Below are 112569 nucleotides of genomic sequence, written 5' to 3' on the forward strand. Positions count from 1 at the left end.
CTATGCACAGCGCGACGTGCTCGATATGGTCGCGTGAAATGAAGCTATAGGTCTCCGGTAAACCCGGGGCGATTCACTCAACCGAGCCGCTGGTGTTCCAAGTAAGAGCGGCGGGGCTGGATATGGAGAGGGTCGGGGAGATCGCGGACGACCTTTCGGCCCCTGACCTTGATGATCCCATCCACGTCTGGTGGGGTGGCAAGCGATGGATTGTGATTGATGGTCATCACCGCCTAGAGGCCCACCGGCTGGCGCAGGAACGCGGCGGGGAGGCCCGTAAGGTGGCCGTGAAAGCCCACCCCACGATGCCCCTTGAAGAAGCCCTTGGCGCGGCGTCCCTTCTCAATGCCCGTGAGAAAGTCACGATCACCCGTGAAGAGCGGGGAGACGCGGCTTGGCGGCTGGTGTGTTGCGGCACCGGATCAATCAAGGAACAGGCGGCGTGGTCGGGCGCTGGCAAAAGCCAAATCTCCATCATGCGGGGCGTGTTTGATCGCTTACAGGCCAAAGGCACCCCCCGTGAAATCTTGATTGATCAGGGCTGGGACTGGTCTCGTGCGTTGGATCAGGGAAAGATAAAAGGGGAGTTTCACCCGGACATGATTGAAGTGCAGGCGCAGGAGTGGGCAAAGAAACTTGGGAGAGCGATGGGCGGTCAGAGATTGGCGGAAAGCCCAGAGGTTCTTGCAAGGGCGTTGCAGATCATATCCCCCGCATTGCCTTCGGGGTTGATCCAAACGGATACCTTTTGGGAAGCCCTAGATAGCGATGGTCGAGCCATGCTGGCCGAACACGACAAGGAGCTTGAAGAGGATGGCATAGAGCATTTCTGATTGAGGATGATGGGCGGCCTGAGGGCCACCCTGACCTTGCCGGGAACTTGTCCAGCTATCCCCAAAGCTCTGGGCACCCAATTGGGGAGGCTTAGGATGGGGTGATTTGCCCTTTCCCCGTCAGGAGAAACCTGATAACTAGCTGAAGGGAAAGGATACTTCCACTTGTGGGATGATCCAGAGACCCCCTTCACAGCAACCTTGAAGGGAAATCCCATGTATCATCTCTCAGTCCAGCGTTCTCCCCGCCTTATGGGTGAAATTTCGTGGTCAATCATGCGCCGTGAAACCGCCACTTGGGAGGGCTGGACAGTGCGGACCTTGGGGGTCGTGTGGTTCATTGAGCGGCAAAAGCGTCAAGCCGTATGAGAACATGAAGGGGCTGCGCCAGTGGTGTGGCCCCTTGTACTCGGACTAGTTTTGATGCGCATATCAGGGAGTGAAACCCTTAATGTGCCCAAGTGAGAGGCCGCTGTATTCGATCTTGCACACAGCTTCGTACAGGCGCGGGAGGGGTACGTTGCCGTCACCATAACGACCAGCCATTCCCGGCAAGGCATGGCCTAGCAAGATGTCGTTGATGTCCGGGTTCACCCCCGCGTGTCGGCAAGCATCCTTGAAATTGTGGCGAAAGGAGTGAAACGAGGTCTTGTCAGTCTTAGCCCCCAGCTTGGTAATGTATGCGCCGAAATCCTTAGAAGGCTGGCCTGAGTAATAGCCCTTTGTGTCAAGCTTTAGGTCCGGGAATACACGGGTCCGCCTATTTCGGCGCTGGCTGTCTACGAAAGCAGGGAAACCTAGTCTCTCCAGCTCGGGATGTAGTGGCACGTTGCGTTTCCTGCCGCCCTTGATCCGCTGGGTTGCGTCACCTTCATGTAGGCGCAGGAACCGTATGCCCCCCTCCTCGGCAACATCTTCAACATTGAGCTGGCAAAGCTCGTTCAGCCGTGCCCCGGTCCAAAGACCGAGTAAAGGGAGCCAGAACCAGCTGGTATCGCTCATGTCGGTGAGGCCATGTTCCGCGCGGACCCGTCTGGACCTGCATCCTTTGAAAAGTGGACTATTGAAGATTATCTGAAGCTGGGCTGGGCTGAAGGGGTCAGCTTCACCTCTAGCGCTGCCCTTGCTCGTCAGTTTCATTGGCCCAAAGATGTCAGAGACCTCTTCGTCAAGTTGCTCGTTTGCCCAATTCCATGTTGCCTGCAGCCTGCCCAGCGCCTTGTTGATCGTACTGGTGGATAGCGTAGGCAGGCAGAGCGCTTTTGCGGCCTCTACAGCTTCAAGCGCGGGCAGGCCCTTGGTCCCCTTGTGCTTGTTCTTGTTGCTAGGCATCACCATGAGCAAGCTCTTGAAATCCCGCGCATCGGCTTTTCTGTATTCAAGGATCGGACGGTCTCCCCTCAACTCAATGAAGAGGTCGGTCCAGATTTGGTAGTCGTCGAGAAGCTTTGGCGACCATTCATCCGTGCGCAGGGCCTCGGCTTTCCGTTGGGTGAATAACGTTGATAATAGCGGCCCTTCACTGGTCGTAGAGGTTGCAACGGGCGTCTCAGAGGGGGTTTCAACAATCTCGCCCCGAAAGCGCCCCTGCATTCCCTCAGCGGCTCTTAGGGAGGCTTCATGTAGCGTTCTTACAAGGCGACCCCAAGAGGGTGAGGCTGGGTCCAGATTGATCTCTATCCCGTCCCAAGTGAGCACGTCCGCCGCTTCGCCGAGAAAGAACTCGTCCGTTTCCCCACGGGCATAAAGCCGCCGCGTGTCGCTTGCCAAAGAGTCATTCAAGGCCATTGCCTCGTCAAAAGATTTGGCTGCTGTATAGCCTGCAAAACCATCGGCGCGGGCCTCTTCATCCTCCTCCAATATGTGCCGATAGTATGCGTCGTGAACGCGTTTGAGCTGTTCTGGCGTCAATTCGTTCTGAACTGGACGTTCCAGCATTTTTCGATGTTCAGCGAATCGCTGATCGACTTCTACCGCCGCGACCCGCACCAGATGCAAAGCTTCTCTATAGTCCTTGGTGCGGAGCGAAAACGTTTCCTCGCTCTTAGGATAAGTTGCGGCGATGTCTTTTGGGATTGCCGCACGGTGGTAGTAGGTTGCGTTTCGGCGGTACAGGCGGGGGTGTCCGGGCATCTTCTTCAAAGCCGCCACTGTAACACCTCGCTGTGACACCCACCTTCAGTAAGCCCTTATAAATAAGGTTCTTACGCAATATCAACATGATAATAGGTTGATGGTGGAGCCTAGGGGGATCGAACCCCTGACCTCTTGCATGCCATGCAAGCGCTCTCCCAGCTGAGCTAAGGCCCCAATTCCGTATGGCCCTCAGGCCGTGCGCCGCTATCTAGGCAAAGCGGCGGGCGGGATCAAGTGGAAAATCCCGCCCTTTGATCATTAAAGATCGTTGTCGTCCGAGGCCACATCGGCGATGTCGTCGAGCGACACATCCTCGTCCTCGTCATCCTCGAGCAGATCATCATCAAGCTCGACATCGACGTCATCATCATCCAGCAGATCGGCATCGTCATCAATGACGCTCCCGGACTTCAGCTTCTTGGTTTCCGCATCCTCGGCATCGGGTGTCATCGAGCGGGTCTTGCTCGAGGACAGTTCCACCACCTCGCCCGTATAAGGGCTGACGATCGGGTTTTTGTTCAGGTCGTAAAAACGTTTGCCGGTGGTCGGGCAGATACGCTTGACGCCCCATTCTTCCTTGGGCATGGGTGATCCCCTTTGAATCTCTGGTCTTGTCGACGATCCGCGTCCCCTGCCATAACATTTGACAGCTGTCAAAGCCTTTGACAGGGACACTCGGACCCTAATCAGGAGGGCATATGGGCCATCACGTGCTTGCGGGCAACCCCCCTGTTGAGCTCTGCTTGCGTCGCAGCCCGAGGGCGCGGCGGATTTCGCTGCGTGTATCGGGGCTCGACGGGCGGGTGACCCTGACCATACCCCGTGGTGTGACCGAGGCCGAGGCGCTGGCCTTTGCCCGCTCACGGGCGGATTGGTTGCGCGACCATCTGGCCGGACAGCCCGATACGGTGGCCGTCGGACATGGCTCTGAAATCCCCGTCGAAGGCCAGTTTTTGCGAATCGTGCCCGGCACCGGGCGGCGCGTGCTGCGCGAGGCGGATCAGCTCTGCGTTCCGGGACCCGCCGATACCGCCCCGGCGCGGCTCGAAGGCTGGCTCAAGGCGCGCGCCCGCGACCGGCTTGCGGCGGCTTCGGATCACTACGCCGGTCTCTTGGGGCGGCGCTACAGCCGCCTTACCCTGCGTGACACGCGCTCGCGATGGGGGTCCTGCTCGTCGACCGGCGCGCTCAGCTATTCCTGGCGGCTGATTCTCGCCCCGCCCCAGGTGCTCGATTATGTGGCTGCACATGAGGTGGCGCATCTGGCGCAAATGAATCATTCGCCCGCCTTCTGGACCGAGGTCACGCGCCTGATGCCAGACTATCAGACCCCGCGCGGCTGGCTGCGCCGCGAAGGAGGGGCGCTGCACCGTTATCGTTTCAGCGATTGACCGCCGCGTGATTTGTGATCACATGGGCGCATGCTTTTGTCGCCGCGCCCTGATCCCTCGCCCTCGGCCCATGACCGCGTCTATCGCGGTCTGCGCTCGCGCATCATGCATGGTGAAATAGCTCCCGGTCAGGCGCTCACCCTGCGCGGGATCGGTGCGGAATTCGGTGTCTCGATGACCCCCGCACGCGAGGCGGTGCGCCGCCTCTCGGCCGAAGGCGCGCTCACCATGTCCAGTTCGGGCCGCGTCTCGACGCCGGAACTCAACAGCGAACGGATCGAGGAATTGGCCGCCCTGCGCGCCCTGATCGAGGTGGAATTGGCCAGCCGCGCCTTGCCGCGCGCCCATATCGCTCTGATCGACCGCCTCCAGAGTATCAACGCCCGCGTGGCCGAGGATATCGCCCGACAGGACGCGGTGGCCTATATCCGCCGCAATCTCGAATTCCACCGCACGCTCTATCTGCGCGCGCAGGCCCCCGCGATGCTGGCCATGGCCGAAACCGTCTGGCTCCAGCTTGGCCCCACCATGCGCGCCCTCTACGGACGCCTGCGCCGCAAAGACCCGCCGCATTATCACCGCCTGATCATTGCCGCGCTCAAGGCAGGCGATGAACCCAGCCTGCGCCTCGCGGTCCGCTCTGACGTGACCCAGGGGCTCAAGATGCTGATCGGCTGATTGCTCAGAGCAGCAGCGCCAGCACCGTCACCAGAACGAGCGCCGCCCCCCATGTGCGCCACAATGCACGGCACGCCGCCTCGATCTCGACCGCTCCGATGTCGCGCCGCCCTTCGGCATTCACATAGGGAAACACGCGCCGCTCCCCGTGATAGGATCGCGGCCCCGACAGCGCCACGCCCAACGCCCGCGCCATCGCCGCCTCGGGCCAACCGGCATTGGGCGAGCGGTGCTGACGCGCCTCGCGTGCGACCTGCTCCCACCGCCTCCACAACCCGTGGGTGGCCAGAATAAGGCCCGCCGTCCCCCGTGCCGGCACCAGATTGAGCAGGTCGTCAAACCGCGCCGCCGCCCAGCCAAAGGCCTCGTGGCGCGGGGTGCGGTACCCGATCATGCTGTCGGCGGTGTTGGTGATCTTATAGAGCAAGAGCCCCGGTAGCCCTCCCACCAGAAACCAGAACGCCGGGGCAATCACCCCGTCGCTCAGGTTTTCGGCGGCGGATTCGATGGCACCGCGCGCCACATCGGACCGCGTCATTGCGCCCGTGTCGCGCCCCACGATCTGTGCCACCGCATGCCGCCCGTCCTCCAATGAAACCCGCAGACCTTGCGCCACCGCCGCGACGTGATCCACCAAAGAGCGTTGCGCCAGCAGGATTGCGGCGCCAATCACCTCTGCGGTCGGCCCCAACTGCGCCAAGCCCCAGCCAAGCCCCAGCGCCAATAGCCCAAGCCCCAGCATCGCCGCCACGCCCCGCGCCCGCCGCGCCGTCCCGCGATTGAGCACCCGGTCGCACCAGCCCACCGCGCGCCCCATCAGAACCGCCGGATGCGGCACCCTGTCCCAGAGCCAACGTGGCTCTCCCAACGCCGCATCAAGCAGCATCGCCAGAACCAGTGTCACAGCGCCGCCTCTAGCCGGTCCCAGCCATCCGGCCCCGGCAGGCCCAGCCGGATCAGATCCTCCGCATAGGGAAACACCCGGCCCAGAATACGCCGCTCCGCCAGCTTCGCCTGCCAGAGCGCTGCCGACGTCACCCGGTAGAGCCGAAAGAGCGCGCAGCCACCCACTACCTCGGCCCCCGCGCGCGACATCACCTCATCAAGCCGTGCCGCGTCTTTGTGAAGCCGCAGCCGCGTCTCGCGCGCCCAGTCCAGATCGCAGAGTGCCCGCGCTCCGATCTCCAGCGCCGGGCCCGACACCGGCCACGGGCCCAAGATTTCAGCCAACCGGTTCACATCGTCGCGCTGCCCAATGGCAAAGCCAAGCCGCAACCCCGCCAGCCCCCAGAATTTGCCGAAACTCTTGAGCACGATCACCCCCGGTGTCACCGCATGACGCACCAGCGAGCGTTCGGGGGCCACATCACAGAAACTTTCGTCGATCACAGTCAGCGGCGCATCCAGATCCTCGACGCCGTAAAACCGACCTGTCGGATTGTTGGGATGCACGATCACCCGCGCCTGCACCGGCGTTTCGGCGCGGCGCGTGTCGATCACCTGCCAGCCATGGGCGCAAAAGCTTGCGGCATGTTCATTATAGGTGGGGGCGGGGATATGTACGGCTCCGGGCGTGCGCAGCCCCGGCAACCGTGCAATCAGCGCCGAGGCGCCGGGTGCCGCCAGCACCTCCATCCCCTCCGGCACTTGCCAGAAATCGCGCGCGGCCTTGACGAGCGCTGTTTGTGCCGCCCGGTCCGGCAACGTGGTCCATGCTTCGGGGGAAATCCTGCCAACAGGATAGGGCAGGGGGTTGATCCCGGTAGACAGATCAAGCCAATCTGCACGCGCCCCGCCATGCTGCGCCAGCGCCGCGTCAATCCCGCCGCCATGATCACGGCCCATGCGCCTCAGGTCTCGCTATCGGTTGGCAGTGGCGGATGGCGGGTGACAAAATGCCCCTTCACCCCTTGCGGCCATTGCTTGTAGGGCACCTGTCCCGTGGCGCTTTCGGCATGCAGTGCGGCATAATCGACAATTGCCACCGCCGCCTCGGCGTCAGGCAGGAAATTGCCCAGCGTATAGGCGAGCTTGCCCGCGCCTTGGATCGCCACATTGCAACCATGCCCACAGCCCATGAGGCAGGAAACCCGCCGTGTGCGGATATCCGTGCGTCCCTCTGCGGCACGCTCGATCAGGGCGGCAAGATCTTCGCCATGGGATCGCGTCTGCGTCGCGGCATCCCAATCTTCGCGCTTGCAGGTGTCGCAGATGGTAATCCAGCTTGTCATCGGGTGCCTTTCCTTGTCCGCGGGCCCGTTCAAGCGGAATTCCGTGCACTCCGCAAGGTCTCCATGCTGGAAACCCATGCCAGACAATGGCCCATATCGCCTTGGTAAACCCTGTATCGAACCAGACCGGACGGGCCGCGACATGTTCTGGCGCGAATGCGTCGCACGACCACCGGGTCACCTTGGGCCGGGACCGGATTGCGGCGACCGAGGTGCTTTGAGCCTCCGCCGGACAAACCGACATCCGTATCCCGATGCCGCAAAGAAAGAGGAAAAGAATCGCTGTCATGGTCCCAGCCTGATGTGCCCGGGTTAACATCGGGTTAGCGCTGCGGGCGGGATGCGGGGCCGCCGCGCAAAACCTGTGCCGCCGGATGTGTACATAAACTGCGTACAAGATGGACACCTTGTACACACAGGCAAAAGCCGCAAAGCCGCTTCACCCCGCCGCCTCAACAGGCTAGAAGACGGCATCACCACGCTTGGAGAGAGTATGCCCAAACCCGTCGTTCTGTGTATCCTCGATGGCTGGGGGCTCAGCGATTGCCCTGACGCCAACGCCCCACATCTGGCAAAAACTCCTGTTTTTGATGGGCTTATGGCCCGTTGCCCGCATGCGACCCTGATCACCCATGGGCCGGATGTCGGTCTGCCGCGCGGTCAGATGGGCAATTCCGAGGTTGGGCACACCAATATCGGCGCAGGTCGGGTTGTGGCGATGGATCTGGGCCAGATCGACCTTTCCATTCAGGATGGTTCATTCTTTAATAACAATGCCTTGCAGGCCTTTGTTGAGAGGATGAAGGCGTCTGGCGGGCGCGCCCATTTGCTTGGGTTGATGTCTGACGGCGGGGTGCACGGCCATCTCAATCACATCGCAGCGGCGGCAAAAGCCCTGACCGATGCGGGCGTTCCGGTATTGCTCCACGCGCTCACAGACGGGCGCGACGTGGCCCCGAAATCGGCGCGGGTGAATTTGGAAAAGCTACGCGAAATCATGCCATTAGGGGTCAAAGTTGCCACGGTCACAGGGCGGTATTTTGCGATGGATCGCGACAATCGCTGGTCCCGCGTGCAAGAGGCCTACGACGCTATTGTGTCTGGTCGCGGCCTGCGTTGCCCCGATCCGCGCATGGCAATCACCAATGCCTACGCCCGCTCTGAGACCGACGAATTTATCACCGCCACGGTCATCGGAGACTATCAAGGCGCCCGCGACGGTGACGGTCTCTTCTGCCTCAATTTCCGCGCTGACCGCGCGAGGGAAATTCTGCAAGCCATTGCAGATCCAGAGTTTTCTGCCTTTGAACTCGGACCGCGACCGGCTTGGGCGGCTCTGCTTGGTATGGTGGAATATTCAGAGGCTCATAACGCGTGGTTCGACACGGTCTTTCCGGCGCGTGACATCGTTAATACCCTTGCGGAATGGGTGGCTCAACATGGTCTGCGTCAATTTCATCTCGCAGAAACCGAGAAATATCCGCATGTTACCTTCTTTCTTAACGGTGGCAAGGAAGACCCCGAACCCGGCGAGGACCGCTATATGGCCCCCTCGCCAGATGTCGCGACCTACGATCTCAAACCCGAGATGTCCGCCGGAGAGGTCACGACGCGACTCGTTGCCGCGATCCGGGGGCGATACGATCTGATCGTCGTGAACTTTGCCAATCCCGATATGGTCGGCCATACCGGCGATCTCAAGGCTGCGATGGCGGCATGCGAAGCGGTTGACCGGGGGCTTGGCTTGGCGATCGAGGCTCTCAATGAGGTCGGAGGCGCGATGATCGTCACTGCAGACCACGGCAATTGCGAGGTGATGGTTGATCCTGAGACCGGGGGGCCACATACAGCCCATACCACCAACCCCGTGCCGATTATTCTGGTGAATGGCCCCGAGGGCGCTGGCATCCGCGAAGGGGGGCGGCTGGCTGATCTGGCGCCCACGGTTTTAGAGCTTATGGGTCTTGAAAAACCTAAGGAAATGACCGGGGAGACACTTTTGGCATGAAGCTCTCAGCGGCCTGTCTTTGGGTCCTTCTGCTTGGTGGTTTTCAGGTGCCAGCCCTGGCGCAGGATCCCGCTGCGGCGGCGCGTGCGGCTGGCGAACAGCTCAGTCGCGCGGCTGAGGCCCTCGCCGAAGCTGAGGGGGCGCAAAACCGGGTCAAGGCGCTGACGCAGGTGATCACAGCCTACGAAGAGGGACTCGAAGCAATGCGCGACGGGCTGCGCCGCGCCTCTTTGCGGGAACAGGCGGTCGGCGCGGAATTGCAGGCCCGTGAGGATGAGATTGCTCAGCTTTTGGGCGTGCTCTCGACCATGGGGAGCGCCCCGGTGCCGGTACTTCTGATGCACCCGTCAGGGCCGGTGGGTACGGCCCGGGCCGGGATGATCCTGTCCGAAGTCGCCCCCGCTCTTGACGCCCGTGCGCTCGAATTGCGCGACAAGGTGCAAGAACTCAGCGTGCTGCGTGTGCTGCAACAAAGCGCCGCTGACAAGCTGCAAGAGGGGCTGGAGGGGGTGCAAGAGGCGAGAACCACTCTTAGCACCGCAATGGCGGAACGTACGGATCTGCCGCACCGCTTTACCGAAGACTCGGTTCGGACCGCACTGCTGATTGCATCCACGGAAACCTTGGAAGGGTTTGCCAGCGGATTAAGTGAAATAGCCATTGATGAGGCCCCCGGCAGCCTACCGGACATCACCTCCCGCAAGGGCGCTTTGCCGCTGCCGGCAGAGGGGGTGATCCTCCGCCGCGCAGGCGAGGCGGATGCCGCCGGGATCATCCGACCGGGTGTTCTGATGGCCACCCGCCCGCGTGCTCTTGTTACCTCTCCGAGCGCGGCGACGGTGCGGTATCGTGGCCCTTTGCTCGACTACGGAAATGTGATCATTCTCGAACCACAGTCCGGAATTTTGCTGGTGTTTGCAGGCCTCGATGTTGTTTATGGTCAGGCAGGTCAGGTCCTGCCGGGCGGCAGCCCAGTGGGCCTGATGGGCGGAGCAGGGACCGAAGGCGATTTGCTGCTTGCCGCCGATGCGCAGGATACGGGTGCCAGTCGGACGCAAACGCTCTATATAGAGGTCCGGCAAGATAATTCTCCAGTGGACCCGCTTACGTGGTTCAAGACCGATAAGGATGGTTGAGACATGAAAAAATTCCTGATGGCCGCCTCCGTTGGCATTCTGACCGGTGCGGTGGTGACAACACAGGTGGCCGCTCCGTTGCTGGCGCAAGAGGCGGAAACGGCGAACAACGTCTACGAACAGCTTGATCTCTTTGGAGATATTTTCGAACGCATCCGTGCGCAATATGTCGAAGAGGTCGAAACCAAGGATCTGATCGAGGCTGCAATCAACGGTATGCTGACCTCACTCGACCCTCATTCCAGCTATCTTTCACCTGACGACGCTGAAAACATGCAGGTGCAAACACGGGGTGAGTTCGGCGGCCTTGGCATTGAGGTCACGCAGGAAGATGGTTTCGTCAAGGTCGTATCGCCCATGGATGGAACCCCGGCAGATCAGGCCGGGATTGAGGCGGGGGACTTCATCACCCATGTCGACGGTGAAAGTGTCCTTGGGCTCACGCTCGATGAGGCGGTTGATCTGATGCGCGGTCCGGTGGGCAGTGAAATCATCATCACGGTTGTGCGCGAAGATACGCCGGAACCCTTCGATGTTTCAATCATCCGTGACACGATCAAGCTGACAGCGGTGCGTGCGCGCGCCGAGCAAGATGCAGTTGTGCTGCGCGTGACCACGTTCAACGATCAGACCTATGCCAACCTCGAAAGCGGTCTGGCGGAAAAGATCGAAGAACTGGGCGGTGAGGACAAGGTGAGCGGTATCATTCTTGACCTGCGCAACAATCCCGGTGGCCTCTTGACGCAGGCGATCAAGGTTTCTGACGCCTTCCTCGACAAGGGCGAGATCGTCAGCACCCGGGGCCGCAATCCGCAGGATGGTGAGCGCTTTAATGCCACGGCTGGTGATCTGGCGAATGGCAAGCCCATCGTAGTTCTGATCAACGGTGGCTCAGCCAGCGCCTCCGAGATTGTGGCAGGTGCATTGCAAGACCACCACCGCGCAATTGTTGTCGGCACCAAAAGCTTTGGCAAAGGCTCTGTGCAGACGGTCATGCCGTTGCGTGGCAACGGCGCGATGCGTCTGACTACCTCGCGTTACTACACGCCGTCGGGTCGCTCCATCCAAGCGCTTGGCGTGAGCCCGGATATTCTTGTTGAACAACCCCGTCGCGCGCCTGCCACCGATGAGGCAGAGACTCCGAACCGGCCGTCGCGGTCTGAGGCCGATCTGCGTGGGCGGCTCAACAATGACAGCTTGACTGAGGATGAGATCAAGCAGATCGAAGAGGATCGTGCCCGCGCCGAACTGGCGGCAAAATTGCGCGAGGATGATTATCAGTTGGCCTATGCCATTGATATCCTGCGCGGACTGTCAGTCATGGGGGCTGGCCAGAACTGAGCCAGCTATATTGCCAAAAGAAAACCCCGCTCGTGGATCACGGGCGGGGTTTTTAATGGGACGACCTGAAGATGCCAATCCAAAGATGGCCGCGAATTCGATCAATCCTCTGGATGAGTATTTAAGGCAATAACAAACGACAGGTCGGGAATACGCCGCTACTGCGCCTTGGCGCGCACAGGATCCCACGCTGCAAGGACATTGGAATTGTCGTCGCTGTCGTATTCATAAAGCGTTTTCTCAGACACACCGGGGATTTGGCCAAAGGCAATGGCAGTCTTGCGTGGGAGCCAAGAGGTACCGATCTGTCCGGGAAAAAGCTCTGACAGAATTCGGGACGACGCCAGCGAACATTGCGCCTGCGGCACCGGGCCGTTGGCCTTGGCCAGTTGAATGGCCTGTTCGGCCAATTCTGGCGACACGTCGAGTTCTTGGATCTGAACCCGGTAGGTCTCGCGCGCATGATAGCGCGTATAGACATCCTCGACCGCAGGGGTGATTCCGAAAAGAACATCGTTTCTTTCGGGCAAGTGTTTGCCCTGATTGAACGATCCTGCGGGATCGAAGATCACCCGCTGCGATCCGTTGATCATTATCGAAGTATGCGCGCCTGATCCGTTGCCGTTGTTGATCATTGTATAAACGGTCAGGCGCGTTGGCCCATCATGACGATAGGCTGCACGCGCCACGTCTTCATCCGGAGACCACACCGATTCGGCGGCACAGCCGACAAGCGTCACACAGGCGGCAACCGCCAGAACCAAAGACCGCATCACATATCCTCAGCCAACAGAGGCTTGCGCCGAATCAGCCGTTGACCGCCGCGATGAACAGAAGAACCACAATGCAGGCGACTGCGACGTATGTCACCGATCTGATGAAACCTTCAAAGGTCTTTTCCTGAACGTCGATATTCATTTCACCATGTTTATGCTCGGCCATGTCCTGCTTGTCCCTTGCTACGTGTCGTTCAAATTCCGCCGTTGGATAGCCCATTTAAAGGAGACTGTCACCTCCCAAGCTGTCGCGGGCTCAGGCTTTGTTGAGGTCCTGCGCCAGTTGGAAACCGATGCGGTTTGGCTCTGCCGTTTCCGTCTGTTTTGGCAGCGCGCGCAGCATGACACTTAGCTGGCTTACATGCTGTACCAGCTGGGTACGCATGCCAATCTGATCCTGCCCGTAAAAGGTTATGATGTCTGGCTCGAAATAGCCCATCCCTTCGATTCGGATAACGCCAGTGTCGCTGCCTGCAAAGCCCATAGCAACCTCGTGCGCTTCGTCGAGGGTTTCCTCGAAATTCTGAATGTAGAGGATCAGCCGCTCATAGGCCCATTGAGCCGGGCTTTTGTCTGTTGTCGTTCCCTCTCCGAGCTTTTTGGCGGCGGATTCGATACAGGGTTGATCAGGTTTTGAATGCACTTCATGGGCGCGGTGCATCACATGGGCCTCTGCCACTTCGGCGGCGGTATTGATAGTCTGGTCCATGGTCTTTCCTCGCGTCACCGTTCCTTGATTTGCCAGAGCCAAGCCTCATCCGTGCGGCGCCAACGTGTGATCTCTCCAGCGTGGAGTAAATGGTTGAGATGCGCAATGGCCTCAACAAGGGCAAGGCCATATGTCCCCCGGTCGATCTTGCGTTTGAAAAGAAGTGGAAAACAGTCAGCGGCGGTGCGTGGCTCCGTCAGAAATGTCCGGAGCCGGTCAAGCGCCCCAATGTGATTGTCGCGCAACTGCTGCATCCGAAATGGCAGGCCGGTGAATGGTAACTTATGCCCCGGAAGCACGAGGTGATCCTCAGATGCATATGCGGCCAGATGATTGCAGGCGCTCAGCCATTCAGCCAGTGGATCGGCCTCGGGCTCGGTCGGGTAGACGCCGATATTGGGGCTGATAGAGGGCAGGATCTGATCACCTGCAATCACCAGATTGCCCTCGTGTGACCAGAGTGTGATATGTTCGGGGGCGTGCCCGTTGCCCATTCGCACATCCCAATCACGCCCCCCCGCGCGGATCACATCACCGTCTTGCACGCGGATATAGCCCACTGGAATTGGGGCGCAGATGTCAGAGAAATTATAGGGCCGCTCTTCTTTGCGCGCGGCGTATACCTCTGGGTCCATGCCCCCCGCTCTGGAAAAGGCGAGCGCTTGCGGTGTCGGTCGTTCCTCGACATCTAGAATCAGCATGCGTGCCAAGAGCCAACTGGTGCGTGAAGCCCACAAAGCAGCACCGAATCTCTCCATCAACCAACCTGCCATACCGATATGATCAGGATGGTGATGGGTCAAAATCACGCGGCTGACCGGACGGCCCTGCAATGGGCCGGACAAGATGTCCTCCCACAGCGCGACGCTGCGTTTCGAATAAATGCCAGTGTCCACGATGGTCCAGCTGTCACCATCGTCCAGCGCATAGATATTGACATGATCAAGGACCATGGGCAGGGGCAGGCGCAGCCACAACAGCCCCGGCGCGACCTGTGTCGCTGTGCCGGGTGCCGGGGGTTCCTCCCACGGGTTATGCATGATCTGGCCGCCATCCATCAGGCTGCAAAATCCTCTGCGGTTAACGCATAGAGATCATCTGCTCCTTGCGTCGCGTGGATCAGAAGGCCCGCATGTTCGGGCAACAGGCGCGCTATATAGAACCTTGCCAGCCGGGTGCGGGGGCCATCGCCACCCTCAGCCAACGCCGCCTTGAGGTGGAAGTGTGCGCCCAAAACCCGCGCGAACCCGCGCAAGAATGGGGCTGCACCAGCAAAGCGGTGGTTCAGGTCCTTTTGCCCCAGCATCCATTCCACGGTCTCGCGCAGTGTCTCAGAGGCTTGCCAGACGGGTTCGGCCAAGGCTGGCAGGCTGCTTCGGGCTGCTTCCGCCTGCGCTTCGATTTCATCCAGAAGGGCGTGCGCAGCTTCGCCGCCATCCATTAGCTTGCGGGCAGCCAGATCCATCGCCTGAATACCGTTGGTGCCCTCGTAAATCGCCGTGACACGCACGTCACGATAATACTGCGCCGCCCCGGTTTCTTCAATAAAGCCCATGCCGCCATGCACCTGCACCCCCATTTCGGCCACAGCGATGCCGGTGTCAGTGCCAAATGCCTTTGCAATAGGCGTAAGAAACGCCGCGCGGGCAGACCAATGCGCCTGGCCCGTGGCGGTTTGCATATCAATGGCCTGCGCGCAGGCCAGTGCGATGCAACGGGCGGCAAAAATATCGGCCTTCATGGTTGCCAGCATCCGGCGCACGTCAGCATGTTCGATGATGCCACCAGAGCCGGCTTCGACGGGTGTTCTCCCTTGCTTGCGCTCCATCGCATAGGCGAGGGCATGCTGATAAGCACCTTCGGCGGTGCCGATTCCTTGGCCACCGACACCAAGCCGGGCGTTGTTCATCATGGTGAACATGGCGCGCATGCCATCATGAGGTTTACCCACCAGCCAGCCGGTTGACCCATCATACTGCATGACGGCGGTTGGGCTGCCATGCAGGCCCATCTTGTGCTCTAGGCTGACCACCTTGAGGCTGTTTTGCTTGCCAGGATTTCCTGCCTCATCTGGGATATATTTCGGAACAAGAAAGAGGCTGATTCCCTTGGTGCCTGGCACGCCATCCGGCAACCGGGCCAGCACAAGATGGCACACGTTTTCGGTAAAGTCGTTATCGCCCCAGGAAATATAAATCTTCTGCCCGGTGATCGCATAGGTGCCATTCTCGTTTGGCACGGCCTTCGAGCGCAGGGCACCCACATCCGATCCGGCCTGCGGTTCGGTCAGGTTCATGGTGCCAGACCATTCGCCACTGACCAGTTTCGGCAGGTAGATCGCCTTGAGCGCGTCTGAGGCGTGATGTTCTAACGCCTCGATTTGTCCTTGGGTCATCAAAGGGTTGAGTTGTAGGGAGAGGCAGGCAGATGACATCATCTCGTTGACCGCCGCAGTTACCGTCATAGGCAGGCCCATGCCCCCATGATCGGGACGCGCGCTGATCGACACCCACCCCCCTTCTGCGATGGCGCGGTAGCCATCGGCATAGCCGGGCGAGGTGCGCACAATTCCATTTTCAAGCCGCGCCGGGTGCAGGTCGCCATTGCGCTGCAGCGGATAGAGCACCTCTTCGCACATCCGGCCTGCTTCGGACAGGATTGCGGCGGTCATATCCGGCGTCGCCTCAGAAAACCTGTCTGTCTCGGCCACCTGCGCGAGATTGACGATATGGTCAAACAGGAACTGATACTCATCAACCGGTGCGCGATACGGCATTGAAATCTCCTGATGTTGCAAGGGTATCTTGGCTCTCTGGCCGGTCCCTTGTATTAAAGTTATCCTCGAACCCAGCGTAACTCATCGCGGCGTACCTTCAACTGCTACGCGGCGTCAGAAAGGCCCACCCTTTGGAAACGCAATCTCTTTCTCCTGATCCGGCAGGATTTGCAAGCGCTGCAGAAATCTGGCGCGCAGGTGGGCTCGTGGCATTTCCGACCGAGACTGTTTACGGTCTGGGGGCAGATGCACGCAATGATCTAGCAGTCGCACGAATATTTCAGGCCAAGGGACGACCGCGGTTCAATCCGTTGATCGTCCATGTTGCGAACGCTCAGGCCGCGCGGGCCTATGTTGACTGGTCCGAGACAGCCGAGGTTCTGGCTTCAGAGTTCTGGCCAGGCCCGCTGACGCTTGTGTTGCCATTGCGCCCCGGTTCGGGGCTCTCGCCACTTGTGACGGCCGACCTGCCAACGCTGGCCATCCGAGTGCCCGCACACCCGGTGGCGCAGGGGCTCTTGACGGCGTTTGGCGGGCCGGTGGCAGCCCCCTCTGCCAATCCCTCGGGACGCATAAGCCCGACCTCCGCCGCGCATGTAATGGCGGGCCTGTCTGGCCGGATAGAGGCTGTGGTCGACGGGGGATCCTGTTTGGTGGGGCTGGAATCAACCATCGTTGGGTTGACTGGTATCCCTACGCTCTTGCGTCCCGGAGGGGTCTCCGTCGAAGCGTTAGAGGCGGTTCTGGGGGCCTCGCTGACACGGCATCAATCTGGCGGAGCGCTCAGCGCGCCGGGGCAGATGGAATCGCATTACGCGCCCGGTGCACCTGTGCGCCTCAATGCCAAAAGCAGGCAGACAGGAGAGCTTATGCTGGGCTTTGGCCCGGTTGAAGCCGATCTGAACCTGTCGCCTTCTGGGGATCTTATCGAGGCTGCTGCAAACCTCTTTGGTCACTTGCATGCGTTGGATGCGCGAGGTGCGAAGGGGATCGCTGTCTCGCCAATTCCAGAAGTTGGTCTCGGGCGCGCGATCAATGACAGGCTGCGCCGGGCGGCAGCTCCGCGGCCTTAGCCTGCCTTGAAATCGGCCGCGATGCGTAATTCGCGCAACGGGCGCACTAGGGCGATGCAGGCGGTATAGATCGGATCAGCCTTATAAGCGGCAAGGGCAACTTCATCCTTGAACTCGGCATAAACCACCAGATCGACCCTCTCGGCCGAAATGGCATCGCTCTGAAAATTGCGCCCGACCTCGAAATGCGCCGAATGCGGGATCTTTTCCAGCATCATGAGCCCCTCGCGGATGCGCTCGACATCGTCCGGGTTGGCGGCGGAAAAGAATACGATATGGCGGATCATGTCTTAGTCTTTCGATCGAGAGGCTTTTTCGGAGAGGCCAGAGGTGCCTTGGCGGCGTGCCAATTCGGCCATAACATCAGATAGGGCGACGTTGCGAGATTGCAGCATCACGAGCAGATGAAACAGCACATCGGCGGCCTCAGACGTGAGACGCTCACGGTCGCCCTTGACGGCCTCAATAATGGCTTCCACGGCTTCTTCACCAAATTTCTCGGCGCATTTCTCTGGCCCCTTGGCCAAGAGATTTGCCGTCCAGCTGCTGTCGGGATCGGCGCTCGCGCGCGCGGCAATGGTGTGGGCGAGCTCGTCGAGGGTCATGCGGTTAACCTCATAGGAATACCTGCAGCGGCCATATGGGCCTTGGCTTCGGCAATGGTGAAGGTGCCAAAGTGAAAAATCGAGGCGGCGAGCACGGCGGAGGCATGACCTTCAATCACCCCCTCGACAAGGTGATCAAGCGTACCAACGCCTCCCGAAGCGATTACGGGGATTTCTACCGCATCGGCGATCGTGCGTGTGAGAGGCAAGTTGAAGCCCGCCCGCGTACCGTCGCGATCCATTGAGGTCAGTAAAATTTCTCCCGCGCCCTTGGTTGCGACCGTTCGCGCGAATTCAACAGCATCAATGCCCGTGGATTTGCGCCCGCCATGGGTGAAAATCTCCCATTTACCTGGGGCAACTGTCTTGGCGTCGATAGCCACGACGATGCACTGGCTCCCAAACTGATCGGCGGCGCGGGCCACAATATCGGGGTCGGCCACGGCAGCGGAATTGAAGCTGACCTTGTCCGCGCCTGCCAGCAGTAAGGCGCGCACGTCCTGTGCGCTGCGCACCCCGCCGCCCACGGTCAGCGGGATATAGCATTGCTCTGCGGTGCGGCGCACCACGTCGAACATGGTGCCTCGATTTTCATGTGTGGCGTGAATGTCGAGGAAACACAGCTCGTCCGCGCCTGCGGCATCATAGGCGCGTGCGGCATCTACCGGATCGCCTGCATCACGCAGATCGACAAAGTTGACACCTTTGACCACGCGGCCATCGGCCACGTCGAGACAGGGGATGATACGGGTTTTGAGCATATTGTCGCTGTTACAGGAATTTCACGCCGTTGTTTATGGGCAAATCGGTTAACATGCCAGAGGATATGACCCATATAAGCGTTGCAAATGAAGGAGTTTACCATGAAGCGTTTTCTTGTCGCCGCCGCGATCACCTTCACCACTGTTCCCGCTCTCGCCAGTGGGGACGATATCGCCAAAGTCAAATCCACAAGCGATGTCGCCACGACAATGGATCGGCTCGAGGCGGCCGTCACAGGGGCAGGTGCCACGGTCTTTGCGCGGGTGGATCACGCTGCGGGGGCAGCCAGCGTTGACTTGGCTTTGGATCCTTCGCAAGTTCTGATCTTTGGCAACCCAAAGATGGGCACCGCCGCGATGCAGGATGACCCTGTGGCCGGGCTATTCTTGCCGCTGAAGGTGTTGGTTTATCAGGATAACACAGGCCAGACTTGGCTGGCCTATCAGAAACCAGATGACATGTTCGACGACACAAAGATTAATAACGACGCCGAATACATCAAAACGATGACTGGCGCGCTTGGTAAGCTCACGGCCAAGGCGGCAGGCGAGTAAACTTAGACCCGTGCTGCGCTCAGGACTTGAGCATGTCTAAGGCTGCCTTGAGATCGATTGCCCCGTCATAGAGCGCGCGACCCGAAATTGCCCCATCAAGGGAAGCACCACAATCACGCAGGGCAATCAGATCCTTGATCGAAGAAACCCCACCCGACGCGATAACGGGAATGCTGATGGCCTTCGCTAGGGCTGCGGTTGCTTCGACATTGGGGCCTTGCATCGCGCCGTCGCGATTGATGTCTGTATAGATAATCGCGGCCACGCCAGCATCTTCAAATGACTTCGCCAGATCGGTTGCATCTACATCCGTCTCTGTGGCCCAGCCCTTGGTGGCCACGCGGCCACCGCGCGCGTCGATACCCACCGCCACCTGACCGGGAAAGGCGCGCGCTGCCTCGCGCACAAGAGCAGGGTTCTCCACGGCGACCGTTCCGAGGATCACGCGGGCCAGCCCCTTGGAGAGCCAGCTTTCGATGGTCGCCATGTCGCGAATGCCACCACCCAATTGCGCTGGCACCTTGCATTTTTTGAGGATCGCTTCGACCGGAGCAGCATTCACCGGCTCGCCGGCAAAAGCCCCGTTCAGATCCACGAGATGCAGCCATTCGCACCCAGCTTCTACAAATTCCATGGCTTGTGCTGCGGGATCGTCATTGAACACCGTGGCGCAGTCCATATCGCCACGCAAGAGGCGCACGGCCTTGCCGTCCTTGAGGTCGATGGCAGGGTAGAGGATCATCGGGCGGTGCCTTTCATCTGTAACTGTAACGCGTTCGCGCTTTGACATGCGGGCGGGGGAAATGCAACGCGACCCCACGTCAGACTTGATTTGTGCCGCGCCCGTGGATCAGGATTTTGGCAGATGTCAGGGAGGATCAGACATGCGCAAACTAGTTATGATGACCGCAGTGTTCAGCGTGAGTGCTGGAATGGCGATGGCCGAACCGCTTTTGGGAACATGGCGCACGGCCAAGGATGACAACGGCCATTCGGGATTAATAGAGGTTGCGCCCTGTGGCGCAAAACTCTGCGGTACGCTGGTCAAGTCCTTTGATGTGGACGGCAACGAAATGGAAAGCGAGAACATCGGCCGGAACATCATTTCTGAAACTTCTCCAACCGGAAACGGAGAGTACAAAGGCAAGGTTTACTCGCCCGACCGTGACAAAACCTACAGCTCCAAGCTGCAACTCAACGGTGACACGCTCAGGGTCAAGGGATGTATTTTGGGCATTTGTCGCGATGGGGGGACTTGGCAAAAGCTCAAATAGGTATCGCCAGAGGGTTAGAGGGGCGGATGAGGTTCATCCGCCCTTTGTCATATGCGGGCCGAACACTGACCAACCGGTGCGTGTGGTCAACTGTTCCATCGCCTCGGTGCCGAGTTTGGAATTACCATAATGATTGAGTCCCGGCGACCAGACCGCAATGGATGCTACACCCGGGACAATCGACAGGATGCCGCCGCCGACACCGCTTTTGCCTGGAAGGCCAACTCGAAAGGCGTAATCGCCAGAGCCATCATAATGTCCACAGGTCATCATAAGGGCGTTGATCCGGCGAATACGGGCCTCGGACACAAGCCGCGGTGTGCGTGACCCTCCGACCAGAAAGAGGCCAGCATTGGCCAGTTGTGTGCAGGTCATTTCAACCGCGCATTGGTGGAAATAGGTGCCCAAGGTTAGCTCTGGCGGGTTCTTGAGGTTATCATGCGAGCGCAGGTAATGTGCGAGTGCAAAGTTGCGGTGGCCGGTGGCAATTTCGGATTGTGCGACGCGGTCGTTGATGTGGATTGTCTCGTCTCCTGCTGCAGCACGGATGAAACGCAAGAGCGAGCCAAGGGTCTCGCGTGGGCTGGAGCCTTGTAGCACGGCGTCGGTTGTGACGATGGCTCCCGCATTGATGAATGGATTGCGCGGATAACCCTTTTCCAATTCCAGTAGCAACATGGAATCAAACGATTGACCAGACGGTTCGCGCCCGACCCGTGACCAGAGCTGGTCTCCGAGTTTGCCAAGGGCAAGCGCCAGCATAAACACCTTTGATACCGACTGGATCGAAAACGGCACGTCCGAATCGCCCGCAACCAGCGTAGGGTGGCCCGGACGGGCGATCGCAATGGCGAATTGTCCTGGATTCACACCGGCCAGTTCCGGGATGTAATCAGCGACCTTGCCGAAAGCTTCTGAGGCGCGGGCACACTCCGTAATCTCGTCCAGAACAAGTTGAAGCGGAGGCTGTGCCTTGGCCATTCAAGGCTTCCAACGGAGGAAATTTGCAATGATCCGCAGGCCGGTCTGCTGGCTCTTCTCTGGGTGAAATTGAGTGCCTACTATTGTATCGCGCCCAACCAAAGCGGTGATCGCCCCGGCATAATCGACATGCGCCAAAAGATGTGCAGGATTATCCACGCGGAAATGGTAGGAATGCACAAAATAGGCGTGATCGCCGGTGCTGATCCCGTCAAAGATCGGATGCGCGTGATCTATCACCAGATCGTTCCACCCCATATGGGGCACTTTGAAGGTGGGATCAGAGGGGATTATGTGCTCAACTGTCCCGCCAATCCAGTCAAATCCAGCGGTTTCCTCGTATTCCAGGCCACGCGTGGCCAGCATCTGCATACCGATGCAAATACCCATAAAGGGACGGGCATGGTTCACCACCGCCTCTTCGATCGCCTCGAACACACCGCGATGGTCAAACAACGCCTTGCGGCAGGCCGGAAAGGCACCATCGCCCGGCAGTACAATGCGCGTGGCATTCCGGATCATCTCGGGATCTGATGTCACGACGACATCACCTGCGCCGGTTTCGAAGGCCATCCGCTGAAATGCTTTTTGTGCCGAGTGCAGATTGCCGCTCTCGTAATCGACTATGACTGTGGTCATGGGTCAGAGACTACCCTTGGTCGACGGGATGGCATCCGCCTTGCGCGGATCAGTTTCGACCGCGTCGCGCAGCGCGCGCGCCACAGCCTTGAATGCGGCCTCTGCCATGTGATGGCTATTGAGCCCGTGCAGCGCGTCCACATGAAGGGTTATGCCGCCGTGGGTGCTGAGCGCCTGAAAGAATTCGCGCACCAACTCGGTGTCGAATGTGCCGATTTTCTGTGTGGGCAGGTCCATATTCCAAACCAGATAGGGTCGCCCTGAGAGATCGAGTGCGGCGCGCACCAGCGCATCATCCATCGGCAAGAGGCAGGAGCCATAGCGGCGGATGCCGCGTTTGTCCCCGAGTGCTTGGGTGAGGGCCTGACCAAGCGCGATGCCGACATCCTCGACGGTGTGGTGATCATCGATGTGAAGATCACCCGTACACTGGATTGTCATGTCAATCAGCGAATGCCGCGCGAGTTGGTCGAGCATGTGATCGAAAAATCCCACGCCGGTCTGGTTGTCATATCGACCGGTGCCGTCAAGAGTGATCTCGACGTTGATATCGGTCTCGGCGGTCTTTCGGGTAATTGTAGCGCTGCGCATGGGGCCTCCATCAAACTATGGGCTCTATACTTTGCAACGCGTCGCAGGCCAAGCACCAAGCTGACACAGTCGCGACCACCCCGGCGGATCGCCCCAAATTTTCGATTAGTATAAAGAAAATTTGGAGCGGGCGAGGCGATTCGAACGCCCGACCCTAACCTTGGCAAGGTTATGCTCTACCCCTGAGCTACGCCCGCATCCTTGGGTGAGGCGTGATCTATAAACTCTGACGGACGGCTGCAAGAGGAAAAATGCAGGCAGCGGTAATTTTTTGCGATCAAGCTGCGCGACACAGGTGAGACCTAAGTAGGAGGGTCAAACTGCTCATCAATTTTCGGGGACATGCTAGGCTCTCTGGGCGTTTGGGTCGTAGCGATAACGGCCCGCAACAGGAGGAGGAAACGCATGTCAGCCTATCTTATTGCGCAGGTAAAGATCACGGATGATGCTTGGGTGCCGGATTACGCGGCCAAGACCCATGACATTGCTGCAAAACATGGCGGTCGCTACCTGTCGCGTAGCGCCAACATCGAGACCTTGGAAGGAAGCGCACCCGATACCACATTAATTGCGTTGATCGAGTTCCCTTCTGCTGACGCTGCGCGCGCCTTTGCAAAGGATGCCGATTACGCGCCACTGGCCAAGGCGCGGCAGGCGGGCAGTGAGGGGCATTTTTGGGTTATAGACGATACCGACGCCGCCGGATCGATTCCGTATCTGCCCAAGGGATAGGGCCCATATCCCCCGGCACCTCGGGGAGAGTGTGAGGCGCCGGGGGAGGGACGGGGCAACTGATCAGAGGTTGCCGCGTGAGAGTTCTCCTGCGATATGATCAGCCTGCCGGATGGCAAGGGCCACGATGGTCAAGGTTGGATTTTCCGCAGCCCCGGTTGTGAACTGTGAGCCATCCGAGACGAAAAGATTGGGAATGTCATGCGTCTGCCCCCATTTATTGACCACCCCGTCGCGCGGATTGTCTGACATCCGGTTAGTGCCAAGGTTATGGGTTGACGGATAGGGTGGTGTCGGAAAGGTCCGTGTCGCCCCGACAGCTTCATAGACCGCTGTTCCCTGCTTGTAGGCGTGGTTGCGCATCGCGATGTCATTGGGGTGATCATCGAAATGCACATTTGCCACCGGCAGGCCGTATTGGTCTTTGACGTCATAGTTGAGGGTGACGCGATTGGTTTCCTGCGGCATATCCTCGCCCACAATCCACATGCCAGCCATGTTCTCATAGGAATCAAGCGCGGTTGTGAATTCACGCCCCCAGCCTCCGGGATCCAGGAACGCGGCCATAAAGGGCAAGCCGAGCGAGAGCGTCTCAAGTTCATAGCCCCCCACGAAGCCACGCGAAGGATCGTGCCGTGCCTCGTCCTGAATGATGCCCGCCATAGTCGTGCCGCGCCACATCTTCACGGGCTTGTCGAACACGCCATATACCGAGCCGGTCATGTGCCGCATGTAGTTTCGCCCGACCTGACCGGAAGAGTTGGCCAGCCCATCGGGGAACATTGACGAGGCTGAGTTGAGGAGAAGGCGGGGCGATTCAAACGAATTGCCTGCCACGCAAACCGCGCGCGCCTTCTGCATCTGCAAGGTGCCGCCCTCGTCAAAATACTCCACTCCGGTCACGCGGCCCTGATCGTTATGCAGGATGCGCGCGACATGCGCCTTTGAGCGTACTTCGAGATTGCCAGTCGCCTCGCCGCGCGGGATATCGGTATAGGCGGCGGACCACTTAGCGCCCCATTTACAGCCCTGAAAGCAAAAGCCCGTCTGCTGACACGCCATTCGCCCGTCATTCTCTTGACTGTTGATCGCCATGCGACCGGTATGAACTTCTTTGTAACCAAGCGCCTTTGCGCCAGCCTCGAACACCTTGTAGTTATTGGAGCCGGGCAGGCCGGGAATCCCGTTGGTGCGCGTGACGCCCAGTTTCTTTTCGGCGAGATCGTACCATGGGGCCATTTCCGCACCATCAATCGGCCAGTCAAGCAGGTTCGCGCCCTGCACCGGGCCGTAATTGGTCTTAGCCTTCCATTCATGGTCCTGAATGCGGAGCGATGCCCCGGCCCAGTGGGTTGTCGTGCCACCCACTGCCTTGACGATCCACGCGGGCAGGCCGGAAAAATCCTTGGCGACCCGCCAGTCACCCGAGGTCGTGCGCGGATCCAGCCAGGCCAATTGGCCAAAGCTTTCCCATTCGTCGTTGATGTAATCCTCGGGCAGATAGCGTCCGCCCGCCTCAAGCGCCACCACAGACACGCCGCGTTGTGCCAATTCGTTGGACAGAACACCGCCGCCTGCGCCGGTGCCGATGACGACGATCACAGAGTCGTCGTTAAAATCAAAAGGTGCAGCCATAGTTAGATTCCTCCTCAGTTGGCTATGGCTCAGAGCCAGTTGATGTCGTCAAAACCACGGTTGATATAACCGCCTTGCGAGAACGACTCGCCCTCATAGCCAAACAGCGGCCAGACCGCCTTTTGGTTATAAAGGCCGGTCACAAGCCCCCCTCGGATTTGCTGGAAAAAGGCGCTGTCTTCGATGCTGCGCAGAATGTCGACCCGGTCGCGTTCCCAACCTGCCGAGAGGTAATCGGCATAGCCCTTGCCCTGCGCCGCAGCGTTCAGGCCCGCGATGCCAGCCTCTATGGCCTCAGCCGCTTCTGGCGCATCATACCCCTTGACGGCGATGGCGTAGTATTCATCGGCCAAATGATCGTGTGGATAGATATCACGTGCCATCTGAATCAGGGTGGCCATTGTTTCAGGTCTCAGCGCTTGTGTTTCCAGCGCCCACGCCGCATCGGTGCTGGCCACAAAACCTGCGCCGACGACAAAACTTGCGCCCGCCGCGATGGAGCGCGACAGCAGTTCGCGCCGTGAAATCCCCTTTCGGGGTCTGGTCTCAGTCATTGGTTCTCCTCCCATTCAATAAAAAGGGCGCGTCCCTCCCCGGACGCGCCCATACTCTCATTTGAAACGTCCACCGCGTTCCAGAACTTCGATTTCGTAGCCATCAGGATCGGCTACGAAGAAAAACTTACCCACAAGTTTGCCATCGGGAGCGAATTCCACGATCTTTCGGGGGTTGAGACCCTCAGCCTCGAATCGCGCGTGTTCTGCAGCCAGGTCTTCGACCAGAACCGCCAGGTGCCCATAGCCATCCCCACGATCATAAGGCTCAATGCGTCCCTTGTTGATCGTTAGTTCGATCTCAAACGGGCTTTCGGAATTCGACATATAGACAAGGGTGAATTTCTCGAAATCGAGCCGGTCCGCAACGCTCAGCCCAAAGGCTTTGGTGTAGAACTCAATCGAGCGCGCCTCATCGAGAACGCGAATCATACTGTGAATGGCTTTGGCCATTATGCTCTCCGGATACTTATATTTGGTCCGGAAAAATTACCAAAGAGCGCATCGTTTGGGTAGTAAGGGGATACTACGCCGAAATTTGGCTATTCGGCTGCAATCTGCCGCGTCTCTGCCTCTAGCGGGTTTTCTCGATGCACAAGGCAGGTACAGCGCAAAAGTGAGGTGAAATTGGCAGGTTCGCCGTGCAGTTCCAAGACTTCAGCATGCAGTTTTGACACGAATCCCGGCGTGGATAGGCCCTCGCTTTCGGCTATTTCGTCGAGAATGCCCCAGAACGATTTCTCAAGACGGATGCTGGTGCTCTGGCCGTTCAGACGCATCCGGCGGGTTTCGAGCGTGTAGCGATCCGGGTCCTGCCCGGCAAAAATTCGGCACATGATCTGATCCTCCCTAATCCAATGCGCGGGGCGGTCCCGCGCGCTGGATCTCAGTACACTTCAGGATGATGACCGATTTTCTCCAGCGGGGGAAGCCTTCTGCCGCAGCAAATGTGTCTGACGGCCTGACAATCCACCTGATGGAAAACAGCGGTGCGGCCCAAGAAAGCGAACGGGATGACATTGTATCAGGCTGCAACAAAATTTCTAACACAATGACCGCTGGAAATACGACCAAGATTGCTGGACCGGACGGCAGCGAGAGCAGTAGAAATCTTTTGGATCAGATGAGTGCATGGCCAATATTGGCCAGCGCGGCAAAAATCAGCACGGCAAAGGTCAGAACCATCCCGCCTCTACGCAAGAGCATGATTTCTGGTGTGCGACCAAAGCCTACGGCGTGCAGTACCCGGCCGGACAAGAGCATCAATCCCAGTAAATGCATTACCCAACCCGGGGCTCCCTGAAGCTCTGCCGAGGCGAGCAAGATTAGGCCGAGCGGCGCATATTCCGCGCAGTTTGCCTGCACCCGTATGCGGCGGATTAGTAGCTTCTCGCCGCCATCACCCAAGGCGACATTTGTTTTGAAACGCGCGGCGATCACTTGAACGCTGAGGATGACAAAAAGTAACCCGATCAGGCCAGCGTAAAGCGGGGTAATATCAAGGGACATGCAGGATGCTTTCAGTTCAGGTGTAAGCTGCGGATGGGTTTGGGGGCAGGGTGAAGTCTTCTGTATGCACGATTACGCCCTCATCTGTCAGTAACAAGATTCCATAGGCGCCCGGTTCGTCAATCGACAGGCTTGTGTCCTGATACCCGAGCGCCATGGGCATCTGATGACAGGGACTCTTGAGGATGGCCACGGGAATGCCTCCGGCTGATCCTAGGACCGTGCGGTGGATATGGCCCGAAACGATCTGAACCACGTTGCCTTGGGCAGCGAGGCGCGCAATCAGGTCGGACCGGTTTTTGAGTCCGATCAAGTCCATGCCCTTGAAACCGGTCTCGATGGGCGGGTGATGTGTGAAAACGATTACGCGCCGCTCTCCTGCCTCGTCGAGCGCTTGGTCTAACCACGTCAGACGGGCAGGGCAGAGAAACCCAGAATGGGTATCCTCAGCCTCTTCGTCGAGTGTGTCGAGAAAAATCAGGCGATGTGCTCCGATATCAAACTGGTGTTGGATATGCCCGGTCTCCATCTGCGCCACATCAGGAAAGGCGGCAAGAAACGGGGCGCGCCGGTCGTGATTGCCCAACATCAGGCTGACCGGCAGGGGACAGGTTTCAAGCGCTTGATTCAGGCGGGCATATTCGGCTGGTGCAGCATTATGGCTGAGATCTCCACATAGTACGATGCGCGCAGCATCAGGATGCTTTTCGAGCGCATGCGCAAGGCCTCTGGTAAACCGCTCAAATGGATCGAGACCGATGATGGTCCCGCCCTCGGGTAAGAGGTGAATATCCGTGAAGACTAGAATTTTTTGCATGACACAGCCTGACCAAGTTGACGCGAACGAACCATTGCCGAATTCGTCCGATCAGAAAAGCCATTCCTATGCCGGTCGCAAAAACGTCATCCTCCTGCGGGACAAGTCGATGACTTGCGTTGGTGCGTCCACTCCCCCGGAACATGCCCGGGGGAGTGGTATGTAATTATTCCAATTCCACCAGAAGATCTTTGGCGTCGATCTGGCTGCCGGGCTGAACATGGACCGCTTTGACTGTGGCGTCGCGCTCTGCATGCAGGCCGGTTTCCATCTTCATCGCCTCGATGGTCAACAAGAGATCTCCGGTCTTGATCTTTTGCCCCGCTTTGACCGCGACCGTCGCCACGGCACCGGGCATTGGCGCGCCAATATGGTTTGTATTGCCCAACTCGGCCTTGGGGCGGGCAGCTACCTTGTCCTTGATCCGGCGGTCGGGGACACGGACGGTGCGCGGCTGACCATTGAGTTCAAAGAACACCCGTGCCTCGCCATCCTCTTGGGTCTCGCTCACCGCCACCAGCCGAATTTCCAGCGTCTTGCCGGGATCAATCTCGGCGGTGATCTCTTCGCCGGTTTCCATCCCGTAAAAGAAGGTGCGGGTGGGCAAGGTGCGCACCGGACCATGCACCGCGTGCCGCTCCATGTAGTCAGCAAAGACCTTGGGATACATCAGGCACCCCATCAGGTCCTCATTGTCGATGGTCTTGCCAAAGCGTTCCTGCAACTCGGCACGGCGCGCTTCGAGATCCTCGGGCGGTAGCAGCGTGCCCGGGCGGACCGTGATGGGCATTTCACCCTTAAGCACCTTTTTTACAATCGCCGGCGGAAACCCGCCCGGAGCCTGCCCGACATAGCCCTTCATCAAGGTCACGACGCTGTCCGGAAAGCTGACCTCTGTTTCGGGGTTGAGCACATCCTCGCAGGTCAGACCCTGACTGACCATCATCAGCGCCAAATCACCTACGGTTTTGGCAATCGGTGTCACCTTGATCACATCGCCAAACATCTGGTTCACATCTGCATAGGTGCGCGCGATGTCGTGCCAGCGGTCCTCCATCCCCATCGAGCGCGCCTGAGCTTTGAGGTTGGTGAACTGCCCGCCGGGCATCTCGTGCAGATAGACCTCTGAGGTGGGTGACTGCATGCCACTTTCAAAAGCAGCGTAATGGTTGCGCACCGATTCCCAATAGTTGGAAACCTGTCTGATCGCGGCAATGTCCAGCCCGGTGTCACGCGGTGTATGGCGCAGCGCTTCGACAATTGTACCAAGCGTCGCCTGAGAAGTATTGCCCGAGAGCGCGTCCATGGCGCAATCGACCGCATCCACCCCGGCCTCAGAGGCGGCAAGGATCGTGGCCCCTGCAATACCCGCCGTGTCATGGGTGTGGAAATGCAGCGGTAGCCCCACCTCGTCCTTGAGCGCCTTGAAAAGCACGCTCGCCGTGGCCGGTTTCATCAAGCCGCCCATATCCTTGATACAGAGGACATGCGTGCCTGCTGCCTTCAATTCCTTGGCCATTGAGAGGTAGTACTTCAGGTCGTATTTGGAGCGTGCCGGATCCAGCATATCGCCGGTGTAGCAGATTGCCGCCTCTAGAATCTTGCCCGACTCGAGCACGGCATCCATCGAGACACGCATGTTTTCGGCCCAGTTCAGCGGGTCGAACACGCGGAAGAGATCAACGCCGCTCTCGGCGGCCTGTTCAACAAAGGCCGCAACGACATTGTCGGGGTAGTTGGTATAACCCACCCCGTTCGACCCGCGCAGCAGCATTTGCGTCAACAGGTTAGGCATGGCCGCACGGATATCGCGCAAGCGTTGCCAAGGGCATTCGTCAAGGAACCGGTATGCCACATCAAAGGTCGCACCGCCCCAGCATTCGACGGAAAAAAGACCGTGCAGATCATGGGCGTAGTTTGGTGCGATGCCGATCATATCGACGGACCGCATGCGCGTGGCCAAGAGCGACTGATGGCTATCGCGCATGGTGGTATCTGTGATCAGCAATTGCTTTTGTGCCGCCATCCAATCGGCCACAGCCTGAGGCCCCTTGCGGTCAAGGATCTGTTTGGCCCCATCGGGGATTTCAGCATTGGTGGGACGGGGCGCGCGCGGCAGTTTCACGTCGGCCGGGGGGCGGGCACGCCCCTCGACCTCGGGATGCCCGTTCACTGTGATGTCGGCGATATAGCTCAGAACGCGGGTGCCGCGGTCCCGGCGTTTGGCGAACTTAAAGAGCTCCGGCGTCGTGTCGATGAACTTGGTCGTATAAGTATTGTTCAGAAACGTCGGATGCTTGAGCAGATTTTCGACAAAAGCGATATTCGTGCTCACTCCGCGAATGCGGAACTCGCGCAGCGCACGGTCCATCCGGGCAATCGCCTGCTCGGGCGTGGGGGCCCAAGCCGTGACCTTGGTCAAGAGGCTGTCGTAGTAGCGCGTGATCACGCCGCCCGCATAGGCGGTGCCGCCATCAAGACGGATGCCCATGCCGGTGGCAGAGCGATAGGCGGTGATCCGGCCATAATCCGGAATGAAGTTGTTGAGCGGGTCTTCGGTCGTGATCCGCGTCTGGAGTGCGTGGCCATGCAGAGTGATGTCATATTGGCTGGCCTTGCCGGTGGCCTCCATCAGACTCTTGCCTTCGGCGATCTTGATCTGGGCTTGCACGATATCGATACCGGTCACGGCCTCGGTCACGGTATGCTCAACCTGCACGCGCGGATTGACCTCGATGAAGTAGAATTTGCCGGTGTCCATATCCATCAGGAATTCGACCGTGCCTGCACATTCGTAATTCACGTGCTTGCAGATCTTGTAGCCCAGCTGGCAGATTTCTTCGCGCTGAGTTTGTGACAGGTAAGGGGCCGGGGCGCGCTCCACCACTTTTTGATTGCGGCGCTGCACCGAGCAATCCCGCTCAAAGAGGTGGTACATGTTGCCATGTTTGTCGCCGAGGATCTGAACCTCGACATGGCGCGCGCGCAGGATCATCTTTTCCAGATAGCCTTCGCCATTGCCGAATGCCGCTTCGGCCTCGCGCCGACCTTCGCGCACCTTTTCCTCTAGCTCGCTCTCGGTCTCGATGGGGCGCATGCCGCGCCCGCCGCCACCCCAGGATGCTTTGAGCATCAGCGGATAGCCAATTTCCTTTGCCTCCTTGCGGATGGCCTTCATGTCGTCGCCCAAAACTTCGGTGGCGGGAATGACCGGCACGCCCGCTTCAATGGCAACGCGCCGCGCGCTCGCCTTGTCTCCTAGCGCGCGCATGGTTTCCGCGCGCGGTCCGATAAAGGTAATGCCCGCCGCGTCGCAGGCATCAACAAAGGCGGGGTTCTCTGAGAGCAGACCGTAACCGGGATGGATCGCATCCGCGCCCGAGAGTTTGGCCACGCGGATGATCTCTTCAATCGACAGATAGGCTTGGACCGGTCCCATGCCTTCACCGATGCGATAGGCCTCGTCCGCCTTGAACCGGTGCAACCCAAGCTTGTCTTCTTCGGCAAAGACCGCAACGGTCTTTTTACCCATCTCATTGGCCGCTCGCATGATGCGGATGGCAATCTCGCCCCGGTTGGCAATGAGAATTTTCTTGAAGTCGACCATGCTTGTCCCCCCGGTTGATCTGTTCTGGCGGCGCGGCATTTTCATGCCGCATTGCAGCGCTGCATCCTTGTAGGATTTGTGAAAGGTTTGTGCAATCCGGCAAACTGGGTATTCGCCGGTAAGGGAAATTTCCTGTCCCGACGGGTGGGCGGCCCTACCCGTTAGAGATCACTCTGGACCGCGCGTCCTTTAGCGTGTGCGTGCCCAACTGGCCCATATTGGCGCGCAGATCTTCGGCCAGAATATCCGCGAGATGCTCCGGACCACTCTCTCCTAGCGCGCCAAGCGCATAGTGCCAGCCTCGCCCCATCATCACGAAATCCGCTCCTAGAGCGATGGCGCGCAGCACATCCAATCCGCCTTCGATGCCGCCATCCATGATGACGGGTAGGGTGGTTGCAGCACGCACCGGAGGCAGCACCTCAATGGTGGCGGGGGCGGCATCGAACTGACGGCCCGCGTGGTTCGAAATCCAGATCGCGTCTACGCCCTCTTTCTCCAGCGCTGCGGCATCGTCGGCGCGCAGCACGCCCTTGACCACCAATGGACCGTTCCACGCGTCGCGCAGCCAACGCAAATAATCCCAGTCAGGCGAGGTGCGGAGCAAATAGCCTGCGTGTTTGTTCGAGGGTAAACCCTTGGTTTGCCCGGCGTAATCGTCGATCAGGCGCATACGCGGCATTCCCAAGCGCATCGTTCCAAGTGCCCATGCGGGGCAGCGTGCCACTTGTGCCATCAGGCGCGGTGTTAGTTTGGGCGGCTGCGTCAGACCAGAGCGCACCTGCCGTTCCCGACGGCTGCCCACGGGCACATCCACGGTCAGCACCAGCACCGAGAACCCGGCGTTGCGGGCGCGTTTCAACATGTCCGTGCGAATGTCTGTATCGCGAGGGGGATACATCTGGAACCAGCCATTACCGTTCAGATGCGGAGCTAAGTGCTCAGGCTTTTGGCTGGCCACCGTCGAAAGCCCGTATGGAATTCCAATCTTTGTGGCGGCGCGCGCCAAAAGACGCTCGGCATCGGGCCAAATCAGGCCGGACATGCCAACGGGGGCAATGCCCACAGGTAATGCGTGGGTCTGACCAAAAAGCAACGCGGAAACGTCTGGCGTGAACTCACCATGCAGGATCGAAGGGCTGAGCCGTACCTGATCGAGCATTATCCGATTGCGTGCCTTGGTCGCCTCGGTTCCTGTGGCGCTATCTAGGTATTCCCAGACAAAATGCGGAATGCGCCGGGCCGCTTGGGCACGCAAATCAGATAGGGCGGGGTATCGTGAATGTAGGTTCATGACGCGCATTTGCGCGGGTTTTCAGAGGCTTGTCCAGAGGACAGTTTTGAGTGGAACAATCCCCGAACATCTCTTTATCTCCGGCTGCCCCCGCGCTATTGTCTGAAGCATGAATAGATTTGACGAATCCGACGCCTTTGAGGGTGCTAGCCTGTCCGCGCGCGCTATGGCAGCCCGCCCAATGCCCTATCTTGAGGGTCTCAATCCCGAGCAACGGCGTGCAGTCGAGACCTTGGACGGCCCTGTCCTGATGCTTGCGGGCGCAGGCACGGGCAAGACCAAGGCCCTGACCTCGCGGATCGTGCATCTTTTGAACACAGGGCGCGCCCGCCCAAACGAGATTCTTGCGGTGACTTTTACCAATAAGGCTGCTCGCGAAATGAAATTGCGTGTTGGGCACCTTCTGGGTCAACCTGCCGAAGGCATGCCGTGGCTTGGCACATTTCATTCGATTTGCGTCAAACTCTTACGGCGGCATGCGGAACTGGTGGATCTCAAATCGAATTTCACGATTCTCGATACTGACGACCAGTTGCGGCTTCTGAAGCAATTGGTGCAGGCGGCGGGGATCGACGACAAACGCTGGCCAGCCCGGATGCTGGCCGGGATCATCGATCAATGGAAAAACCGCGCCTGGACACCCGACAACCTGCCCGCCTCTGAAGGCAGCGCCTATGACGGCAAGGGGCCCGCTCTATACCGTCAATATCAGACACGCCTGCGCGAGCTGAACGCGGTCGATTTTGGCGATCTGCTGTTGCATGTGGTGACAATCTTTCAACGGCATGAGGATATTCTGGCGCAGTATCAACGCTGGTTTCGCTACATTCTCGTGGACGAGTATCAAGATACCAACGTCGCACAGTATCTCTGGCTGCGCCTGCTGGCGGGGGGGCACAAGAATATCTGCTGCGTAGGCGATGACGACCAGTCGATCTATGGCTGGCGCGGGGCCGAAGTGGGCAATATCCTGCGGTTCGAGGCGGATTTTCCCGGCGCGGCCGTGATCCGACTGGAGCAAAACTACCGCTCGACCCCGCATATCCTTGCCGCCGCTTCGGGCGTGATTGCCGCCAATACGGGACGGCTCGGCAAGGAACTTTGGACCGACGCCAAAGAGGGGCATAAAGTCAAACTCATCGGTCATTGGGATGGCGAGGAAGAGGCTCGCTGGATCGGTGAGGAAATCGAGAGCCTGCAGCGTGGCACTCGGGGCATACGGCCCTTTTCTCTCGATAACATGGCCATTCTCGTGCGTGCCAGCCACCAGATGCGCGCCTTCGAGGACCGGTTCCTGACGATCGGTTTGCCCTACCGGGTGATTGGCGGACCTCGGTTCTATGAGCGGCTCGAAATTCGCGATGCGATGGCCTATTTCCGTCTGGTCACCTCGCCTGCTGATGATCTGGCCTTTGAGCGGATCGTCAATACCCCCAAACGCGGACTTGGTGACAAGGCGCAGCAGAAAATTCAGGTGACAGCGCGCCAGCATGGTGTGTCGCTGGTCGAGGGGGCACGGATATTGCTGGATGACAAGGGGATCACCGGCAAGGGCGCGTCAGAGTTGCGTCGCTTGATTGATGGCCTTGCCCGCTGGGGGCGGATGGTGGGGGCTGCTGATGTCAGCCACGTCGAATTGGCCGAAATTATCCTCGACGAGAGCGGTTACACTGGGATGTGGCAGGCGGACAAGACACCCGAAGCGCCGGGGCGGCTGGAAAACCTCAAGGAATTGGTCAAAGCGCTGGAGCAATTTGAGAACCTGCAAGGGTTTTTGGAACACGTCAGTCTGATCATGGACAACGAGGCTGGAGAGGGGGGGGAGAAGGTCACGCTGATGACCCTGCACGCCGCCAAGGGACTGGAGTTTCCTGCCGTATTCCTTCCGGGATGGGAGGATGGGCTGTTCCCCTCTCAGCGCTCGATGGATGAAAGCGGGCAGCGCGGACTCGAGGAAGAGCGTCGGCTGGCCTATGTCGGCATCACCCGCGCAGAAGAGGTTTGCACCATCTCCTTTGCGGGCAATCGCCGCGTTTATGGTCAGTGGCAGTCACAGATGCCGTCGCGATTTATCGATGAATTACCTGAGGCCCATGTCGAGGTGCTGACCCCTCCGGGTCTCTATGGCGGGGCCTATGGGGCGGCGGCCAGCAGCGGGATCGAGAGCCGGGCCGCCGAGGCGAATGTCTATAACAGCCCTGGCTGGCGCCGGCTTCAGGCGCGAGGGGGTGAGCGTCCGATGGCGCAACCGCGTGAGGTCCGCCACAGTGTGATCGATGCGGAAGCCGTGAGCGTACATATGATGGGCGAGCGCGTGTTTCACCAAAAATTTGGCTATGGCACGATCACCGGAATAGAAGGTGACAAACTTGAGATCGCCTTTGACAAGGCGGGCACCAAGAAAGTAGTGGCGCGGTTCATCAGTGGGGCAGACGACGTGCCGTTCTGACGGGCTTTGCAATGGGTTTGAACAGTTGAACCAAGAAGAACGATCCATGTTGCCGTTCTTCTTGGCCAAAATACTCAAAAATTTGTGGCCCTAAAAGCCGCGTCAACAGGCCTGCGAACTCATGCGAGGTGATCGACGATCTCCAGATGTTGCGCGAGACGGTCTACTTCTGCAAGGTAGCGTGTGACCAGCTTGGGATCATGCGGGGCCGGGCTTACACCTGCCGCGATTTCTTGGTTGAGCACTGATTCTACCGCAAGAGACACGGGCACCGAAACCAGTCGTGCCATCGCCGTGCCACGTGAATCGCCCCAGGCATCCATCACATAGGTCTTATGCCAGACGGCCTTGCCATCCTGCTCCGCTCGAAGATCCACGCAGAGCACGACGCGGTCCGGATCGTCTGTCTCATAGGCATGCTCGGACCAGAATTGATCCGACATTTCCTTGAGCCGTGCGTCTCCCTCAGTGCCCGTGAGCGTCTCGATCTCGGTAAAGACATCCTCCCAAGCCTCGGACCAACCGTTGAGCCGCAATGTGCCGCGCACGAAATCCTTGATCCGCCATGCTGAGTCAAACCGATAATCAACGATGAAGGGGATCGAGTCGCGGTTGGGATAAACTTCAAAAGCCTCGGGTGTTGCCAATGGCGCCGTATAGCTCGAGATCGCATCCCATGGGCGCGATACGCTCAGTTCCGAGAAATTACGGATCGAGCGGGACGGAGAGCGCAGTGCTTTAAGCACCCCCAGAGGCGACCAACTGAATTTATACCGGAAAGGGTTAGGATGTTTGGGTACACCACCACAGTAGGAGGTAAAGGACAAATCGTTGCGAGCATCATAGGCAGATGAGGCGCGATACTCCGCCACCAATTGATGCGCCATCAGATGGTCAATGCCGGGATCAAGTCCGATTTCGTTTACAATACAAAGTCCCTTCTGGCGTGCTGTCTCATCGAGCGCACGCATCTCGGGAGCAATGTAAGAAGACGAAACGAAATGCGCACCTTTCTCGAGGCACAGTTCCGCGAGCGGCACATGCCAGTCGCCGGGCAGCATCGAGACAACCACGTCGCCGGGTTGCAGGACCGCCGCCAGCGCGGTCTTGTCGAAGGCGCGGATATTGTCCGTGAGGTCGCCGACCGCCGCCCGCGCCTTGTCGGTCGAGCGGTTCCAGACGGTTACCTCGTGCCCCGCCTCGATCAGCCGCCGCAGGCCAGGTATGGCCGAAAGGCCGGTACCGCACCAATGAATTGTCATAGTATTCTCTCCTTCATTTATAACGCAACTTTGCCGCAACGATGCTCAGCATCGCCACGACGGCGCAGATATTTGCCAGAATAAGGGGCCAATCTCCGATCAATAGGCCATAGGCTAGCCACAGCGAGACCGTCGTTAAAAACATGAGATTTGAGGGCAGCGACAGGCCCGAGGTGTCACGTGTCGACCATGCTTTCCAAGCCTGGGGTATCCAGCAGATCGTGCCTAGAAAGGCGGCCAGATATCCCACATAGGGCACCATTCAGATATCTTTCAAATGGGTGTGAAAGGTCTCTGATGCGCGTCCCCAAACGCCTGCATCCAATGTGTCGAGCGTCAGCAAGGAGGCCAGAAGCTGCCCTGCATAATCCTGTGAGGATTCCACCGGCAAGAGCGACGGCAAGTTGTCAATCGCCATAACGTCGAGCGGTGGGGCATCATGGACGCGCAGCACGGGTGCGGTCCATGTGGTGGCTGCGTCATAGACCGGCACCGGGTTGTAATCGCTGTCGGGGTCACAGGCCACATCACCGATCACCGTCAATCGGCGGGATTGCGTCAGGGCCGATTTTGGCACGAAAACCGGCGTGCCAGGGCGGGCAAAGATGCAGTTGAGGAAAATGTCGTGGTCGAGGATTTCGGGGAAGGGGCCGCCCGAAGCGGTCTCGGCCATATCCCAGCGGGTGACGGCGACGCCCACCGCCTCGCAGAGATCCGAAGCACCAGTGCCCACGCGCCCCAACGCCCCGATGACAATGGCGCGGGGCCGGTCCGTGCCGGTGGCATCAAGCTGTGCGCCGAGTGCAGTGAGCAGCGCGTCACGGCCCGGATAGGTGTCGACGGGCGGACAAATACCGCCCCCCTTTTGCGCGGCCCAAGCCATAAGCGACACGGCAGCCCCGGCATAGCCCGCCCAATAGCCAAAGGCGGCCACCCGGCGACCCGTCTCATCCACCAGATATTCAAGGTCATAGAGCGTGCCCCCCCCTGCCTTGAACCGTTGCAAAAGCCGTTGCCCCGCATGTTGGCCCTTAAAGGCGTGGCCAAACATGATGTGGCGATGTGTCAAAGGACTCCCATCCTCTGGCAGTTCCTTGAGGCCAAAGACGATCGCGTCCGATGGCGCGGAAGGCCATGAATTCTCGGGCGCGATCTCGCAACCTGCGTCGCGGTATCCGTCGATCGGGATGGCGCGGTTGTGGCTGTGCTCTACTGTCACGCGAATGCCCTTGGCGATGAGTTGTGCCGCGCCCTCTGGTGTCAGCCCAACACGTTCCTCGTTTGGCCGTTGCTCGGCCCGGACCCAAAGATGTGTCATATTATGCCCTCAGATCATGTTATCTGCGATGACCCGTGCCACCGAGGCGCGCGCGCGCATTGCTTGCATAAAGGCGTCAATCTTTGGGAAAGCCGACACCTGAACCCCATCTGCCTCAAGCCAGCTACACGCAACAAAGAGATACGCATCGGCCAGTGAAACCGTGTCGCCCAGAACGAAGGGTCCGGTCAGGACATGGTTTTCCACATAGGTGGCGCTGTCGGTCATGGTCTGAACCGATTTGGCTTTCATGTCATTAAACGAGCTTTGCTGATCGGCCCAACGATGACCACGCAACTTATGGGCGTGGTTCACATGCATGGTGGAGGCAATGTAATACATCGCCTCGCGCATCTTGGCCGCCAGAACAGGGTCAGACGGGCGTAAGCCAGCTTCGGGAGCGATATCAGCGATGTAATCCAAAAGCGCTCCGGTTTCCGTCAGAATGCCCTGTTCCGTGACGAGTGCTGGCACGCGCCCCTTGGGATTGATCGCCAGATAGTCGGCCCCTGATTGTTCTCCGGCCCGGAAATCAAGGCGTATTGGTTCGAACGTCAGGTCCGCCTCGTGCAATGCGATGGCCACCGCAATCGAAATGGTGCCTTTGGCAAAGTAGAGTTTCATGTGCATGTCCTTTTGAATTCAGATGAAGGTGCGGGCGTGCGCCCTATCAGGGGCGTCTAGATGCGGTGTGGCATTGAACGTGCCCACCATCAGCATATCGTGGACATGTTCCAGCCTGTGCAGGGAACTGTTCATAACCTGCAACATGACTTTGGCCATGCCCGGAATGTCGAGCCCGAGCGCCTGTCGCATGACTGTGCCGATCACACCGCCGGAGGTCACAATCAGGATGCGGCCATTGCGTTGGCAGATTTCGTCAAGCAGACCCGTGATCCGCATTGTGAAATGCTCAAAGGTTTCAGGTACATCCGCAAGATCACCACGGGCCCAGTGCTCGATCACCTGCGGCAGGTACCGGGCGAATTCTGTGGCGTCGGACGGGGCGGGTATGCCGTGCTGTGCCTCGATGGCACGCGCTAGAGCAAAATAGCTTAATTCGTCGAGACGAGGGTCTTGCTCGGCGATCTGATACCCCATGGCGCGAGCGGTGCCGATCTGGCGGTTAAGTGTGCCAGTGATCACATGGTCGAAATGCGGATTGGTTTGGGCAAGGTGCGCGCCTAGCCATTCAGCTTGCTGCACGCCAAGGTGCGAGAGGCGGTCATATTCAGCCTCATCCGTCGCATGGCTGTTGGCCTGCCCGTGCCGCACCAGAATTAGCTCAGTCAATGTCGACGTCCCCCAGAATTCCGCGCGACGTTAGCGCCGGTTGCAGCGGGGTTAAAGGTGGAACGAAAAATATTCCGTCGGCACATGTGCGCGAACTTGGCTGACGGGGGATGTATGGCTCTCGACTCAGATGTTGGTGGCCGTATCTGCTACCAGTTTGCGCAATGTGGCGCAAAAACGGGGTGAGGTGTCGGGATTGACGGTCTCGTGAATGCAACTGCATGCTTTAAAAAAACCCAAAGCAGGGAGGCACGCTAATGACCGACAAAATCAAATTCGTACTGGACGGCCGCGAAGTCGAAGCGGAGGCAGGGCAGACGATTTGGGAAGTTGCAAATGGTCGTGGCCTGAAAATCCCGCACCTGTGCCACAAGCCTGCGCCAGGATATCGCCCCGACGGCAATTGTCGCGCCTGTATGGTCGAGGTCGAGGGTGAACGGACGCTTGTGGCCTCCTGCATCCGCGAGGCCAAGTCGGGCATGGTCGTGACCACCAACTCTGCGCGCGCCTCAACGGCCCGCAAGATGGTGGTCGAGATGCTGCTCGCAGATCAGCCGGAGCGTGATGTTTCGCATGACCGGTCCAGCCACCTGTGGGATATGGCGGAAGAGAACGGTGTATCAGAGAGCCGCTTTCCCAAGGTTGAGCGTGCGCGCATTCCGCTGCTTGATGACAGCCATGTGGCGATGCGCGTCAATCTTGATGCCTGTATTTCCTGCGGGCTTTGTGTCCGGGCCTGCCGGGAAGTGCAGGTTAATGATGTGATCGGAATGGCCGGGCGCGGGCACGACGCCTACCCGGTGTTTGATTTGGCTGACCCGATGGGCGCCTCGACCTGTGTGGCCTGTGGCGAATGCGTGCAGGCCTGCCCGACCGGTGCCTTGATGCCCGCAACGGTTTTGGATGGGGCCCAACAGGGTGACAGCGCGGATTTTGACGAAGAGGTCAAGAGCATCTGTCCGTTCTGCGGTGTTGGGTGTCAGGTCTCGCTCAAGGTCAAGAATGGCAAGGTGAAGTATGTCGAGGGGATCAACGGCCCTGCCAATGAGGGGCGGCTTTGCGTGAAGGGACGGTTTGGATTTGACTATATCCACCATCCTCATCGCCTGACCAAACCGCTGATCCGTCGCGCGGATGCCCCTTCCAAGGGTCTCAATGTCGATCCTGGAAATTGGCAGGAAGTGTTCCGTGAAGCGACATGGGAGGAAGCGTTCAATCTCGCGGCGGGCGGACTCAAGACGCTCAAGGATACTCATGGTGGCACGGCGGTTGCGGGCTTTGGTAGCGCAAAATGCACCAATGAAGAGGCTTATCTGTTTCAAAAGTTCATCCGTCAGGGCTTTGGTCATAATAACGTGGATCACTGCACCCGGCTTTGCCATGCATCTTCAGTGGCGGCACTTATCGAGAATGTCGGCTCGGGAGCTGTGACGGCCACATTCAACCAGATCGAGAATGCGGATGTGGCGATAATCATCGGTGCAAACCCGCTTGAGAACCATCCGGTCGCAGCAACTTATTTTAAGCAGTTCACCAAGCGTGGTGGAAAGCTTATCGTGATGGATCCGCGTGGTCAGGGAATGAAGCGATTTGCGACGCATATGTTGCAGTTCCGTCCGGGCGCGGATGTCTCGATGCTCAATGCCATCATGCATGTGATCGTCGAAGAAGGACTCTACGACCAGCAATATATCGCGGCCTTCACCGAGAACTGGGAAGCAGAGAAACAGCATCTGTCGCAATTCTCCCCCGAGAAAATGGAAGGTGTCTGCGGCATTCCTGCCGAAACACTACGCGCCGTGGCACGCGATTTTGCGACAGCCAAGGCTGGCATGATCTTTTGGGGAATGGGCGTCAGCCAGCATATCCACGGTACAGACAATTCTCGATGCCTGATTTCTCTGGCGCTGATGTGTGGCCATGTCGGTCGTCCCGGCACCGGGCTGCACCCGCTTCGCGGGCAGAACAACGTGCAGGGGGCATCCGATGCGGGCCTCGTACCGATGTTCCTGCCCGACTATCAGACCGTGACCGACGACGGCGTGCGCCGCGCCTTTACCGAGGTCTGGCAATCGGGGGACTTCTCGAACCAGAAGGGCCTGACCGTGACCGAGATCATGGATGCGGTTCACGAGGACAAGATCAAGGGCATGTATATCCTGGGTGAGAACCCGGCGATGTCAGACCCGGATGTGGAGCACGCCCGCGATGCTCTGGCCAAGCTGGAGCATCTGGTGGTGCAGGATATTTTCATCACCGAAACGGCGAACTATGCCGATGTGATCCTGCCTGCTTCGGCGTTTTATGAAAAGTCGGGGACAGTAACCAACACCAACCGGCAGGTGCAGATGGGCCGCCCTGCTGTGACGCCTCCGGGAGAGGCGCGCGAAGACTGGGCAATCACGGTTGAATTGGCGAACCGGATTGGCCTCGATTGGAAATATGACAGCCCTGCGGATGTTTTCGCCGAGATGAAGGTCAACATGCGCTCGCTCGACAATATCACTTGGGAGCGGCTGGAGCGGGAAGGGGCCGTAACCTATCCTTGCAAATCGCCCGACCAACCGGGCGAGGCGGTGGTGTTCGGTAATGGATTCCCGCGGCCTGAGGGGCGCGCAAAGTTCACTCCGGCGTCGATCATCCCGCCCGACGATGTGCCAGATGCCGATTATCCGATGATCCTGACCACGGGACGGCAACTGGAACATTGGCACACCGGTTCGATGACCCGCCGTGCCAGCGTGCTCGACGCAGTCGAGCCAGAGGCGAATTGCTCGATTCACCCCGCAACCCTGCGCAAGCTGGGTGTGGAACCGGGTGGGATCGTGCGTCTCTCGACCAAGCGCGGCTCGATCCGGATCATGGCGCGGGCGGATCGCGCGGTGGCCCCCGATATGGTGTTTCTGCCCTTCGCCTATGTCGAGGCCGCGGCGAATATTCTCACCAACTCGGCGGTTGATCCTTATGGCAAGATCCCCGAGTTCAAGTTCTCGGCGGTCAAGGTCGAGGCGGCCAATATCGCCGCAGAGTAAATCTGATCCGGCGCGCCTCGCGAGAAATGCGGGGCGCAGGACAGCGCAAGGATTTGGTGTTTGGTCTTCGGCTCTGGTCTGCCTATAGTCGTGATCTGACATGAACCGCAAACCCGAAACCCCTTTACGCCGTGGCTGGACCACGGGCGCTTGCGCCACTGCCGCGACGCGGGCGGCGCTCTGCCTTTTGTGGGGCGAGGGGGCTGTGTCTCGTGTACGCATCAGTCTGCCGCGTGGCGAGACACCTGAGTTCGACATCGCGCATCATGCAGTGGGCGAAGGCTGGGCCGAGGCCGGGGTTATCAAGGATGCGGGCGATGACCCGGACGTGACCCATGGCGCGATGATCATCGCGCGCGTTTCGCCATCTGACGGCGGTGTCGTGTTTCGCGCGGGTGAAGGCGTGGGGCGAGTCACGATGCCGGGCCTGCCAATCCCGCCGGGGGAACCTGCCATCAACCCCGTGCCCCGCCAAATGATGGAGACTACCGTACGCGACATGGCCGAGCGCCTGTCCGAATCTCCTGACATCGAGATCACGGTATCGGTCCCCGGCGGAGCAGCGCTTGCGCAAAAGACTTGGAACCCGAGGCTGGGTATCAAGGGCGGTCTGTCTATTCTGGGAACTACAGGTATCGTGCGACCGTTTTCCTGTGCGGCATGGATCGCCTCAATCCATCGCGGTATTGACGTGGCCCGCGAGACAGGACTGATCCATGTTGCGGGCTGCACCGGTGCCACGAGTGAACGGGTGGTGCAGAAACTCTACGGGTTACCCGATCACGCTATGCTGGATATGGGGGACTTTGCAGGCGGATTGCTCAAATACCTCGCCAAACATCCGCTACCGCGACTGACTATTGGGGGCGGGATCGGTAAGATGGTCAAGTTGGCTCAGGGCGCGCGTGATCTGCATTCGGGGCGGAGTCAGGTGGATTTTGCGGCCCTTGCCGATGTGTTGGCTATGCCGGACGTGAAGGACATGAATACTGCCTTGCAAGCATATGAATTTGCGGGAAAAGATATGGCGATCTGGGTTGCGATCGAGGGTCGCGCCAAGGTGCTGGCGATGCTGCCTCAAGGGGTTGAGGTAGATACCGTGGTGATAGATCGTTCAGGCACCATCCTGGCGCGGGCGGGCAGTCAATGACGCTCCTGTTGCTTGCGGGGACGGCAGAGGCGCAGCAGGTGGCACGGATTTTGTCCATGAAGGGGCATGCGGCCATCGCGTCACTCGTTGGGGCCACGCGATCTCCACGCGCAATTGACTTGCCCACGCGGATTGGTGGCTTTGGCGGTGAGGCGGGGTTTGTCCTGTATCTCGAGTCTGCAGGGATTACGGCGGTGCTTGACGCAACCCATCCCTTTGCGGCGCGTATATCGGACCGGACAGCGCGGATATGCGCGGCAAGAGGTCTGCCATATTGCCAGATTTTGCGGCCTGAATGGTCACCAGAAGCCGATGATCGTTGGACCATGATTGCAGCAGAGGAAGAGGCAGCAGCATATATTCCTGCCGGAGCCACGGTGTTTCTTGCAACCGGGCGGCAGGGATTAGCGCGGTTTTCCAATCTGACCGGGCGGCATCTGATTTGCCGGGTGGTTGATCCTCCCGAAACAGCATTTCCGTTTGCCAACGGCAAATTCTTGGTGGGTCGTCCTCCGTTTACGCCTGAGGCAGAACGTGAATTGTTCGAGCGTCTTGGGGTGGATTGGTTGGTGGTCAAAAATGCGGGTGGTCGTGCCTCTGAAAGTAAACTCGTTGCGGCACGCGCCTGTGGTTTGCCGGTGGCCATGATCGCCCGCCCGCCGCAACCCGTCGCGCAAAGGGTTGCAACGGTTGCGGCGGCGATTGATTGGGTGCAGGGGTTATGACGGATCGGATCATAGAAACGGAGCAGGACGTGGCCGAAGGTGCCGCACATCTGGCAGCAATCTGTCCGCGCCTACGCCATGCTTATGATTTGACCGGGCCTTTGCCCCTGCGCCGTAACCCCGATGGATTCGCCAGACTTCTTGGTGCCATTGTCAGCCAACAAGTCAGCGTTGCCTCGGCCAATGCGATCTGGTCCCGGCTGGAACAGGCAGGGTTTACCGATCCGGGTGTGATTGGCGCGGTTAATGACGATGATCTGCGTGCCGTGGGTCTCAGCCGTCAAAAGGCGCGCTATGCGCGCGCACTCGCAGAGGCAGAGATTGATTATATGGCATTGCGCGCCGCCCCGACCGAGGCTGTGATCACCACCCTGACGCAGGTGCCCGGAATTGGGGTCTGGACGGCGGAAATTTATGCAATGTTCAGCCTTGGCCGGGCCGATGTTTTTGCCCCCGGCGATCTGGCCTTGCAAGAGGCGGCGCGGCTGCTTTACGAGCTTCCAGAACGGCCCAAAGAGCGGGCTTTGCGGCAGATGGCTGAAACTTGGTCGCCGTGGCGATCCGTTGCGGCACGGATGCTGTGGGCCTATTACCGGGTGGCCAAGGACAGGGAAGGGATCAGATGACACGGGTTTTGAAAACAGGCCGCAAGGAAGCTCTTTCGGGCGAAACACGCTCGGTGGTGGTGTTTCTGCACGGCTACGGGGCCAATGGCGCAGATTTGCTGGGGTTGGCAGACCCGTTGGCGGAGCATCTGCCAGATACGCTCTTTGTGGCCCCGGACGCGCCCGAGAGCATCCCCGGCATGCCCTTTGGTCTGCAATGGTTTCCGATCCCGTGGATTGACGGCTCTAGCGAAGAGGAATCGCACCGTGGGCTTGTGTCGGCTGTGGCCGATCTCAATGCTTTTCTTGATGCGCTGATGGTGGATGAGGATCTCTTGCCCGAGCAGGTGGTGCTCTTTGGCTTTTCCCAAGGCACGATGATGGCGCTGCATGTGGCCCCCCGGCGCGAAGATGCCTTGGCAGGGGTCGTTGCCTTTTCGGGGCGGCTCTTGTCGCCTGAATTGCTGGCGGATGAGACCCAGAGCCGCCCGCCAGTCCTGTTGGTGCATGGCGATGTTGACGAGGTGGTACCAGTGCAATCACTGCCACAGGCGGCCGAGGCGTTGCAGGGGGCGGGCTGGCAGGATGTCTATGCGCATATCATGAAGGGCACCGGCCACGGGATTGCACCCGATGGTCTGTCGGTGGCTCTGGCTTTCATGCGCGACAAACTGGGGCTTTGAGGCTTTCCCGTAAATCGCCTCAGGCTTGCCACATTGAAACGTCTTGGATGCGCTAACAGTGAGAGGATGGACACAGGAACCGATACCCTGAGCCAACCCAGACGGGTGATGAACCTTGGTGTGCTCTTTGTCGCCGAGTTGGTGCTTCTTGTCGTTGGTTATCAGGTGTTGAGCGATTTGGAATGTCACTCAACAGGGATTGAAGACGCATGCAGGGGCTTGCGTTTATTGGCGCTTTGGCTGCTGTGTGCCAGTTCTCTGCTGGTGATCTATCTCTGGGCGCGACCTGAGGCACGGGTTGCTTTTACGCAGTCAGCACTGCGCGCCCCGGGGGGATATGGATGGGCGATGCTGCACGGCGGGGGCGTTGTCGGCATGCTGGGGCCCCTGATCCTGATCTCGCCCGAGGATCTGAACGCGCGGTTTGAGGGCATATTTCCTCTGATCGGTCTAGGTGCGATCATTGCGGCCTTGGGTGGTCTGCTCTGGCTTATGACTATCCGGGCCTGGCTGACTTGGCTGAAAGGGCGTGGAGCGTCCCTTCTGGCGATCTCCGCCTTTGCTGCGGCGCTGCCGGGCGTGGTGGTGCTGGCTGGACCCTTTTGGACCGTGCAGGCGGTCACCGATGGCACATTTGTCGCCGTATTCCTCATGTTGCGGCTGTTCTCGCCCGAGGTGATCGTTGATCCTGCGGCTTATGTGATTGGTACGCCGGAATTTCAGGTCATGGTGGCCGATAGTTGTTCTGGCATTGAAGGGCTGGTGCTGATCACTGCCTTTCTCGCACTCTACGGGGTGCTTTTTCGGGATGAATTACGACTGCGACGGTTCGGTTTGGTCATCTGGCCTTTGGCGCTTGTGATCAGTTGGCTTTTCAACGCAGTTCGGATCACGGGGCTAATCCTGATCGGCGTGCATGTCTCGCCTGAACTTGCCGTCAACGGCTTTCACAGTTTTGCGGGTTGGTTGATGTTCACGTTGGTTTCTATCGGAATTCTGGTCGTGGTCGGACGCAGCGGCTTTGCATTGCAGGCGGGGTCTGTGCCCCGCCCCAGGTCCACCCCTCCACTGACCCAAGATGACGTGGCCGGGCGGATCTTGCCGTTTATCGTCTTTGCCCTCTCGGGGCTTATCGCCCAAGCGTTCTGGTCCGAGCCAGCTCTGGCCTACCCTTTGCAAGTGGTGATGATGCTTGCTGCACTCTGGTTGGTGCGGGACACATTGGTACGCTACCTTGTATGGCCTTCGATTTTGTCTGTGCTTGTCGGGTTGGGTGTTGGGGGTGTTTGGGTATTGACAGCATCGCCATCCGGGCCTGCCTCAGAGGCGATATCTGGCTTGGGACGCGGAGCATTCGCGCTTTGGGCCGCTCTGCGTATCCTAGGCACGGTTGCCCTCGTCCCCGTGATCGAGGAACTGTTCTTTCGAGGTTATATTCAGGCGCGTTTGGATTGGGGGACATTGAGCAGCCGTATCACAGCGGTCGCTGTCTCGGCGTGCCTGTTTGCTTTGGTGCATGGGCGCTGGATCGAAGCAGGTTTGGCCGGCGTCGTTTTCTCAATGCTTTATATGCGAAATGGGCGGCTGGCTGATGCCATTACCGCCCATGCTGTTGCCAATGCTTTCATCGCAGCCGTCGCCCTTTGGAGGGGAGATTGGGCGCTGATCTGACCGCTAAGCCAGCGTCACGCGCGACGGCGTTTGATTTCCAAAGCAAGGACAAGTGCCGCCAACACAACAGCAATAGCTAGAGTACCGCTGGCTGCGTTCATCTCAGGTACGGAAGAGGCTGTTTCATACGTGCCGGGAGTTGTCCCGCTGTACCATCCGTTCCAAAACCAATCGTACATTCTTAGCCCCTTCTTAAACGTGTACTAAAACCTTGCCTAATTTATGCCAGATTTTAGACACATTTCAAGTATTGGCCTTACGGAATCTTATTTTGGAAACGATCCGAGGTCATGGGCCGCTTTGTTTCCCAAAGCTAAGAGATCGTGCTGATAATTCGAGCGCTTGGTTTTCGCATTCTATGATCTGGCCGTGATTGGGGAACATTACCAGCAAGAATCACTCAGCAGCCCGGAGGGGAGGACCTTCACCACGCTCATCGAGGGGGTTCTTGGCCTTGTTCAGCTGAGGCGTTTCGGTCTCTTCTTCCGCGAGAGAAGGGGAGAGGAGCTTGCGCTCGTCTGGCCAGAGGATTTCAGCATGCTGAAGGTGTCGGGCAGCACGGGAGAGTACCCAATCTCGCGCGGCACGGCTGGAGCGACCCATCGAGAGCTTGGCCATGAGCTGCGCCGCCCAGAGCATATAGGTGCCTGCCCAAACCCTGAGCGCCAACATAGCAGGCGTGAAAATCAATGTAAGAACCGTGGCGATACCCAGACCAAACACCACCGCTGTCGCGAGCTGTTTCCACCAGAGCGCCGTTGGACTGTCAAAGGAATAGCCACCATTTACAAAATCGAGACTGAGCCCGAACATCATCGGTGCGAGCCCCGCCATAGTGGTGATCGTGGTCAAGAGAACGGGACGGATGCGATCTTGTGCGGTGCGGGTGATGGCTTCGATTTGGGGCATGTAGCGGGCATAGTCCTGATAGGTGTCGATCAGGACAATGTTGTTGTTCACCACAATCCCCGCCAGTGCCACAATGCCGGTGCCGGTCATGATGATGGAAAACGGCTGATCCATCACCAACATGCCAATCAGCACGCCCGTGGTCGAGAGAACCACCGCCAGAAGAACCAGTATCGCATTGTAAACACTGTTAAATTGAGCCAGCAGGATGATGAACATCAACCCCAGTGCCCCCGCAAAGGCCTGTTGCAGGAAAGTGCCTGATTCCTCCTGATCTTCGGCGTCGCCGGTCCATTCATAGCTGATTCCGGGTGGCAGGACGCCCGAGTCGAGCCATTCGGTCAGATGCGCGATGCGGTCGTTTGCGGTGATCGGCACCTTACGTTCTGTAACATCCGAGGCCGATTCCTTACGAAATAATCCGTCCTGAACCGCCGCCTTGATGTCAAAAAACCGGGTCTGGTCGACGCGGTCAATCTGGGCCAGTTGCCTGATCGGTTTGCGGGTGACGAAATTCGAGAGCGGCACCAGCCCGTCATCGGTGCGCACTTTGAGGGTGTCCAGCGTCGACAGAACGCGGTCCTCGCTGGGCAGGCGAACGCGGATTTCGATTTCCTCGTCGCTGCTGTCGACGCGCATGGTGTCGAGCAGGATGCCGCGTGTGACAAGCTGTACCATCGCCCCCACCGTGGCCACATCCGCACCAAACCGACCCGCCTTTTCGACGTCAACGTCGATTTGCCAGTCGATGCCGGGCAGGGGTAATGTGTCCTCGATCTGGTGCAGACCTTCTGTCACATCGAATTTTTTCCGCGCCTCTTCGGTAAAAGCGATGAGGCCCTTCCAGTTGTCGCTCTTGATGCGCAGGTGCAGCGGCTTGGCCGAGGCGGGGCCGCGGGATTGCGCGAGGATTTCGATCTTGATGCCGGGGATCTGTTCCAACTCTGCGGTCAGTTCGGAAATCACAGCATCGCCATCAAAATCGGGCGCCACGATATCCCGCGATACGGCAATATCGAGCAGCGGGACGGTAAACCAAGTTTCGCGCGATTGTGGGCGATCCTCCCATGGGATGGTTTCAAACTGAACCTGTCCAATGGTATCGCGCGGCGGTTGTGCCCCACCGGTGTTGGTGTTGAGCCCGCCATCTCCGGCAAAGGCGAACGCTGTTTGAATGCCGGGGTGCGCGCGGACGATATCTTCGACCTGATTGACCAATTGGTCCTTTTGATCAATCGACAGGTTGCCGCGACCCCGCACATAGACGATGCCCCGTTCGGGTTCGCTGTCCACAAAGAATTCGGTGCCGTTGTTGTTGTTGATGTAGAACATCAGCACCGAACCCACGATCACAAAGATAACCCCAAAGGCCAAGAGCGGCGCAATCGGGTTGCCGGTAATCATGTGGATGGCCCAGCCAAAGGCCGAGCGTTGATAGCCGCCACGGATTTTTGGCTTGCGAGGCGGCATGAAACGCATGCGCAACGCACGCATGAGATTGCCAAAACGGCAAGGAATGGCCATCAGCGCCAAAAGGGTGGCAACCACCCCCGCAAGTCCAAAAGCGGCTATAGCCGATACGGCCAAGAGCAAGCCAAAGACCGTGCTCAGCACCGGCACGACCGACCCGATGATGTGTCCGCTCTCCATACCCGCGAACTGCGTGCTTATCTCGTTGAGAAGCGCGGGGACGATCTGACCGGCCAGAAGCGCGACCCCGACCGCCAATGGCAATAACAATATATGCCAGAGCCAGAAACCGCCTGCGATTTGACTGGTGCGCGTGTTGAACCACCGTTCTAACCGGCCGGTGACGCCGCCCATAACCGGCAGGTAGACCAAGGCCACCAAGAGCGAGGCCGAGAGCACGAAAATCAATGTGACTGGCAGCATCCCCATGAACTGACCCGGAATGCCCGGCCAGAACAGCATCGGCAGGAATGCACAGAGCGTGGTGGCGGTCGAACTGACAACCGGCCAGAACATCCGTTTGGCCGCGCCGACATAGGCATGCATCGGGCCTTCGCCCTCTGAGATACGCTTGTCGGCATATTCCACCACGACGATTGCGCCATCGACCAGCATACCCACAGCAAGGATCAGACCGAACATGACGATATTCGATATCGTGACCCCCATCATGGCCAGCAAGGCAAAGCACAACAGAAACGATGTCGGGATAGAAAAGCCCACCAGCAACGCAGGTCGGATTCCCAAGGCCGCCAAGGTGACGATCATAACCAAAGCGATTGCCGTCAGCACCGAGCCTTCAAGCTGGCTAACCATCGAGGCCACGGTGCGCGACTGATCGTTTGAGGTGCCCACATTAACCGCGACCTGCAAATCCTTTGGCCAAGACTTTTCAGCCGCAGCCACGACCTCGCGCACCTGATTGGCGGTCTCGATGATGTTGAATCCTTTGCGTTTGACAACCTGAAGCGCGATCGTTGTTTCCCCATTGAACCGTGCAGTGCCCAGACGATCCTCGAAGGTCAGGTTGATCGTAGCCAGATCGCCAAGCCGGACGATGCGGTCGCCATTGGTTTTGATCGGCAGGTTGTAAAAGTCGTGGGTGTTTTCAAAGGAGGACGGAATTTTGACGGCAAAGGTCCCTTGTGCGGTGTCAACCTCGCCAGCGGCAATGAGTTGATTGTTATTGCGCACCACATTGATCAGTTCGAGCGCGGTGACATTATACGCCTCGAGCCGCAGCGGGTCGATGATCACCTCGAGCATCTCTTCGCGATTGCCCGCTATTCCTGCCTCCAGGACAGGTTCCAGCCCCTCAAGCGTGTTCTGCAAATCCGTGGCCAGCCGTGACATGGTGCGTTCTGGCACCGGGCCGGACAGGTTGACGATGATGATCGGGAATTCGCTGAAGTTCACCTCACTGAGGGTGTATTTTTCGGCCCCGTCAGGGAAATCAGCCTCGGCCGTATCCATCGCGTCGCGCACATCAGCCAGCGTCTTGGTCTTATCCCAACCAAATTCGAATTCGAGCGCCACACCGCCGTAATTCTCGGCGGCGGTGCCGGTCATTTTCTTGAGACCGTCGAGATCGCTCAACTCGGTCTCCATCACCTTGACCAGCAATTTCTCGCTGTCCTCGGCGGAAATGCCGGGGAAGGGGACCGAGATGAAAAGCGTGGGCACTTCGATGTCGGGCTCTCCCTCTTTGGGCAGACCCACATAGGCGATGGTTCCGGCAAGAATCGAGAGCGCGATAAAGGCCAGCACCATCCGCGCGCGGGCTGCGGCCCAGTCGACGATGCCGATCATTGGCCGATGTCCTGATAAACCGGTTCGACCGGAACGCCGTCGATCACATATTCCTGTCCGATCACGATGACGTCCGCAGCATCTGGCAAACCGGTCAGCCAAACCCCGGACGGGGTATCGCGCAACAGGTTCACGGTCACGAATTCCACCCTGCTGTCGGCATCCACGATCCGCACGCCCAAGGTGCCGGCGTCATTCAGGGTCAATGCGGATTGCGGCAGTAAATGCGCTGTTTTGCCTTCGGCGCCGATCAGGATTTCGGCGGTTTCGCCGTCGCGCAGGCTGATGTCGGGATTTGGCACTTTGACTTCGATCCGAAAGGTGCGGGTGGTATCATCGGCGGAGCGGGAAACGAAGGTCACGCGGCCGTCGACCTTGCGGCCAGAGGCCATGCGGGCGGTCGCGGGCGCGCCCAGTGCCACGCGGGCCACCTGCATCTCGGACACAAAGCCCACCAGTGACATCGGATCGAGTTGCAGCACGGTCGCACAGAGCGCGCCGGGTTGCAGCAGACTGCCGATCTCGGCGGTGTCGGTGTCGAGCACGCCGGAGAAAGGTGCGGTGATGCTCAGCCGTGCGATTTCCTGTTCGGCGGCGGCCACCGCCGCGCGGGCGGATTCGATGCCAGCCCGTGCCGCCTCAAAGCCGGAGGTCGCCGATTGCACCGCCGCCTGCGCCGAACTGACAGCCGCGCGGGTCGCGGCCACGCGGGTCTGGGACGCAAAGCCGTCCTGCACCAAGCTTTTGGCGGCGTTGTGATTGATTTCGGCCTCTTCAAGCTGGGCGCGGGCCTCATTGGCGCGGGCCTCGGCTTCGGGCACCCGGGTTTGTGCCTCCAAGAGACGGGCGCGGGCTTCGGTCAGGGCCGCGTCGCGTGCTGCGGGATCAAGGCGGCAGAGCATGTCGCCTTGGTCCACCAGCCTGCCCTTGCGCAGGGGGTCATTGATCACGAGGCCCGACGTCTCGGCGCGCAGTTCGACGATGCGGTTTGCCTCGGTTCGTCCGCGCACCACAACGACACTGTCCACTTCCCGCCCGACGGATCGCACGGCGACCACGCGCATCACCTCTGCCTGCCCGGCAGCGTCGGTCTCGGGGGGCGTGGGGTCTCCTGCCTCAGTTTTTGCGGTCGGGGGCTGCGCGCCGGAGAAGCGATCGTGCTCGAACACGATGGCATAGGTCAGGATGGACACCACCAAGGCTATGACAACAGGAAGCAAACGCATTTATCTACCTTCGAACCATGGTGGCGTAACAATACGTTGAGCGCATGTGCAGTCAAACGTGGTTTTGTCCAATCAGAGCACGTTCGGAATACGCTAAACTAACCGGTTCAGATTAATCTTTTCCGCCGCGTGCCGCAAGCGCGTCTCTGTGTCACGCGTGCAGCGCCCCTTGGCAGGGCTCAGGCTTCGGGTTAAGAGGGGCAAAATTCCAAGGGGGCGCGGCGTGAGCAATACCGACAGTTTCATCGACGAGGTCACCGAAGAGGTCCGCCGCGACCGTTTGTTCGCGCTTATGCGCCGCTATGGCTGGATTGCGGTTCTGGCGATCCTGCTGTTGGTGGGCGGGGCCACATGGAACGAGTGGCGCAAGGCGCAAGAGCGTTCGGCCGCACAGGCGCTTGGCGACGCGATGCTGGCAGCTTTGGCGGTCGAAGATCGCGACGCGCGCGCCGAGGCGTTGAGCGCCATTGACGCGCAAAACCCGCAGGCGGATGCGGTTATCGAACTGTTGGCGGCGGCAGAGGCCTCTGCGAATAGCCCCGATGCGGCGGCAGAGCGTCTTCTTGCGCTGGCGGATCGTTCGGACGTGGACGCGGTTTATCGCAATATCGCCACGCTCAAGGCGGTGATGCTGCCGGGATCAGGGCTAGAGATCGAGGTGCGGCGCACGCGGCTGAACGGTTTGGCGCTCGGCGGTGGGGTACTGCGGCTTTTGGCCGAGGAACAGCTTGCCTTGTTGGATCTTGAAAGCGGCGACCGGGCAAACGCGGCCCAACGTCTGACGGCAATTGCCGCAGATGCCGAGGCCACGACAGGCTTGCGCAGACGGGTCACACAAGTGATTGTGGCCATAGGTGAAGACTTGCCCGATCTGCCGGAACCGTTGCAGGATGCCGTGACGGCGGGTGAATGACGGATGCCGCTCCGGGCCAAAGGCTGACAGGGGCGGCAAGAGGCTAAGAATGAGGGCAAGAGCAGTGAAACCGAACGGATTGATTCTGGGGCTGGTTGCAGTCCTCGCCCTGACGGCCTGTAGTAAGAAACTGCAGATTCTGAGCGGCGAGCGTGAGGGAATACGCGAAGTTCTTCAGAGCGAGGCAGCGCGCGCATCGGTGGATGTCACCCCCGAAAATCAGGTTCTGCCGGTTTCGCTGGTTGCGGCCACGGCCAACCCGGAATGGCGTCAGCGGATTGGAACGCCTGCCACGCGCACCGCGCATCCCGCACTTGGGCGCGCGCCCACGCTTGCCTGGACTGTCAACATCGGGGCCGGTGACGGGCGACGGGTACGGATTACTGCGGACCCGGTGGTCGCCGAAGGCCGGGTTTTCACCCTCGATGCCGAGGCGCAGGTTGCGGCTGTATCGACCGCCGGACAAATTCTCTGGACCAAGGACCTGACCCCGGCCAACGATAAGTCTGACAATGCCAGTGGCGGCGGCATTGCCTATGGCGCGGGCAAGCTGTTCGTGTCTTCAGGCTTTGGCACGCTGACCGCGCTCGATCCAGCGACAGGCGCTGTGATCTGGCAACAGGATCTCGGATCACCGGGTACTGGGACGCCGGCTGTGCTTGATGATTTGGTTTATGTGGTTGCCGGCGATGATGTGGCTTGGGCCTTGGATACGAGCACCGGGCGGATTGCATGGCAATTGAGCGGCACGCCGGATATTCATAACGTCCTTGGCGGTCCTGCCCCTGCAATCACCGACAAATATGTGGTGTTTGCGTTTGGTGCAGGCGAATTGCAGGGGGCCTTCCGCAGAGGTGGTCTGCGTTTGTGGGATGCGCAGATTGCGGGCGAGCGTTTGGGCGTGGCAAGTGCGCGGGTTGATGACATCACCGGCGATCCGGTCATCGTCGGGGACCGTATCTATACCGGCAGCCACTCGGGACGCACCGTCGCGCTGAGTCTTGGCAGCGGCAACCGTCTCTGGACCGCTGAGGAAGGCCCGCTCAATGCGGTTTGGCCCGCGGGCGACTCGGTGTTCATGGTTACGGACCGCAACGAACTGGTGCGCCTCTCGGCAGAGGATGGCACGCGGATCTGGGGGCATGAATTGCCGCTTTTTGCCGATCGCAAGCCCAAGCGGCAGGCGGAGATTATTGGACATTTTGGCCCGATTTTGGCCGGTGGCCAGTTGATTCTTGCTTCTGGTGACGGGCAGTTGCGGTTTTTCGATCCGGCCTCGGGCCTGATGACCGGCGCGCGGGATCTGCCGGGGGGGGCGACGTCTAATCCGGTCGTTGCGGGTAACACGCTCTATGTCGTGTCGAAAAAGGGTCAATTGCTGGCTTTCCGTTGAGCGCGCGATCCTGTATCAGGGCGACTTGATCCGCATCGGAGCCGTAACCATGACCTTTTCTCTCGCCATCGTGGGTCGTCCCAATGTTGGCAAATCGACGCTGTTTAACCGTCTGGTGGGCAAGCGTCTTGCTCTGGTTGATAACCAGCCCGGCGTCACGCGCGACCTGCGCGAAGGGGCGGCGAGGTTGGGCGACCTGCGGTTTACCGTCATTGACACCGCCGGTCTGGAAGAGGCCACGGATGAGAGCCTTCAGGGGCGCATGCGCAAGCTGACAGAGCGTGCGGTCGAAATGGCCGATGTCTGTCTCTTTCTGATCGACGCCCGCGCGGGTGTGACCCCGACCGATGAAATTCTGGCTGAAATTCTGCGCAAACGCTCTGCCCATGTGATTCTTGCGGCCAACAAGGCCGAAGGGGCCGCGGCGGATGCGGGGGTGATCGAGGCTTGGGGGCTGGGTCTTGGAGAGCCTATTCGCCTCTCGGCAGAGCATGGTGAGGGGCTCAACGATCTTTATTCGCAGTTGATGCCGCTGTCCGATGCCTTTGAAAAACGCGCCGAGGCCGAGGCACCCGAGGTGGATGTCGAGTTGCCAGAAGATGAGGATGAAGAAGATCTCACCTATCGCAAGCCGACCAAGGCCCGACCGATGCAGGTGGCGGTGGTGGGGCGGCCCAACGCTGGAAAATCGACGCTGATCAACAAGATCCTTGGCGAAGAGCGGCTCTTGACCGGACCCGAAGCCGGGATCACCCGCGATGCGATCTCGCTCCAGATCGACTGGGACGGGATGCCGGTGCGAATTTTCGACACGGCGGGCATGCGCAAGAAGGCCAAGGTGCAGGACAAGCTGGAAAAGCTGTCGGTGTCGGATGGGTTGCGGGCGGTCAAGTTCGCGGAAGTGGTCGTGGTCCTGCTGGATGCTGCGATTCCGTTCGAGCAACAGGATTTGCGGATTGCCGATCTGGCCGAGCGCGAGGGGCGCGCGGTGGTGGTGGCGATCAACAAATGGGACATGGAACCCGACAAGAGCGACAAGATCCGCGAATTGCGCGAAGCCTTTGAGCGACTCTTGCCGCAATTGCGTGGGGCGCCGCTGGTGACGGTTTCGGCCAAGACGGGCAAGGGGATCGACCGGTTGCGTGATGCCATAGCGCGCGCGCATGAGGTCTGGAATCGCCGGGTCAGCACGGCGCAGCTCAATCGTTGGCTGGTGGGTATGCTGGAACAGCACCCGCCCCCCGCGCCGGGTGGCAAGCGGGTCAAGCTGCGGTACATGACGCAGGCCAAGACGCGCCCGCCCGGATTTGTGGTGATGTGCAGCCATCCCGAAAAACTGCCCGAAAGCTATTCTCGCTATCTGGTCAACGGGTTGCGCGCCGATTTTGATATGCCTGGCACGCCGATCCGTCTTTATCTGCGCAGTCAGGCAGATAAGAACCCCTATAAGGCGAAGAAGAAAGCGGGCCCATCAAGCTTGCGCAAGCATCTGGGAAAACCTGCGAAACCTTAGGCCCTGCGTTTGGGCATAAGGAGTGCCGATCCGTAAGGCGCAGCAGCATGGTCTGGCGCGCCATCTCTGGAGGTGTTAACGATTGTTAATCAACTCCAGAGGTGGGTACATGACGATACGACAGGTGAGTGCGATACTGGTGCTGGCGGTGATGATGCCGGGGCCTGCGGCGGCGTTGTCAAAATTCTCAGGACCTGTGGATGGCGTTACGACCGAGTTTGAACACGGTGGCGGGTGCCGCAAAAGCTCGCCGCCCGGTCAGTGCTGTCATATGGAGAAAAAGACCGGCAGGGTACATTGCCACTGATCTTGCGGATTATGCGCGGCGTGTCAGGCGCGTGACAGGGCGCGCCAGCCGCGCCATGTGACGAGGATGATTAGCGAGAGCCCGGCAAGACACAGCGCTAAAACCGGCGTATTGCCGGTCTCAAGGTTGCGGACGATGACCCCGATCAGAGCCCAGCCAACGCCGAACCCATAGCTCAGCGTGCCGGGCCGGGCCAGCAGAACCGCAAGTGTGATCACGAGAGCCAGCCCCAGCATTGCAAGCGCCGCTGCCTGTGCATTCAGGATGCCGTAGCCCGCCAGCACCAGCCCAAGCGCCACGCAGCTTGCGGCCGTCAGCCAGCCAGCATAAAGCCCAATGGGCCCTTCAAGCCAGAGCCGATCCCGGTAATGCGCCCTGAGCAGCGCCCAAATTGCACCTGCGAGCATCGCCCAGATCATCACTGTGGCCCAGAGAACATGCAGCTGCGCCACCGGAATCCAAAAGATGCCAAGGCCCAGGCTGATCATGAGCGGGGCACGCAGGCGCTGCCAGTCGCTGGCCTTTGCGCGACATAAAATCCCGAACCCCGCACCGAGGATGAGCCAGAGGTAAATCAGCCCCCAAAGCGCAAAGGCATACCCTGCGGGTTGCACCGGCGCGTTGATCTGCGGCACCGGAAACTGATCCGGACGAAAGCCCGCAAACCCGTCGGACAACACCGGCGACAGAGCAAAGCCCGTCGCCAGCACGAAAACAAGGGTCGCCTTGGCGCGATCAGGCAAGCATGCCATCCGCCTGAAGCAAGGTTTTCCCGCCCAAATAGGGGTGCAGCACATCCGGAAGACGCACCGAACCATCGCTGTTCTGGCCATTTTCCAGCACTGCGATCAGGCACCGTCCAACCGCCAGGCCAGAGCCATTGAGCGTATGCACAAACTCTGGCTTGCCGCCGCCCGCCGGTTTGAACCGTGCATTCATCCGCCGCGCCTGAAAGTCGCCACAGACCGAGACCGATGAAATTTCACGATAAGTGTTCTGTCCCGGCAGCCAGACTTCGATGTCATGGGTGCGCTGCGCGCCAAAGCCCATATCGCCGGTACAAAGAACCACTGTGCGATAGGGCAGGCCCAACCGCTCTAATATCCCCTGCGCACAACCGGTCATCCGGTCCAGTTCGGCGCGGCTGTGATCGGGGTGGGTAATACTGACCATCTCGACCTTTTCAAACTGGTGCTGGCGCAGCATGCCGGCGGTGTCGCGCCCCGCACTTCCGGCCTCGGAGCGGAAGCATTGCGTATGCGCCACCATCCGGCGTGGCAGGCTTGCCTCGTCCAGAGTCTCGCCATAGGCGGTGTTGGTCAGGGTCACCTCGGCGGTTGGCACCAGCCACCAGCCATTGGTGGTCTCATAGCTGTCTTCGCCAAATTTCGGCAATTGCCCTGTCCCCAGCATCATCTCGGGGCGCACCAGAACCGGTGTCCAGGCCTCGCTCAGCCCGTTTTCATCCACATGGGTATCCAGCATGAACTGCGCCAAGGCCCGGTGAATGCGCGCCACCGCCCCCTTGAGCACGACAAAGCGACTTCCCGAGAGCTTTGCGGCGGTCTCGAAATCCATCCCCGGCAGAACGCCTGCCAATTCGTAATGCTCCTTGGGACTGAAATCGAACACGCGCGGCGTGCCCCAGCGGTGAATTTCGACATTATCGGCCTCATCCACACCATTGGGGGCGTCCGTATGGGGCAGGTTGGGCAGACCCATCAGCAGATCATTGAGCTGTGCATCCAGATCCTTGGCTTCGGCCTGCATCGCGGCGACTTCGGCCTTTTTGTCGGATACGAGCGCGCGCAGACGCTCGAATTCAGCGACATCGCCCTTGGCCTTGGCGGCACCCACCTCTTTGCTGGCGCGGTTCTGCTCGGCTTGTGCGGTTTCAGAGGCGTGGATGCGGGTTCGGCGTGCCTCGTCGAGTTTTAGAATTTCGGCCGAGATCGGCGCAAGCCCCCGCCGCGCCAAGGCGGCATCAAAGGCCTCTGGGGTCTCTCGGATTGCGCGAATATCATGCATGGCCTTGGTCCTTGGATCTGTCGGTGAATCGCTTGGGCGGGGTTATGCACCAGAAACCGGGGCCGCGCCATGCTTTCGCGCCTTGCAAATACCCCGCCCCGCGCCTAGGTTCCCGGGCAATTCGCGGGCAGGTGTCCGCGCCATAGATAAGAGGATACCCCATGGAAGCCTTTGGCCAGTTCATCCCGCTCATTCTGATCTTTGCGATCATGTATTTCCTGCTGATCCGTCCGCAACAGAAGAAGCTCAAAGAGCATAAGTCCATGGTGGAAGCACTGCGCCGGGGTGATCAGGTCGTGACCCAAGGCGGGCTGATTGGCAAGGTCTCGAAGGTCAAGGATGACAGCGAGATCGAGGTTGAATTGGCTGATGGGGTCAAAGTACGCGTGGTTCGTGCCACGATCGCGCAGGTTCTGTCCAAAACCGAGCCTGCCGAGGGCTGAGCCCATCTTCCCCCGCGTCAAAGTACTGAAAGGGCAGTAAAATGCTGCAAATCGACCTGTGGAAACGCCTCTGCATCTGGGGGATTGTTGCCCTTGGTCTGATGCTGGCCCTGCCCAATGGATTCTATTCGCGGGTTGAGCGGCATAATGATGCCGTCGCAGCTGTGGAGGCCGGTTCCGATCCGGCAGCCGTGGCTGAGGATCTGGCGTTCTGGCCGGATTGGATGCCGTCGAGCCTTGTCAATCTTGGTCTCGATCTGCGGGGGGGCGCGCATCTCTTGGCTGAGGTCCGGGTTGAGGATGTCTATCAGGCGCGGGTCGAAGGCATGTGGCCCGAGGTGCGCGATCTGCTGCGCGAAGAGCGGGATCGGGTCGGGCCCATTCGATTGCAGGCGACCGACGCGCCGGAACTCCGGGTGCGTCTGGTGGAACGGCCCGAGATGGCAACCGAGGCGTCCGCGTTGGTGCGGGGTCTTGGGCGGCCTGTCACCGATGTGTTGACCGGCGTCGGCGGCAGCGACATCGACGTGACCACCGACGGGGCCGATATCATCATCCGGCTGAGCGAGGCTGAACGCCGCGCCACCGATGACCGCACCGTGCGCCAAGCGTTGGAAATCATCCGCCGCCGCATTGACGAGGTCGGAACGCGCGAGCCGACGATTCAGCGGCAAGGGGCCAAGCGTATTCTGATTCAGGTTCCGGGCATCGGCAGTGCGGCCGAATTGAAGGCCCTGATCGGCACCACGGCGCAGCTGACCTTTCAGCCAGTGATAAGTCGGGCCTCCCGTGCGGACGCACCGGCCGGTGCAGGCAATGAAGTGCTGCCCTCGCTGAACGAGAATGGCGTCTATTACGTCCTTGAACGGGCCCCGGTGGTGACCGGAGAGGAACTGGTCGATGCACAGCCTGATTTCGATCAGAATGGGCGGCCTGCGGTGTCATTCCGGTTCAACCCCACCGGCGCGCGCAAGTTTGGCGATTACACCGCCGAGAACGTCGGCAACCCCTTTGCAATCGTTCTCGACGGCGAGGTGATCAGCGCTCCGGTGATCCAGAGCCATATCGCTGGCGGTTCGGGGATCATCACCGGCAATTTCAATGTTGAAGAGAGCACCCATCTTGCGGTGCTGTTGCGGGCCGGGGCCTTGCCTGCCGGGCTCGATTTTCTTGAAGAGCGGACGGTCGGGCCGGAACTGGGCGCGGACAGCATCGAGGCAGGCAAGCTTGCCTGCCTTGTCGCCTTTGCGCTGGTGTTGGTGTATATGGTGCTAAGCTATGGAGTGTTTGGCATTTTTGCAAACATCGCATTGATTATCAATGTCGGTCTGATCTTTGGCCTGCTCAGCCTTATCGGGGCGACACTGACATTGCCGGGGATCGCGGGGATCGTGCTGACCATCGGTATGGCGGTGGACGCCAATGTTCTGGTGTTCGAGCGTATTCGCGAAGAAATGAGATCGGCCAAGGGGGCCGCGCGCGCGATTGACCTTGGTTATGAAAAGGCGATGAGCGCCATCGTCGATGCCAATATAACCACGTTCATGACCGCGCTCATTCTCTATGTCATGGGTTCTGGTCCGGTGCGTGGCTTTGCCATCACGCTTGGGCTGGGCATTATCACATCGGTATTTACGGCGCTGTTTGTCACGCGTCTGATCGCTGTGATCTGGTTCGAGCGGCGGCGTCCCAAGACAGTATTGACTGGACGGTCGCTTCGAATCGTGCCGGAGGTGACCTCTTGGGATTTCTTCAGCCGCTGGAAGCTCTGGCTGGGGATTTCCGGGGTAATGATCATCGTCGCGCTTGGCTCTTTTGCCGCGCAGGGTCTGAACTTCGGGATTGATTTCAAGGGTGGTACAACGATCCGCACGCAAAGCGCGGAGACGGTCGATATCGGCACTTACCGTGCGGCGGTCAGTGATCTAGGGCTAGGTGATATCAGCATCACAGAGGTGTTCGATCCAACCTTTGGTCCAGATGAGAACGTCGCGATGCTACGGATACAGGCGCAGGATGAGGCCGAAAGTGTCTCGCCCGAGGTGATCGCGGGGGTCGAAGCCGCCTTGCAGAAAGCCGTGCCGGATATTCAGTTTACATCTGTAGAGAGCGTTGGCCCCAAGGTTTCAGGCGAGCTTATTCAGGCGGCGGTGCTGGCTGTGGCGCTCGCCATTGGGGCGGTGCTGGTCTACATCTGGATGCGGTTCGAATGGCAATTCGCTGTGGGCGCCGTTCTGGCACTGGTGCATGACGTTGCCTTGACGGTGGGTGTCTTCTCGGAGCTACAGATTCAGTTCGATCTGGCGATCATTGCGGCGCTGCTGACGATTGTGGGCTACTCCCTCAACGATACGGTGGTTGTGTTTGACCGGGTGCGCGAGAACCTGCGCAAATACAAGCAAAAGCCGCTCCGAGAGGTGCTGAACCTGTCGATCAACGAGACACTGAGCCGCACGATGATGACATCCATCACCACGCTTCTGGCGTTGCTGGCGCTCTATTTCCTGGGGGGCGACGTGATCCGTGGCTTTGTCTTTGCGATGATCTGGGGTGTGGTTGTCGGCACATACTCGTCTATTTTCGTGGCCAGCACCGTTTTGATGTGGCTGGGCATCAAGCGGGACTGGTCGAAACCGGACGCCAACGCAGGCACCCAGTTCGCCAATATTGATGCCTGAGACACTGAGCGCGGTCGGGGCAACACCCGGTCTGATCTGGCTTGTGCTGGCGATTGGGCTTGCTGGTATTGTGCGCGGATTTACAGGGTTTGGCACCGCGCTGATCTTTGTGCCGGTGGCGGGGATTTTTCTACCGCCTGAGACGATTGTCGGGGTGATTACCCTCACGGGAATCGCCAGCACATCCGCACTTTTGCCGCGGGCGTGGAAACATGCGGACCGACGCGAGGTGGCAGTGCTGGCGTTTGCGGCGCTTGTGACCGTGCCGGTTGGGCTATGGATCATGGCGCTGCTCGATCCGGTCAGCATCCGCTGGGTGGTCGCGGCAGTGGGCACTGTCACCTTGGGCGCTCTGGTCACGGGATGGCGGTTCTCGGGGCAGGTGGGCCGTCCTATGCTTTTGGCAATCGGTGGGGTTGCGGGGGTGATCGGCGGGTTGACGGGGTTGACCGGCCCAGTGGTGATCCTGTTCTATCTTGCGGGCCAGTCAGCGGCGCAATCGGTGCGTGCCAATACGATCCTGTTTCTGGCCGCGCTGGATGTGGTCATCGTGGTCAACCTGTTGATGCGCGGCGCGGTCAACGCTCAGATGTTCCTGCTGGCGCTGCTGCTTGCGACGCCGTATTTTATCACTTCGCTGATCGGGCAATCGCTCTTTGACCCGCGCCACGAACGGCTCTACCGTTGGGCCGCCTATGCGGTGATTGGCCTGGCGGTCGTGAGCGGCCTGCCGATTTTCAACAAGGGGGTGTGAGCCATGCGTATGACGGAAATCAGTTTTTCCGGTGCGACGCCGATTGACGGCTACGGACCCGGATTCTTTCGTGTTGCGGGTCAGGTGATGGAGGGTGCGATGCTGGTCACCCCGACCGGCGCACGGAGCTGGGGCGGTTATGCCGATGCCGAGGCGCTCTTGGCGCTGGTGGGCGAAACCGACGTGGTCTTTATCGGTACCGGTGCCGAAGTGGCGCATATCCCTGCGGAGTTGCGCGCCACCCTTGATGCAGCCGGGATCGGGGTTGAGACGATGAATTCCCCCGCTGCCTGCCGCACCTATAACGTGCTGTTGTCCGAAGGACGCAGGGTTGCGGCAGCGGTCCTGCCGGTGTGACGATCCGCGCGCCGATGGCGCTTTTCGATGGTCTCGCATTGGGTTAAGCAAAACACATGATGCTGCAAGTCTCTGATCTGACAATCGCGCGTGGCGGTATTCCCGTGCTGGAAGGGCTGAGTTTCACACTCGCCTCTGGTCAGGCGCTTGTGGTGCGCGGCCCGAATGGGATTGGCAAGACCACACTGCTTCGCACGATCGCCGGGCTTCAACCGCCGGTGTCTGGGCAGGTCGAGGTCCCGCCCGAAAGCCTCGTATATGCCGGGCATTCGGACGGGATTAAGGCCACGCTGAGTGTTGTCGAGAACTTGAAGTTTTGGGCGGAAGCCTTTGGTAGTAAAGATTTTTCACGGGCAATTGAGGCATTCAAGCTGGCCCCTCTTGCCCATCGCCCGGCGGGCGAACTCTCGGCTGGGCAGAAACGGCGTCTGGGGCTTGCGCGTCTCTTGGTGACGGGGCGGGCGCTCTGGGTGTTGGATGAGCCGACCGTATCGCTCGACAAGGACGCGGTGGCGATGTTTGCAAGCGCGGTGCGTGGGCATCTGGCGGAGGGCGGCATGGCGCTTATCGCGACACATATCGACCTTGGGCTGAACGAGGCGCGGATTCTAGATGTGGGTCCATATCAGGCCAAGCCCTTGGCAGATAACGATTTTGATGGGGCTTTTCTGTGATTGCCTTGTTGCTCAGGGATATTCGACTGGCGGTGCGCGCAGGCGGCGGTTTTGGCCTTGGCCTCGCGTTCTTTTTGATTGTGGTCGTGCTCGTGCCGTTTGGGGTCGGGCCGCAAAGCACGCTTTTGGCGACGATTGCGCCGGGCATCCTGTGGTTGGGGGCGCTCTTGGCGTGTCTGCTGTCGCTCGACCGCATTCTGGCGCTGGACTGGGAGGATGGCAGTCTCGACCTTTTGGCGACCTCACCGCTGCCGATGGAAGGGATCGTCAGCGTCAAGGCGCTGGCGCATTGGCTGACCACCTGTTTGCCGCTGGTGGCGGCCGCTCCGGTCTTTGGTCTGCTACTCAGCCTGCCAGAAGCGGGCTATAAGTGGTTGATTATATCTCTTTTTGTGGGAACACCTGCGCTGAGCGTGATCGGTACTTTCGGGGCGGCGCTGACCGTGGGGCTCAAGCGCGGGGGGCTGTTGCTGAGCCTGCTTGTGTTGCCGCTCTATGTGCCTACATTGATTTTCGGGGCAGAGGTCGCGCGGCGTGGGGCGGAAGGGTTTGACACGGCCACGCCACTCTTGATGCTGGCGGGGATCACCTGCGGCACCATCGCGCTTTTGCCTTTTGCTTCTGCTGCGGTATTGAGAGTGAATCTGCGCTGATGACACGGGGAACGCCATGAACCTGAACGCATTCTGGGAATATGCCAATCCCAAGAAATTCATCCAGACGACGGACCGGGTGTTGCCGTGGTTCGCGGGGCTGGCGGCGGTGACGCTGGTGGGAGGCCTGATCTGGGGGTTCTTCTTTACACCTGTCGATTACCGTCAGGGGGCTACAGTAAAAATCATTTACTTACATGTACCTAGCGCCCTCATGGCGATCAATGCCTGGCTGATGATGCTGATCACGTCGCTGGTCTGGATCGTGAGGCGGCACCATGTCAGCGCATTGGCCGCACGGGCTGCGGCGCCGGTGGGGATGGTGATGACGATGATCGCGCTTTTGACCGGGGCGATCTGGGGGCAGCCGATGTGGGGGACGTGGTGGGCCTGGGATCCACGCCTGACCAGCTTTCTCATCCTTTTTCTGTTTTATCTCGGGTACATAGCCCTGTGGGAAGCCATCGAGAATGACGATACAGCCGCAGATTTGACCAGTATCTTATGTCTGGTGGGATCGGTGTTTGCGCTTTTGAGCCGCTATGCGGTGAATTTCTGGAATCAAGGGTTGCATCAGGGCGCATCGCTGAGTTTGGATAAGGAAGAGAATGTCGCCGATGTATTCTGGTATCCGCTTTTGGTGTGCATGGCGGGATTTGTGTTTCTTTTCATAACGTTGGTGTTGATTAGGACACGCACGGAAATTCGTGCGCGCAGGATGCGGGTGCTTTTGGCGCGGGAGAGAATGGGGGCATGATGCCGGATCTGGGGAAGTATGCCGAGGCGGTTCTGTCATCCTATGCGGTGTCGATCGCGTTGATCGTGGCGCTGATTGCGGTCAGTGTCATGCGATCAAACCGCATTAAGAACGAGCTGTATACTATTGAAAAAAAGGCAAAATCAAATGGCTAAAATATCACCGATGATGGTTTTACCGCTGGTGATTTTTGCCGGTTTTGCCGGCCTGGCCTTTGTGGGGTTGCAGCGCGATAACCCTAATGAGCTGCCTTCTGCGCTGGCGGGCAAGGCTGCGCCTGCGGTCGTGTTGACGCCGTTAGGGGATGCAAAACTGTTTGATGACAGTGATTTGCGGGACGGAACTGTCAAACTTGTGAACTACTGGGCGAGTTGGTGTGCGCCCTGTCGGGTCGAGCACCCCAATCTGGAGAAGCTGGCCAGGAACGGCGTCGCGATCTATGGGGTAAATTACAAAGATAAGCCCGATAACGCCTTGAATTTTTTGAAGGAACTTGGAAACCCCTATGCGGCCCTGGGGGCGGATGTGTCGGGGCGGATGGCGCTCAATTGGGGCGTCTACGGTGTACCCGAAACCTATGTCATTGATGGCAAAGGAAATATCGTCCTGCGCTTTGCAGGGCCGATCACCGAGCGGGTGATGCAGAGCACCATTTTGCCCGCCATCGAAGCGGCGCGCTAAACGGTACAAAGCGTCCACCCTGTACGCGGTTTGCGTACGCAGTCAGGTGAGCGATCATTCAGCCACCTGACAGGAGGTCGTTTCTGTGGTCGCGGAGAGCGGCGCGCAGCTGTGATGCGCGTGACTTTCTCCGACTGCGCCGTAGATGGCGAGCAGGCTGATCAGAGCGGCTTGTGCGAGGATGAGTGCGGTGCTGCGCATGGTTTACCCTTTTTCAATCTCCTGCCCCCAAGATTGGGGCGCGGGCATCACGGAAAAAGGGGAATCACCTCACAATGGCATCAGGGGCGTTGGACCGGCGGGGAATGGCCGGAAATTGGGCGGCGATGGCGGAAGTCTGCGCAAGGTATGAAACAGGCGCTCCGGTTGAGGGGCGCGTGCCGTAGCAAACAAACGTTCCCCGAAGGTAGAGTTTCGGCTATGGCTAAAGTTGAATAGTTCCCAGTACCCGGATGGTGCCATTGATTGAAACCTACGTGAACATCGTGACTCATCCGCTGGTGTGGATTTTCATTGGCCTCACCGTGGTGTTCTACGCGGTGCAGTGGGCGGTAGGACGATCCTCTGAGGCACCAACCACGCCCGACGAGCGGATCAAGGGAATTGCGAAACGGGTGGGCATGGATGCGCTGCATCCCACGCTGTTTCTGCTCTTGGCGCTGACATGGGGCATCGTGGCGGTGACGTTGTTTGCCGGTCTTTATGTCATCCTGATCCAAGTCATATTTCACGCCCCGCCCGACGGGGCGCAGGACGTTTGGGACTGGCGGTTCACTCTGGCGCAGCTTGCGGCGCTGACCACGGTGCTGGGAGCGATGATCGCGCTGCCCATCACCATCAACCGCCTGATCCTGACCCGGCGTCAGACCGATACGGTCGAGCAGGGACATATCACCGACCGGATCAACAAGGCGGTTGAGGGGTTGGGGGCGCAGAAGACGGTCAAGCGGCAACGCAGACGACAAAATGGCAGGCTGGCCTACGCAATGGGCGACAATAATGAGCCCGACTATTCCAAACCAATCATGGAAGAGATCACTCAATCCAATCTCGAAGTGCGGATCGGGGCGATTTATGCGCTGGAGCGGATTTCTCAGGACAGTGCACGAGACCATATCCAGATCATGGAAATCCTCTGCGCCTATATCCGGCAGAATGCGGGGCGCGAGGATGTGCCGCTGCCCGAAGGTGAGCCGACGCCGGAGGAGTGGCGGGCATGGTCCTCGCAAGGGCTAGAGTATCCCCGGCTGGATGTCGACGTAGCATTGAAGGTGATTGAGCGTCGCGGGGAGGACGGGAAACGTTTAGAGAAGGATCGGGACGAACCTTATCGTCTAGGTTTAGAGCGCGCGTGTCTTCGAAAGATTGAGTTGTCTCGCCGTGATCTAACCAATGCGGATTTAGAGGAAGCACAATTTCAAGGAGCAAATTTGAGGTTCGCGAAATTGTGCGGAGTTAATCTCGCGCTGGCCGAGTTGCAGGGCGCGGACCTTAGACATGCAGATTTGAGGGGGGCCGATCTTTCATTCGCCAACTTAGACGGAGCGCGCCTAGATCGAGCGCGGTTTGATCATGAAACAGACCTTAATCAGGCGAAACTTAGAGGAGCTACGCTCAGGTTCGCAAACTATGCCAGCATCCGGCAGCTTACAGATCACTTGAAAGACATGTTTGGCGATGCGTCGGTAATCCTGCCCGGCGGATTTGGCCCAAAGCACGAAAGCTGGCCCCAGCATTGGCCGAAGTTCAAATTGAATGACTCCCAGTTTGAAGGAGAGTGGCGAGATTGGCTGGCGAACCCGGATACCTACAAACCGCCTGAGCAACTTAAAAATTAATGACACGCGGGCGGTTTGACGCTCGCCTTAGACCGTTTGGGCGGGGCGCATGAGAGCCTTTGGCGCGCGCGGTGGTCCGCGATCAATCCGGAACTGGCATATCTCACGAAAAAGGCGGCCCCGCGAGGGGCCCCCCTGTCGATGATGCCGCGCTGTGGATCAAGCGACGGATTTGGCGAGGTTGCGCAGCACGTAATGCAGCACGCCGCCGTGTTCGATATACTCGATCTCGATCGCGGTATCGATCCGGCACTTGAGCGTGATGGTTTTGGTCGTGCCATCGGCATAGGTGATGGTGCAGGGCACCTCGGCCAAGGGCTTGATTGTATCAAGGCCCGAAATGGCCACGGTTTCATCCCCGGTGAGGCCCAGCGTCTTGCGGGTGTCGCCGCCGGTGAACTCGAACGGGATGACGCCCATGCCGACGAGGTTGGAGCGGTGGATCCGCTCGAAGCTCTCGGCGATCACGGCCTTGACGCCCAGAAGCGCCGTGCCCTTGGCCGCCCAGTCACGCGAAGAGCCCGCGCCATATTGCTCGCCGCCAAAGATCACCAGTGGCGTCCCTGCCGCCTGATAGGCCATTGACGCGTCAAAGATCGAGGTCTGCGCCCCGTCCGGCCCCTTGGTATAGCCGCCCTCGACCCCATCCAGCATCTCGTTGCGGATGCGGATATTGGCGAAGGTGCCGCGCATCATCACCTCGTGATTGCCGCGCCGCGAGCCGTAGGAGTTGAACTCGCGCGCGGGCACCTGACGCTCGGTCAGGTATTTGCCCGCAGGGGTGCTGTCCTTGAAGGAGCCGGCGGGCGAGATGTGGTCAGTGGTGACCATATCGCCCAAGAGCGCCAGAACGCGCGCCCCCGAGATGTTGGAGATGGTGCCGGGGTCCTTGGCCATGCCTTTGAAATAGGGCGGGTTTTGAACATAGGTCGATTGCGCGGGCCAGTCGTAGGTCTCGCCTTCGGAGGTCTCGACCGCCTGCCATTTCTCGTCACCTTTGAAGACATCGGCATATTTCGACTGAAACGCCTCGCGCGTTACGGTGCGCTCGACCAGTTCGGCGATCTCTTTTTGGCTGGGCCAGATATCCTTGAGATAGACCGGGTTGCCGTCACGGTCGGTGCCCAAGGGCTCTGTGGTCAGGTCGATGTTCATGTCGCCTGCGATGGCATAGGCCACGACGAGCGGCGGCGAAGCCAGATAATTGGCGCGCACGTCGGGGGAAATGCGGCCCTCGAAATTGCGGTTGCCCGAGAGCACCGAGGTGGCGATGAGATCGCCTTCGGCGATGGCCTCGGAGATTTCCTTTTGCAGCGGGCCCGAGTTGCCGATGCAGGTGGTGCAGCCGTAACCCACGAGGTTGAAACCCACGGCATCGAGATCCTCTTGCAGGCCAGCGGCCTCGAGATAGGCGGACACGACCTGAGAGCCGGGCGCAAGCGAGGTCTTGACCCAAGGCTTGCGGTTGAGACCAAGCGCGCGCGCCTTGCGGGCGACGAGACCTGCGCCGATCATCACATAGGGGTTCGAGGTGTTGGTGCAGGAGGTGATCGAGGCGATCACGACCGAACCGTCGCGGATCTGGTACTCTTCGCCTTTGACCTTGACCGATTTGCGCGGGTCAGCGGCGACGGCCGTGGCCGGTCCCTCAGCGGCCATGTCTGTGGCGGCGGGGCTGACATCCTTGCCGCGATAATCCGAGACCACATCAAGGAAGGAGGCCGCAGATTTGTCGAGGGTGACGTAATCCTGCGGGCGCTTCGGCCCGGAGATGGCGGGCACGATGGTGCCCATGTCAAGGCTGAGCGTGTCGGTGTAGACCGGCGCGTAATCCGAGCCACGCCAGAAACCGTTGATCTTGGCGTAGGCCTCGACCAGTTGCACGCGGGCCTCGTCGCGCCCCGTGTTGCGCAGGTAACGCAGGGTTTCGTCGTCGATCGGAAAGAAGCCGCAGGTGGCACCGTATTCGGGGGCCATATTGGCAATGGTGGCGCGATCCGCCAGCGGCAGGTGATCGAGACCCGCGCCGTAGAATTCGACGAATTTGCCGACCACGCCTTTTTTGCGCAGCAGTTCCACGACCTTGAGCACGAGGTCGGTGCCGGTGGTGCCTTCGATCATGCGGCCGGTCAGCTCGAAGCCCACCACCTCGGGGATGAGCATGGAAATCGGCTGACCGAGCATCGCGGCCTCGGCCTCGATCCCGCCGACGCCCCAGCCCAGAACGGCCATGCCGTTGACCATGGTGGTGTGGCTGTCGGTGCCCACCAGCGTATCGGGATAGGCCACGGTCTCGCCGGATTGATCGGTGTCCGTCCAGACGGTTTGCGCGAGATATTCGAGATTGACCTGATGGCAGATGCCGGTGCCCGGCGGCACGACGCGGAAGTTGTTGAACGCCCCCTGACCCCATTTGAGGAACTGATAGCGTTCCATGTTGCGCTCATACTCGCGGTCCACATTCATCTGGAAGGCGCGCGGGTTGCCGAATTCGTCAATCATCACCGAGTGGTCGATGACCAGATCGACCGGGTTGAGCGGGTTGATCTGCTGAGCGTCGCCGCCGAGTGCCTTGATCCCGTCGCGCATGGCGGCAAGATCGACAACCGCCGGAACCCCGGTGAAATCCTGCATCAGCACGCGCGCGGGCCGATAGGCCAGTTCGCGATTGGCACGGCCGCCATTTTCTGCCCATTCCGAGAAGGCGCGGATGTCGTCGAGCGACACGGTCTTGCCATCCTCAAAGCGCAGCATGTTTTCCAGCACCACCTTGAGCGCGGCAGGCAGGCGCGAGAAATCGCCAAGCCCGGCCTCTTCGGCGGCGGTGATCGAGTAATAGGCGACCGATTGGTCACCGACGGTGAGGGTCTTGCGGGTCTTGGCGCTGTCTTGTCCGACGCTGATGGGCATGGGCCGTCCTTTCATGGTCGAGGCTGGATCACTTGCCCCTGCTTCTGACCGATTTGAAAGACTCGATCAAGGGGGCTGAGAGGATATTTGTATACTATTGCACACAATTGATGGATATTTCAACAAATCACTGCCGACTCTCGAAACCTTGATTGGTTATTGTGGCCTGCGCGACCTAGTTACGGAGGGGTCACGATATGATATGGTTGTATTGGGGCAGGGCACAATCCAGCGGAAAGACGGACGATATGCGACAGATTGCAGCGAGCGTGTTCGCGGGGCTTATGCCCCTGTTGGCGACGCAAGTGGGGGCGCAGGAGCGGCCCGTAGTGGTGGAATTATTCACATCTCAGGGCTGCGCCTCTTGTCCGCCTGCGGATGCATTCCTCAAGCAATTGGCGATGCGCGAGGATGTGGTGGCTCTGGCGCTGCATGTCGATTACTGGGATTACATCGGCTGGGAGGATAGTTTTGCCAGTCCCGAGTATAGCGAGCGGCAGCGCGGCTATGCCAAGACGGGCGAGCGCAAGATGGTCTATACGCCGCAGATGATCATCAATGGCGAGGATCAGGTGGTAGGCACGCGGTTCGAGGACGTCACCGATCTGATCGAAAAGCACCGGGCGCAGGCGCAGAATGGCCTTGCGGTTCAGGTCAAGCGTGACGAGACGCGGGTGCAGATCCGCGTCGAGGCGGAGCCTGCGCGCTCTATGCCATTGATGGTGCAACTGGTGCGCTATATCCCGGAGGAAACCGTGGCGATCGAGCGCGGTGAAAATGCCGGCCAGACGATCAGCTATGTCAATATCGTAACCGAGATGACGCCGCTTGCGGTCTGGGACAGCCAAGAGCCGCTGGACCTGAAGGTGGAATTGCCTCTGGACGAGCATGCGGTCGTCGTCTTGCAATATCTCGGTTTCGGAACGATCGAGGCAGTGGCGCATCTGCGGTAAGCGCGCGCAGGACCGGCCCGGTCGGATTCGAGTATTTTGGGAACGATGAAGGCGCAGCCGCGCCATCCGAGGGTTTCGGTTCTGCGTTGAAACGCCGAAGCTCTGATTCTTTGATTCGGCGCAAATTTAAGCCGAAACAGCCTGTCAGCTCTTGCTGAAATGGCTTTAGCCGCCGGTGTGACTCATGTGGCGCGAGACGCGACCATCGACGGTCTGGCGCGAATAGTCGAAGTCATGCCCTTTGGGTTTACGCGTGATGGCGGCGCGGATCGCCTCTTCGAGCATGGTGTCGCTGCCGGGATTGTTGCGCAGGGGCGCGCGCAGGTCGGCCATGTCCTCTTGTCCGAGGCACATGTAAAGCTCGCCGGTGCAGGTCAGGCGCACGCGGTTGCAGCTTTCGCAGAAGTTATGGGTGAGGGGGGTTATGAAGCCGATTTTTTGGCCGGTTTCTTCGATTCGCACATAGCGGGCCGGGCCGCCGGTCCGTTCGGGCAGATCGGTGAGGGTGAAGCGTTCGCGCAGGCGGGTGCGCAGGTCCGAGAGCTTCCAATATTGGTCGAGACGGTCCTCATTGCCGATGTCGCCCATCGGCATGACCTCGATGAAGGTGAGGTCCATGTCGCGCGACGCACACCAATTGGTGAGCGTGAACAGCTCATCCTCGTTGAAGCCCTTGAGCGCCACGGTGTTGATCTTGACCCGCAGCCCGGCGTTCTGGGCGGCGTCGATCCCCTTGAGCACCTGGGGCAGACGGCCCCAGCGGGTGATGTCCGCGAATTTCTGATCGTCGAGCGTGTCGAGCGAGATATTCACCCGGCGCACGCCTGCGGCGTAGAGATCACCGGCAAAGCGTTCCATCTGGCTGCCGTTGGTGGTGAGGGTCAGTTCCTTGAGCGCGCCCGTTGCGAGATGGCGGGTCATAGCGTCAAAGAACGTCATGATGCCCTTGCGCACCAGCGGTTCGCCGCCGGTGATGCGCAGTTTTTCCACCCCCATGCGCACGAAGGTCGAGCACATGCGATCCAGTTCCTCAAGCGTCAGCAATTCGCGCTTGGGCAGGAAGGTCATGTTTTCCGACATGCAATAGACGCAGCGGAAATCGCAGCGGTCTGTCACGGAGACGCGCAGGTAGGAGATGGCGCGCTGGAACGGGTCTATCAACGGTGCTGTCATGCGGTAAATCTATGCGCCGCGGCGGTGCGGGGCAAGGGACAAGTTGGGCGTTGAAGGGGGCAGTTCGCGGCGGTAGAGTGGACAAATGAGACAGTTTGGCGTGATTTTGGTCGTTGTCGCCCTTGGCGGCTGTGCACAGGTGGAGCGGATTTTGGGGCCGCGGGCGGCGGCCGTCGCGCCAGAGGTCGTGCCGCCGGTAACGCCCGAGATGTTGGATGACACCACGCCGCAGGACAAGCAGGCCGCGCGGGCTGAGGCCGCGACAAGGCCGGCGGGGGTGTTGGGCACGACCATTGCCTCGCTCGGATCGCCGGCTGAATCGGGGCTCTGGCTCAAGACGCCCTTGGTCGAAGTGCCGGGCCGGGGCCGGGTGGATTATGCCGCAACAGGGCAATCGGTGGCGGTGGATCTGATCCCGCGTGACGCAGAGCCGGGTGCGGGCAGCCAATTGTCCTTGGCCGGGTTTCGGGCGCTGGGGGCGGCGTTGACCGCGCTGCCGGAATTGCGGGTCTACCGGCTGGCGGAGTGAGCCGCGCGCGTTTTCCTTTGTATTTCCTGACGTCTCGTTCTATCCGCTGGCGCGGAGCGGGACGTGGAAAAGGGGCGAGGCATGCGCACGGTGGTTTTCGATCTGGACGGCACGTTGGCCGATACGAGCGGCGATCTGGTGGCGGCGGCCAATGCCTGTTTTCGCGATATGGGCGCGGGCGATTTGCTGGATGCCGTGGCGGATGCCGGGGTTGCGCTGCGCGGCGGGCGCGCGATGTTGCGGCTGGGGATGGAGCGGTTGGGCCGCGCCGAGGATGAGGTGGCGATCGACCGCTATTATCCGGTGCTGCTGGACGCCTATGCCGCGGCGATTGATGTGCACACGGTTCTCTATCCCGGCGCGATGGCCGCAGTCGCGCGGTTGAGCGACGAGGGCTATAGGGTTGCGATTTGCACCAACAAGCCCGAGCGTCTGGCGCGGCTGCTGTTGGAGCGCCTGGGGGTGCTGGGGTCGTTTCAGGCGCTCACCGGCGCTGATACGCTGAACGTGCGCAAGCCGGACCCCGAGCATCTGCGCGAAACCGTGCGCCGGGCCGGGGGCGATCCGGCGCGCGCGCTGATGGTGGGCGACACGGTCACCGATCACGACACCGCGCGGGCGGCGGGCGTGCCGTCGGTTTTGGTGGGGTTTGGACCCGGCGGGGGCGCTGTGGCCGCACTCAACCCCGAGGCGGTGATCGCGCATTATGATGAGTTGCCGGGTGTGGTGCGGCGTCTTATCGGGTGAGCCGCAGGACCGTTTCAGGTTTTCTGAAGGAATGTGGCATAGCCACGCAAAACCATTGACGAGAGCATGGGTGCGCCCCAAAACAAAGCCATGACAGAGATATTCCAAGGTAATTTCACCCAACAGGAGCCGATCCCAGAAGAGGGGATTGCCGCCGCCCTCGACGTGCTGCGTTCGGGCCGGTTGCACCGCTATAATCTGGTTGGCGAGGAGGCGGGCGAGGTGGCGGCGCTGGAGCGCGAATTTGCCGCCTATACCGGCGCGCGTTACGCGCTGGCCGTCACCTCGGGCGGCTATGCGATGGCGACGGCACTGCGGGCGCTGGGGGTGGGGCCGGGCGACCGGGTGCTGACCAATGCCTTTACCCTGGCACCCGTTCCCGGTTCGATTGCCAGCGTGGGGGCGGTGCCGGTCTTTGTGGGCGTCACCGAGGCGCTGACGATTGATCTCGACGATCTGGTGGCCAAGGCGGGGCAGGCCAAGGTTCTGATGTTAAGTCATATGCGCGGGCATCTGGCGGATATGGACCGGCTGATGGCGATTTGCGATGGTGCGGGCATCACCGTGGTCGAGGATTGCGCCCATACCATGGGGGCGGCGTGGCGCGGCATCCCCTCGGGGCGCTGGGGCAAGATTGGTTGTTATTCCACTCAGACCTACAAGCATATGAACTCGGGCGAGGGCGGGTTTCTGATCACGGATGATGACGAGGTGATGGCGCGCGCCGTGATCCTGTCGGGATCCTATATGCTCTATGGCAAGCATGGCACGGTGCCTGCCCCAGAGGTCTTTGAGCGGGTGAAATACGACACGCCCAATGTCTCGGGCCGCATGGACCATCTGCGCGCGGCGATTCTGCGCCCGCAGTTGCGGGCGCTGGGGGGGCAATGCGCGAACTGGAACGCGCGCTACCGGGTGGTAGAGGACGGGTTGCGCGGCACGCCCGGTCTGACGGTGGTCGAGCGGGCGGAAGAGGAGAGCTATGTGGGCTCGTCGATTCAGTTCCTGTTGCTCGACTGGGACGGCGGGCGGATTGCCGAGGTATTGAAGCGGTGTCTTGCGCGCGGCGTGGAACTCAAGTGGTTCGGCGCGGCCGAGCCGGTGGGCTTTACCAGCCGCTATGACAGTTGGCGCTATGCGCCGTCTGCGCCGATGCCTGCGAGTGACCGTATCCTGCGCGGCATTGTCGATATGCGCTTGCCGCTGACCTTTAGCCTGGAGGATTGCGCGCAGATCGCGCGGATTATCCGCGCCGAGGTGGGCGCGGTGTTTCAGGCGCAGAGCGTGTAAGGGCGCGCGGCCCCCGTCCCGGATCAAGTCCGGGATGTCCCCGAGGTATTTCCGGCCAGATGACTTCAGCGCTTTGCGAGAAAGTCCTGCAGGGCTTGCGCGGTTTCTTGTGGGGCGGTGTCGGGGAAGAAATGGCCACCCGGCAGGGCGCGGGCGGTCATGTTGGTGCATTTTGCGACCCATGTGGCGGGGACGTCATAGTGCTTGGCCATGGCCCCGGAGGCCCCATAGAGGATACGGGTGGGGCAGGTGATTTGCGCTGCGGCATCGGCGCTGTCATCGGTCATGTCGAAGGTGAGTGTGGCGCGGTAGTCGTTGCACATGCCGCGGATCGTGTCGGGATCGTGCCATGCGGTGCGATAGTGCGCCAGTTGGTTCGCGTCGAAATCCGTCAGCTGCGCGCCGCCCCATCCGAGCAGGCAGGATGTGTAATAACTCTCTGGATCGGCGGTGATCATGTGCTCGGGAAACGGGGCAGGCTGGGCGAGAAAGAACCAGTGATAGTAGGATTTTGCCACCTGCCAGCGCAAATCCGACAGCAGGGTATGGGTGGGAATGATATCCATCAGAGTGAGCGATGTGACGCGGGTGGGGGCATCGAGCGTCAGGCGATGCGCGACGCGCGCGCCCCGGTCATGGCCAATCAGATCGAAGCTGTCATGCCCGAGACTGTCCATGAGGGCGGTCATCTGCGTGGCCATGGCGCGAAAGCTGTAGGCAGAGAGGTCGTGCGGTTTGGCCGAGTCGCCATAACCGGGCAGATCAGGGCAGATCACGGTGTGGGTTCTGGCCAGAGCGGGCGCGATGTGCCCCCACATGGCGCGGGTTTGCGGAAAGCCATGCAGAAGCAGCAGCGGCGGCCCGTCGCCGCCGATGCTACAGGCGATCCCGCCGTGTCGGTGATCCGTGAAACCGGGGATCATTTCGCCAGCGCGTCGAGCACGCGCGCCCAGCTTCGGATGCCCTTGTGAAAGCTCTGGACGTTGTATTTCTCATTGGGAGAATGAATCGCGTCATCCTCTTGGGCAAAGCCGATGAGCATGGCGTCCAGCCCGAGGATTTCCTTGAAAAAGCCTGCGATGGGGATCGAGCCGCCCATGCCGGTAAACACCGCCTCGCGCGCCCATTCCTCTGAGAGCGCCTGACGGGCGGCCTCGAATTCGGGGCGGTTGATGTTCATCACCGCTGCTGGCGAGCCGTCGAGATCCTGATTCCAGGTGATCTTGGCGTCGGGCGAGAGCCGATCCTCGACGTGTTTGCGGATCTTTTGGCGCAAAGTGTCGGGGTCCATGTCACCGACAAGGCGGCAGGTCAGTTTGCAATGGGCCTGCGCCGGGATCACCGTCTTGGTGCCTGCGCCCTGATAGCCGCCCCAGAGGCCGTTGATTTCCAGCGTGGGGCGCGCCCATTGCTGGACAAGGGTGGAATAACCGGTCTCGCCATGTGCCTGTGTCATGCCCACGGAAGAGAGGTATTCGTGTTCGTCGAAACCGCAGCTTTCCCATTGGCGCAGCAGGTCTTCGGGCACCTCGTGGACGCCCTCGTAGAATCCCTCGACCGCGACGCGGCCCGTGTCGTCGTGGAAAGAGGTGATCAGGCGCGAGATTTCGCGCAGCGGGTTGAGGGCGGGGCCGCCGTAATGGCCGGAATGCAGGTCGATGCGCGGGCCGGTGATGGTGAATTCATCCTTGAGCATGCCGCGCAGTTGCGAGGCGATGGAGGGCACGCCGGGGGCCACCATGGAAGTGTCGCAGATCAGCGCAAGGTCGGCCGAAAGCTCGGCGGCATTCTCGCGCATGAAGGGGATGAGCGAGGGCGAGCCTGATTCTTCTTCGCCCTCGAAGAAGAAGGTGATCCGGCAGGGCAGGGTGCCTGTCACATTCCGATACGCGCGGCAGGCCTCGATAAAGGTCATGAGCTGGCCCTTGTCATCCGACGCGCCGCGCGCGCGGATCACTTTTCCGTTGGGTGTGTCCTGAATTTCGGGCGCGAAGGGATCGGTGTGCCAAAGCGCCAGAGGATCGACCGGCTGAACATCGTAATGCCCGTAAAACAGAAGATGCGGTCCGGTGGCACCCTGAGGCCCGTCGATATGGCCCACGACCATTGGGCGGCCGGGCGTGGGACGTTTTTCTGCTGCAACGCCAAGGCTTTGCAGGTCTGCAACCAGCCAGTCGGCGGCGGCGTCACACGCGTCTGAATAGGTCGGATCGGTCGAAATCGACGGGATGCGTAACAGGCCCGTCAGCCGGTCTAGGGCGCTGGGCAATTGGTCGTCGATGTGGGAAAGAACGGCGGAAAGCGACATGTCGGGCCTTTGGGTTTGAGTATGGTTGCGAAGGAGGGTATCAGGCCGACCGGCGCTGTCCAGTGACTTGACGCAAGTCAAGGAAGCGGGGAGCGGCAATTTGTAACCTGTTGTGTGAGAGGGGTGGAATATATACCATTCCAAATATTGAATAAGTGGCATGCAAATTGCCACCAAGACCCGAAGGGCGGCTGGCACCGCTCGTCGGTGCCCGTCAGGAAGGAACAGCCAGTGGATTACGCAGCCAAGCTGGATCAAGCGATTGCCCGTCTGCATCAGGAAGGTCGCTATCGCACCTTTATCGATATTGAGCGGAAGAACGGAAATTTCCCGCATGCCATATGGCGCAAGCCGGGTGGCGCGGAGCAGCCGATCACGGTCTGGTGTGGCAATGATTATCTGGGCATGGGCCAGCATCCGGTCGTGCTGGCGGCGATGCACGAGGCAATTGACGCCACCGGCGCGGGATCTGGCGGCACGCGCAATATTTCGGGCACGACCGTGTATCACAAGCAGCTTGAGGCGGAATTGGCCGATCTGCATGGCAAGGAAGCGGCGCTGCTCTTTACCTCGGCCTATATCGCCAATGATGCGACGCTGAGCACACTGCCCAAGCTCTTTCCGGGGCTGATCATCTATTCCGACGCGCTCAATCATGCCAGCATGATCGAGGGCGTGCGCCGCAACGGGGGCGCCAAGCGGATTTTCCGGCATAACGATGTGGAACATCTGCGCGAACTGATGGCGGCGGATGATCCCGACGCGCCCAAGCTGATTGCCTTTGAGAGCGTCTATTCGATGGATGGCGATTTTGGCCCTATCGAGGCGATCTGCGATCTGGCGGACGAGTTTGGCGCGCTGACCTATATTGATGAGGTGCATGCGGTGGGCATGTATGGCACGCGTGGTGCCGGTATCTGCGAGCGCGACCGGCTGATGCATCGTCTTGACATCATCAACGGCACGCTGGCCAAGGCCTATGGTGTGATGGGCGGCTATATCGCCGCAAGCGCCAAGATGTGCGACGCAGTGCGCAGTTACGCGCCCGGTTTCATCTTTTCCACCTCGCTGGCACCAGCGCTGGCGGCGGGGGCCAGGGCATCGGTTGCCTTGCTCAAGACTGCCGAAGGCCAAAAGCTGCGCGAGCAGCACCAGACGCAGGCGAAGATCCTCAAGACGCGGCTCAAGGGGCTGGGTCTGCCGATGATTGATCACGGATCACATATCGTGCCGGTGATCGTCGGCGATCCGGTGCACACCAAGAAGTTGAGCGATATGTTGCTTGAGGGCTATGGGATTTATGTGCAGCCGATCAATTTTCCGACCGTCCCGCGCGGCAGCGAGCGTCTGCGCTTTACTCCGTCGCCGGTACATGGGGCGGGTGAAATGGATGCATTGGTGCATGCGATGGATGAACTTTGGAGCCATTGTGCGCTGAATCGCGCCGAAATGGCGGGCTGATCTCTCTGCACGTGCATTATACCTTGCCTTGTGTTAGCGTGTGATAAAGAAAAGTTCAGAGTTCGAATCGGGACATTCGGGCAGCTGGGCAAGACACTCGAGAGGCAGGGACCCGCATGATTGGGCGGCGATTTTCGCGAAAGGCCGACGTGGAAGAGGTTGAAGCCCGTGGCTTTGACGCCTTTGAGTTGCGCCTTGGCGATTTGATGCGCGGAGAGCGCGCGACGCTCGGAAAGTCCCTGCTGGATGTGGAGCGCGAACTGCGGATCAAGGCCAATTATGTGGCGGCGATCGAGAATTGCGATCCGTCGGCCTTTGATACTCCCGGCTTTATTCCCGGCTATGTCCGGTCTTATGCGCGCTATCTTGGGATGGACCCGGATCAGGCGTTCAAGGTGTTTTGCGAAGAATCCGGCTTCTCTATTGCGCATGGCATGTCGGCAGAGGCGTCTTCGATCCGCAAATCGGGGGTGGGGCCTGTCATGCAGCGCAAAGCGGCGCGGCAAGATCCGTTGATGTCACCCAATACACCGTTTCTGCCTGCCTCTGAGAGTTTTCTGTCGCGGATCGAGCCGGGTGCGGTCGGATCGGCGCTGGTGCTTGTCGCGTTGATCGGGGCAATTGGCTATGGTGGTTGGAGTGTGCTGCGTCAGGTGCAGCAAGTGCAGCTTGCCCCGGTCGAGAATACGCCGGTGGTGCTGGCTGATCTTGATCCGCTGAGCGGAGCCACGGCGCGCCCCGGTGATGTGATCGAAGGCGAAGGCGCGGCAGCAGGTGTGTTTCAACCGCCGCGCGATGAACGCCTGAGCCGTCTTTATCGGCCTAAGGCACTGGATGTGCCGGTGATGGTGGCGCGGGATGCGCCGATTTCCACACTGGACCCGAGGGAAGTGGGAACCCTGAGCCCGCTCACACCCGAGGCGGATCGCTATAGCGACAACGGTATCGCCCTTGCTTTGCGCGAGGCGCATGAGGTCGAAATCAGTCCGGGCCCGAACCAGCCGCAGGTGGTGGCCGATACCATGGCCGTCGTGCAGATGGTTGCGGTTCGTCCGGCATGGGTGCGGGTGCGGGCCGCCGATGGCAGCGTGATTTTCGAAGGCATTCTCAACTCGGGCCAGTCCTATTCGGTGCCAGCCACCGAAGAGCCGCCAACGGTGCGTGTGGGCGAATCGGGGGCGATCTATTTCGCCGTCAATGGTCAGCATTATGGTCCGGCGGGCGCGCGGGGTTCTGTGACTTCGGGGCTGGCGCTGACCGCAGAGGAATTGACCGACCGCTATGCGCTGGCCGATATAGAGGCGGATCGGGACCTGATGCGCTATGTCGCTGAGGCCGTGATCGCACCCCAGCAATAGGCGGCAATCGGCGTCGCACGATTGCCCCGGACCCCTGCGCGTATTAACTAGGGGCAACAGTCACCTTCAGACGAAACGGGGCCAGACGCGATGTCGCTCAACCATATCCGCCCGTGGCGCAATATCTACCGCCGCAAATCCCGTCAGATCATGGTCGGAAACGTCCCCGTTGGCGGGGATGCGCCGATTACCGTTCAGACCATGACCAACACGCTGACCACCGATGTGGCGGGCACCGTGGCGCAGGTTCAGGCGGCAGCAGAGGCCGGTGCGGATATCGTGCGGGTTTCGGTGCCGGATGAGGCATCCGCCAAGGCGTTGAAAGACATCGTGCGCGAAAGCCCAGTGCCGATCGTGGCGGATATTCATTTCCACTATCGGCGCGGCATCGAGGCGGCAGAGGCGGGGGCCGCGTGCCTGCGGATCAACCCCGGCAATATCGGTGACGCGCGGCGCGTGCGCGAGGTGATCGCAGCGGCGCGCGATCATGGCTGTTCGATGCGGATTGGGGTCAACGCCGGGTCTTTGGAAAAGCATTTGCTTGATAAATACGGCGAGCCGTGCCCCGATGCGATGGTAGAGAGCGGGCTGGAACATATCCGCATCCTGCAAGACAATGATTTTCACGAGTTCAAGATCAGTGTGAAAGCATCGGACGTGTTCATGGCCGCTGCTGCCTATCAGCAATTGGCCGAGGCCACCGATGCGCCGATTCATCTCGGGATTACCGAGGCGGGCGGCCTCATGTCGGGCACGATCAAGAGCGCGATTGGTCTGGGCAATCTTCTGTGGATGGGCATCGGCGATACGATCCGGGTGAGCCTGAGCGCTGATCCGGTCGAAGAGGTCAAGGTTGGCTACGAGATCCTGAAATCATTGGGCTTGCGGCATCGGGGGGTGAATATCATCTCTTGCCCGTCCTGTGCGCGCCAAGGCTTTGACGTTATCAAGACGGTCGAAGCGCTGGAAAAGCGGCTGGAGCATATCAAGACGCCGATGAGCCTGAGCATTATCGGCTGTGTGGTCAATGGCCCCGGCGAGGCATTGATGACCGATGTCGGCTTTACCGGCGGGGGCGCGGGGCATGGCATGGTCTATCTCGCGGGCAAGCAGAGCCACCGGTTGGACAATGCGCAGATGATCGACCACATCGTCGAACAGGTCGAGCGGCGCGCCGCCGAGATCGAGGCGCAAGAGGCGGCGCAGGCGGCGGAATAGCGGCAGCCCTCTGCTGCGCCTGCATGATGCCTGTGCCGCGTTTGCAAAGCGCGGAAAACTTGCTAAGGCAGGCGCGAGCCAATTCCAGCAAAGGATTCCCCGCCCATGAGCAGCATCATTGATATTCACGCCCGCGAAATTCTGGACAGCCGGGGCAATCCCACGGTTGAGGTTGATGTGACGCTGGAGGATGGCACCATGGGCCGCGCCGCCGTACCGTCGGGGGCGTCCACCGGCGCACATGAGGCCGTTGAGCGGCGCGATGGTGACAAGACGCGCTATATGGGCAAGGGCGTGCTGGAGGCTGTGGCCGCCGTCAATGGCGAGATTGCCGAGGCGCTGGCGGGTATGGATGCGACGGAACAGGTCTCGCTCGATATGGCGATGATCGAACTCGACGGCACCCCCAACAAGGGGCGCCTTGGGGCCAATGCAATCCTTGGTGTCAGCCTTGCCTGTGCCAAGGCGGCGGCGGATTTTTCTGGCCAGCCGCTCTATCGTTATGTGGGGGGCACCTCGGCGCGGGTGCTGCCAGTGCCGATGATGAACATCATCAACGGCGGTGAGCATGCCGACAACCCGATCGACATTCAGGAATTCATGATCATGCCGGTGGCGGCGGACAATATCCGCGACGCCGTGCGCATGGGCTCGGAGGTGTTTCACACGCTGAAAAAGGAACTGTCGGCGGCGGGTCTGGCGACCGGCGTGGGGGATGAGGGCGGCTTTGCGCCGAACCTTTCGAGCACGCGCGATGCGCTGGATTTCATTCTCAAATCCATCGAGAAGGCGGGGTATCGCCCCGGCGAAGAGATTTACCTTGGCCTCGATTGCGCCGCGACGGAATATTACAAAGGCGGCAAGTACGAGATTTCGGGCGAAGGATTGAGCCTGAGCAGCGCTGAAAACGTCGCATATCTGCAAGCGCTGGTGGCGGATTATCCGATCATCTCGATCGAGGATGGCATGGCCGAGGACGATTGGGAGGGCTGGCGCGCGCTGACCGAGGCGCTGGGCGACAAGGTGCAACTGGTGGGGGATGACCTGTTCGTCACCAACCCGGCGCGCCTGGCGATGGGGATCGAGCGCGGCTGTGCCAATTCGATGCTGGTCAAGGTCAACCAGATCGGTACGCTGACCGAGACGCTGCAAGCGGTGGACATGGCGCATCGCGCGCGCATGACCAATGTGATGTCGCACCGCTCGGGCGAGACCGAGGATGCCACCATCGCAGATCTGGCCGTGGCCACGAATTGCGGACAGATCAAGACCGGCAGCCTCGCGCGCTCTGACCGGTTGGCGAAATACAATCAGTTGATCCGCATCGAGGAAATGCTGGGAGAGACCGCGATTTACGCGGGCCGTTCGATCCTGAAATAAGCTGCTGCGCGCCTCTTGGGGTGGAAAATTGAAAATTTTCCAGTTCGGAATTTTTTCAAAATTCCGCTCGGGGCGCGCTGCTCCTTTGTTTTACACCTATTGGCCGTAGGATTCGGGGCGACGCGCAATTGCGTTGTGGCCCCGGAGACTGGTCTGGAATGGGTATCGACGATCTGAGAAAGGATGTGGGCGATCAGGCTTGAGTTGATGTGCTCAAGGCGATGGATCGCACCTATGCCGAGTTGGTCGATTGTCAAAAGCAGCTTGAGAGTCGCAATGCAGAGCTGACCAATTTGCGGCATTTCCTGTCGTCGATCATGGTCTCGATCATCGAACGCAACGGGCTGGGCGCGACCCAAATTGCTGCCCACCCAATCCTCACAACCCAAAGCGGCGGGTGGATGAGCTACCGCTATATGGCTCAAATCATGCTCAAAGAACGTAAGCGTCTTGGCCTTGAAGCCTATGATCTTCATGCCTTGCGTTATCGCGGCGTCATGGAATTGGCATGGGCTGGTTGTGATGGCGATGAGATCGCCAGCTATTCCGGCCACGCCACCAAAGAGATGGTCGCTAAGTATGCTGGGGAAGCCCGGCAAATCATGCGCGCACGTCAAGCATCGGAGAAACGACTGTGAACAGAACAGGACCAGAACGTGAAACTGATACCCGGGGTGATACCCTTACGGGCCTATACATCCACAAGTCATTGAAAATAAATGGAGGCGAGTAGGAGAATCGAACTCCTGTACACGGATTTGCAATCCGCTGCGTAACCACTCCGCCAACTCGCCGCTCCAAGTGGTTGCGTTGGATTATATGATCAGGTCGGACGGCGCAAGTGGGCAAAGCTGGGTTTTACGCAACGGTTTGTCGGGCCTATTGTCGTTGCCGCCGGGTGGGTTCTGTGCGAAAACCTGTGCCATAGGATTCCGAACGCAAGAGTTTAGATCATGACAGACTATGCCGCGCGGCGCACAATGATGGTAGATACGCAAGTACGCCCCTCTGATGTGACCAAATTCCCGATAATTGATGCCATGCTCTCGGTCCCGCGAGAAGCGTTTGTGCCGACCGCGCTGCGCGAGGCGGCCTATATGGGCGAAAACCTTGATCTGGGCGAGGGACGGGTGATGCTTGATCCGCGCACGCTGGCCAAGATGCTGGATGCGCTGGAGATCGAGGGCGATGATCTCGTGCTCGATATTGGCCCGGCATATGGCTATTCCGCCGCCGTGATCGCCCGTATGGCCGAGGTGGTTGTGGCAGTCGAGGACACCTCGGCGATGACCGAAGAGGCGCAGCGCACACTATCCGAGCATGGGGCCGATAATGTGGTCATGCATGAGGGTCCGCTTGCCGATGGCGCGCCGGAACACGGGCCCTATGATGTTATAACCGTGCAGGGGGCCGTCGAGCATCTGCCCGAGACACTGACGGCGCAACTCAAGGATGGCGGGCGCATGGCCTGCCTGTTCATGGAAGGGGCCTTGGGTGTGGTGCGGATCGGCTACAAGATCGACGGTCGTATAAATTGGCGGTACGCTTTTAATGCAGGTGCACCGGTTCTGCCCGGATTCGAACGGCACGCAGCCTTTACCCTGTGACGGGTGAGGTGCGGCAAAGGAGAGAGTGCAAGAGCATGAAGACTAGAAACTTGCAGGCCCTTTGTGCCGTGCTTGGGGTTGCGGTTTTGAGCATTACGCCAATCGCAGCCAAGTCCGAAACGCTGGCTGATACGCTCAAGAGTGCCTATATCAACAGCGGTCTCTTGGACCAGAATCGTGCCCTGCTGCGCGCTGCCGATGAAACTGTGGCACAAGCCGTGGCCAACCTGCGGCCGATCATCGACTGGACGTCGGGCATAAGCGTTGTGTCAAGCGACACCCGGACACAGGCGTTAAACCGCAACAATACCGCAACCGATCTCAATCTGGCGATCACAGGCAGTCTGTTGCTCTATGATTTCGGGCGCAGCGATTTTCTGACCGAATCTGCCAAGGAAACCGTTCTGGCCACAAGACAGACCCTGATCAGCGTTGAGCAATTCGTTCTGCTGACTGGCGTGCAGGCCTATATGGATGTGATCCGCAATCAGGAATTCGTGGCCTTGCGGCAAAACAACCTGCGCCTGCTGCAGGAAGAACTGCGTGCGGCGCAGGATCGATTTGAGGTAGGCGAGGTGACTCGCACCGATGTGGCGCAAGCCGAAGCTGCCGTGGCGTTGGCCAAGAGCGGTCTGGCTGCGGCGCAGGGCGATCTGACCATTGCGATCGAGGGATTCCGCGAGGCCGTGGGACGAGACCCGGGCGTCTTGCGCACTCCGGGCGATCTGTCGCGACTGGGTGAGAATGTCGAAGTGGCCAAGGCGGCGGCGGTGCGGCGTCATCCGGACATCTTGCAAGCGCAGCACAATGTTGCTGCTGCAGAGCTGAATATCCGGGCGGCCGAGGCCGCGCTGCTGCCCACGTTGAACCTGACCGGGCGGATCGGGGCCACAGAGGAGATCGGAGGGTCCGACATGTCGCGCACCGGCAGTGTCGGGGTCGAATTCCGCGGGCCGATTTATCAAGGTGGACGGCTAAGTTCGGCGCAGCGTCAGGCAATGGCACAGCGCGATGCACAACTGGCGCAACTGCATCTGGCCGGCCTTCAGGTCAAGCAGGACGTGGGCAATTCCTATGCCAATCTGCGCGCGGCGCGGGCCAGCAGAACCGCGAGCATTGAGGCCGTGCGTGCGGCACAGGTGGCGTTTGAGGGCACTCGGGAAGAGGCGACCTTGGGCGCGCGCACCACGCTCGACGTGCTGGATGCCGAACAGGAACTGCTCGACGCACAGGCCAATTTGATTTCTGCGAATGCCGACGTTGTGATCGCGTCCTATTCGGTGCTGGCCGCTATTGGCGAGCTGACGGCACGGGATCTCAATCTGGGTGTGCAAACCTATGATCCGGCGGCATATTACGATCTGGTCAAGGACGCTCCGGTCCCCAGCAGCGCACAGGGTCAAAAACTCGACCGGGTGTTGCGAGCGCTGGGAAAAAACTGAAAAGTTTTTGAATCGGTTGTGTGAAATCGCCTCGGGGGGTAAGCTTCTGTCAGGCAAGAATGGTATAAGAGCATGTCTGATCCCGTGACCAATGTGGAAATCGAGGATGTCCTGTCGTCGATCCGGCGACTGGTATCCAACGGCCAATCCGAACGCCGGTCGGAGGAAAAGGTCAAACCGCGCAATGAACCTGAGATCGAGGTGAGTCGCTTGGTGCTGACACCGTCTTTGCGGGTGGATGGCTCCCCGCGCGAGCCGGCTGTGGTCGAAAAGGAAGAGCATCCGACATTTGATGCGACCGCGATTGATCGAATGCCTTTCTGGGATGAGGTGGCGGAAGCCGAAGCTCAGCCTGAAGCTGAAGCTGAAGTTGAACCTGAAGTCGAATCTGAGCTTGGGGCAGACGCAACCGTCGAAGCCGAAGGCGAAGTTGAGCTCGACGCCGCATCCGAGCCTGAAACCAATCCGTACGAGAGCGAAACCGATGAGGCCGCGCCAGAAGGTCTGGAGGCGGAACAATCAGAGGATCAAGTGCCGCTTGACCCCGAAACCGACGTATTGTCCGATGTGCAATCCGGACTGGGCCAGCAGGCCGCTGAGTTTGAGACCCTTGTCGCCGAGCGCGATGATCAATGGGAGCCGGATGGCGCATCGGGTGATGACTATGCCGGCGGGCCGGTTTCTGCGCTTAAATGGCCAGAGGCGAAAGAGCCGTCCGACGAGGATGAGACCTCTGTCGATCCCGACTGGGCCGAGGCGGATGATCTGGCCTCAGAGCGTCAGACCCAAGACTGGAAGGCCGCTGACGAGGCACAAGAGCGCGCTGTGAATGCGTCTGATCCAGATCACGGCGAGTCGCTGCTGTTGGATGATGCAATCCTTGATGAAGACGCGCTGCGCGATCTGGTGGCCGAGATCGTTCGGCAGGAGTTGCAGGGCGCGCTTGGCGAGCGGATCACCCGCAACGTCCGCAAGCTGGTGCGCCGTGAGATTCACCGCGCACTGACCAGTCAGGATTTCGATTGAGCCGGGATTTCTGCGCTAAGCGACAATAGAAGATCAAGGTCCATGTGCTGTTCGAGATGTGTTGCCAAGGCATCAAGCGTCGCCTCGACATCCGCGCCATAACGCAGGTCTGACGACGCGCCCATTCCCGCAAGAAACGACGCACGGAACTGGTCCGAGGCAAAGAGCCCGTGCAAATAGGCACCGCGCACCCGACCATTGGCCGAGCCTGCGCCCTCGGGGCGATCGCCCACCCGCAACCAAGCGCGTGCGCAATCCGGCCCGGTGGTTTCACCCAGATGGATTTCATAGCCCTCTACGCGGTCGCCACTTTCGAGATAGCTGGCCTGCGTGAGTGCGAGCCGTTTTTCGGGCTTCATCACCGTCACCACATCAAGATGCCCCAGACCGGGGACCGAGGCGGGCGGGCCCTCGATGCCGTCGGGGTCTTCGATACGCTGGCCCAGCATCTGATAGCCGCCGCAGATACCCAGCACATGCCCGCCACGTCGGATATGCGCCGCAAGGTCGATATCCCAGCCCTGAGCCCGGAAATGCGCAAGATCGGCAATGGTGGATTTACTGCCGGGAATGAGCACCAAATTGGCATCGCCGGGCAGGGGTTGGCCTGCGGCGATGATCTCGACGGTGACGCCCGGTTCGCTGCTCAGGGGGTCGAGGTCATCGAAATTGGCGATGCGGCCCAGACGGGGAACCGCCACTTTGAACGTGCCACCCTTGGTCGAGGCAATATCCATCACATCTTCTGCTGGCAATCGCCAAGCCTCGGTGAACCATGGCACAACGCCGAGAGAGGGCCAGCCTGTGCGTGTCTCTATTTCGCGCAGACCGTCGTCAAAGAGACTGACATCGCCCCGAAACTTGTTGATGGCAAACCCCTTGATCCGGGTGGCGTCCTCGGGGGGGAGCACGGCTTGGGTGCCGACGATTTGCGCGATCACGCCGCCTCGGTCAATGTCTCCGACAAGGACCACTGGCACACCCGCTGCCTCGGCAAAACCCATGTTGGCGATATCGCCTGCGCGCAGATTGATTTCCGCCGGGCTGCCGGCGCCTTCGATCAGTACGAGATCGGCGGTCGCGGCAAGACGGTGAAAACTCTCCAAGGTGGGGACGAGCAGTTGCGGCTTGGCCTTTGCATAGTCGCGGGCGCGCAGCGTGGCAAAGCGGTGACCCTGCACGATCACCTGCGCGCCGATGTCGCTCTCGGGCTTGAGTAACACCGGGTTCATGTCCGTATGGGGCGCACGATTGGCCGCGCGCGCCTGAAGCGCCTGCGCGCGGCCGATTTCGCCGCCATCCACCGTTACGGCGGCGTTGTTGGACATGTTCTGCGGTTTGAAAGGGGCGACATTCAGGCCACGCCGGGCAAAGGCGCGCGCCAATCCCGCGACCAGCATCGACTTGCCCACATTAGAGCCGGCCCCCTGAATCATGATCGCGCGTGTCATTCTGTTGTCCCGTCGCTGCTTTTGCGCTGTGATACAAACTGCACGGGCGCAGCGGAAGGCAGATCACGCCGCAGCGCGCCTTTTTCCCGACGTCAAAGCAAAAGCCCTGCCGGTGAGGCAGGGCCTTGAACACTTAGCGGATCGCTCAGCCTATCAGGCGGCTTCGGCCTGTGCGGCTGCATTGCGGCGTTCGCTCTCTTCGCGCGACAGCGCTACGGAGGTGCGTACGCCTTTGGATACGAAATCCATAAGACCGGAGACCACACGCTCGTTCGGGTCGATCCCGGCGCAAGACAAGACTTCACGGCCATCGCGCGAGCGTGCCCAGCGGGCAATCTGCTCGGGACCATTGCCGTATTTCTTGTCATCAGAAATAGCGTCATCCAGCGCGGCCAGTACGACGGCCGCAAAAAGTTTACGAGCACGGTTGCCCTGTTCGGCGTTGAAAGCCGTACCGTCAACGAAATCCTTCATCATTCGTCCTTGTTCTTATTGCTCTTGCGTTTTGGGCGTGACGGACCTTATGGCGGAGTTTTTGCGATTCGGATAGAGTGTAGATGCATAACTTCTATGCAATTTTTGCATACCTCCTGCCGGCACGGAACGACATATCGTTGTCTTGCCACCCTTCTTCCCTCCAGATATAGGGAGCGACAATCCCTTATCAACCTTTTGTCATGGTTTGAACGCAATGCCCAAGATCAACGGAAACGAAATTCGCCCCGGCAACGTGCTGGAACATAACGGTGGCCTTTGGGCCGCGGTCAAGGTCGATCACGTCAAACCCGGCAAAGGCGGTGCCTTTGCTCAGGTTGAGATGAAGAACCTTCGCAACGGTACCAAACTGAACGAACGCTTTCGCAGCGCCGATAAGGTCGAGCGGGTCCGTCTGGAGCAGAAGGACCAGCAGTTCCTTTATGAAGAGAACGGCAAGCTGGTGTTCATGGATACTGAAACCTATGAGCAGATCGAACTGCCCGCCGATCTTTTGGGGGAGCGTCGCCCGTTCCTGCAGGACGGCATGACCATCACGGTGGAATTCCACGAGAGCGAGGCGCTGCACGCCTCCTTGCCGCAGAAAGTGACCTGCAAGATCGTCGAGACCGAGCCGGTGGTCAAGGGTCAGACCGCAGCCAACAGCTTTAAGCCTGCGATCCTCGACAATGGCGTCAAGGTCATGGTGCCGCCGTTTGTTGGCCCCGATGAGGATATCATCGTCAACACCGAGACCATGGAATATTCCGAACGCGCCTGAGGGCAAGTTTGACGTCTGTTTGCGGTCTTTGGTGGCAGGTCCGACGCGGCCTGTCACCAAGGACCGCATTTCAAAGTTTTTGTCTAACTTGATGATCTGAATCAAGATAAGATTTTTGAGACGGTCGTATACTCCGAACGGGGAGGCGATCTGAGAATTGGCTCTCAGGTTCATTCCTCCCTTGTGGTTTTGGAGGAATGCAATGATTTTTCAAGCAAAGACCAGGACGTGTGGTTTGCCAGTTGTTGTGGCGGCTCTGTCTATGGTTGCCGGAACTGCGGCCTATGCCGCCGATGAAGGTTCTGTCGCGCGAGGCGGCAGGCTCTATGACAAATGGTATTCGGTGACCGGACAAGATGCGCCGGCCGAGTCGCACAAGCTGTATCCCGCGAGCGCGAAATACGCCGACAAGCCCGGAACAAATTGGCGCTGCAAGGAGTGTCATGGCTGGGACGGGATGGGGGTGGATGGTGCCTATTCCGGGGGCAAGCATTTTTCCGGGATCAAGGGCATAAATGGTATGAAAGGTGGCGATCCGGCAGCGGTGATTGCGCTCTTGTCGGCCCCGGCCCACGGATTTGGTGACTATCTCGGCGAGCAGGATTTGACTGATCTTGCGAATTTCGTGGTCCAGGGGCAGGACAGCTATGCCGCTTACGTCAGCGACGGCAAGATCGTCGGCGACGTGGAGCGGGGCAAGCAGGTCTATGGCACTGTCTGCGCCAATTGCCATGGTGACGAGGGCAAACTGCCCAAGGAAATGCCTCCGCTGGCCTCTCTTACCGGAAACCCGTGGGAGTTGATGCACAAAGTGCTGAACGGTCAGCCCAAAGAAGTAATGCCTGCGCTGCGGGTGTTTGACCATCAGAACGCAGCGGACGTGATTGCCTATATCGAGGCGGAATTGCCCAAGGAGTAGAGCGTGATCACGTCACATGAAGGGCCGGGCGCACAGGGATGTGCCCGGTGCAACATTTTGGGAAGTAATGGTAATGACGAAACGTCTCAAACAACTATGGCACTGGTTCACACGGCCTAGCGTCCTGATTGGGCAAGGGGTGCTGCTGGTGATTGGCGGGATCGGTGGGATCATCTTTTGGGGCGGATTTCACACCGCCATGGAGGCAACCAATACGTTGGAGTTCTGCGTCTCCTGCCATGAGATGCGAGACACGGTTTTTGAGGAATACAAGACGTCCGTGCATTACAAGAATGCGTCCGGAGTGCGTGCCATCTGTTCCGATTGCCATGTTCCGCATGACTGGGGTCCAAAGGTGCTGCGCAAAATTCAGGCGAGCAATGAACTTTGGCATACTGTGCGCGGCACCATCAACACGCCGGAGAAGTTCGAGGCCAAACGAGAGCAGCTTGCCATGCATGTCTGGGCTACGATGAAGGCCACGAATTCGCGCGAATGCCGCAATTGTCACAGTTTTGAAGCGATGGATTTCGACAAACAGGCGCGCCGCTCGCGCGAAAAGATGGAGGTGGTGGCGTTGGAAGGCCATGCGCCAGACGGGTCGTCAACCTGCATCGATTGTCACAAGGGGATTGCCCACAAGCTGCCAAAGGTAGAGCGCGATTGAGTGCGGCGCGACGGATGTCGCGCCGTTCAGACCATCATCTCTTTGGTCGCGGTCAGCGTGACATCGGGGTAATCGCGCGCGATGCGGTCGATGTCCCATTGCAGGCGCGTGAGGTAGACAATGTCGCCGTCATGATCATGGGCGATGTGCTGTTTGTTGGCGGCAGTGAATTGTTCCACCGCCTGTTTGTCGCCTGAAACCCACCGGGCCGAGGTGAATTGCGAGCCTTCAAAGCGCACCGGCAGGCCGTATTCCAGCTCGATCCGGCTGGCCAGCACCTCGAATTGCAGTGCGCCCACGACACCCACGATAAAGCCAGAGCCAAAGGCCGGTTTGAAAACCTTGGCGGCACCTTCCTCGGCGAATTGCATCAGCGCTTTTTCAAGATGCTTGGCCTTCATCGGATCGCCCGCGCGGGCCTGTTGCAAGAGTTCCGGGGCAAAGGACGGGATGCCGGTCACGCGCAGCGCCTCGCCTTCGGTCAGCGTATCGCCGATGCGCAACTGCCCGTGGTTCGGGATGCCGATGATGTCACCGGCCCATGCCTCTTCGGCCAATTCCCGGTCGGCTGCGAGAAACAGCACCGGCGCCGAGACCGTGATCGGTTTTTTCAAGCGCACATGCGTGAGCTTCATGCCGCGTTTGAAATGCCCCGAGGCAAGACGGACAAAGGCCACGCGGTCGCGGTGCTTGGGGTCCATATTGGCCTGCACCTTAAAGACAAAGCCGGTCACTTGTGTCTCTTCAGGGGCAATCGCGCGAGGGCTGGCCTTTTGCACCTGCGGCTCGGGTCCATAGGTGCCGATGCCGTCCATCAATTCCTTGACGCCAAAGGAATTGATGGCAGAGCCGAACCAGATGGGCGTCATATGCCCCTCAAGCACCGATTGCGGATCGAGCGCGGGCAAGAGTTCGCGCGCCATCTCGATTTCCTCGCGCAGCTTTTCGATGAGGTCAGCGGGCACATGCTGGGCCAGATTCGGATCATCCAGCCCGTCGATCTTGATCGATTCCGCCACCTTGTTACGGTCGGCGCGGTCCATCAGTTCGAGGCGATTGTTCAGCATGTCATAGCAGCCGATAAAATCGCGGCCCATGCCGATGGGCCAACTGGCCGGGGTCACGTCAATCGCAAGGTTTTGCTGGATCTCGTCGATGATATCAAAGGTATCGCGCGCCTCGCGGTCCATCTTGTTGCAAAAGGTCAGGATCGGCAGGTCGCGCAACCGGCAGACCTCAAAGAGCTTCTGCGTCTGGCTCTCCACCCCTTTGGCACCGTCAATCACCATCACGGCGGCATCGACAGCCGTCAGCGTGCGGTATGTGTCCTCGGAGAAATCCGAGTGGCCGGGCGTGTCCACGAGATTGAAACGGAAACGGCCAAAGTCGAAAGACATGGCCGAAGCCGAGACCGAGATGCCCCGGTCCTTTTCCATCTGCATAAAGTCCGAACGCGTGCGCCGGGCCTCGCCCTTGGCGCGCACCTGTCCGGCCATTTGGATGGCGCCCCCGTAGAGGAGGAATTTTTCAGTCAGCGTCGTCTTGCCCGCATCGGGATGCGAGATGATCGCAAAGGTGCGGCGGCGGGCAATCTCTGCCGGCAGATCGGGGCGGTTTGAAAGGGTGTTCAACATGGGGCCGCATATAGAGGCCCGCGCGTGCGCGCGCAACATAGCTCAGCGCGTCGAGGCTCGTTTCAGAATATCGGCGGCGTGGGGATGGTTGAGCAGCGCCTGGCCAACCTCGAATTGCACATGGCTTGAAACGCTGTGACCTGAAATTTGCTGGCTCAGTGCCTCTTTGAGATCGGCGGGCAGGGCGGCGCTTGTGCGTGGGTCCACCAGCAGCGTTTCGGCGGCAATACCTTCGGCATAGATGATCTGATGCCGGTCAAACAGCAATTGCACATAATCAACAAAGCCGCCGCTTTCGCGCCGCACTGTATCGCCATTCACCAGATGGCGGGCGCGCACCAGCACCTCGGCACGGCCCGCGCCCAAGGCATCTGACCGCTGATAGATAAAGAGCCGGTGATCCGGGCTGACCAGCAGGTCGTTTTCATTGTGCAACGCCCCGGCAGATATCCGTATGGGGGCGAAATCGCCCACTGCGCGCACCGTTGTTTGCCCGATCCAGCGGATTGGCCGTACCCCGTCATCGCGGGTCAGGATCATATCGCCGGGCTGCAATGTTTCGACCTGCCGCTGTTCGCCCGTCGCCATGGTGATATGCGTGCCGCGTGAAAAGGATACGCAAGCGACCTGTGCGAATTTTTGCAGCACATTGTCGGTATCAATTCCGACGAGGGCATAGCCGGTCTTGGGCCGCATCTGCGCCAGAGGCATGGCAAAGACCTCAACCACGTTGCCTGCGTCATCAACCTCGACCAGCACCAGCATTTCAGAGGTGCGCCCGGTGCCTGACATGAGCGTGAGGCAGCTATCCAGATGGAGCTGTGCGCCGGGTCGGCCAATCTCTGATCCGTGCGCGATGGTAAACGGGTCGCCACCCTGAAGCGACATGGAGAGGCGGAACTGCCGGGCCTGGTTTTGCAACTCGTAGACATCGTCAAGATCAAGCTCGACTGCAAAGGACAGCGCATCGCCCATGTTGGCGCCGTTCACCACGCGAAAATCGAGCCCCTGATAAACAGACACGACATGGTCAGAGAGGGCGGTGTCAGAAGTCATCGACTGCGCGTTCTCCAAGAGCCGGGAACGGAGAGATTTCCATTCATAAATGTCAGCTTAGAATTATAGCGGCATGGCGTCAATCTGACGGGAACTCTGGTATTCGACCCTCTGGCACCAGCGGGGGCTGGTCGCGCGCGGTGACGGGTAAACATCTGGCCAATCTGCATCGGACAGTGTTTATTCCGCGTCGAAACATCAGGAGGACGAGATATGGATGTGGGGATCAAGGGCAAGAGGGCGTTGGTTTGCGCATCGTCCAAGGGGCTGGGGCTGGGGTGTGCGCGGGCGCTGGCCGAGGCGGGCGTCGATCTGGTGATGAATGCCCGCGGGTCCGAGGCGCTCGAGGCTGCGGCGACGGCGATTCGCTCTGAATTTGGCGTCGAGGTGATCACGGTTGCCGCAGATATTACCTCTGAGGCTGGACGCGCGGCTGTGCTCAACGTGGCGCAGGACGTGGATATTCTGGTCAATAATGCGGGAGGACCACCGCCGGGCCTGTGGTCGGATTGGGAACGGGATGATTTCATTCGGGCGCTTGATGCCAACATGCTGACACCGATTGCGCTGATCAAGGCACTGGTGCCGGGTATGATGGCGCGCGGCTGGGGCAGGGTGGTCAATATCACCTCGCAATCGGTCAAGGCACCGATCGCGGCCCTTGGCCTGAGCAATTCAGCGCGGGCCGGGCTGACGGGCTATGTTGCGGGAACATCGCGGCAAGTGGCGGGCAAAGGGGTGACCATGAACAATCTCTTGCCCGGAATTCACGCCACGGATCGTGCCACCTCGCTCGACCGGGGCGTGTCAGAGGCGCAAGGGATCAGCATGGATGAGGCCAAGGCGCGGCGTTGTGCCAGCATCCCGGCGGGGCGGTATGGCACGGCGCAGGAATTCGGCGCGGCCTGCGCGTTCCTGTGCAGTCAGCATGCCGGGTTCATCGTCGGACAAAACATCCTGTTGGATGGCGGCGGGGTGAACGCGACGCTCTGAGCGACCGTGGTCACGAAGTTGTAAACAGCCCCATTAGGGGCTGTTCTACCCTTGCCCAGATTGATAGCGCTATGTGCGTAACCACCGGGGGGAATACTCATTATGCAAGCATTGGCGATCATTGGCCTTTTTGGGCTGGTCATTCTGGGAAGCCTGCTCGTCGCGCCACGGCGCGCAACGATTGACGGATTTTTCAGCGGCAAAGGGACCGATGGCCGTGCGCCGGGGCTCTGGGTTTTGGTGCTGAGTCAGGTGACGACGTGGATTTTTGCACGCTCGCTGATGAATTCGGCGATTCTGGGTTATTTTTACGGGATTTGGGGCACGCTGGCCTATGCCGCCTATTATGGCTCGTTCCTGACGGGGGGCTTTATCGTAGGACGTTTGCGTGCCCAAGGCGCGCTGTCGGTGCAGGACTGGCTGGGCGTGCGGTTCGGGGCCATGGGCAATGCCTGTTACAATCTGGTGATCGGGCTGCGGCTCTTGTCTGAGGTGTTTGCCAATCTGCTGGTTGTGGGGCTGATCTTTGCTGCCGCCTTGCCGGAAATGGGTGTCGCGCGCGACGCCTCTATTCTGATCGTGGCGGTGCTGGGCCTGATCTACAGCGCTTGGGGCGGGCTGAGCGCTGCGCTGCGCACGGATGTTCTTCAGATGGTGGTCTTTCTCGGCGTGTTTGTCGTGGCATTTGTGGCTCTCGTGCTCAGCCCCGGTTTTCATATCGGCGCGGTCCTGACGGCGCCAGGCACAGCGGGGGCCTGGAACGGGCAGGTTCTGTTGCTGGTGGCTTTGCTGCAGGTCTTCTCTTATCCGGCGCATGATCCAGTGATGATGGACCGTGGTTTTATTGCCGATCCCGAAACCACGCGGCGGTCATTCCTGCACGCCTTTTGGATTTCGACCCTCTGCATCATTGGCTTTGGCTTTTTCGGCATTCAGGCCGGGCTGGTCGGGGCCGAATACGAAGGCGAGTTGATCGGTACATGGGCGGGAATGTTTCCGGCCTGGCTTTTTGTCGCGCTTTTGGTTTCGCTGCTTATTTCTGCGCTCAGCACGCTCGATTCCGCGTTGGCCAGTGCCGCAAGATTGGTGGTGGATGAGCTCAAGCTGGGCGGCCGGTCGTTGGCTGGCGGACGCATTGCGATGGTGGTTTTCATGGTGTTGGGCACGGGGCTTACGCTCTGGGGCAATCAGACGTTGTTTGATGCGGTCGCCGTTTCGGGCACGGCGAGCATGTTCCTTACGCCTGTTCTGATCGTAGGTTTGGTGATGGGGCGTCAGATTGCGCTCTGGTCCTATCTGGTGGCATTCAGTGCGGCGATGTTTGGGGCTGTGCTCTATTTTGCGCGCGGGGCGGAGTGGGCTGTCGCGATCCTGCCTGAAGCGCACAAATATGAGCAGCTCTTGGTGATTTGTGCGGCGGTTCTGGCAGTCGGGTTTGCTGCTGTGCTGAGTGGAGCGCGGCGCGGGTGAGCCTTGCTAAGATCTCGTAACGGCTTAGGTCTCTGGGGATGCATATCGCCAGAGACCGTTCTTTATGCGCGCGGTCATTGTCCTGCTGTCAGTGAGTTTCCTGAGCACCGGGAGTTCACCCTCGAAGACTTGTTTGACCGGCAGGTCGCGGCGCGGGCGCTTGGGATGGCGAAGGTCTGATCCTGAACGAAGCCGTGACTGTAAGGACGGCAGCACCGAAACCCGCGTTTGGATCCTGAGTAAGACCGCCGGTCAGACATGGCACGGCGCGGCGCCGGGGGGGGATCTGACCGGCCAGCGGTCAAGAGCGTGGCGATACGTTCCACACCTGACCACGCGCGGGGCAAGAGCCGCAAATCTCAGCAGAGGCCAATCAGCTCACAGCATGTGCCCCGATTTCGCCGCCTTGGTTGCGAGATAGGCATGGTTATGCGCGTTCTCCCCCAGTTTCAGCGGCACACGTTCGACCACCTCAATTCCGTTTTGGCGCATCATCTCGATCTTGGCAGGGTTGTTGGTCAAAAGCCGCACAGCGGAGAACCCCATCAGCGACAGGATGCGCGCGCCAATCCGAAAATCCCGCTCGTCATCCTCAAAGCCCAGCCGATGATTGGCCTCGACCGTATCAAACCCTTGATCTTGTAAAGAATAGGCGCGCATCTTGTTGGCAAGGCCAATGCCGCGCCCCTCTTGGTTGAGATAGAGCAGGACACCGGCACCCGCCGCCCCCATCTGCGCCAGAGCGCCGCGCAACTGCGGGCCACAGTCGCATTTGAGGCTGCCCATCAGATCGCCGGTGAAACAGGCCGAATGCAGCCGCGCAAGCACCGGTGCGCTGCGGTCGGGTTGGCCGATTTCGATGGCGTAATGTTCCTCGCCACCGTCTTCGGGGCGAAAGATGTGCAGGCGCCCGGCCTCTGAAACCGCCAGCGGCAAGCGCGCGCTCACAACCGGATGCAATGGGCTTGTCGCCTCAAGCCGCGCAGCGGCGGCGGTGTCCAGCAGCGTGAGCCCGTTGCGTTGGGCAAACTCCACGCCGTTCGGCAATGGCAACACCAGCGCGGCAGGCAAGAGCCGGGCCGATTTCACCAGAATCAGCGCCAGCCGGTGCAGATCGACGACGCCACCGCGCTCTGAAGTAAGTGGTCCCTTCATCGGGCTTTTGAGATCATCTGCCGGGTCCGCAACGGCAAGGATCCAGCCCAGAGAGACATCAGGAGGCAGGAGCACGCGCGCCAAATCGCCATCATAGGCGCGTGCCTTGAGGGTGGCGGCGCGGCGCGCGGTGATGGTCAAGACGGGCACGCCTCCAAGGGCGCGCAGATCAGCCAGACGCTGTGCCTCAAGGGTTTCGGCGGCCATAACCAGACCGGAGCCTTCTGGTCCGGTCAACACCACGGGCACGCCCATGCGCAGATCACTGCGCGCGCGCGCGGCGATTTCAGTGAGATCGGGGGCAAGGCTCATGCGGCGCTCCTGTCTTTGGGCCTTGTTTAGATATAAGCTTTTGTAACGAATTGAAAGAAACGCTCGCGCTGCAACACTAGGGCGTGAATGTACTGTTGTATATCTTGCTGCAACGTCGCTTGTACCGCATGTTCGGAGAAAGGAAGGGGAAACTGAGATGGCACAAGTCAAGAAAATTCTTCTCGTGGATGATGATGAAGACCTGCGTGAAGCCCTTGGCGAGCAGCTGGTCATGACCGAAGACTTCGATGTGTTCGAGGCCGCAAGCGGGGCCAGCGCGATGAGCAAAATCAAGGATATGATTTATGATCTGGTGATCCTTGATGTGGGCCTGCCCGACACCGATGGGCGCGAGCTGTGCCGGCTGATGCGCAAGCAGGGGGTCAAAGCCCCGATTCTGATGCTGACCGGCCATGACGGCGATGCCGACACCATCCTTGGACTGGATGCCGGGGCCAATGATTACATCACCAAACCCTTCAAGTTTCCGGTGCTCCTGGCCCGTATCCGCGCACAACTGCGCCAGCATGAGCAATCCGAGGATGCGGTGTTTCAGCTTGGGCCATATACGTTCAAGCCAGCCATGAAGATGTTGGTCTCAGAGGATGAACGCAAAGTGCGTTTGACCGAGAAAGAGACAAATATCCTTAAATATCTGTACCGTGCGACCGAAGGTGTGGTGCCGCGGGATATCCTGCTGCACGAGGTCTGGGGGTATAACGCCGGGGTGACGACCCACACGCTGGAAACGCATATTTACCGATTGCGGCAAAAGATCGAGCCCGATCCAAGTAATGCTCGCCTCTTGGTTACAGAATCGGGCGGATATCGTCTTGTGGTTTAAAAGGCACGGTTTGATGACCTGTATTAAAGTCGTATCTGCGACTGGGTATTAATCTGCTATCATTAGTCATGTGTGCGGTTACACACATGAACCTCCCTGTTGGACTGCCCCGGCTTTGCGCCGGGGTTTCTTTTTGCGTGGTCCGGTTTTGCAGGGGGGGGCGTTGGCGGAGAGTGCCGTGTTGGCGATTTGCCGCAACGGGATACCGAATCACGCCAATCACGGCTGGAAACGCCGGGCGCATCCCTCTACTGTCCGCCTCAACCAAGACAGGAGATGCCGTATGCCTTTTACCCTCGCCACATGGAACATCAATTCGGTTCGTCTGCGCGAAGGGCTGGTGGCAAAGCTGATGCAGGAAGAGATGCCGGATATCCTGTGCCTTCAGGAATGTAAGAGCCCGGTTGACAAGATGCCGCTCGAGTCCTTTGCAGCCCTTGGATATGGTCACGTCGTGGCGCGCGGGCAAAAAGGATACAATGGCGTCGCCATCCTGTCCAAGCTGCCAATGACTGACGCCGGGGATATGGACTTTGCGGATCTGGGACATGCGCGGCATGTGGCCGGACGGCTGGAGAACGGCGTAGTGATCCACAATTTCTATGTTCCCGCCGGAGGCGATGTGCCGGACCGCGCAGTTAATGAAAAATTCGGTCAGAAACTCGATTACCTGACCGGGATGCGCGACTGGTTCCGTGACAGCCGACCGGAAAAATCCATTCTCGTGGGCGATCTCAACATCGCCCCGCGCGAGGACGACGTCTGGAATCACAAGCAACTTCTCAAGATCGTCAGCCACACCCCCATCGAGATTGAGCATTTAGGCGATGTGATGGAGGCGGGTGGTTGGCAGGATGTGACCCGCGCCGATATTCCGGAGGGGCTGCTTTACAGTTGGTGGTCCTACCGCGCGCGCGACTGGGATGAAGCGGACAAGGGGCGCAGGCTCGATCATGTGTGGGCCAGCGCGGATATCGGCCAGAGCGCCCATTCCAGCCGGATTCTGCGCGCGGCGCGCGGCTGGGACCAACCCTCGGATCATGCGCCGGTATTTGCGACATTTGATCTTTGACTCCGCCCGCCGCGCCCTCATATAGGGGCAAATGTTACAAGGAGGCTGAACATGCTGGAACTGGGCAAGAACCAAAGCGCCCCTGCGGCGGGTGATCTGATCAAGGATGTGTCCGAGGCCACCTTTATGGCGGATGTGGTGGACGCTTCGCAGACCGTGCCGGTGATCGTCGATTTCTGGGCACCGTGGTGTGGGCCGTGCAAGACATTGGGCCCGGCGCTTGAGGCGGCCGTGACGCGCGCCAAAGGGGCGGTCAAGATGGCCAAGATCAATGTCGATCAGAACCAAATGATCGCGGGCCAGATGCGGGTGCAGTCGATACCCACCGTCTATGCCTTTTGGCAGGGCCAGCCGATTGACGGATTTCAGGGCGCATTGCCCCCTTCCGAGATCGACGCCTTTGTCGCGCGGGTCATAGAGGCCGCTGGCGGCGCGGCGGGCGGCGGACTTGACGAGGCGCTCGATGCCGCTGACGAGATGCTGGAAACCGGTGCAGTGACCGATGCGGCGCAGACCTATGCCGCGATCCTGCAAGAAGACCCTATGAATGCCCGTGGCTATGCCGGGCTTGCCCGTGCGCATATGGCCTTGGGAGAGTTGGATCAGGCCGAGGCAATCCTGAACGGTGCCCCCGCCGAGATCAGCCACGCGGCTGAAATCGATGCAGTTCATGCGCAACTGGCGCTTGCCCGACAGGCACAGGATGCCGGTCCCGTCAACGAGTTGCGCTCTGCCGTCGAGGCCGACCCGGAAAATTTGCAGGCACGGTTTGACCTCGCGCAGGCGCTCTATGCCACCGGGCAGGCGCAAGAGGCGGTGAACGAATTGCTGGAGCTGTTCCGCCGCGACCGGGAATGGAATGAGGGGGCCGCCAAGGCGCAGCTTTTCATCATCTTCGAGGCGCTCAAGCCGAATGACCCGGTCTTGCTCAGTGGGCGGCGCAAGTTGACCTCAATGATATTTGCCTGAGCCGCAGTGCGGGCTAGGTTAGACGCATGACATACAAGCTCGATTTGCCAGAGATCATTCCCGTCTTTCCATTGCCCGGTGCGCTCTTGTTGCCCAGATCGCGCTTGCCTCTGCATTTGTTCGAGCCGCGCTATCTGGCGATGCTTGAGGATGCGCTGAAAACCCCGGAGCGGTTGATCGGGATGATCCAACCCAACCGCGTGCCGGGCCGCGAGGGCGGCACCGGGCTGCATGCGATCGGCTGTGTGGGGCGGGTCACGCAGTTTTCCGAAACCGAGGACGGGCGGTATATGGTCACGTTGACCGGCCTCTCCCGGTTCCGAATTCTGGAAGAGGTTGAGGGGTTTACCCCCTATCGGCGTGCACGGGTCTCTTGGACCGGGTTCGAGCATGATCTGGGGCCAGTGGACAGTGATCCCGGCTTTGATCGGCGCGCCTTTCTCAGCCTGCTGGCCCGCTACTTTCAGGCGCGCGAGCTTCAGACGGATTGGGACTCGCTGAAAGAGGCCGAGGAGGAATTGCTGATCAATTCACTCTCGATGCTGTTGGGGTTTGAGCCAGAGGACAAACAGGCGCTGCTGGAGGCCCCATCGCTCAGCACGCGCCGCGAGACCCTTGTGACGCTTATCGAATATGTGCTGCGGGGCGGCGACAATGAGGACATTATGCAATGAATGATGATATCCAACCTGCTCCGGCCTTTGATCGCCGCATGTTAGAGGCGCTGATCTGCCCGCAAACGCATACAACGCTTGAGTATGACATGGCGGCACAGGAATTGATCAGCCGCGCCGCTGGTCTGGCCTTTCCCATTCGCAACGGCATTCCGGTGATGTTGATCGACGAGGCGCGCAAGCTCGATTAATTTGCCCGCACGGCGGTTAATTCAAAGCTGACGTCGACCCCAAAGCCCAAGGATTTTTCATCCGTCACCCCGCTTCCGATGTTGAAGTCGCGCCGGTCGAGGGAGAGTGTGCCCCGAGCCGTGGCCGTATCCCCCGCGATGCTCAGATCAAACGGCAACTCGACCGGCACGGATTGATCACGGATCGTCAGCGTGCCACGCGCGAATTGACCGTTTGCGCTGGCCAGAAGGTCGGCGGAAAATACGGCGGTTGGAAATTCCGTGGTGTTGAAGAAATCCGCGCCCATCGCCTGTTGCGTCACTGACCCGAGCGAGAACGAGGCGATCCCGATCGTGACCTCGACATGGCCATGGATGCCGTCAGCGTTCGGCGTTTCCGCATAGGTGATATCGGCGGTCCATTCGCCAAAGCTACCGGTCACGGCAGAGCCCAGTTGCTGCACCGTCACCTGCAACTGCCCGCTCTCGACCTGCCAGTCACTCTCGACGGCTGTCAGTGTTGCGGGCCCATCTGATTTTGAAATCGCGAACCAGCCAAGCGCCGTTGCCCCCCCCATGGCTCCGACCCAAATTGCCAAGGCGGCGATCACGGGCAGGGCATGGTTGGGCTGTCGCGCCGTGGGAGTCGCGTCAATGCGTCCCGGCAGCATGCGGCGCAGGGTGGCGTCACCATCCAGCAGATGATGCTTGAGCGCGCCCGCCACATGCGCGGCAATTGCGCCGGTCATCACCAGCATAAAAAGATAATGCAGGGATGATGCCAGTCCTGACAGGGTCTCTGACTTTGGCACCCACGGCAAGTCTTGCCCCAAGGGCCACCAAATGGGTGCAAAGCCGGAGGTTGCAGCGTGATGCACCCAGCCCGTGAGCGGCACAAGCACGAGCGAGCCATAAAGCAGCCAATGCACGGTTTCTGCAGCCAAGGACTCAAGGCCCCGGTCCCCATTCAACAGCGCCGGTTTTGGTTGGTTGAGCGCCCAGAGGATACGGGCCAAGGCCACAAAGAAAATCGCAACCCCTAATGTTTTGTGTATTGAAAACAATAGTTTTGCGCGTTCTATCAGGTCCTCGGCCGGCGCTGCCTGAATCTCGTTCGCCAGTTCGGTGGCATACCAGCCCAAGGGCAGGTTCGAGAGGATTAAGAGCGCAGTGAGCCAGTGAAAACTCTTGGTTACGCTGCCATAGGTGGTGGCAGAATTGGAAAATGGCATCGCAAGGCTCCTCTTGGGTGCGCTCGCACTCTAGCCGGATATCGGTGCGCCACAATGGCAGCCCGCGCACAGTGGCTCTGCGTCTTTGCGGGGATGTGCGAACACCGGGTAAAACCGTTGCTTTGGCAGACGCGGCGATGTATCGGGGGACACTTTTAGAGGGAGGGTGGCCAATGAGCCGAGCATTCGTTTTTCCGGGACAGGGCGCGCAGGTGATCGGAATGGGGGCTGATCTGGCGGCCACATATCCAGCAGCGCGGGCGGTTTTCGACGAGGTGGACGAGGCGCTCGGGCAAAAGCTGTCGGCGTTGATCTGGGAGGGTGAGCAAGAGGCGCTGACCCTGACCGAAAACGCCCAGCCGGCGCTGATGGCCACATCTCTGGCAGCGCTGCGCGCGCTTGAGACCGAAGGCGTGGATCTGGCGCAGGTCGCAAGCCATGTGGCGGGGCATTCCTTGGGCGAGTATTCGGCACTGGCGGCGGCGGGCGCGATCAGTGTTGGCGACACCGCCCGGCTTTTGCGTATCCGTGGCCGCGCCATGCAACAGGCGGTGCCGGTGGGCGTGGGCGCGATGGCGGCCCTTCTCGGGCTTGATTTCGAGGCCGCCCGCGATGTGGCGCAAGAGGCCGCACAAGGCGAGGTTTGTCAGGCCGCCAATGATAACGATCCGGGGCAGGTTGTGGTTTCGGGCCACAAGGGGGCGGTTGAACGGGCGCTGGATCTGGCCAAGGCGCGCGGTGCCAAGCGCGCGATGCTCTTGCCGGTAAGCGCCCCCTTTCATTGCGCCTTGATGGCCCCTGCCGCCGAGGTGATGGCCGCAGCCTTGGCAGAGGTCACGATCACTGCCCCTGTGGTGCCGCTGGTGGCCAATGTGCGCGCGACCGCCGTGACCGACCCGGCCGAGATCCGCACACTGCTGGTTGAGCAGGTTACGGGCTCTGTGCGCTGGCGCGAGTCGGTGATCTATATGGCCGCAGCGGGCGTCACCGAGATATGGGAGATCGGAGCGGGCAAGGCGCTGTCGGGGATGGTGCGACGCATTGAGCGTGAGATCGCCTGCCGTGCCATCGGCTCGCCGCAAGACGTGACATCGGCGACAGAGTCGCTGGCTGGGGCCTGATCCGGCTTTTTGATGAATTAAGAGAGGACATGAAATGTTTGATTTGACAGGGAAATCTGCGCTGGTAACTGGGGCTTCTGGTGGTATCGGGTCTGCGATTGCGCGCGCGCTCCACAATGCGGGAGCGACCGTTGGCCTGAGCGGCACCCGCGTCGAGCCGCTCGAAGCGTTGGCCGCAGAGTTGGGGGACCGTGCCCATGTGCTGCCTTGCAACCTGAGCGACGCCGAGGCGGTCGAAGCCCTGACCAAGGATGCCATTGCGGCGATGGGGGGGCTTGATATCCTCGTGAACAACGCAGGCATCACACGCGATCAGTTGTTCATGCGGATGTCCGACAAGGATTGGCATGATGTGCTCGATGTTAATCTGACCTCTGCGATGCGGCTCTGCCGCGGGGCCGTGCGCCCGATGATGAAGGCACGATGGGGCCGGATCGTCAACATCGGTTCAATCGTAGGGTCCAGTGGGAACCCCGGTCAGGCCAATTATGCCGCCGCCAAGGCCGGATTGGTGGGCATGACCAAATCCATTGCCGCAGAGGTGGCCAGTCGCGGCATTACCGTCAATGTGGTGGCGCCGGGTTTCATCGCCACGCCAATGACAGACAAGCTGAACGACGATCAGAAAGCCGCGCTTAGCGTTCATATCCCGATGGCACGCATGGGCACGGCAGACGAGATCGCGGCGGCGGTCCTCTATCTTGCAAGCCCCGAGGCCGGGTATGTGACGGGGGCCACGTTGCATGTGAATGGCGGTATGTCGATGTATTGAGTTGACGTGCCGTCGTCCCGTCCTGATCTGAGGAAGTGAAAGCATTTGCCATTGCCCGCGCATATGCTATAGGCCTCGCAGATCAGCCGGAGGGATATGCGGATTCTCCCGGTGGCCTGTGTGTTAAGGCAGTCGAGAACCGCCCGCTGGGGCACAATCATCGCCACTTCCCGGGCAGGGCGGGGGCAGACAACGGGCAACACAGCCCAAGACAAAACGAGGAACAAGACATGAGCGATATCGCAGACCGCGTTAAGAAGATCGTTGTGGAACACCTGGGTGTGGAAGAAGACAAGGTTATCGACAAAGCTTCTTTCATTGACGATCTTGGCGCGGACAGCCTCGACACGGTCGAACTGGTCATGGCATTCGAAGAAGAGTTCGGCATCGAGATTCCCGATGATGCGGCCGATACGATTCAGACCTTTGGCGACGCGGTCAAGTTCATCACCGAAGCGTCCTGATTTCGCCTTGGTGCGACAGTCCTGAGCCCTGCCTTCTGGCAGGGCTTTTGCGTTTCAGGGCCTCTGTTTGTGTCACATTGACGTGAGCATTGTCTGCGCCCGCCGCTTACCGGTACCGTCACGGTGCCATGAGATTCGCTTAATGGTTCGTTGATACATCGCCTTTCCATCGCTCCGACCACGGGCAACGCGCAGGCCGCGCGGAAAAAGGAAAGGGATATCCATGAACAAGGCAATCACCGACGGCATCGTTTTCATGCCGCAACCCTTCGCATCAGGCTTGCTCCAATGGTCACGCGGTGACGGGCGACCGAACTCTGACACCTATGAAAATGCTGCAGATGCGGCCTTTGTGCCCGCCGATCAGGATTTCGGCGGAGCGCTGGAATTGCAAAAGACCGAGGCCGTGCAGCGCCTGCGCTACACCGGTGAGACCCCGATCCTGCCGGGTTGCTATCTTCAGATCCGGGTGCGGATCAAGGCGATCGCGGGCAATTTGCCAAGCGTGCGGATCGCGGCCTTTGCCGGTGGCGCAGGCGGCGTAGCCCTGCCGGATGTGACCGTGACGGGTCCGCAGATCGCGCTGACCACATATGGCGAGGTGGTCGAGGTGACGGCCATTGTCGGCACCGGCACCCGCACGGGCGTTGATATGGCGTGGGGCCCCGCCGCGATCTTTGGCCATTTTGGTCTCGACCTGACCGGGCCGAGCGGCGGAGTTGTCCGGATCGACGATATTGTCATTGAGGATGTCAGCCGGGTCTTTCTGCGCAATCTGATCAGCATGGTTGATGTGCGCGACTACGGTGCGCTTGGAAACGGGATTGCCGATGATCACGCGGCGTTTGAGGCGGCGGATACGGTCGCGCAGGGCCGCGAGATTATCGTGCCGGCGGGTCAGTATTTTCTGGGCCAGAGCACGACGATTCAGAACCGTATCCGGTTCGAAGGCACGGTCGAGATGCCCGATGCGGCGATCCTCGCATTGACCAAGAATTTCGATCTGCCCGCCTATATCGACGCATTCGGAAACAGCGAGCTGGCGTTCAAGAAGGCGTATCAGGCGCTGTTGAACAATCCCGATCATGTCACGCTCGATCTGGCCGGGCGCAAAGTCTCGTTGCGCGGCCCCGTCGATATGGCGGCAGCGGTGGGCAATCGCACCACCTACAACCAGCGCCATGTGATCCAGAATGGTCAGATTTCGGTGTTTCCGGGGCCCGCGTGGGATACAGATGTTGTCACCTCGCAGGCAAGCTATGACATCGCCAATCCCAAGCGTCTGACCAATGTGGCCAATGTGGCCAACATTCCGGTCGGCGCGCTGCTCGAGGGCAACGGTGTGGGCCGCGAGGTTTATGTCACGGCCAGAAACGTGGCAGCCCAGCGGTTGGATATCAGCCAGCCGCTGTTCGATGCTGCGGGCACGCAGATCTATACCTTTCGGCGATTCAAATACCTGCTGGATTTCAGTGGCTTTGGCGATGTGTCGCGTATGGTGTTTTCCGAGGTCGATTTCCAGTGCACCGGCGATTGCAGCGGGGTGCTTTTGCCGCCGCAGGGATCCGCCAATCATTTCCGTGATTGTTTCTTTACCCGCCCCAAGGATCGCGGCATCACCAGCCATGGTGAGGGCGATCAGGGGATGATGATCGACCGCTGTCAATTCATCTCGGACGAAGGGCCGCTTCTGTCAACCGAGCGGCGCACCATCGCCTTCAACGCCAATGCCAACGATCTCAAGATCCGCGACAACCGAGGCGTCCTGTTCCGGCACTTTGCCGTAATGGCGGGCAGCAGTTCGATTATTTCCGGCAATCATGTGTTTCAAGGGGACAGCGCCGAGAACGGTGTGCGCGCTGCGGGCTTTGTGCTGACCCGGGTTAATAATCGCGGCAGCATCAGCGGGAACTACATCGACAATTGCTTTATCGAATGGGTCAATGAACATGATGCAGAGCCAGAGTTCGCAAGCGAGTTTTCCTTTAGTGCGCTCAGCATCACCGATAATGTCTTTCTTGCTGGTAACACGGCCCCTTGGTTCACCTACATCGTGGTCAAGCCGCATGGCGCAGGGCATTTTCTCGATGGGGTGACTGTCACCGGCAATACTTTCCGTGCTGTCGGCACCATCAGCCGGGTCGAAGCGGTCGATACCAGCTTTGCCGATCTCGACTATGACCGGGTGCGCAATGTCACCTTTGCCGAAAACAGTTTTCACAATGTGGACACACCCGTGGCAAATCCGCTGGTCATGCAACACACCGAAGCCACCGCCTCCTCGACATGGGTCGTCCAACCCGCCCCTCGTCTGCCGTTCGGGGCATGGGCGCAGGTGGTAGAAGCGGTCATGCCAGAGGGGCCCTTGCGCAACACGGCCGCTGCGGTGATCCATGCCAGCCCCTATTTCGAGGCCAAGCAGGGGCCGGACCGCGACCGGATCAATCTGCGTTGGTCGACCCCAGTGTCAGGCTCTGTGATCTTGCGGGTACGGATCGACGATCCTCTCTGAGACAATCCCGTCTCTGGCGGTGGTTCAGAACTCCCGCCAGAGGCCGAGCTTCACGCCACGTTCGCCGCCCCCCGAGACCGGCAGAACCAACCCGAATTCCAGATGTGCTCCGGGTCGGGTTGCATAGACATAGGACGGGGCAAACCGGGTATAGGCCTGACCAAGCGCCGGATGTCCTGTCTGAAGCTGCACGAGGACCTTGCTGCGCGCGGTGGTATTAAGGCCAAAAGTAATATCACTCTCCAGAGTCATGTCCCCGCTCCCAAAAACGACTGCGCGCCCGTCAAAGGCAGCCCAACCGTGGCGCCCCCATAGCGTGAAACCGCGCCCCAGTGACACGCCGGGGCGCAGCGCGGTTTCTTCGGAAACCTCACCCAGACCCATTTCCACTGCGATCTTCACTGCCTGCGCGTCCTGTCCAATGGGCCAGCGGACAAAGGCAATGCTCTTGGTCATACGCAGCGTATCGCCCCCCAGATCGAGACCCAGCGTCAACCGCTCGGTCAGACCATGCTCGGCATAAAGCGTGAAATTTTGCCGGTAGAGACCGAATTGATCCGGGCCCTCGATCTGGCCTGAGGCCGCCAAAAACGTCTGACCCTTGCCGCGTGGCCACGCACCAGCCCCTGCCATGCCGATCAGCCATGGCAAGACCAGAACCGCAATGAGCAGGCATCGCAACATGGTAACCTCCGCGTTAACCCTCGTTAAAAAGGGTAAAGCGAGGGTTAAGATGGCCGGGGAATTTACCGTGCGGGGGGCGCGTGTTAGGCTGATCTGATAAAGGAGATGTGCCATGCCCCAAATCACCACCGCCACCAACCATCAGACTGTCATCACGACATTCGAGGTGACGCCCGGCACCTGTCAGGATCTGATGGATCTGCTCACCGCCGCTTACCGTGATTTCATCTCGCATCAGCCGGGCTTTATCGCCGCCGGTTTGCATGTCAACGATGCCCAGACCCGGATCGCCAACTACTCGCAATGGCGTGCGCGTGAGGACTTTCAGGCAATGCTGCGCAGTGAGGACATGCGCACCCGCAACCGCGAGATCAATGAGCTTTGCAAGAGCTTCGAGCCGGTGATGTATGACGTGGTGGCAACTTTCGGATGAGCGAAAAAGATCGGCCGTCCGATGATTTGACCCGTGAAATGGCGGCGTTGCGCCGGGAATTGCAGATTCTGAACGCTCACCGGTTCATTCGGGTGCACAATTCATTTCCGCGTATGCTGGCGTTCAATCTGGCACGCGGTCTGGCGGCTGGGCTTGGGACGGTGCTCGGGGCGACTGTGCTTTTGTCGGTGATGATCTGGGCGCTCAGCCAGATCGAATTCCTGCCCATTATCGGCGATTGGGCCGCGCAGATTACGGCGCAGGTACGCGATTTGCAGAACTGATCCGGGCGTGATCTGGATCATGGCGACACGGGCTCAATCGGCCCAAAGTTTCTTCAGGTAACAGGAAAGGACAGATCATGTATTCACACATTTTGGTTCCGATGTCGTTTGATCAAGAGCGCGATTCGAACGCTGCCCTGCAGGTGGCGCAGCTCTTGTCGGATGATGCGGGGCATATCAGCCTTTTGCATGTGATCGAACAGGTGCCGGGCTACGCTATCTCTTATCTGCCCCAAGGTTATGTGAATGAGGCGCGAAAGGCGATTGAGGCCGAACTGGCCGAAATCGCGGCCACCTTGCCAAATGGCTCGGCTCATGTTGTCGAAGGGCATTCGGGTCGTACCATTCTCGACTGGGCCGAAGACCACAACCCCGACTGCATCGTGATCGCCAGCCACCGCCCCGGTATGCAGGACCTCCTGCTGGGGTCTACCGCTGCCAAGGTGGTGCGCCACGCCAATTGTGCGGTGCATGTGATCCGCTGAGTGACGCAGCCGTCATTTAGGTGCGCAGGGGCAGGTGGCTCCACAAAAGGCCCTGACGCAGCTGATAGAGGCGCGCTATGCAATGCCTGACGGATGGCGCGCACTCAAACCACACAAGACGCGCGGCGGTTGCGGGGATATGTCCGGCTTTTGATCTAATCGCTTGAAGCGTCCCGGAACCGGGCTTAAGGGGCAGGGATGGCCAAGATCCTGACCTTCTTGCTGGCGGTGGCAGTCGCCATTGCGACGCTTACGCCCTCGTCTTCCGGGCCCGCGCAGGGACTCGAACTCGACAAGCTGGCGCATTTGCTGGCCTTTGGTCTTCTGGTGGGCCCCATGGCCGCCCAATATCCCAAACGTTGGCCCGTGATCTGGATTGCGGCGCTTGCCTATGGTGGTCTGATTGAAATTGTGCAGCCTTATGTGGGGCGCACTGACGAATGGGCGGACCTGGTGTATGATGGTTTGGGGGCCGCCTGTGGCATCGGTCTTGTCTTGATCTATCAGCAGGTGCGGCGGCGTCAAAACGACGTTGCGCGCTGAACGGTTTAAAGCAGACTACTCGTTTTGAGGGCGGCTGGCGATCCCGGGAGGACTCGAACCCCCAACATCCTGATTAGAAGTCAGGTGCTCTATCCAGTTGAGCTACGGGACCGCTGAGCAGGCTCATAGCGTGCCATTCGCGCAAGTTCAAAGCCTAATCTTGCGAATTGAACGGCGAATCGTCATAGGTAACCCCCGCCAGATATAGCCCATGGGGCGGGCAGACCGGACCACAGGCGGCGCGATCGCATGCGTCCAGCGCCTTGCGTACATCGTCGGGCTCCCATGATCCCGCTCCAACGCGTTCCAGTGTTCCCACGATGCTGCGTACTTGATTGTGCAAAAAGGACCGAGCGCGCAATTGGAAATGGATTTCCGTACTGCTCGGCCCGGAATGTTCAAAAATCTCAAGCGAATCCAAAGTCTTGACCGGGCTTGCCGCCTGACAGATGGTTGAGCGGAACGTTGTGAAATCATGCAGCCCGATCAGATGGGCCGCCCCTGCGCGCATCGCCTCGATATCCAGCTTCGGGCGCACATGCCAAACCCGCCCCTGATCCAGCGTGACAGGTGCCCGACGAGACAGAATACGAAAAATATAGCGCCGCTCGGTTGCGGAAAACCGAGCGTGCCAATCTTCGGTTACCCGCGCGCAGGCGGTGATCGCGACGGGCTGCGGCTTGAGATGGTAATTGAGCGCTTCTGACAGGCGAAACGTGTCCCAGTCCCGCGCCAGATCGCAATGGGCCACCTGCGCCAGCGCGTGCACGCCCGCATCGGTACGTCCTGCCGCCGCGATGCTATGCGGACCCGGTTCAATCTTGCCAAGGGCAGCCTCGATCGCACCCTGAACCGAAGGCAGATCAATCTGCCGTTGCCAGCCGACGAAGGGCGCTCCGTCATATTCAATTTTCAGGGCATAGCGGGGCATGGTGGAACGGAACTTGTCTCTCGATTGGGGTTCATCTGGCCTGAAATACCTCGGGGGTTCGGGGGCAGCGCCCCCGTGGCCCTACGGTTTAAAACTCGGCGCCGCCGCCCTGTTGCCAGGGTTTGACCAGATTGCCGAACCGGGTGAACTGCGCCTCAAAGCTCAACTCGACCGTGCCAATCGGGCCGTGGCGCTGCTTGCCGATGATGACCTCCGCCTTGCCATGCAGGCGTGACATCGCCTCTTGCCACTCTGCCATCTTGTCCATCTCGTGATCGCCCGGCTTTTCGCGTTCCTTGTAATATTCTTCACGGAACACGAACATGACCACATCGGCGTCCTGTTCGATCGAACCGGATTCGCGCAGGTCCGACAGTTGTGGGCGCTTGTCTTCGCGGCTTTCAACCTGACGCGAGAGCTGAGACAGCGCGATAACCGGGATGTTCAGCTCCTTGGCAATCGCCTTGAGCCCCATGGAAATTTCGCCAATCTCCTGCACGCGGTTGTCGGACGAGCCGCGCACCAGCTGCAGATAGTCCACGATCAAGAGATCGAGCCCGTGGGTCCGCTTGAGCCTGCGCGCGCGTGCCGCAAGCTGCGAGATCGGGATGGCGGCAGTATCGTCGATATAGAGCGGGCAGGCCTCCAGCGTCTTAGCCGCCTCGACAAACCGGCGAAACTCGCTCTCGTCCATGTCACCCTGACGGATCTTGTGTGACGAGATTTCCGAGGCTTCGGCCAGAACCCGGCCTGCCAGCTGCTCGGCGCTCATCTCGAGCGAGAAAAAGCCCACGACGCCGCCGTCCACAGCCCCCTCGGTGCCGTCCGGCAGGGTGCCGCGCCGATAGGCCTTGGCCACGTTGAAGGCGATGTTGGTCGCCAATGAGGTCTTTCCCATCGACGGGCGTCCGGCAAGGATCAGAAGGTCAGACTTGTGCAGACCGCCCAGCTTACCGTCCATATCGACGAGGCCGGTCGAGATTCCCGCCAGCCCCCCCTCTCGCTGATAGGCTGCATTGGCTACATTAACAGCGTCCGTTACTGCCTTGAGAAAGCTTTGAAATCCGCTTTCGGACTGTCCTTGCTCTGCAAGCTGGTAGAGTTTCTGTTCGGCCTCAACGATCTGATCTTTGGGCTCGCTGTCCACATTGACGCGCGCGGCCTTGCCCGCAATGTCATGGCCCAGTGAGATCAGCGCGCGCCGGATCGCCAGATCATAGATCATCTGCGCATAATCGCGCACCGCAAAGGTCGAGATTGCGGCCCCGGCCAGCTTGGCCAGATAGGCGGCTCCGCCCAGCTCTTTCAATCCTTCGTCATTTTCCAGAAAGGCACGCAGGGTGACGGGGGAGGCGAGGTTGTTTTTTGCGATGCGCGCGGCGGCGGTTTCAAAGATGCGGGCATGCACGGGGTCGTAAAAATGTTGCGGGCCGATAATGGCGGCGATCCGGTCGTAGACATCGTTATTTGTCAGGATCGCGCCCAGAAGCTGCTGCTCGGCCTCGACGGAATGCGGCACGCTTTCGGCGGATTGAATCTCTGCCCCTGTGGGATTGAAAGCGGTCAGTCCGTTCATGCCTGTTGTCCTCGTCAAACGTGTTTTTATGTTTGGTAGTTCTAAGCGAACTGCAGCCAATTCGCCACTTGTATAACTATGTGGACGCTTGGCGGGATAACCCGGTGGATAGCTTCGGTTTCCCTATCCGGAGGCCGCATGATGTGGGTGGCTCTGTTGAAACCACCGCATCTGGAAAGGGGCTGCGATTCGATCGGTGGGTTATCCCCAGCCTTTGGGGATAAGTTTATTTCTTGTTTGCCGCCTGCCACTTACG

At 59.8% G+C, this 112569-nt stretch carries 110 protein-coding genes and 4 tRNA genes (1 of these 114 only partly in view); 61 read left to right on the top strand and 53 right to left on the bottom strand.

The window, feature by feature from the left end; translation table 11 throughout:
• Positions 1-92 precede the first annotated feature (92 nt).
• Positions 93-833: a hypothetical protein gene (locus ACN0SW_RS10455; protein ID WP_417727872.1), complete on the top strand. Its 741-nt coding sequence runs from the start codon at positions 93-95 to the stop codon at positions 831-833.
• Positions 834-1265: 432 nt separating this feature from the next.
• Here the strand turns inward: ACN0SW_RS10455 and ACN0SW_RS10460 are convergent, their stop codons facing one another.
• From ACN0SW_RS10460 to ACN0SW_RS10470, 3 genes are all read right to left on the bottom strand, one after another.
• Positions 1266-2984 carry a DUF6538 domain-containing protein gene (locus tag ACN0SW_RS10460; protein ID WP_417727873.1) on the bottom strand — a complete coding sequence of 573 codons (1719 nt, stop codon included), beginning with the start codon at positions 2982-2984 and terminating at the stop codon, positions 1266-1268.
• An 83-nt stretch (positions 2985-3067) separates the two neighbouring features.
• Positions 3068-3143, bottom strand: a tRNA-Ala gene (locus ACN0SW_RS10465).
• 84 nt (positions 3144-3227) lie between these two features.
• Positions 3228-3554: a TIGR02300 family protein gene (locus ACN0SW_RS10470; protein WP_417727874.1), complete on the bottom strand. Its 327-nt coding sequence runs from the start codon at positions 3552-3554 to the stop codon at positions 3228-3230.
• 113 nt (positions 3555-3667) lie between these two features.
• Between ACN0SW_RS10470 and ACN0SW_RS10475 the strand changes: the two genes are divergently transcribed.
• Positions 3668-4360, top strand: coding sequence for a M48 family metallopeptidase (locus ACN0SW_RS10475; protein WP_417727875.1), 693 nt, complete (start codon positions 3668-3670; stop codon positions 4358-4360).
• A gap of 30 nt (positions 4361-4390) precedes the next feature.
• A complete protein-coding gene (locus ACN0SW_RS10480; RefSeq protein ID WP_417727876.1) occupies positions 4391-5038 on the top strand; it encodes a GntR family transcriptional regulator in 648 nt (215 codons plus the stop codon).
• Between the two features lie 4 nt (positions 5039-5042).
• On the opposite strand, the gene cbiB is transcribed toward ACN0SW_RS10480, so the two are convergent.
• The 3 genes from cbiB to ACN0SW_RS10495 are packed head-to-tail and all read right to left on the bottom strand — an operon-like array spanning position 5043 to position 7269.
• On the bottom strand, positions 5043-5924 hold the full coding sequence (cbiB, locus tag ACN0SW_RS10485; RefSeq protein ID WP_417728036.1) for an adenosylcobinamide-phosphate synthase CbiB: 882 nt from the start codon (positions 5922-5924) through the stop codon (positions 5043-5045).
• Positions 5925-5938: 14 nt separating this feature from the next.
• A complete protein-coding gene (locus ACN0SW_RS10490; protein WP_417727877.1) occupies positions 5939-6883 on the bottom strand; it encodes a threonine-phosphate decarboxylase in 945 nt (314 codons plus the stop codon).
• 5 nt (positions 6884-6888) lie between these two features.
• Positions 6889-7269: a DUF1636 family protein gene (locus ACN0SW_RS10495; protein WP_417727878.1), complete on the bottom strand. Its 381-nt coding sequence runs from the start codon at positions 7267-7269 to the stop codon at positions 6889-6891.
• Between the two features lie 493 nt (positions 7270-7762).
• On the opposite strand from ACN0SW_RS10495, the gene gpmI reads away from it, so the two are divergent.
• The 3 genes from gpmI to ACN0SW_RS10510 are packed head-to-tail and all read left to right on the top strand — an operon-like array spanning position 7763 to position 11754.
• Positions 7763-9277 carry a 2,3-bisphosphoglycerate-independent phosphoglycerate mutase gene (gene gpmI, locus ACN0SW_RS10500; RefSeq protein WP_417727879.1) on the top strand — a complete coding sequence of 505 codons (1515 nt, stop codon included), beginning with the start codon at positions 7763-7765 and terminating at the stop codon, positions 9275-9277.
• On the top strand, positions 9274-10413 hold the full coding sequence (locus tag ACN0SW_RS10505) for a murein hydrolase activator EnvC family protein (protein WP_417727880.1): 1140 nt from the start codon (positions 9274-9276) through the stop codon (positions 10411-10413). Before gpmI ends, ACN0SW_RS10505 begins: the two co-directional genes overlap by 4 nt.
• Before the next feature lie 3 nt (positions 10414-10416).
• Positions 10417-11754 carry a S41 family peptidase gene (locus tag ACN0SW_RS10510; RefSeq protein ID WP_417727881.1) on the top strand — a complete coding sequence of 446 codons (1338 nt, stop codon included), beginning with the start codon at positions 10417-10419 and terminating at the stop codon, positions 11752-11754.
• 158 nt (positions 11755-11912) lie between these two features.
• On the opposite strand, the gene ACN0SW_RS10515 is transcribed toward ACN0SW_RS10510, so the two are convergent.
• From ACN0SW_RS10515 to ACN0SW_RS10535, 5 genes are all read right to left on the bottom strand, one after another.
• Positions 11913-12527 carry a hypothetical protein gene (locus tag ACN0SW_RS10515; RefSeq protein WP_417727882.1) on the bottom strand — a complete coding sequence of 205 codons (615 nt, stop codon included), beginning with the start codon at positions 12525-12527 and terminating at the stop codon, positions 11913-11915.
• Positions 12528-12561: 34 nt separating this feature from the next.
• Entirely contained in the window at positions 12562-12696 is a 135-nt protein-coding gene (locus tag ACN0SW_RS10520) for an aa3-type cytochrome c oxidase subunit IV (protein WP_417727883.1), read from the bottom strand.
• Between the two features lie 90 nt (positions 12697-12786).
• Positions 12787-13239 (bottom strand): hypothetical protein, encoded by a 453-nt coding sequence (locus ACN0SW_RS10525; protein ID WP_417727884.1) that lies wholly within the window; start codon positions 13237-13239, stop codon positions 12787-12789.
• 14 nt (positions 13240-13253) lie between these two features.
• Entirely contained in the window at positions 13254-14297 is a 1044-nt protein-coding gene (locus ACN0SW_RS10530; RefSeq protein ID WP_417727885.1) for an MBL fold metallo-hydrolase, read from the bottom strand.
• Positions 14297-16015: an acyl-CoA dehydrogenase gene (locus tag ACN0SW_RS10535; protein ID WP_417727886.1), complete on the bottom strand. Its 1719-nt coding sequence runs from the start codon at positions 16013-16015 to the stop codon at positions 14297-14299. Before ACN0SW_RS10535 ends, ACN0SW_RS10530 begins: the two co-directional genes overlap by 1 nt.
• 131 nt (positions 16016-16146) lie before the next feature.
• On the opposite strand from ACN0SW_RS10535, the gene ACN0SW_RS10540 reads away from it, so the two are divergent.
• The gene (locus ACN0SW_RS10540; RefSeq protein WP_417727887.1) at positions 16147-17088 is read left to right on the top strand and encodes an L-threonylcarbamoyladenylate synthase; all 942 of its coding nucleotides are present in this window, start codon (positions 16147-16149) and stop codon (positions 17086-17088) included.
• Here the strand turns inward: ACN0SW_RS10540 and ACN0SW_RS10545 are convergent.
• Genes ACN0SW_RS10545 through hisF form a run of 3 tightly spaced genes read right to left on the bottom strand, consistent with a single transcriptional unit; the run spans position 17085 to position 18454 of the window.
• Complete coding sequence (locus ACN0SW_RS10545; RefSeq protein WP_417727888.1) at positions 17085-17375, bottom strand: Dabb family protein; 291 nt, start codon at positions 17373-17375, stop codon at positions 17085-17087. The two genes, ACN0SW_RS10540 and ACN0SW_RS10545, sit on opposite strands and share 4 nt — an antisense overlap.
• Positions 17376-17378: 3 nt before the next feature.
• On the bottom strand, positions 17379-17693 hold the full coding sequence (locus ACN0SW_RS10550; protein ID WP_417727889.1) for a phosphoribosyl-ATP diphosphatase: 315 nt from the start codon (positions 17691-17693) through the stop codon (positions 17379-17381).
• Positions 17690-18454 (bottom strand): imidazole glycerol phosphate synthase subunit HisF, encoded by a 765-nt coding sequence (gene hisF, locus ACN0SW_RS10555; RefSeq protein WP_417727890.1) that lies wholly within the window; start codon positions 18452-18454, stop codon positions 17690-17692. The genes ACN0SW_RS10550 and hisF overlap by 4 nt, the downstream gene beginning before the upstream one ends.
• 102 nt (positions 18455-18556) lie before the next feature.
• Here hisF and ACN0SW_RS10560 point away from each other — a divergent pair, with 102 nt between their 5' ends.
• The gene (locus tag ACN0SW_RS10560; RefSeq protein WP_417727891.1) at positions 18557-19009 is read left to right on the top strand and encodes a DUF302 domain-containing protein; all 453 of its coding nucleotides are present in this window, start codon (positions 18557-18559) and stop codon (positions 19007-19009) included.
• A gap of 19 nt (positions 19010-19028) precedes the next feature.
• Here the strand turns inward: ACN0SW_RS10560 and hisA are convergent, their stop codons facing one another.
• Complete coding sequence (gene hisA / locus ACN0SW_RS10565; protein WP_417727892.1) at positions 19029-19751, bottom strand: 1-(5-phosphoribosyl)-5-[(5-phosphoribosylamino)methylideneamino]imidazole-4-carboxamide isomerase; 723 nt, start codon at positions 19749-19751, stop codon at positions 19029-19031.
• A gap of 142 nt (positions 19752-19893) precedes the next feature.
• Between hisA and ACN0SW_RS10570 the strand changes: the two genes are divergently transcribed.
• Positions 19894-20283, top strand: a complete 390-nt coding sequence (locus ACN0SW_RS10570) for a DUF2147 domain-containing protein (RefSeq protein WP_417727893.1) — start codon at positions 19894-19896, stop codon at positions 20281-20283.
• 33 nt (positions 20284-20316) lie between these two features.
• On the opposite strand, the gene ACN0SW_RS10575 is transcribed toward ACN0SW_RS10570, so the two are convergent.
• The 4 genes from ACN0SW_RS10575 to ACN0SW_RS10590 all read right to left on the bottom strand — a co-directional run bounded on the left by ACN0SW_RS10575 (position 20317) and on the right by ACN0SW_RS10590 (position 22691).
• Positions 20317-21264: a glutaminase gene (locus tag ACN0SW_RS10575; RefSeq protein ID WP_417727894.1), complete on the bottom strand. Its 948-nt coding sequence runs from the start codon at positions 21262-21264 to the stop codon at positions 20317-20319.
• Positions 21265-21903: an imidazole glycerol phosphate synthase subunit HisH gene (gene hisH / locus ACN0SW_RS10580; protein WP_417727895.1), complete on the bottom strand. Its 639-nt coding sequence runs from the start codon at positions 21901-21903 to the stop codon at positions 21265-21267.
• Between the two features lie 3 nt (positions 21904-21906).
• Positions 21907-22494: an imidazoleglycerol-phosphate dehydratase HisB gene (hisB, locus tag ACN0SW_RS10585; RefSeq protein ID WP_417727896.1), complete on the bottom strand. Its 588-nt coding sequence runs from the start codon at positions 22492-22494 to the stop codon at positions 21907-21909.
• 122 nt (positions 22495-22616) lie between these two features.
• Positions 22617-22691 (bottom strand) — tRNA-Gly (locus tag ACN0SW_RS10590).
• A gap of 208 nt (positions 22692-22899) precedes the next feature.
• Between ACN0SW_RS10590 and ACN0SW_RS10595 the strand changes: the two genes are divergently transcribed.
• Positions 22900-23226, top strand: a complete 327-nt coding sequence (locus tag ACN0SW_RS10595) for a DUF1330 domain-containing protein (RefSeq protein WP_417727897.1) — start codon at positions 22900-22902, stop codon at positions 23224-23226.
• Positions 23227-23289: 63 nt separating this feature from the next.
• Here the strand turns inward: ACN0SW_RS10595 and ACN0SW_RS10600 are convergent, their stop codons facing one another.
• From ACN0SW_RS10600 to ACN0SW_RS10635, 8 genes are all read right to left on the bottom strand, one after another.
• Positions 23290-24861, bottom strand: coding sequence for a GMC family oxidoreductase (locus tag ACN0SW_RS10600; protein WP_417727898.1), 1572 nt, complete (start codon positions 24859-24861; stop codon positions 23290-23292).
• Between the two features lie 29 nt (positions 24862-24890).
• On the bottom strand, positions 24891-25415 hold the full coding sequence (locus ACN0SW_RS10605; RefSeq protein ID WP_417727899.1) for a Twin-arginine translocation pathway signal: 525 nt from the start codon (positions 25413-25415) through the stop codon (positions 24891-24893).
• A 57-nt stretch (positions 25416-25472) separates the two neighbouring features.
• On the bottom strand, positions 25473-25868 hold the full coding sequence (locus ACN0SW_RS10610; RefSeq protein ID WP_417727900.1) for a VOC family protein: 396 nt from the start codon (positions 25866-25868) through the stop codon (positions 25473-25475).
• 89 nt (positions 25869-25957) lie between these two features.
• Positions 25958-26251, bottom strand: coding sequence for a ribbon-helix-helix domain-containing protein (locus ACN0SW_RS10615; RefSeq protein WP_417727901.1), 294 nt, complete (start codon positions 26249-26251; stop codon positions 25958-25960).
• Between the two features lie 283 nt (positions 26252-26534).
• Positions 26535-26924: an MAPEG family protein gene (locus ACN0SW_RS10620; RefSeq protein ID WP_417727902.1), complete on the bottom strand. Its 390-nt coding sequence runs from the start codon at positions 26922-26924 to the stop codon at positions 26535-26537.
• 16 nt (positions 26925-26940) lie between these two features.
• Positions 26941-27741, bottom strand: a complete 801-nt coding sequence (locus ACN0SW_RS10625; RefSeq protein ID WP_417727903.1) for a phosphodiesterase — start codon at positions 27739-27741, stop codon at positions 26941-26943.
• 166 nt (positions 27742-27907) lie between these two features.
• A complete protein-coding gene (pyc, locus tag ACN0SW_RS10630; RefSeq protein ID WP_417727904.1) occupies positions 27908-31348 on the bottom strand; it encodes a pyruvate carboxylase in 3441 nt (1146 codons plus the stop codon).
• 154 nt (positions 31349-31502) lie between these two features.
• Positions 31503-32642, bottom strand: coding sequence for an alpha-hydroxy acid oxidase (locus tag ACN0SW_RS10635; protein ID WP_417727905.1), 1140 nt, complete (start codon positions 32640-32642; stop codon positions 31503-31505).
• 109 nt (positions 32643-32751) lie between these two features.
• On the opposite strand from ACN0SW_RS10635, the gene ACN0SW_RS10640 reads away from it, so the two are divergent.
• Positions 32752-35091, top strand: a complete 2340-nt coding sequence (locus ACN0SW_RS10640) for an ATP-dependent helicase (protein ID WP_417727906.1) — start codon at positions 32752-32754, stop codon at positions 35089-35091.
• A 119-nt stretch (positions 35092-35210) separates the two neighbouring features.
• Here ACN0SW_RS10640 and ACN0SW_RS10645 read toward each other — a convergent pair whose 3' ends face one another.
• The 5 genes from ACN0SW_RS10645 to ACN0SW_RS10665 are packed head-to-tail and all read right to left on the bottom strand — an operon-like array spanning position 35211 to position 38964.
• The gene (locus tag ACN0SW_RS10645; protein ID WP_417727907.1) at positions 35211-36353 is read right to left on the bottom strand and encodes a saccharopine dehydrogenase family protein; all 1143 of its coding nucleotides are present in this window, start codon (positions 36351-36353) and stop codon (positions 35211-35213) included.
• A gap of 13 nt (positions 36354-36366) precedes the next feature.
• Positions 36367-36615 carry a SemiSWEET family sugar transporter gene (locus ACN0SW_RS10650; protein ID WP_417727908.1) on the bottom strand — a complete coding sequence of 83 codons (249 nt, stop codon included), beginning with the start codon at positions 36613-36615 and terminating at the stop codon, positions 36367-36369.
• Positions 36616-37671: a saccharopine dehydrogenase gene (locus ACN0SW_RS10655; protein ID WP_417727909.1), complete on the bottom strand. Its 1056-nt coding sequence runs from the start codon at positions 37669-37671 to the stop codon at positions 36616-36618. It abuts the gene before it with no gap.
• Positions 37672-37680: 9 nt separating this feature from the next.
• Positions 37681-38295: a glutathione S-transferase family protein gene (locus ACN0SW_RS10660; protein WP_417727910.1), complete on the bottom strand. Its 615-nt coding sequence runs from the start codon at positions 38293-38295 to the stop codon at positions 37681-37683.
• Positions 38296-38313: 18 nt separating this feature from the next.
• A complete protein-coding gene (locus tag ACN0SW_RS10665) occupies positions 38314-38964 on the bottom strand; it encodes a histidine phosphatase family protein (RefSeq protein WP_417727911.1) in 651 nt (216 codons plus the stop codon).
• 257 nt (positions 38965-39221) lie between these two features.
• On the opposite strand from ACN0SW_RS10665, the gene fdhF reads away from it, so the two are divergent.
• From fdhF to xrtE, 6 genes are all read left to right on the top strand, one after another.
• Complete coding sequence (gene fdhF, locus ACN0SW_RS10670) at positions 39222-41996, top strand: formate dehydrogenase subunit alpha (RefSeq protein ID WP_417727912.1); 2775 nt, start codon at positions 39222-39224, stop codon at positions 41994-41996.
• A gap of 100 nt (positions 41997-42096) precedes the next feature.
• Entirely contained in the window at positions 42097-43146 is a 1050-nt protein-coding gene (locus ACN0SW_RS10675) for a cobalt-precorrin-5B (C(1))-methyltransferase (protein ID WP_417727913.1), read from the top strand.
• Entirely contained in the window at positions 43143-43871 is a 729-nt protein-coding gene (locus ACN0SW_RS10680; protein WP_417727914.1) for a cobalt-precorrin-6A reductase, read from the top strand. The genes ACN0SW_RS10675 and ACN0SW_RS10680 overlap by 4 nt, the downstream gene beginning before the upstream one ends.
• Complete coding sequence (locus ACN0SW_RS10685) at positions 43868-44497, top strand: DNA-3-methyladenine glycosylase family protein (protein WP_417727915.1); 630 nt, start codon at positions 43868-43870, stop codon at positions 44495-44497. The genes ACN0SW_RS10680 and ACN0SW_RS10685 overlap by 4 nt, the downstream gene beginning before the upstream one ends.
• Positions 44494-45159, top strand: coding sequence for an alpha/beta hydrolase (locus ACN0SW_RS10690; RefSeq protein ID WP_417727916.1), 666 nt, complete (start codon positions 44494-44496; stop codon positions 45157-45159). Before ACN0SW_RS10685 ends, ACN0SW_RS10690 begins: the two co-directional genes overlap by 4 nt.
• Positions 45160-45225: 66 nt before the next feature.
• Positions 45226-46830: an exosortase E/protease, VPEID-CTERM system gene (gene xrtE / locus ACN0SW_RS10695; RefSeq protein ID WP_417727917.1), complete on the top strand. Its 1605-nt coding sequence runs from the start codon at positions 45226-45228 to the stop codon at positions 46828-46830.
• Between the two features lie 14 nt (positions 46831-46844).
• Here xrtE and ACN0SW_RS10700 read toward each other — a convergent pair whose 3' ends face one another.
• The 3 genes from ACN0SW_RS10700 to ACN0SW_RS10710 all read right to left on the bottom strand — a co-directional run bounded on the left by ACN0SW_RS10700 (position 46845) and on the right by ACN0SW_RS10710 (position 52244).
• Positions 46845-47009 carry a VPEID-CTERM sorting domain-containing protein gene (locus ACN0SW_RS10700; protein ID WP_417727918.1) on the bottom strand — a complete coding sequence of 55 codons (165 nt, stop codon included), beginning with the start codon at positions 47007-47009 and terminating at the stop codon, positions 46845-46847.
• 217 nt (positions 47010-47226) lie between these two features.
• Positions 47227-51018, bottom strand: coding sequence for an efflux RND transporter permease subunit (locus ACN0SW_RS10705; RefSeq protein ID WP_417727919.1), 3792 nt, complete (start codon positions 51016-51018; stop codon positions 47227-47229).
• Complete coding sequence (locus tag ACN0SW_RS10710) at positions 51015-52244, bottom strand: efflux RND transporter periplasmic adaptor subunit (protein ID WP_417727920.1); 1230 nt, start codon at positions 52242-52244, stop codon at positions 51015-51017. The genes ACN0SW_RS10705 and ACN0SW_RS10710 overlap by 4 nt, the downstream gene beginning before the upstream one ends.
• A gap of 223 nt (positions 52245-52467) precedes the next feature.
• On the opposite strand from ACN0SW_RS10710, the gene ACN0SW_RS10715 reads away from it, so the two are divergent.
• The 4 genes from ACN0SW_RS10715 to ACN0SW_RS10730 all read left to right on the top strand — a co-directional run bounded on the left by ACN0SW_RS10715 (position 52468) and on the right by ACN0SW_RS10730 (position 56370).
• Complete coding sequence (locus tag ACN0SW_RS10715; RefSeq protein ID WP_417727921.1) at positions 52468-53157, top strand: tetratricopeptide repeat protein; 690 nt, start codon at positions 52468-52470, stop codon at positions 53155-53157.
• A 49-nt stretch (positions 53158-53206) separates the two neighbouring features.
• The gene (locus ACN0SW_RS10720) at positions 53207-54550 is read left to right on the top strand and encodes a PQQ-binding-like beta-propeller repeat protein (RefSeq protein WP_417727922.1); all 1344 of its coding nucleotides are present in this window, start codon (positions 53207-53209) and stop codon (positions 54548-54550) included.
• Between the two features lie 49 nt (positions 54551-54599).
• Positions 54600-56063 carry a ribosome biogenesis GTPase Der gene (der, locus tag ACN0SW_RS10725; protein WP_417727923.1) on the top strand — a complete coding sequence of 488 codons (1464 nt, stop codon included), beginning with the start codon at positions 54600-54602 and terminating at the stop codon, positions 56061-56063.
• A 109-nt stretch (positions 56064-56172) separates the two neighbouring features.
• Positions 56173-56370 (top strand): hypothetical protein, encoded by a 198-nt coding sequence (locus ACN0SW_RS10730; protein ID WP_417727924.1) that lies wholly within the window; start codon positions 56173-56175, stop codon positions 56368-56370.
• A 23-nt stretch (positions 56371-56393) separates the two neighbouring features.
• Here the strand turns inward: ACN0SW_RS10730 and ACN0SW_RS10735 are convergent, their stop codons facing one another.
• Together ACN0SW_RS10735 and serS are read right to left on the bottom strand one after the other, a co-directional pair.
• Entirely contained in the window at positions 56394-57122 is a 729-nt protein-coding gene (locus tag ACN0SW_RS10735) for a hypothetical protein (protein WP_417727925.1), read from the bottom strand.
• Positions 57106-58398, bottom strand: coding sequence for a serine--tRNA ligase (gene serS, locus ACN0SW_RS10740; RefSeq protein WP_417727926.1), 1293 nt, complete (start codon positions 58396-58398; stop codon positions 57106-57108). The genes ACN0SW_RS10735 and serS overlap by 17 nt, the downstream gene beginning before the upstream one ends.
• Positions 58399-58559: 161 nt before the next feature.
• Here serS and yajC point away from each other — a divergent pair, with 161 nt between their 5' ends.
• The 10 genes from yajC to ACN0SW_RS10790 all read left to right on the top strand — a co-directional run bounded on the left by yajC (position 58560) and on the right by ACN0SW_RS10790 (position 67233).
• Entirely contained in the window at positions 58560-58841 is a 282-nt protein-coding gene (gene yajC / locus ACN0SW_RS10745; RefSeq protein WP_417727927.1) for a preprotein translocase subunit YajC, read from the top strand.
• Positions 58842-58882: 41 nt separating this feature from the next.
• Positions 58883-61519, top strand: a complete 2637-nt coding sequence (gene secD, locus ACN0SW_RS10750; protein WP_417727928.1) for a protein translocase subunit SecD — start codon at positions 58883-58885, stop codon at positions 61517-61519.
• On the top strand, positions 61512-62273 hold the full coding sequence (locus ACN0SW_RS10755) for a TSUP family transporter (RefSeq protein WP_417727929.1): 762 nt from the start codon (positions 61512-61514) through the stop codon (positions 62271-62273). Before secD ends, ACN0SW_RS10755 begins: the two co-directional genes overlap by 8 nt.
• A gap of 3 nt (positions 62274-62276) precedes the next feature.
• Positions 62277-62630, top strand: a complete 354-nt coding sequence (locus ACN0SW_RS10760; RefSeq protein WP_417727930.1) for an Mth938-like domain-containing protein — start codon at positions 62277-62279, stop codon at positions 62628-62630.
• A 56-nt stretch (positions 62631-62686) separates the two neighbouring features.
• A complete protein-coding gene (gene ccmA, locus ACN0SW_RS10765) occupies positions 62687-63304 on the top strand; it encodes a heme ABC exporter ATP-binding protein CcmA (protein WP_417727931.1) in 618 nt (205 codons plus the stop codon).
• Positions 63301-63957, top strand: coding sequence for a heme exporter protein CcmB (gene ccmB, locus ACN0SW_RS10770; RefSeq protein ID WP_417727932.1), 657 nt, complete (start codon positions 63301-63303; stop codon positions 63955-63957). The genes ccmA and ccmB overlap by 4 nt, the downstream gene beginning before the upstream one ends.
• Before the next feature lie 16 nt (positions 63958-63973).
• A complete protein-coding gene (locus ACN0SW_RS10775) occupies positions 63974-64714 on the top strand; it encodes a heme ABC transporter permease (protein WP_417727933.1) in 741 nt (246 codons plus the stop codon).
• Positions 64711-64869 (top strand): heme exporter protein CcmD, encoded by a 159-nt coding sequence (gene ccmD, locus ACN0SW_RS10780; RefSeq protein WP_417727934.1) that lies wholly within the window; start codon positions 64711-64713, stop codon positions 64867-64869. Before ACN0SW_RS10775 ends, ccmD begins: the two co-directional genes overlap by 4 nt.
• A complete protein-coding gene (locus tag ACN0SW_RS10785) occupies positions 64862-65395 on the top strand; it encodes a DsbE family thiol:disulfide interchange protein (RefSeq protein WP_417727935.1) in 534 nt (177 codons plus the stop codon). The genes ccmD and ACN0SW_RS10785 overlap by 8 nt, the downstream gene beginning before the upstream one ends.
• Positions 65396-66015: 620 nt before the next feature.
• The gene (locus tag ACN0SW_RS10790) at positions 66016-67233 is read left to right on the top strand and encodes a pentapeptide repeat-containing protein (protein ID WP_417727936.1); all 1218 of its coding nucleotides are present in this window, start codon (positions 66016-66018) and stop codon (positions 67231-67233) included.
• 159 nt (positions 67234-67392) lie between these two features.
• Here ACN0SW_RS10790 and acnA read toward each other — a convergent pair whose 3' ends face one another.
• Entirely contained in the window at positions 67393-70143 is a 2751-nt protein-coding gene (gene acnA / locus ACN0SW_RS10795) for an aconitate hydratase AcnA (protein WP_417727937.1), read from the bottom strand.
• A 248-nt stretch (positions 70144-70391) separates the two neighbouring features.
• On the opposite strand from acnA, the gene ACN0SW_RS10800 reads away from it, so the two are divergent.
• Entirely contained in the window at positions 70392-71096 is a 705-nt protein-coding gene (locus tag ACN0SW_RS10800) for a DUF1223 domain-containing protein (protein ID WP_417727938.1), read from the top strand.
• Between the two features lie 165 nt (positions 71097-71261).
• Here ACN0SW_RS10800 and moaA read toward each other — a convergent pair whose 3' ends face one another.
• Positions 71262-72269, bottom strand: coding sequence for a GTP 3',8-cyclase MoaA (gene moaA, locus ACN0SW_RS10805; protein ID WP_417727939.1), 1008 nt, complete (start codon positions 72267-72269; stop codon positions 71262-71264).
• A gap of 85 nt (positions 72270-72354) precedes the next feature.
• On the opposite strand from moaA, the gene ACN0SW_RS10810 reads away from it, so the two are divergent.
• The 3 genes from ACN0SW_RS10810 to ACN0SW_RS10820 all read left to right on the top strand — a co-directional run bounded on the left by ACN0SW_RS10810 (position 72355) and on the right by ACN0SW_RS10820 (position 74835).
• On the top strand, positions 72355-72798 hold the full coding sequence (locus tag ACN0SW_RS10810; RefSeq protein WP_417727940.1) for a hypothetical protein: 444 nt from the start codon (positions 72355-72357) through the stop codon (positions 72796-72798).
• A gap of 81 nt (positions 72799-72879) precedes the next feature.
• A complete protein-coding gene (locus ACN0SW_RS10815) occupies positions 72880-73545 on the top strand; it encodes an HAD-IIIA family hydrolase (RefSeq protein WP_417727941.1) in 666 nt (221 codons plus the stop codon).
• A 90-nt stretch (positions 73546-73635) separates the two neighbouring features.
• Positions 73636-74835: a DegT/DnrJ/EryC1/StrS family aminotransferase gene (locus ACN0SW_RS10820; protein WP_417727942.1), complete on the top strand. Its 1200-nt coding sequence runs from the start codon at positions 73636-73638 to the stop codon at positions 74833-74835.
• A gap of 65 nt (positions 74836-74900) precedes the next feature.
• Here the strand turns inward: ACN0SW_RS10820 and ACN0SW_RS10825 are convergent, their stop codons facing one another.
• Complete coding sequence (locus ACN0SW_RS10825; protein WP_417727943.1) at positions 74901-75758, bottom strand: alpha/beta fold hydrolase; 858 nt, start codon at positions 75756-75758, stop codon at positions 74901-74903.
• On the bottom strand, positions 75755-77143 hold the full coding sequence (locus ACN0SW_RS10830; RefSeq protein ID WP_417727944.1) for a M20/M25/M40 family metallo-hydrolase: 1389 nt from the start codon (positions 77141-77143) through the stop codon (positions 75755-75757). The genes ACN0SW_RS10825 and ACN0SW_RS10830 overlap by 4 nt, the downstream gene beginning before the upstream one ends.
• Before the next feature lie 231 nt (positions 77144-77374).
• On the opposite strand from ACN0SW_RS10830, the gene hemA reads away from it, so the two are divergent.
• From hemA to ACN0SW_RS10855, 5 genes are all read left to right on the top strand, one after another.
• Positions 77375-78604: a 5-aminolevulinate synthase gene (gene hemA, locus ACN0SW_RS10835; RefSeq protein ID WP_417727945.1), complete on the top strand. Its 1230-nt coding sequence runs from the start codon at positions 77375-77377 to the stop codon at positions 78602-78604.
• Positions 78605-78720: 116 nt separating this feature from the next.
• Positions 78721-79962 (top strand): helix-turn-helix domain-containing protein, encoded by a 1242-nt coding sequence (locus ACN0SW_RS10840; RefSeq protein WP_417727946.1) that lies wholly within the window; start codon positions 78721-78723, stop codon positions 79960-79962.
• 90 nt (positions 79963-80052) lie between these two features.
• Positions 80053-81180, top strand: coding sequence for a flavodoxin-dependent (E)-4-hydroxy-3-methylbut-2-enyl-diphosphate synthase (gene ispG / locus ACN0SW_RS10845; RefSeq protein WP_417727947.1), 1128 nt, complete (start codon positions 80053-80055; stop codon positions 81178-81180).
• A 105-nt stretch (positions 81181-81285) separates the two neighbouring features.
• The gene (eno, locus tag ACN0SW_RS10850) at positions 81286-82560 is read left to right on the top strand and encodes a phosphopyruvate hydratase (protein WP_417727948.1); all 1275 of its coding nucleotides are present in this window, start codon (positions 81286-81288) and stop codon (positions 82558-82560) included.
• Positions 82561-82781: 221 nt separating this feature from the next.
• A complete protein-coding gene (locus tag ACN0SW_RS10855) occupies positions 82782-83198 on the top strand; it encodes a hypothetical protein (RefSeq protein ID WP_417727949.1) in 417 nt (138 codons plus the stop codon).
• 82 nt (positions 83199-83280) lie between these two features.
• Here ACN0SW_RS10855 and ACN0SW_RS10860 read toward each other — a convergent pair.
• A tRNA-Cys gene (locus ACN0SW_RS10860) sits at positions 83281-83354 on the bottom strand.
• A gap of 159 nt (positions 83355-83513) precedes the next feature.
• On the opposite strand from ACN0SW_RS10860, the gene ACN0SW_RS10865 reads away from it, so the two are divergent.
• From ACN0SW_RS10865 to ACN0SW_RS10875, 3 genes are all read left to right on the top strand, one after another.
• A complete protein-coding gene (locus ACN0SW_RS10865; RefSeq protein WP_417727950.1) occupies positions 83514-84167 on the top strand; it encodes a protein-L-isoaspartate O-methyltransferase family protein in 654 nt (217 codons plus the stop codon).
• A gap of 35 nt (positions 84168-84202) precedes the next feature.
• Entirely contained in the window at positions 84203-85609 is a 1407-nt protein-coding gene (locus ACN0SW_RS10870) for a TolC family outer membrane protein (protein WP_417727951.1), read from the top strand.
• Between the two features lie 72 nt (positions 85610-85681).
• Positions 85682-86635, top strand: a complete 954-nt coding sequence (locus ACN0SW_RS10875; protein ID WP_417727952.1) for a hypothetical protein — start codon at positions 85682-85684, stop codon at positions 86633-86635.
• Here the strand turns inward: ACN0SW_RS10875 and ACN0SW_RS10880 are convergent.
• Together ACN0SW_RS10880 and ACN0SW_RS10885 are read right to left on the bottom strand one after the other, a co-directional pair.
• Positions 86620-88086, bottom strand: coding sequence for a cobyric acid synthase (locus ACN0SW_RS10880; RefSeq protein WP_417727953.1), 1467 nt, complete (start codon positions 88084-88086; stop codon positions 86620-86622). The genes ACN0SW_RS10875 and ACN0SW_RS10880 overlap by 16 nt on opposite strands.
• Before the next feature lie 153 nt (positions 88087-88239).
• On the bottom strand, positions 88240-88560 hold the full coding sequence (locus tag ACN0SW_RS10885) for a DUF6280 family protein (RefSeq protein WP_037248548.1): 321 nt from the start codon (positions 88558-88560) through the stop codon (positions 88240-88242).
• Between the two features lie 217 nt (positions 88561-88777).
• Between ACN0SW_RS10885 and efp the strand changes: the two genes are divergently transcribed.
• The 3 genes from efp to ACN0SW_RS10900 all read left to right on the top strand — a co-directional run bounded on the left by efp (position 88778) and on the right by ACN0SW_RS10900 (position 90927).
• Positions 88778-89341 carry an elongation factor P gene (gene efp, locus ACN0SW_RS10890; protein WP_417727954.1) on the top strand — a complete coding sequence of 188 codons (564 nt, stop codon included), beginning with the start codon at positions 88778-88780 and terminating at the stop codon, positions 89339-89341.
• A 235-nt stretch (positions 89342-89576) separates the two neighbouring features.
• Complete coding sequence (locus ACN0SW_RS10895) at positions 89577-90260, top strand: c-type cytochrome (RefSeq protein WP_417727955.1); 684 nt, start codon at positions 89577-89579, stop codon at positions 90258-90260.
• A gap of 73 nt (positions 90261-90333) precedes the next feature.
• Positions 90334-90927 carry a NapC/NirT family cytochrome c gene (locus tag ACN0SW_RS10900; protein WP_417727956.1) on the top strand — a complete coding sequence of 198 codons (594 nt, stop codon included), beginning with the start codon at positions 90334-90336 and terminating at the stop codon, positions 90925-90927.
• A gap of 26 nt (positions 90928-90953) precedes the next feature.
• Here ACN0SW_RS10900 and ACN0SW_RS10905 read toward each other — a convergent pair whose 3' ends face one another.
• Positions 90954-92561 (bottom strand): peptide chain release factor 3, encoded by a 1608-nt coding sequence (locus ACN0SW_RS10905; protein ID WP_417727957.1) that lies wholly within the window; start codon positions 92559-92561, stop codon positions 90954-90956.
• Positions 92562-92603: 42 nt separating this feature from the next.
• On the bottom strand, positions 92604-93617 hold the full coding sequence (locus ACN0SW_RS10910; protein ID WP_417727958.1) for a Hint domain-containing protein: 1014 nt from the start codon (positions 93615-93617) through the stop codon (positions 92604-92606).
• A 213-nt stretch (positions 93618-93830) separates the two neighbouring features.
• Between ACN0SW_RS10910 and ACN0SW_RS10915 the strand changes: the two genes are divergently transcribed.
• Both ACN0SW_RS10915 and ACN0SW_RS10920 read left to right on the top strand, forming a co-directional pair.
• Positions 93831-94610, top strand: a complete 780-nt coding sequence (locus tag ACN0SW_RS10915; RefSeq protein WP_417727959.1) for an SDR family oxidoreductase — start codon at positions 93831-93833, stop codon at positions 94608-94610.
• A gap of 102 nt (positions 94611-94712) precedes the next feature.
• The gene (locus ACN0SW_RS10920) at positions 94713-96080 is read left to right on the top strand and encodes a sodium:proline symporter (RefSeq protein ID WP_417727960.1); all 1368 of its coding nucleotides are present in this window, start codon (positions 94713-94715) and stop codon (positions 96078-96080) included.
• A 378-nt stretch (positions 96081-96458) separates the two neighbouring features.
• Here the strand turns inward: ACN0SW_RS10920 and ribA are convergent, their stop codons facing one another.
• Entirely contained in the window at positions 96459-97547 is a 1089-nt protein-coding gene (gene ribA, locus ACN0SW_RS10925; RefSeq protein WP_417727961.1) for a GTP cyclohydrolase II, read from the bottom strand.
• A gap of 157 nt (positions 97548-97704) precedes the next feature.
• Between ribA and ACN0SW_RS10930 the strand changes: the two genes are divergently transcribed.
• From ACN0SW_RS10930 to ACN0SW_RS10950, 5 genes are all read left to right on the top strand, one after another.
• Positions 97705-98391: a response regulator transcription factor gene (locus ACN0SW_RS10930; protein WP_417727962.1), complete on the top strand. Its 687-nt coding sequence runs from the start codon at positions 97705-97707 to the stop codon at positions 98389-98391.
• Between the two features lie 283 nt (positions 98392-98674).
• On the top strand, positions 98675-99463 hold the full coding sequence (locus ACN0SW_RS10935) for an exodeoxyribonuclease III (protein WP_417727963.1): 789 nt from the start codon (positions 98675-98677) through the stop codon (positions 99461-99463).
• 51 nt (positions 99464-99514) lie between these two features.
• A complete protein-coding gene (locus tag ACN0SW_RS10940) occupies positions 99515-100432 on the top strand; it encodes a tetratricopeptide repeat protein (protein WP_417727964.1) in 918 nt (305 codons plus the stop codon).
• Between the two features lie 26 nt (positions 100433-100458).
• Positions 100459-101106: an LON peptidase substrate-binding domain-containing protein gene (locus ACN0SW_RS10945; protein ID WP_417727965.1), complete on the top strand. Its 648-nt coding sequence runs from the start codon at positions 100459-100461 to the stop codon at positions 101104-101106.
• The gene (locus tag ACN0SW_RS10950; protein WP_417727966.1) at positions 101103-101297 is read left to right on the top strand and encodes a Trm112 family protein; all 195 of its coding nucleotides are present in this window, start codon (positions 101103-101105) and stop codon (positions 101295-101297) included. Before ACN0SW_RS10945 ends, ACN0SW_RS10950 begins: the two co-directional genes overlap by 4 nt.
• Here ACN0SW_RS10950 and ACN0SW_RS10955 read toward each other — a convergent pair.
• Positions 101294-102508 carry a cytochrome b/b6 domain-containing protein gene (locus ACN0SW_RS10955; protein ID WP_417727967.1) on the bottom strand — a complete coding sequence of 405 codons (1215 nt, stop codon included), beginning with the start codon at positions 102506-102508 and terminating at the stop codon, positions 101294-101296. The genes ACN0SW_RS10950 and ACN0SW_RS10955 overlap by 4 nt on opposite strands.
• A 173-nt stretch (positions 102509-102681) precedes the next feature.
• On the opposite strand from ACN0SW_RS10955, the gene fabD reads away from it, so the two are divergent.
• From fabD to ACN0SW_RS10975, 4 genes are all read left to right on the top strand, one after another.
• On the top strand, positions 102682-103629 hold the full coding sequence (fabD, locus tag ACN0SW_RS10960; protein WP_417727968.1) for an ACP S-malonyltransferase: 948 nt from the start codon (positions 102682-102684) through the stop codon (positions 103627-103629).
• Between the two features lie 34 nt (positions 103630-103663).
• Positions 103664-104401 (top strand): 3-oxoacyl-[acyl-carrier-protein] reductase, encoded by a 738-nt coding sequence (fabG, locus tag ACN0SW_RS10965; protein WP_417727969.1) that lies wholly within the window; start codon positions 103664-103666, stop codon positions 104399-104401.
• A 230-nt stretch (positions 104402-104631) separates the two neighbouring features.
• Complete coding sequence (locus tag ACN0SW_RS10970) at positions 104632-104865, top strand: acyl carrier protein (protein ID WP_417727970.1); 234 nt, start codon at positions 104632-104634, stop codon at positions 104863-104865.
• Between the two features lie 223 nt (positions 104866-105088).
• Positions 105089-107377 (top strand): right-handed parallel beta-helix repeat-containing protein, encoded by a 2289-nt coding sequence (locus ACN0SW_RS10975; protein WP_417727971.1) that lies wholly within the window; start codon positions 105089-105091, stop codon positions 107375-107377.
• A 24-nt stretch (positions 107378-107401) separates the two neighbouring features.
• Here the strand turns inward: ACN0SW_RS10975 and ACN0SW_RS10980 are convergent, their stop codons facing one another.
• Positions 107402-108061 carry a hypothetical protein gene (locus ACN0SW_RS10980; RefSeq protein WP_417727972.1) on the bottom strand — a complete coding sequence of 220 codons (660 nt, stop codon included), beginning with the start codon at positions 108059-108061 and terminating at the stop codon, positions 107402-107404.
• Positions 108062-108173: 112 nt separating this feature from the next.
• Between ACN0SW_RS10980 and ACN0SW_RS10985 the strand changes: the two genes are divergently transcribed.
• From ACN0SW_RS10985 to ACN0SW_RS11000, 4 genes are all read left to right on the top strand, one after another.
• A complete protein-coding gene (locus tag ACN0SW_RS10985; RefSeq protein WP_417727973.1) occupies positions 108174-108494 on the top strand; it encodes an antibiotic biosynthesis monooxygenase family protein in 321 nt (106 codons plus the stop codon).
• Positions 108491-108778, top strand: a complete 288-nt coding sequence (locus tag ACN0SW_RS10990; protein ID WP_417727974.1) for a DUF5665 domain-containing protein — start codon at positions 108491-108493, stop codon at positions 108776-108778. Before ACN0SW_RS10985 ends, ACN0SW_RS10990 begins: the two co-directional genes overlap by 4 nt.
• 77 nt (positions 108779-108855) lie before the next feature.
• Positions 108856-109263, top strand: a complete 408-nt coding sequence (locus ACN0SW_RS10995; protein WP_417727975.1) for a universal stress protein — start codon at positions 108856-108858, stop codon at positions 109261-109263.
• A 198-nt stretch (positions 109264-109461) separates the two neighbouring features.
• On the top strand, positions 109462-109806 hold the full coding sequence (locus tag ACN0SW_RS11000; protein WP_417727976.1) for a VanZ family protein: 345 nt from the start codon (positions 109462-109464) through the stop codon (positions 109804-109806).
• A 35-nt stretch (positions 109807-109841) separates the two neighbouring features.
• Here the strand turns inward: ACN0SW_RS11000 and ACN0SW_RS11005 are convergent.
• The 4 genes from ACN0SW_RS11005 to ACN0SW_RS11020 form a co-directional block, all read right to left on the bottom strand.
• Positions 109842-109918 (bottom strand) — tRNA-Arg (locus ACN0SW_RS11005).
• Between the two features lie 42 nt (positions 109919-109960).
• Positions 109961-110737, bottom strand: a complete 777-nt coding sequence (gene truA, locus ACN0SW_RS11010) for a tRNA pseudouridine(38-40) synthase TruA (RefSeq protein WP_417727977.1) — start codon at positions 110735-110737, stop codon at positions 109961-109963.
• 88 nt (positions 110738-110825) lie between these two features.
• Entirely contained in the window at positions 110826-112313 is a 1488-nt protein-coding gene (locus ACN0SW_RS11015) for a replicative DNA helicase (protein WP_417727978.1), read from the bottom strand.
• Positions 112314-112539: 226 nt separating this feature from the next.
• Positions 112540-112569 carry the end of an orotate phosphoribosyltransferase gene (locus ACN0SW_RS11020; RefSeq protein ID WP_417727979.1) on the bottom strand. The gene runs 648 nt beyond the window's last position, so 30 of the gene's 678 nt are visible here — the last part of the coding sequence; its start codon lies off the right edge, out of view; its stop codon occupies positions 112540-112542.

This window comes from Roseovarius sp., from assembly GCF_048262375.1.
Classification (GTDB): domain Bacteria; phylum Pseudomonadota; class Alphaproteobacteria; order Rhodobacterales; family Rhodobacteraceae; genus Roseovarius.

Bases quoted from the DNA above. Each gene is read 5' to 3' on its own strand.
- ACN0SW_RS10950 (WP_417727966.1), top strand. From the start codon at position 101,103: ATGAATGATGATATCCAACCTGCTCCGGCCTTTGATCGCCGCATGTTA.
- ACN0SW_RS10910 (WP_417727958.1), bottom strand. From the start codon at position 93,617: ATGACTTCTGACACCGCCCTCTCTGACCATGTCGTGTCTGTTTATCAG.
- ACN0SW_RS10990 (WP_417727974.1), top strand. From the start codon at position 108,491: ATGAGCGAAAAAGATCGGCCGTCCGATGATTTGACCCGTGAAATGGCG.
- fabD (WP_417727968.1), top strand. From the start codon at position 102,682: ATGAGCCGAGCATTCGTTTTTCCGGGACAGGGCGCGCAGGTGATCGGA.
- ACN0SW_RS10995 (WP_417727975.1), top strand. From the start codon at position 108,856: ATGTATTCACACATTTTGGTTCCGATGTCGTTTGATCAAGAGCGCGAT.
- ACN0SW_RS10790 (WP_417727936.1), top strand. From the start codon at position 66,016: ATGGATGCGCTGCATCCCACGCTGTTTCTGCTCTTGGCGCTGACATGG.
- fdhF (WP_417727912.1), top strand. From the start codon at position 39,222: ATGACCGACAAAATCAAATTCGTACTGGACGGCCGCGAAGTCGAAGCG.
- ACN0SW_RS10855 (WP_417727949.1), top strand. From the start codon at position 82,782: ATGGATCGCACCTATGCCGAGTTGGTCGATTGTCAAAAGCAGCTTGAG.
- ACN0SW_RS10905 (WP_417727957.1), bottom strand. From the start codon at position 92,561: ATGTTGAACACCCTTTCAAACCGCCCCGATCTGCCGGCAGAGATTGCC.
- ACN0SW_RS10810 (WP_417727940.1), top strand. From the start codon at position 72,355: ATGAGACAGTTTGGCGTGATTTTGGTCGTTGTCGCCCTTGGCGGCTGT.
- ACN0SW_RS10880 (WP_417727953.1), bottom strand. From the start codon at position 88,086: ATGACACGCGCGATCATGATTCAGGGGGCCGGCTCTAATGTGGGCAAG.
- ACN0SW_RS10930 (WP_417727962.1), top strand. From the start codon at position 97,705: ATGGCACAAGTCAAGAAAATTCTTCTCGTGGATGATGATGAAGACCTG.
- ACN0SW_RS10920 (WP_417727960.1), top strand. From the start codon at position 94,713: ATGCAAGCATTGGCGATCATTGGCCTTTTTGGGCTGGTCATTCTGGGA.
- hisA (WP_417727892.1), bottom strand. From the start codon at position 19,751: ATGATCCTCTACCCTGCCATCGACCTCAAGGACGGCAAGGCCGTGCGC.
- ACN0SW_RS10660 (WP_417727910.1), bottom strand. From the start codon at position 38,295: ATGAAACTCTACTTTGCCAAAGGCACCATTTCGATTGCGGTGGCCATC.
- acnA (WP_417727937.1), bottom strand. From the start codon at position 70,143: ATGCCCATCAGCGTCGGACAAGACAGCGCCAAGACCCGCAAGACCCTC.
- ACN0SW_RS10820 (WP_417727942.1), top strand. From the start codon at position 73,636: ATGACAGAGATATTCCAAGGTAATTTCACCCAACAGGAGCCGATCCCA.
- truA (WP_417727977.1), bottom strand. From the start codon at position 110,737: ATGCCCCGCTATGCCCTGAAAATTGAATATGACGGAGCGCCCTTCGTC.
- ribA (WP_417727961.1), bottom strand. From the start codon at position 97,547: ATGAGCCTTGCCCCCGATCTCACTGAAATCGCCGCGCGCGCGCGCAGT.
- ACN0SW_RS10935 (WP_417727963.1), top strand. From the start codon at position 98,675: ATGCCTTTTACCCTCGCCACATGGAACATCAATTCGGTTCGTCTGCGC.
- ACN0SW_RS10985 (WP_417727973.1), top strand. From the start codon at position 108,174: ATGCCCCAAATCACCACCGCCACCAACCATCAGACTGTCATCACGACA.
- ACN0SW_RS10760 (WP_417727930.1), top strand. From the start codon at position 62,277: ATGCGTATGACGGAAATCAGTTTTTCCGGTGCGACGCCGATTGACGGC.
- ACN0SW_RS10875 (WP_417727952.1), top strand. From the start codon at position 85,682: ATGTCTGATCCCGTGACCAATGTGGAAATCGAGGATGTCCTGTCGTCG.
- ACN0SW_RS10550 (WP_417727889.1), bottom strand. From the start codon at position 17,693: ATGACCCTCGACGAGCTCGCCCACACCATTGCCGCGCGCGCGAGCGCC.
- ACN0SW_RS10730 (WP_417727924.1), top strand. From the start codon at position 56,173: ATGACGATACGACAGGTGAGTGCGATACTGGTGCTGGCGGTGATGATG.
- ACN0SW_RS10865 (WP_417727950.1), top strand. From the start codon at position 83,514: ATGACAGACTATGCCGCGCGGCGCACAATGATGGTAGATACGCAAGTA.
- ACN0SW_RS10690 (WP_417727916.1), top strand. From the start codon at position 44,494: ATGACACGGGTTTTGAAAACAGGCCGCAAGGAAGCTCTTTCGGGCGAA.
- ACN0SW_RS10515 (WP_417727882.1), bottom strand. From the start codon at position 12,527: ATGCGGTCTTTGGTTCTGGCGGTTGCCGCCTGTGTGACGCTTGTCGGC.
- ACN0SW_RS10650 (WP_417727908.1), bottom strand. From the start codon at position 36,615: ATGGTGCCCTATGTGGGATATCTGGCCGCCTTTCTAGGCACGATCTGC.
- ACN0SW_RS10470 (WP_417727874.1), bottom strand. From the start codon at position 3,554: ATGCCCAAGGAAGAATGGGGCGTCAAGCGTATCTGCCCGACCACCGGC.
- ACN0SW_RS10490 (WP_417727877.1), bottom strand. From the start codon at position 6,883: ATGGGCCGTGATCATGGCGGCGGGATTGACGCGGCGCTGGCGCAGCAT.
- ACN0SW_RS10475 (WP_417727875.1), top strand. From the start codon at position 3,668: ATGGGCCATCACGTGCTTGCGGGCAACCCCCCTGTTGAGCTCTGCTTG.
- ACN0SW_RS10535 (WP_417727886.1), bottom strand. From the start codon at position 16,015: ATGCCGTATCGCGCACCGGTTGATGAGTATCAGTTCCTGTTTGACCAT.
- ACN0SW_RS10635 (WP_417727905.1), bottom strand. From the start codon at position 32,642: ATGAACCTACATTCACGATACCCCGCCCTATCTGATTTGCGTGCCCAA.
- ACN0SW_RS10885 (WP_037248548.1), bottom strand. From the start codon at position 88,560: ATGAAGGATTTCGTTGACGGTACGGCTTTCAACGCCGAACAGGGCAAC.
- ACN0SW_RS10525 (WP_417727884.1), bottom strand. From the start codon at position 13,239: ATGGACCAGACTATCAATACCGCCGCCGAAGTGGCAGAGGCCCATGTG.
- serS (WP_417727926.1), bottom strand. From the start codon at position 58,398: ATGCATGATATTCGCGCAATCCGAGAGACCCCAGAGGCCTTTGATGCC.
- ACN0SW_RS10600 (WP_417727898.1), bottom strand. From the start codon at position 24,861: ATGGCTGCACCTTTTGATTTTAACGACGACTCTGTGATCGTCGTCATC.
- ACN0SW_RS10655 (WP_417727909.1), bottom strand. From the start codon at position 37,671: ATGACACATCTTTGGGTCCGGGCCGAGCAACGGCCAAACGAGGAACGT.
- ACN0SW_RS10645 (WP_417727907.1), bottom strand. From the start codon at position 36,353: ATGACAATTCATTGGTGCGGTACCGGCCTTTCGGCCATACCTGGCCTG.
- ACN0SW_RS10840 (WP_417727946.1), top strand. From the start codon at position 78,721: ATGATTGGGCGGCGATTTTCGCGAAAGGCCGACGTGGAAGAGGTTGAA.
- ACN0SW_RS10830 (WP_417727944.1), bottom strand. From the start codon at position 77,143: ATGTCGCTTTCCGCCGTTCTTTCCCACATCGACGACCAATTGCCCAGC.
- ACN0SW_RS10495 (WP_417727878.1), bottom strand. From the start codon at position 7,269: ATGACAAGCTGGATTACCATCTGCGACACCTGCAAGCGCGAAGATTGG.
- ACN0SW_RS10480 (WP_417727876.1), top strand. From the start codon at position 4,391: ATGCTTTTGTCGCCGCGCCCTGATCCCTCGCCCTCGGCCCATGACCGC.
- ACN0SW_RS10710 (WP_417727920.1), bottom strand. From the start codon at position 52,244: ATGCGTTTGCTTCCTGTTGTCATAGCCTTGGTGGTGTCCATCCTGACC.
- ACN0SW_RS10800 (WP_417727938.1), top strand. From the start codon at position 70,392: ATGCGACAGATTGCAGCGAGCGTGTTCGCGGGGCTTATGCCCCTGTTG.
- moaA (WP_417727939.1), bottom strand. From the start codon at position 72,269: ATGACAGCACCGTTGATAGACCCGTTCCAGCGCGCCATCTCCTACCTG.
- gpmI (WP_417727879.1), top strand. From the start codon at position 7,763: ATGCCCAAACCCGTCGTTCTGTGTATCCTCGATGGCTGGGGGCTCAGC.
- xrtE (WP_417727917.1), top strand. From the start codon at position 45,226: ATGGACACAGGAACCGATACCCTGAGCCAACCCAGACGGGTGATGAAC.
- ACN0SW_RS10940 (WP_417727964.1), top strand. From the start codon at position 99,515: ATGCTGGAACTGGGCAAGAACCAAAGCGCCCCTGCGGCGGGTGATCTG.
- ACN0SW_RS10625 (WP_417727903.1), bottom strand. From the start codon at position 27,741: ATGCAAAAAATTCTAGTCTTCACGGATATTCACCTCTTACCCGAGGGC.
- ACN0SW_RS10530 (WP_417727885.1), bottom strand. From the start codon at position 14,297: ATGGATGGCGGCCAGATCATGCATAACCCGTGGGAGGAACCCCCGGCA.
- ccmD (WP_417727934.1), top strand. From the start codon at position 64,711: ATGATGCCGGATCTGGGGAAGTATGCCGAGGCGGTTCTGTCATCCTAT.
- hisF (WP_417727890.1), bottom strand. From the start codon at position 18,454: ATGCTCAAAACCCGTATCATCCCCTGTCTCGACGTGGCCGATGGCCGC.
- ACN0SW_RS11000 (WP_417727976.1), top strand. From the start codon at position 109,462: ATGGCCAAGATCCTGACCTTCTTGCTGGCGGTGGCAGTCGCCATTGCG.
- ccmA (WP_417727931.1), top strand. From the start codon at position 62,687: ATGATGCTGCAAGTCTCTGATCTGACAATCGCGCGTGGCGGTATTCCC.
- ACN0SW_RS10785 (WP_417727935.1), top strand. From the start codon at position 64,862: ATGGCTAAAATATCACCGATGATGGTTTTACCGCTGGTGATTTTTGCC.
- eno (WP_417727948.1), top strand. From the start codon at position 81,286: ATGAGCAGCATCATTGATATTCACGCCCGCGAAATTCTGGACAGCCGG.
- ACN0SW_RS10595 (WP_417727897.1), top strand. From the start codon at position 22,900: ATGTCAGCCTATCTTATTGCGCAGGTAAAGATCACGGATGATGCTTGG.
- ACN0SW_RS10870 (WP_417727951.1), top strand. From the start codon at position 84,203: ATGAAGACTAGAAACTTGCAGGCCCTTTGTGCCGTGCTTGGGGTTGCG.
- ACN0SW_RS10705 (WP_417727919.1), bottom strand. From the start codon at position 51,018: ATGATCGGCATCGTCGACTGGGCCGCAGCCCGCGCGCGGATGGTGCTG.
- ACN0SW_RS10575 (WP_417727894.1), bottom strand. From the start codon at position 21,264: ATGGCCAAGGCACAGCCTCCGCTTCAACTTGTTCTGGACGAGATTACG.
- ACN0SW_RS10545 (WP_417727888.1), bottom strand. From the start codon at position 17,375: ATGATCCGCCATATCGTATTCTTTTCCGCCGCCAACCCGGACGATGTC.
- ACN0SW_RS10610 (WP_417727900.1), bottom strand. From the start codon at position 25,868: ATGGCCAAAGCCATTCACAGTATGATTCGCGTTCTCGATGAGGCGCGC.
- ACN0SW_RS10685 (WP_417727915.1), top strand. From the start codon at position 43,868: ATGACGGATCGGATCATAGAAACGGAGCAGGACGTGGCCGAAGGTGCC.
- ACN0SW_RS10615 (WP_417727901.1), bottom strand. From the start codon at position 26,251: ATGTGCCGAATTTTTGCCGGGCAGGACCCGGATCGCTACACGCTCGAA.
- ACN0SW_RS11015 (WP_417727978.1), bottom strand. From the start codon at position 112,313: ATGAACGGACTGACCGCTTTCAATCCCACAGGGGCAGAGATTCAATCC.
- hisB (WP_417727896.1), bottom strand. From the start codon at position 22,494: ATGCGCAGCGCTACAATTACCCGAAAGACCGCCGAGACCGATATCAAC.
- cbiB (WP_417728036.1), bottom strand. From the start codon at position 5,924: ATGCTGCTTGATGCGGCGTTGGGAGAGCCACGTTGGCTCTGGGACAGG.
- pyc (WP_417727904.1), bottom strand. From the start codon at position 31,348: ATGGTCGACTTCAAGAAAATTCTCATTGCCAACCGGGGCGAGATTGCC.
- ACN0SW_RS10945 (WP_417727965.1), top strand. From the start codon at position 100,459: ATGACATACAAGCTCGATTTGCCAGAGATCATTCCCGTCTTTCCATTG.
- ACN0SW_RS10570 (WP_417727893.1), top strand. From the start codon at position 19,894: ATGCGCAAACTAGTTATGATGACCGCAGTGTTCAGCGTGAGTGCTGGA.
- ACN0SW_RS10735 (WP_417727925.1), bottom strand. From the start codon at position 57,122: ATGGCATGCTTGCCTGATCGCGCCAAGGCGACCCTTGTTTTCGTGCTG.
- ACN0SW_RS10675 (WP_417727913.1), top strand. From the start codon at position 42,097: ATGAACCGCAAACCCGAAACCCCTTTACGCCGTGGCTGGACCACGGGC.
- ACN0SW_RS10825 (WP_417727943.1), bottom strand. From the start codon at position 75,758: ATGATCCCCGGTTTCACGGATCACCGACACGGCGGGATCGCCTGTAGC.
- ACN0SW_RS10775 (WP_417727933.1), top strand. From the start codon at position 63,974: ATGAACCTGAACGCATTCTGGGAATATGCCAATCCCAAGAAATTCATC.
- ACN0SW_RS10510 (WP_417727881.1), top strand. From the start codon at position 10,417: ATGAAAAAATTCCTGATGGCCGCCTCCGTTGGCATTCTGACCGGTGCG.
- ACN0SW_RS10815 (WP_417727941.1), top strand. From the start codon at position 72,880: ATGCGCACGGTGGTTTTCGATCTGGACGGCACGTTGGCCGATACGAGC.
- efp (WP_417727954.1), top strand. From the start codon at position 88,778: ATGCCCAAGATCAACGGAAACGAAATTCGCCCCGGCAACGTGCTGGAA.
- ACN0SW_RS10520 (WP_417727883.1), bottom strand. From the start codon at position 12,696: ATGGCCGAGCATAAACATGGTGAAATGAATATCGACGTTCAGGAAAAG.
- ispG (WP_417727947.1), top strand. From the start codon at position 80,053: ATGTCGCTCAACCATATCCGCCCGTGGCGCAATATCTACCGCCGCAAA.
- ACN0SW_RS10640 (WP_417727906.1), top strand. From the start codon at position 32,752: ATGAATAGATTTGACGAATCCGACGCCTTTGAGGGTGCTAGCCTGTCC.
- ACN0SW_RS10560 (WP_417727891.1), top strand. From the start codon at position 18,557: ATGAAGCGTTTTCTTGTCGCCGCCGCGATCACCTTCACCACTGTTCCC.
- fabG (WP_417727969.1), top strand. From the start codon at position 103,664: ATGTTTGATTTGACAGGGAAATCTGCGCTGGTAACTGGGGCTTCTGGT.
- ACN0SW_RS10980 (WP_417727972.1), bottom strand. From the start codon at position 108,061: ATGTTGCGATGCCTGCTCATTGCGGTTCTGGTCTTGCCATGGCTGATC.
- secD (WP_417727928.1), top strand. From the start codon at position 58,883: ATGCTGCAAATCGACCTGTGGAAACGCCTCTGCATCTGGGGGATTGTT.
- yajC (WP_417727927.1), top strand. From the start codon at position 58,560: ATGGAAGCCTTTGGCCAGTTCATCCCGCTCATTCTGATCTTTGCGATC.
- ACN0SW_RS10620 (WP_417727902.1), bottom strand. From the start codon at position 26,924: ATGTCCCTTGATATTACCCCGCTTTACGCTGGCCTGATCGGGTTACTT.
- ACN0SW_RS10605 (WP_417727899.1), bottom strand. From the start codon at position 25,415: ATGACTGAGACCAGACCCCGAAAGGGGATTTCACGGCGCGAACTGCTG.
- ACN0SW_RS10970 (WP_417727970.1), top strand. From the start codon at position 104,632: ATGAGCGATATCGCAGACCGCGTTAAGAAGATCGTTGTGGAACACCTG.
- hisH (WP_417727895.1), bottom strand. From the start codon at position 21,903: ATGACCACAGTCATAGTCGATTACGAGAGCGGCAATCTGCACTCGGCA.
- ACN0SW_RS10720 (WP_417727922.1), top strand. From the start codon at position 53,207: ATGAGGGCAAGAGCAGTGAAACCGAACGGATTGATTCTGGGGCTGGTT.
- ACN0SW_RS10955 (WP_417727967.1), bottom strand. From the start codon at position 102,508: ATGCCATTTTCCAATTCTGCCACCACCTATGGCAGCGTAACCAAGAGT.
- ACN0SW_RS10700 (WP_417727918.1), bottom strand. From the start codon at position 47,009: ATGTACGATTGGTTTTGGAACGGATGGTACAGCGGGACAACTCCCGGC.
- ACN0SW_RS10505 (WP_417727880.1), top strand. From the start codon at position 9,274: ATGAAGCTCTCAGCGGCCTGTCTTTGGGTCCTTCTGCTTGGTGGTTTT.
- ACN0SW_RS10900 (WP_417727956.1), top strand. From the start codon at position 90,334: ATGACGAAACGTCTCAAACAACTATGGCACTGGTTCACACGGCCTAGC.
- der (WP_417727923.1), top strand. From the start codon at position 54,600: ATGACCTTTTCTCTCGCCATCGTGGGTCGTCCCAATGTTGGCAAATCG.
- ACN0SW_RS10680 (WP_417727914.1), top strand. From the start codon at position 43,143: ATGACGCTCCTGTTGCTTGCGGGGACGGCAGAGGCGCAGCAGGTGGCA.
- ACN0SW_RS10915 (WP_417727959.1), top strand. From the start codon at position 93,831: ATGGATGTGGGGATCAAGGGCAAGAGGGCGTTGGTTTGCGCATCGTCC.
- ACN0SW_RS10975 (WP_417727971.1), top strand. From the start codon at position 105,089: ATGAACAAGGCAATCACCGACGGCATCGTTTTCATGCCGCAACCCTTC.
- ACN0SW_RS10755 (WP_417727929.1), top strand. From the start codon at position 61,512: ATGCCTGAGACACTGAGCGCGGTCGGGGCAACACCCGGTCTGATCTGG.